Below are 111489 nucleotides of genomic sequence, written 5' to 3'. Positions count from 1 at the left end.
TGATAGGCTGCGCGACTATCTCCATGGGTACGTCGGCGACAATGTACTGGGGTCTGGCTTTCTTTCTGACGGGCAGTGGCCTGAACGTCACCTGCCTGAACCTCATGCTGACGCAACGCTTCAAGCCTGAAGACAATCGCCGTGAAAGCGCCTTCCTGTGGAATTATGCAGGCATGAACCTGGGCTTTTTTATTGGCTTCACCGCAGCCGGTTATTACCAGTTGCAAGAGGACTATGCCAGCCTCTTCATCTTCGCCACCATAGGCAATTTCATGGCCATCGTGCTGGCAGCGGTTAACTGGCGCAGGTTATGCGATCTGAACACAACACTGCTGGATGCAACGGCAAACCAGTTCCGCATGCGTTTTATGGTGGGACTGGCTGTTATGGTTGGCCTTGTGCCGCTGGTTGAATTCATGCTGCACCGTGCAGAAATGACGGGTAACCTGGTCATGATCATCAGCATCGCGATTGCAGTTATCTTCATTATCCTGACTGCCATCCACAAAGAACCCCGCGAACGCAATAATATGACGGCCTATGTCTTGCTGACCATAGGTTCACTGGTATTCTGGACACTGTATCAAATGGCCCCGATGGGTTTGCAACTGTTTGCGGTCAGTAATGTAGATCGCATGGTCTGGGGTTATGAAGTTGCGCCGCAATGGATACAGAATATCAATAGCTTTGTCATCATGTTTGGCGGCCCACTGATGGCGATGCTGTTTGACAAGCTGCGTGCCAAGGGCTGGAATATTGATATCCCGCGCCAGTTTTCTGCTGCACTGATTATCATCGGCCTGGGTTTCCTGGTTCTGCCCATAGGTATAGCAACTGCTGCCAGCAATGGCCTGGTGGCTTTCAAATGGATATTCATCAGCTACATCCTGCAAAGTATTGCTGAGCTGCTCATTTCACCTATCGGTTATGCCATGATAGGCAAACTTGCACCGCGCCAGTATCAGGGCGTGATGATGGGCACCTGGATGCTGGTAACAGGCACAGCATCTATCCTGGCCAGCAAATTTTCAGGCCTGATACCTGAAGCGACCGAGGGTCTGGCCTCATCCACCAATCCAACCTATAACTACATCTTCTCCTTGTTGGGCTGGAGTAGTGTCGGCGTGGGCATCGTCCTCATCATTCTGATCCCTGTCTTGCGCAAACTGATTACCGATGGACCTGCCAAGGAGGCATCGGCAGCAGCAAGCCCGGTTGCACAGGCAGAACCGGCATAACAAGAAAAGCGACAGGCAAGGCGGGCACAATGAAATGTGCCCGCTTTTTATTCCTTGATGGGAGTGAAGCGCATGACTTCTGCGCCATTGATCAGCAGCATTTCAAAAAAAACGGACCTGGGTCTGGTCCAGATTGAACCATCATGGGCGCGATAAACAATGACAGGGCTTAAGTCAGATTCTTGCGTTGCCTCACACACCAGTTCATAAATCCCGCCTTTGTAGTGGCGAAAACGTTGCACACCCTTGGTTTTTATCAAAGGCACGGGGGCAGCATCAGCAGCAATCTCAGCCGCTCGGTGCTTTTTCAAAAATGCTGGCACCTTTACCGCTGTCAGCTTGTTAATATCCTGCAGCAGGCGCGGGTCAATTGTGGAATAGCCATAACGCTGTCCCAGCTCACTGGCAATACGCAGCATCAGGGTAGATGCCACTTCCGCATCTGCTTCTGCCCTATGGGCAGAACCTTTGAAACGTATGCCCATGGAAGCTGCCAATGGCCCCAGTGAATAAGTGCTCAAACCAGGGAAGACTCTGCGCGCCAGTTTGACGGAGCAAATCACGCCATCATGGGCAGGCCATAAGCCCAATCTGTCACTCTCGGCCAATAAGAATTTTTCATCAAAACTGGCGTTATGGGCAGCCAGTGTATCAGTGCCAATAAACTCCACGAGTTCAGGCAATACTTCAGATGCTGGCGGTGCCTTATCGACCATGGCCTGGGTAATGCCTGTCAATTCAGTAATAAAGTAAGGGATACGCACATTGCTGTTGATAAGGCTGACATAGCGGTCAACTATTTCACCGCCGACGATGCGCAAGGCTGCCACTTCGGTAACGCGCCCTCCCTGGTCTGGTGACATGCCGGAGGTTTCAAAGTCAATCATGACTACAGGTTTTTCAAACATCATATTTTTTTCACTAGCGGGAACTTATGAAGAGCAATACAATCTATCTGTACTGCGCGTCAATAAAAATCTATGACGCTCCTTAATTTTCATTCACTTTCAACCCTCAGGACTCGGGTAAATGCACTTTCAAACTACAGCGTCACTAGTAACACCGTGGTGCAACCAGGCTTTTCAGCACTGGCGACGTAGCTTTGCGCATGCCCCAAGCCCCATTAAGTTCGAATAGTCCGAATAGTACAAATATTTAGACCAATTCGACTAATCTGCGCTATTCGCCAGATGCTCCGATGATACGGTAGTAGTCGCTGACCCAGTTTGCTCAGCTATACCAAGCCAAATCAGGCATTAGTTATCATCCATCTTTGCTTTTTGCTACATCCTGGTTGCGCATAGACGCCCAGACCTGTGTACTGCTATTCATCTCGTCAAGAATAAAGACACGGGCAAATTATTGTATTGCTCATCATGAAAAATAAAATTTTAGACATGTTTTCACTCCCGGAACGGGATTTATTACGCGATCTTGTCTATCGGCGTCTCTGGACTTCGATACTGATCAGCTCATTTGGTGCCCAGGTCACCATGCTGGCGCTGCCATTGACTGCAGCTATTTTGCTGCACGCCAGTGCCACACAGATGGGCATGCTGACCTTCATGGAGATCCTGCCTTTCGTCTTGCTGTCGCTACCTTCTGGCGTCTGGCTGGACAGGGTACGCAAGCTGCCGGTTTATGTAGTCGGCGAAATCATGATCTCCATTTCGGTCGCCAGCGTGCCTGTGGCCTGGTGGCTGGGTTATCTGAACATGACATGGTTATATATAGTCGGCTTCATGATAGGTATGGTCAACACCACGGCAGGTACGGCTTCCCAGATCGTGTTGACACAGATCGTGCCGCGTGACCGTCTGGTGGAAGCACATGCAAAAAATGCCCTGGCAACCTCTGGGGCTGAAGTTGCAGGCCCTGCCACTGCCGGCGCATTGATCAAACTGCTAGGTGCACCAATAGCCTTGCTGGCTGATGCTATCTTGCTGCTGACATCAGCCGTGATCTTGCGCGGCATCCATGTGAATGAAGTCAGGGAACCACGTGCAGACGCGCATTTCTGGCGTGATTTGAAAGCTGGTTTATCCTTTGTTGCCAATAAGCCTTTGCTGATTGCACTGGCACTGACAGTAGGTGGCTGGCAGCTTTGCTATAACGCTGCGCTGGTCGTGCAAATCCTGTTTGCCACGCGTGAACTGGGTTTATCTGAACAGGCAGTTGGTCTCAGCTACATGGGCATGGGTGTGGGTACCATTATCGCCAGCGTGTATGGCAGCCGCATCAGCCGCAATATCGGGCCAGGCCCCTGCATGGTGCTGGGTGTGGCAGTCTGCGGCCTGGGCTGGGGTTTGCTGGCTTTGGCACCTGCCAATAACTGGGGTATCGCTGCATTTGGTTTCATGCTGATGTGCTTCTCCATAGGTGGCGTGCTGATCTTTATCAACTTCCTGGCTTTGCGCCAGGCAGTTACGCCAGAAGCCATGCTGGGCCGCATGACCAGTACCATGCGCTGGCTGATATTGATACCGGCAGGGCCTGGGGCCTTGATAGGTGGCTGGCTGGGTGAGCATATGGGTTTGCGCTATGCGCTGGGTTTTGCAGGTGTGGCGGCCTTGCTGCTGGCAACATTAGCGGCAAAAAACCCGATTATTCGCGGCATCACGGTCTTGCCACGCCTGAGTAAACAAGAGGAGATGCAACAAGTTTAAGGATGGCATTGCAAACAGGCTGAAAAAAGCGTGATAATGCGCGAATATTTATGTTTTTTCATCGATCCCCCTCAGGAGACAGAGGGGGATTGTTTATTCGCTGCGCTGAAATGGATCACCCTCTTATTCAGCTTTTTTGACAACAAAATAGGTAGACCAATGCCAACAGAAATGTCAACGCCTGCTGCCAAGCCGGGCTCAGGGTTCAAGCCCTATATCCCTGCCTCAGCCCATCTCCCCGAAATGACCGCAAGAGCCCTGATCATGGGTGTCTTGCTTGGTATGGTTTTCGGTGCATCTTCATTGTATCTGGTACTCAAGGTCGGTTTGACCGTCAGTGCCTCGATACCGGTAGCCGTGATAGCCATCACCCTGTTCCGCCTGGGCAATAAACTGGGCGCGAAAGATGCCAGCATTCTGGAAAACAGTATTACCCAGACCGCTGGTTCTGCTGGCGAATCCCTGGCATTTGGCCTCGGTGTCACCATGCCAGCCATCCTGATCCTGGGTTTTGACCTGGAAATTTCCCGCGTCATGCTGGTCGGTTGCCTTGGTGGCTTGCTCGGCATTTTGCTCATGATCCCCATGCGCAGAACCATGATCGTTGAAAAGCATGATGAACTGAAATACCCTGAAGGCACCGCCTGTGCCGAGGTCTTGAAAGCAGCAGCAACCGACGAGTCCCGCGAAGCTGCTGGTGAAAAAAACAATCCAAATGCAGCAGATGATGCCAGCAAACGTGCTGCGATTATCTTTGGCGGCTTTGGTATTGGTCTCCTGTACAAGATCGCCAACGTTGCACTCAAAGGTTGGAAAGACACGCCTGAAGTTGTATTCGGTGCTCCACTCAAAGGTGGTTCACTGGGTGCAGAAGTATCCCCTGAATTGCTGGGTGTAGGCTATATCATCGGCCCGCGTATTGCTTCGGTCATGGCAGCCGGTGGTGTCATGTCTTACCTCTTGCTGATACCGATGATCAAGTTCTTTGGTGATGCATTGAGTGTGCCACTGGCTCCCGGAACCAAGCTCATCAGTGAAATGAGTTCACATGATGTGCGCGGTGCTTATATCCTGTACATAGGCGCTGGTGCGGTTGCGGCTGGTGGCTTGATCAGCCTCATGCGTGCAATGCCTACTATCTGGCGCAGTCTGTCGGCTGGCTTGTCTGGCCTGGGCAAAGGTGCTGCAGCCGCTACTGCTCCATTGCGTACTGATCAGGATATCCCGATGAAGTGGGTAGTGATTGGCGCGCTGGCCATCATCGCTGTCATTACATTTGCGACACCGCTGCACATGAATTTCCTGGGTGCCTTGTTAATTCTGGTATTCGGTTTCCTGTTTGCCACGGTATCGTCCCGCCTGACAGGTGAGATAGGTTCTTCTTCCAACCCTATCTCTGGCATGACGGTAGCAACCCTGCTGTTCACCTGCCTGATCTTCCTGATCATGGGCTGGACTGGCGGTCAGTACTATGTCACCGCCCTGTCTGTCGGTGCGATAGTCTGTATCGCTTCCAGCAATGCGGGTACGACCTCGCAGGATTTGAAAACCGGTTACATCGTTGGTTCCACGCCACGCTTGCAACAGTATGCAATTCTGGCTGGTGCTCTGTCTTCTGCCCTGATTCTTGGTCCTATCCTGTTGAAGTTGAATGACTCCGGCACTGTCTATGTACCAGCAGCGCAAGTTGCCCCGGCTCTGCAAACAGATGCATCAAAACTGACGGACACTGCGCAACTACAAGGCCCGCAAGCTGATACAGACAAAGGCACATACAAAGTCTGGCACAAGAATGACAATGTTGGCGGCCCTGCCGGTAAGTACTTTGTCGACAATGCAGGCAAGGCAGTCTACCTGGTTGACCCGGGTATCAATGGTGCTTACAACAAACGCCCTGACGGTACTGAAGTCAAGAAATACGATGCGCCGAAAGCCGTACTGATGTCTTATATCATCAAGGGCATCCTGGACAGACAATTGCCCTGGACCCTGGTCCTGTTTGGCGTGATGATTGCGCTGGTACTGGAAATGGCGGGCATCCCATCGCTGGCCTTTGCAGTTGGTGTGTATTTGCCGCTGTCATCCTCTGCTCCGCTGTTTGTCGGCGGCATGATACGCTGGGCAGTCGACCGTCGTAACAACAAGCTGGAACATAATAAGCATCTCAGCGAAGAAGAGAAACAGGCGGCGGGTGACCGCAGTTCTGGTGTCTTGCTGTCATCTGGTTATATTGCAGGCGGCGCACTGGCAGGTATAGTGATTGCATTCACGGCGGGTATCCTGACCGACTTTGACAAGAAAATCGGTGACTGGGCTACTGCAAACAATCCTTTCTTTGAAGGTGTCAATGCGAATGCCCTGTCCATGATTCCTTATGCGCTGATTGCCTTTGCCCTGTACTGGGTTGCGCGGGAAAAGAAGACTTCCTGAACATAGGATGCAGGACCAAGTTTGAAACCTGAAGCGTAAAATGAAAGGCTTGATTGCTTGAAACAATCAAGCCTTTTTATTTTGCCTGCTGCAGAATGGCGGAGACCAAGTACAATATCCAAAATAATTTATCGGAAATAGCCATGTCTGCACCTCAAGCCGCTGTCGATTGCAAGAACCAACCCGTCGTCGTGGGCGATATCGTCCGCGTAGTCAATCTCGACAAAAGATTTATCAAGAGCTTCCCTGAAGATGAACGTATCCTGATTGAATCAATGATAGGCCAGTTCTTCAAGGTCATCGCCATGGATGAAGAAGGCGCGCCCTGTGTCGTGCGCGAATGGCATGACGAGCGTGGTATCATGCAAACCCATGTGATAGCGCTTGATGCAGAAGACATGGAAAAAATTTAAGCATCAGGGTAAAGCATCAACAAAAAAGCAGCCCCAGGCTGCTTTTTTGTTTTTAAACTCGAATCACCCAATAAACAATCAACGAATATAGTCAAACAATGACAATCCGGATGTTTTGACAAATGATTGCTGTGCCGCCTGCAAGGTAGTTTGCTGTTGGTTGAGTTCAGTAATCGCCTTGGCATAATCAAGATCTAGCAAGGCAGATAAATCCTGCTTGAAGGCGACGCCCTTGGCGTCACCCTCACTGTCCAGGTCATCAATTTCCTTCAGGCTGGTACCCAGCTGGGCACGTACTGTCAGCACATTATTCAAAGACTTGTCGACATTATTATTACCTTGAGTCAAAGCGGCATTCAGGTCTTTTTTTGCTGCAGCCGTATTGGCAGGCGTATTCAAGGCATTGATGATGTCAGTGACAGTTTCAAAAATATTCTGATTACCTGGCTGCACCGAGAATTTATCGCCAGGGCCAGGCGCAACTACCGGTGGGCCACCAGCGTTGGTGACATTCAAATCTATGCCATCAAAGGTAACCGTCCCGCCGCTGACATAAGGTGTCAATGGAACCACCACATTACCTGTGGTTTTATTTGTCACGGTAAACGAAGTACCCAGATTATCAAACGCAACTTCGTAGTTATTACCTGTCAGATTTGCTGAAGTCGGTACATTGATCGTCGCATTTGCCACCGCCAACCCGACATTGGAAGGATTGGACTGCACATTGAACTGACCAGCCGAAGTGCGGATATTTTGAAAAATATCTGTGCCGGGGCCACTGATAGGTATTTGCCTGGAAGTATCTGCCTGGATAAATCTCTGCCCCTGGTCGCCATTATAAGCAGCGCCACCAGCTACTTTTGTATAAGGCGCTGTCGTTGTATTGAAACCGGAAAACAGATAATTACCCGTGCCATCGGTAGAGTTGGCCAAGCCAAACAACTGGTCAAGATTGCCCTGCAATTGCTGGGCTATAAATCCACGTTCAGTATCTGTATAAGAACCATTACCGGCCTGGACAATCAGCGCCTTGATATTGTGCAGCGTATCAGTGACATTGCCCAAAGCACTTTCAGCTGTACTGAGATTATTTTTGGCGGCTTGACGATTAGTCGCAAACTGCGTATTGATGGAATCTGACTGCGAAATAACCAGCGCACGTGCGGACGCGATAGGATCATCTGCCGGGGTTAGAATACGACGACCTGCAGCAATCTGTTGCTGGGTCTTGTTCAAGCCGACCTGCAGATCACTGATGCTGGCGCCGCCGGATTGATAAATAGTGCTGGTACTGATACGCATGATTACCTCTATCTGCCCAACGCCAACAAGGAGTCAAACAATGTACTTGCAATTTGCATCAGCTTGCCTGCTGCCTGATAGGCTTGCTGATAACGTAATAAATTTGCTGCTTCTTCATCCAGGTTCACGCCGGATTCTGATTGTTGGGCCGTGATATTCTGGGCCAATAATTTTGTTTCAGAGGCATTGGTAATTTCCAGCTCATGAGCCTTGTTACCCACCAGGCTGACAAACTGGGCATAGCCGCCCTGGAAAGTCGTAGTACTGCCACCGACAGTATTTTTAGTTTGCAAATTACTCAAAATAACCGCATTGCGGTTATCACCAGAGCCATTGGTGTTCGGGGCTACGTTAAACACATCACCATTGGCTGGATTGCCGGAAACAGAAAAACTGATGCCGTTATAACTAATGGTAGACCCCGAGGTATAAGGAACTGCCGTGCCTGCCGGATAGGTAGTCGATACACTGCCATTGGTCACAGTGACATTGGCAGTAGCAGGAAAACCGGTAAGTGTATTACCAGCCGAGTTATAGGTCAGCGTACTTGCCGCTACTGGCAAAGCTGCTGCCAGGGTAAAAGTGTCGCCATTGGCTGGTGGTGCTGCACCATCCTTGATCGCAAAGCTGATACCGCTAAAACTGATGGTTGCCCCACTGGTGTATGGCACTGTGGCTGGTGGCGGGTAAGTGGTCGTGACAGCACCAACTTTGACGGACACCGTTGCACCTGCCGGAAAGCCGGAAATCGTATTCGCTGGCGAGGCAAAGGTCAGGTTGACTGGTGCGGCCAAGGTTGAGCCCAGGAAAGAATCATCGGTAGTCGCAGGCCCTATAGTGGCAGTAGCAGAGTTACTGGCAGAGGATACCTGCGAATTGGCAACACCAACGCTGATCTTGCCACTGCCTGTATTGGTCGTGGGGAAAGATGTCGTTAAAGGCGCTGCCGCTGCCAGTTTGGCAGGATCTTGAATAGTCACTGCAAAAGTGGAACCACCAGCCGCTGTCGGCCTGATCAAAAATTCATCGCCAGCCGCTGGCACAGCCGCCGCAGGTGGTGGTGCTAACTGAAAGTTAATGCCATCAAATTTCAAAGGCAGGGTCGCGGAAGACTGCGTCGCGCCATCCGACAAACGGGTAATTTTATAATTGCCACCTATAAACTGCAGACGATAATCGCTGGTGGTCAAGGCTGAGGTATCGGTAATGGTGGCATTAATACTGGCTGTGGAAGTATTCAGGGCACTCGGGGTAGTCACAGGGCCTGCAACACTAAAGAAATTACCACCAACCTGCCCATTTAAATCCAGGCCAAGCTTTTGCTGATTATTAAACTGTGTGGCAAGACCTATCGCTATCCGGCCTATGCTGTTTTGCGCAACATCCAGCGTGCTGGCACGAAAATCGAATAGACCACCCAGCTTGCCGCCAGCAAAACTGTTTTCAGGCAATAAGACTGGCACACCATTGGCCAGGTAAGACACTTCTGTACGAGTGGGATCCGTCAGAGACTGGCTCACTGCCAGCTGATTGACATTGCTACCGAGTACAAGTGGCTGACCATTACCAATGAAGACATTGTATTTTGCGCCCTGTGGCACCACGCTGACCTTGGTCAGCTTGCTCAACTCAGTAACGATTTGATCTCTCTGATCAAGCAAATCATTCGGGCCACTACTGCTGCTTGATATACCTTGTGCTTTCTCAATAGTGTCATTCAGGTTCGCCAGCTGTGCCGCGTAGCTATTGATGGCACCAACTGTCGTACCGATCTGACCATTGACGTCAGCAGCAATTTGGTCGAGACGTGTTTGCAGGCCATTCAAACGCCCGGCCAGCGATTGTGCAGATGACAAGGCAGCCTGACGCGCCGCAGCACCTGCAGTACCATTAGGACTGGCTGCAAGGTTTTGAAATGCTTTGAAAAAATCCTGTAATGCGGGGGTTACACCTGCGGTTGGATCGGCAACCAGGTTATTGATCTGGCTGATTTGAGTGAGATACACGTCCGCCTGGTTTTTTGCAGACTGAGAAGCATTAACCTGACCAGCAAGAAAAGAATTGTATTGGCGCTGTATCTGGGTAACAGATACACCTTGCCCGATAAATGAACCACCAAGATTTTGCGGCTCATTCGCAGCCTGCAGTATAGTTTGACGATTGTAACCGGGTGTTGATGCATTGGCAATATTGTGACCGGTCGTCGTAATACCCAGTTGCGCTGCATTCAGTGCAGATAGCCCAATGCCAAATATATTTGAACCCATAATTGAACCTGCTCTTTTGCTAAGTTATACACCCAGTGCTTTCAATCATGTTTTCGGTGCGTTTCTGCAAAACTTTAATCTGATTGCACTTTCACTGGGGAAACTTATGTTGGAATTATGTTGAAAGGGAGTTTTTGATGATCTTTGTTAACTTATTGGCATACTCAGGATCAGTGGCATAACCAGCTTTTTGCAAACCCTGGGCAAAGCTTGAAGCATCTTTGGCATTAGCCATCACGTTTTCATAACGTGGGTTTTTCGTGATCAATTTGGCATAGTCTTTAAATGCATCAGCATAAGTATCGTAAGCCTTGAACTTCTCTACCCTGCGTTGGGCTACACCATTCACGTATTCAGTTGTTACAGCGTCAACTGTCTTGCCTCTCCAACCTTTGGTTGCTTTCATGCCAAAGATATTGTGACTGCTGGAACCGTCAACAGTTTTAATTTCACGACGTCCCCAGCCGCTTTCCAGCGCTGCCTGGCCCAGCATGAATTTTGCCGGGATACCAGTTTCCTGGCTTGCCTGCTCTGCATGCACGGCCAGTTTTTCCTGGAATTCACGTATATGGTTAGGTCCAGTATAGGCAGTTTTTGGCGCATTCGCTGGCATTTGCTCAAACTTGAGGTTATCCAGGTAAGTGTTGATGCCACGCATGCTGGCAGAACTACCAAGATTAGCTATCGTATCGCCACTGGCAGACTTGCTGCCGGTATCTCCCTCAAGGGCCTGATTCATGGCATTGTTCGACAATTGCCTGACCAGCACATCCGCCAGGCCTACGCCTTTCTTGGCCATGGTCTGTGACAGTTGCTGATCCAGCATGGAGGTGTACATGCGACTTTGTTCACTGTCAAAGAGACCGTCCTGGCCACCTGCCTGACGCATGGACTTCAGCATCATGTTCATGAACAGTGCTTCAAACTGCTGGGCAGCACCCTTGATCGCTTCAGGCGAATTATTCCTGGCCGACTGCTTGAGCTCGTCAAGACCTTTGCTGTCGAAGGCTGTTTTATCGGTGAAATCGGTGCGCCCTATCATCACGATTCCTTAGATAATTTCCAGATCTGCACGCAGGGCACCAGACGCCTTGATGGCCTGCAATATGGCCAGCAAGTCTTGTGGTGTAGCACCGATGGCATTCAAGGCCTTGACGACATCTGACAGAGAAACGCCCGCCTTGAGCATCAATAATTGTCCGGCATCTTTGCTGATCGTGACAGTTGAATTCGCCGTCGACGCAGTTTGTCCGGCGGCCAAGGCATTTGGCTGACTGACGGTATTGTCCGTATTAATAACGACAGACAAATTACCGTGTGCCACGGCACAGGTTTCCAGTGTCACTGCCTGGTTCATGACGATGGAACCAGTTCTCGCATTCAAGATCACCTTGGCTGCCATTTGCGCTGGCGTCACATCAATGTTTTCCAGATTACCCAAAAATGCTACGCGCTGATCAGCAATGGCTGGTGCCCTTACCTGTATTACACGACCATCCATGGCTGCAGCAGTATCCGGGCCAAAGCGGCGGTTGATAGCATCAACCACGCGGCTGGCAGTAGAAAAATCAGAACTGTTCAATTCCAGTTGTATCGTCGCCCCCTGCGCTACGGAATTGGGCACAGACCTCTCTACCGTCGCACCAGAAGAAATTTTACCTACGCTTAAATGATTGACCTGCGCCTTGCTGCCGTTTGCAGAGGCACCCACACCACCGACCAGCACATTACCCTGTGCCATCGCGTAAATCTGGTTATCGGCACCTTTTAAAGGGGTCATCAACAAAGTGCCGCCACGCAAACTCTTGGCATTGCCCATCGACGATACCGTGATATCCAGTGTTTGCCCGGGTTGTGCAAAAGGTGGCAAGGAGGTGGTCACCATGACTGCAGCCACATTCTTTAATTGCAGGCTGGTTCCCACCGGTATGGTGACACCCAGTTGCTGCATCATGCTGATAATACTTTGTACTGTAAACGGGGTTTGCGTGGTTTGGTCACCGCTGCCATCCAGACCAACGACCAGGCCATAGCCGAGCAATTGATTTTGCCGCACGCCTTGTATGCCAGCCAGATCCTTGATGCGTTCTGCACGACTTTCCGGCGTGATCATGGCAGCCATCACAACCATGACAAGCATGGCCACCCTGATCATTCTGGATGTGGAAAGTGCGTTCATAAAACTATCCTGACAATTCGCTGTAAAAAATTCACTACAAAGGAAGGAAACTAAGGAAAAACCGCGCAAACATGGAACTCATTTCTGTCATGTCAAGCTTCGATGTGGAACGATATTCAAAACGTGCATCTGCCACTTGCGTGGAAGCCACGACATTTCCCGCTGCTATCGTGGTTGGATTGATTACGCCAGAAAAACGCACGAACTCGGCCCCTTTATCAAAGGCCAGTTGTTTCTCGCCACTGACCAGCAGATTACCGTTTGGCATGACATCAATTACTGTGACAGCAATCGTACCGGTAAAATTATTACTGGCAGTTTGCGCGCCTTTTTCATCATATTTGGTAGAAGACGAAGTCGCCAGACTAGCTTGCGCCGTTGTCGTCGCCGGAACACCAAATACCGTAGGCGCGGCAAAAGAAGCGGCACCAGATTTGCTATTGGAAGCAGCAGCAGCCTTGCCAGCAGAAGTTTTCTCGACGATGGATATCGTCAGGGTGTCACCAACCATACGGGCCCGGGCATCTTCATATAAGGGGCGATAAGTAGCCTGCTGGAAAATCGCACCATTCGCCTGCTTCTGTGGCTTGGCCGATTGCGCAGGAATGGACGTAGGCTGATGCACGATAGGCGGCGGCGTCATTGCGCAAGCCGTGAGCGCCAGCAAAGGAAGCAATAAGAAAAATTTTGTGTATTTCATGATGTACTCACCAAGCTGGATTCATCAATATGGTGCTGATTATTTGATTGCAGCTGCAATAAAGTTGCGATTAAAGTTGAGACAAGCGCTGCAACATCTGATCTGATGTAGTGATCGCCTTGCTGTTGATTTCATAAGCGCGCTGCGTCTGTATCATATTGACCAGCTCTTCTGCCACGTTGACGTTGGATGTTTCAACAAAGCTTTGCATCAGCAAACCAGCGCCATTGGTGCCCGGTGTATTCGTACCGGGGTTGCCGGACGCTGCTGTTTCTACATACAAGTTCTCACCCATTGCCATCAAACCGGCCGGATTGATAAAAGTGGCCAGTTGCAGTGAACCGACTTGCACAGGCGCGACGGAACCTGGCTGCGTCACCGACACCGTGCCATCACGTCCCACTGTAATGGATTGCGCATTAGCGGGAATAGTGATTGCAGGCTGGATAACAAAACCACTGGAAGTAACCAGTTGCCCCTGATTATCAGTCTGAAAAGAACCATCACGGGTATAGGCAGTAGAACCGTCAGGCAGCAAGACCTGAAAAAATCCCTGGCCTTGTATCGCCACATCCTTGCTATTGCCAGTCTGTTGCAAATTACCTTGCGTGAAAATCTTTTCTGTAGCAACCGGGCGCACACCGGTACCGAGTTGCAAGCCAGACGGCAATTGCGTTTGTTGTGAACTTTGCGCACCGGGTTGGCGTATATTTTGATATAGCAAATCTTCAAACACAGCGCGTGAACGTTTGAAGCCATTGGTGCTGACGTTGGCCAGGTTATTGGACACGACGTCCATCTGCGTTTGCTGCGCATCCAGGCCAGTCTTGGCTATCCATAATGAACGTATCATTGCTTTCCCCTTTTGCCTTGGTTTACTTTGCCTCGCTTTATCTTGGCGGCAAAGACTTCTACAAGGCTATTGTGCTACAGAAGCACTCAACTCAAAGTCAGGATCTGACCTGCTTTATTGGCGTTATTCTCGGCATTCTGCAAAAGCTTCATTTGCATTTCAAAACTGCGTGCCAGATTAATCATGTTGACCATGGATTCAACAACATTCACATTGCTGTTTTCCAGCATGCCACCAGCAACGCCTACCAAAGGGTCTGCATCAACGGCAACACCATCTTTTGTTTTGAATAAGCCATCGTCTCCACGCACCATATTCTCTTCAGGAGGATTAACCAGTTTTAACCTGCCTATGACTTGCACGGCATTTGGTTTGGTACCGGTGGGGATGGTCGATACCGTACCATCCTTAGCGATGGCAATTGATACTTCTGGCGGTATGGTGATGGGCCCGCCATCACCCACCAGATTCAAACCACTCTGCGTCTGCAAGATACCGTTTTCGCTGACCTTCAGACTGCCATGCCTGGTAAAAGCCTCGGAACCATCTGCCTTTTCCACCACCAGCCAACCCTTGCCCTGCACTGCCACGTCCAGTTCGCGGCCTGTATTTTGCATGGCACCGGTAGAAAAATCCGTACCTACCGTGGCATCCACCACGAAAGCACGGGTAGGCAAGCCATCACTCTTGACTGGCACAGCACGGAATGAATCCAGTTGCGCCCTAAAGCCCGTAGTCGTGACATTCGCCAGATTATGCGAGACGGTAGCCTGCTGCTCAAGGATATGCTTGGCACCGGTCATCGCGGTATATACCAGTCTATCCATGAGCTACTCCTGTTTGTCTGAGATTTAAAACACGCATATCAATTCAGCTAAAAAACTTCACCACTTCACCATTAACGCAGGTTGACCAGTGTTTGCATAACCTGATCCTGCGTCTTGATGGTTTGTGCATTGGCCTGGTAGACACGCTGGGCGGTGATCATGTTCACCAACTCACCTGTTAAATCAGTATTTGAATCCTCTGTCGCAGATGAAGTCAAAGTTCCCAGGGCACCAGAATTTGGTGGCCCAACCAGGGCATTGCCAGAAGTTGCGGTTTCTATCCACTGATTATCACCAGTTGATTGCAAACCATTTGGATTGGTGAAATTGGCCAACACTACTTGCGCCAGAACAGCTGTTTTACCATTGGTATAACTACCGACGATAGTGCCATCTTTAGCCGTATTGAACTTTGCCAGCTTGCCGGATGCATAACCGTCCTGGGTGTTTTTACTAACGCTGAAATCCGAACCAAATTGTGTAGTACCAGTGAAATCGTATTTGATATCAAGCGTCGTATTAATCGGCGTCACCGCACCAGTACTGACTGGCACTGTCAAGGTAGTTGCACGCGGATCTGTGGCAGAGAACTGCGGTGTTACCGCACTCAACCTGCCAAGGTTATCAAAGCCAAGACGGGTAATGGAGTTGGCCGTCGCACCCGCGCCAGCGATCAGGACACCATCAACAGTGGCAAACACGTCCCACTCAATCGTGACAGGCGCAGTAGGTGGCGTCGCAATATTGTCTACCTTGACAAAAAATGACTGAACAACGTGTGAGTTACCCAAGCTGTCAAACACAGCAAGGGAAGTGGAACTGTTATAAGTAGTCGGATCAGTCGCACTAAAAGCGATAGGTGTAATGACAGGCGGAATCGTAGCTGGCAATTGCGTACCAGGAACAAGTTTGCGCGAATCCAGATTCATGACCGCATTGATCAGCGTTGACTGTGCAGGCGGAATATCTGCAGTATTGATGTTGATGGGAGCAGCAGCACCCGTAGACAGTACGCCTGCGGCATTGGCTACATAGCCCGTCAATTGCGCACCCTGCGCATTGACGATATTGCCAAGTTTATCCAGTTGGAACTGACCGTTACGTGTATAGGTGACAGCACCATTGGTCGACATGCGGAAGAAGCCGCCGCCATTAATTGCGATATCGAGGGGATTATTCGTCGTCGAGATATTACCCTGCGTGAATTGCTGCACGACACCCGATACTTTAGTACCAATACCCACAGTACCTGCAGAAGAGCCATTAAGTGAATTGGCATAGACATCGGCAAATTGCGTCTGTCCTTGCTTGAAACCCACGGTGCTGGCATTGGCAATATTATTACCAATCACATCCAGGGATTTGGAAGCAGCGTTAAGTCCACTCAGTCCTTGTTGAAAACCCATGATATTTCTCCCTTACTTAGGCTAGTTCGTCGTTACGCATTACTACAGGATTTGATACAGGATTACTCCAAGGATCAATAAATTTGTCTTACGTCATTCATACTGACATCACCAATATTTGGCAGGCTGAGCTTCAAGCCCTGAGAGCTTGAGGTAATGCTCGATACCACACCAAATGCCAGACTGGTCGCATCCAGTTTTTTGTCTGCCGCATTGGCGACAAACTCGAATTTATAGGCGCCATTGGCGGCTGTCGTACCAGCGTCGGTTTTACCATCCCAGGTCAGGGTATTCACACCTTGCGGCAAGGCACCCAGAGTCATTTTTCTGACAATCACGTCCGAGCTGTCACGTATCACCACTTCAACATTGCTGGCAGCCTGCGGCAATTCAACGCCGTAAATACCCTTGCCTTCCGTGACTATCATGGAATTGCCTGGTGCGATCACGCCGTGGCCTATCATGCTGGCGGCCTGCAGGTTTTGTCCGCTCTGGAAACTGGCGCTCAGGGCAGTCACCGATGCATTCAACTTATCGATACCAGAAACTGTAGACAATTGCGCCAATTGACTGGTCACCTGGGCATTGTCCATAGGGTTCAATGGGTCCTGGTTCTTGAGCTGGGTTACCAGCAAAGTCATGAAGGTGTTTTTGGCATCTTCTGTCGAATTTGCCGAGGCTTTTGCCCCGTTCATTGTCGCCAGCAATGCTGGATCAACGGTACTGCTTTGTACGCCACTGGTAGCCATGATCTATTCCTTCAAGAAATCTTATTGCCCTAAAGTCAAGGTCTTCAGCAACATGGTTTTTGCTGCATTCATGACTTCTACATTGTTTTGATATGAACGTGATGCCGAAATCATATTCACCATTTCTTCCACCACATTCACATTTGGCATGGCGACATAACCCTTTTCATCCGCCATCGGGTGTTTTGGGTCATACATCAGTTTAGGCGGATTAGTATCTTCTACAACCTCATTTACCTTGACGGCGGTAGACGCAGTGCCTGCCACGGGCACTGCACTGAAAACCACCTGCTTGGCTTTATATGGCGTACCGTCTGAACTGGTGACACTGTCGGCATTGGCCAGATTGCTGGTTACCACATTCAGGCGCTGTGACTGCGCACTCATGGCTGATCCGGCAACATTGAAGACATTAAAGAGTGACATGATGATTATCCTTGTATCGCTGCCAACATATTCTTGATCTGCATATTGATAATGGTCAGGCTGGCTTCATAACGCAGGGCATTGTCGGTAAACTGATTACGCTCCACATCCATATCAACAGTATTACCATCGACGCTACCTTGTACTGTGGGGCGGTATTGTGGCGTCATGCCTGCTACGCTACCCGGTGTGTCGATGTGCTGGGCTGCGGTCTTGCTCAAGGCTGTCGGTGACTGGTTCAGGTTTTGCCCCAGGGCATGGCTGAGTGCGCTGGAGAAATCAATATCCTTCGCCTTGTAATTAGGTGTGTCAGCATTGGCAATATTGGATGCCAGCAATTGCTGACGCTGCCCCCGGACTGACAAGGCAGTCTCGTGGAATTTCAAAAAGTCATCTAATCTGCCAACCATCTTTCTCTCCTCTGCCACTGTGCTTTACTCATAAGGCACACAAGGGTTTTCTATACCTTGCATCTTATTCGCCACAGGACAAGTTTGATCAGGCAAGCAGAAAGGGAAAAGCCCGTTTATTCAAGCATTCAAAAAAGCCTGTGAATCCTAAAATAGAGTTCAGAACAATCCAGGCAGGAAACATGATGAAAGCCGCAAAGAAATTAAGCAGAATCGTCAGCAAGCAAGTTTTGACACTATCGCTGCTCGGCTTCACATGCCTTGGTCAGGCGGCACCTGCAACCCAGGCCCAGGACACTGCACAGTTGCGCCAGATTGCACTGGACTTTTTGACACTACAGGCATCAGGCCTGAGCAATGAAGTAGTGGTGAGCGTGGGTGAGGTTGATAAACGACTCAACTTGCAGGCTTGCGATAATCCCAATCCCTATCTATTGCCAGGCAGCAAGCCATGGGGCAAAGTGACCCTGGCGATACGCTGTACTGCACCTGCCCCCTGGCTGGTTTATCTGCAGGCAAATGTACAAGTCACGGCGGATTATTATGTTGCAGCCAACGCCCTTACTCATGGGCAAGTCATTTCACTAAACGATTTAAGCAAGCAAAGAGGCGATATCTCAAAATTGCCAGCCGGTGTCATCACTGCTCCTGAGCAAGCGATCGGTAAAAGCATGCAGGTTTCCATGGCCTCTGGCAGCGTCATGCGTCTGGATGCCTTGAAGAGTCCTGCCGTAGTTCAACAGGGACAATCTGTGCGGGTAGTCAGCAATGGGCCTGGTTTCCAAGTAGCAACAGATGCCATTGCGCTCAATAACGCAGCAGATGGGCAGATTGCCAAGGCCAAAACCAGCTCTGGACAAACCGTCAGCGGTGTTGCCAAGAATGGTGGCATTATAGAAATAGTTTACTGATAGCAAGATATTTAGCCTATAGAATTAAATGTATGCAATATTTTTTCACAGTAAGGTTAAAGTTTAAAATTACACAGCCGATAAACTGGATGTAGATGTTTGTAAGTCCCACACTAGAGGGTATCGCTGTGAAAATTGATGACGCACTGAATAAGACCGCGGGGCTACCAGTAAGCCCGCAACAGGCTCGCACGGAAAAACCCGCGGAAACTGCGGCACCCGTGACGAATTCGTCGAAAGTACAAATTTCGACCCTGTCCACACAGTTGCAAGCCTTGCAAAGTACGCAGGCCAGCAATGCTGTGTTTGAGACGAAGAAGGTGGAAGCGATCAAGCTGGCCATTTCCGAAGGACGCTTTCAGGTGAATTCGGAAAAAGTCGCTGATGGGCTTCTGGAAACAGTTAAAGATTTGCTCAACGCCAGAAAACGCTAAAATGAACGCAACAAGTTCCGGACACGCTGCCATTCAACAATGCCTGCAGGAAGAAGTGAGCGTCATGTCGTCGCTCGCCGAGTTGCTTAAGCAAGAGCAATCTGCACTGGTTGAAAGCGATATTGTCCAGCTCAATGACTTTACCCAGAGCAAGGGACAACTTGTAGTCAAAATGACGGAACTGGAAAAAAAGCGTAACAGCTTTTTGAGTGAACTTGGATTTAACGCTGATATTGACGGCATGCAAGCTTATTTGCAGCAAGCCGACGATGCCCAGACTGTCGCCAAACACTGGGATGCGCTACTACAACTGACTGTGCAAGCCAAAGAAGATAATCGCACCAACGGTTCACTGATTAACCGTCGATTGTCGCTGAATCAGGCAACCTTAAATCTGCTGCAACAAAATACAAATCAGGCTGGGTCCATGTATGGCCCAAATGGTCAATCGACTGTCAAAAGCACGCCAGGTAAAGGCTATATCGCCACCTAAGACTGACGTGACACTTTGTCATGCGTCTGTCCTCGCCCTTTCCGGGCAAACCTCAACGAATTTAAGGCCTCACCGCAGTTTGAGGCAAGGAAGCTGCGGCTGGCCTTGCAGCTTGTGCGGGCAATGATGTTGCAGCAGGCGCAGATGCTGGCACTAAAGGCACTTCTACTACGGGCTCTGGCAAGACTGCCAGTATGGTGACAGATACACGCCGGTTCCTGGCTCTCCCTTCTGGTGTCTCATTGTCGCTCACTGGTAATTTCGCCCCCTGCCCTACTGCTGTCACCCGGTTTTCATCGACACCGTTCTCTGTGAGCAAACGGGCAACGGTACTGGCTCGTACGGCAGACAATTCCCAGTTAGAGGGGAAAATAGAGTTTTTGATAGGCAGATTATCGGTATGGCCTTCTACCTGTATCGCATGGGTATCGATCTTGAGAACACCGGCAATGGCTTTCAGCGCCTGTATGGAATCGATATTCAGACGCGCATCACCCGGTGCAAACAAAAGGCTGGCATTAATTTCTATGGTGATACCACGGCTGGTCTGGGTCACCCTCACCTTGCCTTCGCGCACCAAAGGCTCCAGCACGGTCAGGATGTCCTTGGCCATGGTGGTCATTTGCGCTCTCTCCTTGCGCAAGCCTTCGCTGATGCGGTTTTTGACCAGCGGCAAAGGATCAAGTTTGATTTTTTGCTCAACTGGCGCGTCAACAGGCTTGGGATTAACCGTCATAACCTTGCCAAATGCACCAGTCAGCGAATTTGACAAGACCCGGTACTTGCCCTCATTCAGCGAGGATATCGCATACATGACGACAAAAAAAGCAAACAGCAAGGTAATAAAATCCGCGTAAGAAACCAGCCACCTCTCATGGTTTTCTGGTTCTTCGTGGTATTTTTTTCTTGCCATAAGTATATTTTCTCAGTCTAGCCTTAGTCTGGCATTACCTGGTAGCCTTACCGTCAGTTGCGATGATTGGTCAGTCTTTCTTCCACCACACGCGGGCTGTCGCCCAAAGCGATGCTATAAAAAATATCAGACAACATTTCACGCCGCGTCACTTCTCGGCCTATGATTTCTTTCAGCTTATGGCTGACTGGCAAGAACAATAAGTTGGCCATGCCCACACCATAGATCGTGGCAACAAAGGCAACAGCAATACCACCACCAAGTTTGGATGGATCACTAAGGTTTTCCATCACGTGTATCAACCCCAGCACGGCACCCAGGATACCTATGGTCGGGGAATAACCACCTGCTGCTTCCCAAATTTTAGCGGCCTGGCGCTGCTCCATTTCATAGAGCGATATATCGACATCAAGTATGTCTTTCAGGCGTATCGGGTCTATGCCATCAATCACCAGACGCAGGCCCTTGCCTATGAAGGGATCGGTCGAAGCGTTCATATAACGCTCCAGACTCAGAAAACCTTCGCGTCTGGCGACCACGCTCCAGATCAGCGCATCCGCGACATTTTTTTTGCTGCTGTCCGGCGGTTCAGACACCACCCAGCGCAGCATGCGCACACCGCGCATAAAGGTATTGAGCCTGCTTTGCAACAGCACTGCACCCAGGGTACCAATCACCACAATCACAAAAGCAGCAGGTTGCACCAGCGAAGACAGGCGCCCACCTTCAATCAACTGTCCGCTGACGATGCCTAACACCACCAGTATCAAACCAACTATGCTAGCCCAGTCCACGCTTTCTCCCTTAAGTATGCCCTGAGCCTGGCCACAGCCTGACTATGTAATTGTGAGACGCGTGATTCTGACACCCCCATCACGGCACCGATTTCTTTAAGATTTAATTCCTGCTCATAGTACAGACCCATGAGCAGTTTCTCTCGCTCTGGCAGACTGTCTATCGCGCCGATGACAGCATCGCGGAAGTCGTCATTCAGCAAATCCTGTAGCGGATCGCCAGAAAAATCCGAGCAATAATGATCGAGAAAATGTTCCTTGGTATCTGAATCATGAAAGTCTTCGTAGTACACGAGTTGATGCCCGCCACTGTCAGTGAGCAGGTTCTGGTACTCTTCCAGGCTGAGCTTGAGCGACTTCGCCACTTCGGTTTCCAGTGGTGGTCGCCCCAGCTTTTGCTGCAACACATTCATGGCATTTTCTATCTTGCGCATGTTCTGGCGCACGCCACGCGGCAACCAGTCACTACTGCGCAATTCATCCAGCATGGCACCCCGTATGCGTTGCACCGCATAGGTTTCAAACTGTGCTCCATGGGTGTCTTCATAGCGGTTAACGGCATCCAGCAGGCCTATCATACCGGCCTGCACAAGATCGTCTACCTCCACACTGGGAGGCAGGCGCGCCTTCAACTGGTAAGCCAGACGCTTGACCAGGGGCGCATGCTCCCTTAAAAGGAAGTTTTTATCTGATTTTCCGCTAGCGGTGTACATTTTTTGATTACATTCCGAGACCGACACCCAGCTCAGGGACTCCCTCTAAACATAATGTGGAACGCGCGGTCTTCGCCAATTGTTCAGCCAGCCGGGAGAATGCCAGCGAAGCAAGGGCTTTAGGAAAAGCATCAATCACAGAGCGTCCCAAATGTGCAGCCTTTCTTACATGTTCATCTTCCGGCACATTGCCGACGTAGTGCAGTGGCACTGCCAGATAACGGCTGGCCGCCTGCGCCATATTTGTATAAATCAATCTCGCCTCTTTTTCCGATGCACCGGACACTAAAATACCATAACCACGCCTGCCAAGCCGATTGCTCACTCGCTTGATCAGGCCATAAGCAGCCTTGATCATGTCGGGATCAGCTGAAACCTGTATTACTAGTTCGCTGTCGTCCAGCGTCGCCAACGGAAAACTGTCATCCAGATTGATCTCGCTATCCACGATGACCAGATCAGCACGGTTCGCCGCCACATCAAACACTTTGGACAATTGCCGCGTATTTTCTGGCGGCAGCCATGCATGGCGCGCCAACATCGTCACCGACAAGCCGGAAGCAACCAATTTCACTGCTTCCTTCATTGTACGCTGTTGTTTCGCTACATCCAATAAGGTCTGATCAAGGTTGGCATTCAACCATGCGCCAACACTATTCTCTGATGAACGAGCGTCCACCATCAACACCTGGTTACCCTGACGTGCCAGCGACACCCCCAGATTGACCAGCATGCCGCTTTTTTCATCTTCCCTCAATGCTGACAAAAAGGTAAACACTCTTGGTTTTGGCCCAGCCAGCATGCGGCGCAGGCCTTCAGCCTGATCGAAACTAGCCAAGGGACACCTCCTGACCAGCACGTCCTGATGCCTGTGCAGCCGTGACTGCACCAGCCATCAGCAGAGGCAATTCTTCATCGAGATAACGGAAAGCGGCCGTTTCGCGCTTGAGTTTGAAAGCACGGTCTATCAGATACAGCTTGTTGGCAATATGCAGGTCTTCCGGCACACGCTGGCCACTGGCAACGTAATACACCATAAGCTTCTGGCGTATCGCAATATCGAGTGCGCCACCTATCGTCGCTGCCTCATCGAGCTTGGTCAAAATGCAACCTGCCAGACCATTCCCCTGATAAGCACGCACCACTTCACTCAAGGTTTCACCTGTCGATGTCGCATTCAGGCACAGCAAGCGCTTCACCGGAGTGTCTGTTCCTGACAACATCGCCACTTGCTCAGTCACCATTTTGTCGCGCTGACTGACACCGACTGTATCGATCAGCACCGTATGCTTGTTCTTGAGCTCGGACAAGGCAATGCGCAAATCAGCCTCATCCTTGACGGCATGCACCATCACACCCAGGATTTTGCCGTAGATACGCAATTGTTCAAAGCCGCCGATACGATAACCATCTGTAGTAATCAATGCCAGCTTGGAGGGGCCATGGCGCATGACGCAACGAGCAGCCAGCTTGGCCGTAGTCGTAGTCTTGCCTACACCTGTAGGGCCGACCAGGGCATACACGCCGCCCTTTTCCAGCATTTCATTTTCATTATCGATAGTGGACAGATTGCGTACCAGCACATTCTTGATCCAGTCCAGGCCATTCTCAACCTTGCCAGTTTCTGGCAGTTTTTCTACCAGATAGCGGGACAGGCTGGCGCTAAAGCCAGTAGCCAGCAATTCACGCAGGATTTCTGCTTTTTGCGGCTGGCGTTTTTGCGTCTGCGTCCATGATATCTCTGCCAGTTGCGATTCCAGCATACTGCGCATGGAGCGTATTTCTGACATCACATCATTGAGTTCATTGGCGCTCACCGGCGCTTCGATTTCACTGGTGAAAGCAGATGCGCTGGTCACAGACTTGAAAGTCGGCACACTTGCAGGCGCGTCCATGGAGCGTTCAAAAGCACGCGGCCTGATGACAGCATCCTCTGGCTGGAAACGCGGCGCAAAGCGCGGCACTTCAGGTACCGGTGCCTCATCACTGGAAGCTGGCTCAATGGCGCTGATGGCTTCATCGGCCATCGCCAGAATCTCCACCTTGCCGCCCACATTACGGTTCGACAGGATCACGGCATCCGCCCCCAAAGCATCGCGCAGCATGCGCAAAGCTTCGCGAGAAGTATTCGCGGTAAATTTTCTGACGTTCATGATTGACCTCCGACCAGACTGGTGACTCTAATGGTTTTTGTTTCAGGTACTTCTGCGTGTGACAGGACTTTGAGTTGCGGCAAATTGCGGCGCAAGAAGCGCGACAGCAAGGCACGTAATGGTGCTGGCACCAGCAAGACTGGAGTCAGGCCCATTTGTTCCTGATGCTGGGCTGCAGCCTCGGTCTGGCTCGCCAGGGTATCGGCCAGACCAGGTTCTATGCCAGAACCATCAGCACCGCTGGTTTGCAGGGCTTGCATCAACAGGCGTTCAAGGCGGCTATCCAGGGTCATGACCGTCATCTCATTCCCGGTCGGGAAGATTTGCTGGACGATGGCACGACCCAGTGCAATCCTGACCTGCGCCGTCAGCTCATTGGCATCCTGGGTATGCATGGACTGCTCGGACAGCGTCTCAATGATGGTACGCATGTCACGGATATGCACACCTTCGATGAGCAGGTTCTGCAATACTTTTTGCAGGATGGACAAAGGCAGGGCTTTTGGCACCAGTTCTTCCACCATTTTTGGCATGTCTTTCGCCAGATGATCCATCAACAACTGTACTTCCTGACGACCCAGCAATTCAGCCGCGTGACTGGTGATCAGGTGATTCAAATGGGTAGCGATAACGGTGCCGGAATCAACCACGGTATAACCCATGGCTTGTGCCTGTTCGCGCATGGCAGCCTCTATCCAGACCGCAGGCAAGCCAAAGGCAGGATCATTGGTGACAGCACCAGGCAAATTGCCAGTCACCATACCCGGGTTGATGGCCAGATACTGACCACTGAGCGCTTCACCGGCACCAACTTCAACACCTTTCAGGGTAATCCTGTAAGCCGAAGGTTTCAGTTCCAGATTGTCGCGGATATGGACAGGTGGCGACAAAAAACCAACTTCCTGGGCGAATTTTTTGCGTATGCCTTTGATACGGCGCAAGAGTTCGCCACCCTGGTTCTTATCTACCAGTGGGATCAGGCGATAACCAACTTCCAGGCCCAGGGTATCGACAGGCAAAATATCTTGCCAGGTCGCTTCTTCCATTTCCTGACCGGCATTAGCAGGAGCTTCGACTTTTTCTTCAATGACCGGAGGCATCTGGGCGCGCTTGTTCAACAAATAGCCGCCGCCACAAAGCACTGCTGCCAACAAAATAAAGGCGATATGCGGCATGCCGGGTATCAGGCCCATGCCACCTATGATGCCGCCGGTGATGATCATGACCTGGGGCTTGGCAAACAGCTGTCCTATCAACTGCCCACTGATATCCTGGTCACTGGCTACACGAGAAACCACAACACCGGCTGCCGTTGAAATGATCAGCGAAGGTATTTGTGCTACCAGTCCATCACCGATCGCCAGCAATGTATAGTTTTTCAGGGCGGTAGCAAAATCGAGATCGTGCTGCACCATGCCGACAACCAGACCACCAACGATATTAATGACAGTGACCATGATGCCTGCCACCGCGTCACCACGCACGTATTTACTGGCACCGTCCATGGCGCCATAGAATTCTGCTTCTTGCGCCACTTCAGTACGGCGGCGACGCGCTTCCTGTTCAGCGATCAGACCGGCATTCAAGTCAGCATCAATCGCCATTTGTTTGCCTGGCATCGCGTCCAGGGCGAAACGCGCACCCACCTCGGCAATACGGCCAGCGCCCTTGGTGACGACGGTAAAGTTAATGATGGTCAGGATAACGAAGACCACGATACCAACGGTGTAATTACCACCAATCAAAAAGTGACCAAAGGCTTCGATCACTTTACCGGCGGCATCCGGGCCAGTATGACCTTCAGTCAGTACCACGCGGGTAGAAGCCACGTTCAGGGACAGGCGCAACATGGTACTGACCAGCAGTACAGTAGGAAACACCATGAAATCCAGCGGTTTGACTGTATACAAGCTGGTCAGCAAAACGATAATCGCAATCGCGATATTGAAGCTGAAAAACACGTCCAGAACAAACGCTGGCAGAGGCAAGATCATCATCGCCAACATCAGGATGATGAGGAAAGGCGCCGCCAGCGCTCTGGTATTTATGCCATTCATCCAGGCAGGTAAGGTGAAACTATTCATGCTCGGACTCCTGCTTGATTATCTGCTTGATTTTGTGTTTGGTTATTAGGATCAAGCTCTGGTGGTACATATAGATCATTTGGTTCTACAGGTTTGTTGCCGCCGACTTTGGTGTAACTGCGCAATTGATACACATAGGCCAGCACTTCTGCCACGGCGGCATACAGGGCTTCAGGTATCTCATCACCAAGGTCAGTATGTTTGTACAACGCACGTGCCAATGGCGGCGCTTCCAGCAAGGGCACATTGTGTTCCTTCGCCAGTTCACGGATTTTGGCAGCAACTGCATCAGCCCCCTTGGCGATGACCTTAGGCGCACCATTGCCGCCTTCGGTATATTTCAGGGCGACAGCAAAGTGAGTCGGGTTGGTGACAACGACGTCAGCAGTCGGGATTTCAGACATCATGCGGCGGCGTGCCATCTCACGCTGCTGGGCGCGAATTTTCGCCTTGATTTGTGGATTACCGTTCGCTTCTTTGGATTCCTGCACCACTTCCTGATGCGTCATCTTCAGCTTTTCAGCGTATTGCCACATCTGGTAAGGTGCATCAATCGCGGCGATCACGGCCAGCGAGCCAACGATGGCCAGAAAACATACACCCATCATGTGGCCGACGTGGGCTGGGCCAGATTTCAACGATTCCAGCGGCAAGGCAAAAATGGCATTCTTTTGCCCCATGATGACTATCCAGGCAACCGTACCGACCAAGATGGTTTTAATGATCGCCTTGATCAATTCCACACCTGCGCGGGTGGAAATCATATTACCCAGACCTGAAATCGGATTCATGCGCGAAAAATTCGGGGTCAAAGCCTTGGCACTGAACAGCCAGCCACCTATCAGCAAAGGCGAGCCAAGCGCCACCACCATCAATAATCCGGCAATTGGGGCAAAAGCCACCAGTACCTCCATCAGGCTGGCGGCAATTTTTGAAAACAGGAGTTCATGATCATAGATAATCGCCCGTTCCAATGACAAACCAGCGACCAATGCATGATTCAACTGGCGCACCAGCCCGTCACCCATGCCCCAGAGCGCGCCCCCTGCCGCCAGCAAGATGGTACAGGTAGATAGCTCGCGCGAACGCGGAACGTCGCCCTCTTCCCGCGCCTGTTCAAGGCGCTTGGGCGAGGCCGGTTCGGTTCTTTCGAGATCGCTATCTTCGGCCATTGCCGACTCCTGTTATTTCCTCAAAGCAAGCATTGCTTTGATTACGCATGTGTACAGGTGTAATTATTGGCTATGACAGAAGCACAAGATGCGGGGAATAAAGGAAGAAATACCCCTTAGCTCTGGGGAAAGGCTGACTCTTTGTGTTTAAAGAACCATGGAATGGCTGAAATCTGAGTGCACACCAGATGACAAGGCACTCAGATTTAGTTGATCAAATTTAGCTGACTGAAATGCTTTGATCAGGCAGGTACAGCGACAGCAGGCGTGCTCACCATGCGGTGTATGAAATACATCATGACCGCAGTGACGAGTACGGTACACACCAGAATATCACCCAGCAAATCGAAATGCAGTATCGCGCCCCCATCAGGCTGGCTGACGATCATCCCGGCAACCACAGAACCAACACCGCCTGCAATCTGCTGCAGCGATGAATTGATCGCCATGAATGAGCCACGGCTATCTGCAGCAGGCACAGCCGACATCATTGCCTGTGCAGGGATGATGCGTGAAAAAATACCGACGAACAGCAAGACATTGACCAGAATAACCATAGGCAAAGGCGTGATACCAAGACGGGTGTAGATCACCGCCATCACTATCGTCATGGCAGCACCGAATAAGAACACGCGGTATTTACCAAACTTGTCACTGAGCTTGCCAACTACAGGGCCAGTAACGATGGCACCCAAGCCTGTCACCAGATAAACAATAGGCAATTCCTTCATCGAAATCCCCAGGTTATTGACCGAGAAGGCACTGCTGAATGGCATCAGCATATAGCCACCTACGCTTAATAAACCTGTGGCTGCAAAAGCCAGCAAATACCTGGGGGTTGCTATGGTGTCTCTCAAATGACGAAAGGGGTTGCGGTCGGACTGCAATTTCAAATGGGCGTCAATAGGCTTCAGGTTGGCAATGATGATGACACCAACAATAGCAGCCATGCCAACGATCATCATGAAAGGAGAATGCCAGCCCCAATGAGCAGACAGATAAAGACCGATAGGCAAACCCAGTATCTGGCTGGCAGCAAATGCCGTTTGCAAAACCCCCATGACCCTGCCGCGCATGTTGAAGGGGAACAAGTCCGTCGTGATGGCAAACACGATGGCACCAATGACGCCACCAAACAAACCCGTCACGATGCGTGCAAATAACAGGAAGTAGAAATTAGGCGCGATACCGCACAGGAAAGTCCCCAGGATAAAGCCGGCGTAAAAAAACAGTAAGAGTTTTTTACGGTCAAAGCGGTCAGCAAAACCCGCCGCCGCAAAGCCTGCGATACCCGCACTGAAAGCATAGGCGGACACCACCACACCAAACTGCGAAGGCGTGATGTTCAAAGCTGGCATCAGGATCGCACCCAGAGGCGACATGATCATGAAATCCAGAATGATAGTGAATTGTAAAAACGCCAGTATGGCGAGTACAAATTTTTGATAGCCAGTGAACTGCGCTGGCGGTTCGGTAGATATAGCTTGATTCATATTTACTTTCTTTTGGATTGAAACTCAGACTCTTGGTCATGGCCTGAGTTCAAATTTTTTTGTAGTCTAGGCGGCTTCTCTGAAGCCATCTTTTTGTAAAAGCACGTCCTGATTTCCAGCAAAAAATTCTCTGAAAAACGGTACTGCTTCGTATGAATGGAAGACCTTGGTAAATCTCAGTGTCTCTGCCGCGGTCTCAGCATTGCGTGCACGCATCTCGGTTTCATAAGCGGCGATAGCGGTATGCATGTCCGCCATGTCCGGGTTCAGCAATTGACTGGCCAACACCAGGGCATCCTGCATCGCCATGTTCACACCCTCGCCCGCATAAGGTGGCATGACATGGGCAGCATCACCCAGCATGGTCAGGTTGGACAAGGATGGCCAGTTTTGATCAACAGGCGCACAGAATTGTGGGCGAGGGATAAACGGGAGAGTGGCGTGCCTGAATAATTCTGCCCAAATATCGCTCCAGCCCTTGAATTCCCGTTTGAACCAGGCGAATACCTGATCGCGATCAGAAAAATCGATGCCGCATTGCGTGTACCAATCCTGTTCCGCTTTGTGCCCGGTATAAAAGGCCACGCTGCCATCACCTTTCAAGACGATGAACAAAGTTTTTTCATCATCAAGCACACACACCTTGCCACCATCCAGCAGCTCAAATAATTCTGGAATAGTGTTCGCTACATCAGCGACATTCCCTTCAAGCACAGTCACGCCAGAATACTCAGGTGCAAGCGGGGTAATGTAGGGACGTATTTTTGAGTTTGCACCGTCGGCAGCGACAAGCAGATCAGCAGTAAACTTGTCGCCGTTTTCAAATGTGATTTTGACTGACCCTTCTGTTCTTTGCAAAGACGAGAAACGGGCATCCCACACTACAGTGTTATCAGTCAGAGAAGCCAGCAGCAAATTCCTCAAGGGACCACGGTCTATCTCTGGCCTGTCGTTACTCTCTGAGCCAAGTTCATCAATGATGACTGCGGCCTGCGCATCTACAAAAAGCATTTTTTCGGCGCCAGGACGATAAGCCTGTTCAAATGCATCCATCAAACCGGCTGCACGCAAGGCCGACAAACCAGATCCCTCATTCAAGTTCAGGGTTGCACCCTGCACTCTGGCAAACTGATTGATATCTCTTTCAAACACTTTCACTTTCGCACCATGCATTTGCAGCAAACGCGCCAGCGTCAACCCACCAGGCCCTGCACCGATGATGGCAATCTGCTTGTCTAGTATTGAGCTTTGCTTATGGATTTGTGTCATGACGATTATTCCGGTTTTATCCGTCTTATTGCATGCTTTTACAGCAATATAGTTTGCACACTTAGTTTGCACACTTGATGGATAGACGTTTTGAAATTGCAAATATTGCAGGGAGCCGGGGATTTTCTGCTTATTTCAAAAACTTTGATTGAAATCAGCAACCTGAATACTGCCTTGAGTCACACTATAATTTAATCAAATTAAAAAGTAAAGTCACTTAATTTTTTAATTCAAATAACAAAAGCTGCTAAAATGATGGCAAGACACTTATGCAAAGACGCGACACGAGGCAAGTAATGGGACTCAGGGAATTAAAAAAGGCGAAAACCAGGAAAATGATTTCCGACTTGGCAACAAGACTATTTATTGAAAAAGGTTATGACGAAGTCACAACGGCAGAAATCGCCAGACTGGCAGAAGTGTCCGTCCCTACGCTGTTCAAATACTTCCCCACCAAAGAGATGCTGGTATTTGATGAAGAAGACGAGCGGGAAGAAAGACTGATCGCTGCCGTTACTGACAGAAAAAAAGACGTATCCATACTGGATGCCTTACTTGAGCATTTTTCCAGCTTTATGGCTTTTGATCTGGCCAAGAAGAAAGAGGTAGACGCCTTCAGGAAGCTGATCTATTCCACGCCAGATTTATATGTCTACGCCAAACAAATCTGGATGCGCTATGAAAAGTCACTGGCTGTCGTGCTGCAGCAAGAAACGAAAAATAAACTTGAGAAAGCAGAAGCAGAGGCCATCGCCCACTTTATTCTGGATGCTTTCCATCGCTCGAAAGATGCTGAAAACCCCAGAGCTACTCTGCATACCCTGTTCAATATGATGAAGAATGGCTGGAAAGAATAGCTCTCTTGAACATGAGCACAATCATTACACAATCATCAAAGTATCCAAGATTCTTCAGGCTGGCACTTGTGCCGCCAGGCTGTTTTCTATAAATGCCCTGGCAGTTGTCGCCGCATAGCCTTGCGGCATAATGTCGCCCGCAGCACTGGCGAGTTGAAACGCACCTTCCATAAAAGCCAGCAAACCAGCCGCCAGCTCAGCGACACCATGAGTACGCTTCTTCTGGTCTTGCAGACATACAGTCAGCAGAGCCTGTATCAGCACCAGTTCGGCCGCAATGGCTTCCTGAAACACGGCGCGCACTTCAGGCTGCCTGACAGCTTCAGCTCCGATCACTACCCAGGCAGAGACCGCCTCAGGCATTGCCCCCTCCCCTTTGGCCAGACGCGCGTTGATATATGCCAGCAGCTTTTCTTGCGGCGTGCTGGCAGTTGCGGCCAGTGCGTCATAGCGTGCACGTGACATGGTAGCCAGCAATTTGACCAGATAAAGCAGGATCTCGCCCTTGCTCTTGAAGTGGTAATGAATCAAACCCGGTGCCAGCCCAGCCTGTTTGGCAATCGCCAATATGGTGGCTTTTTCATAGCCATGTTCTGCCATGACAGACAATAGTGCAAAAACGATCTCTTGACGGCGCTGCTCAGTATTGGATTTTCTCGACATGGTGAAAGCTTACTCGTTATTTTGGTTATCAAACCAAATTTTACTTGGTTTTAATAATACAAGCACAAGAATGCAAACAAAGTATTCCGCGTCCAAGAACAGACAAAATTCGGGCAATTGCAGACTACAATCAGGCCGGATTAATAGCCTGTTTAGTGCAGGATTTTTGAGACAGCATTCAGATACCCGTCTTCATGGCATGCGCTGATTCCATGATGTCTACACAAAAAAATAATCCGCTTATCAAAATGCAATGATCTCATTGCGCCATTTTTTAGAAATATCAATTGGCTTTAAACTGCCGTCGAGAACACCTATGCTGCACCGCTTTAAACAGTTAGTCTGTCTTCTGTCATTGTCAGTATTCGCACTGTCGCCAGCATCTGCCGGCACAAACAAACCCGACCAAGACAAACCCACGATTAAACTCTTCCTGCAAGAAAGCCTGGACATCCATGGCCGGCAATTACCACTGGACCGTGACCTCGAAGCCATACTGATTTATTTTGAACGTGAATCCGGCATACACTTTGACAAGCAGTTATTGCCATGGAACCGCGCGCAACTCATGGCGCAAAATGGTGAAGGCATTATTTTTGGCATTTCCAAATCACCAGAACGACTGAAGCTGTATCATTTCTCCATCCCAGTCGTCAGCGAAAAAATCTGGGCGATTACCTATGGTGATCCTCGCCCTAATTTTCAGTCCATGGAAGACCTGCGCGGCAAAACCGTCAGCATAGGCCGTGGCTTCAGCCATGGCATGGATTTTGAGAAAGCCAAAAATGTCGTCTTCCAGGTGCAGGAGGACTCCGCCTCATCCGCTGCCCGTTTTAAAAAGCTCATGAACCGCCGCAGCGACATCATGCTCTGGCCAGTGCGCCAGTTGCAGCGTGCAAACCAGGTAGAAGCCTATCTGCGCGACCAACTCATCCCCAGCTTCAATGACCCTGAGCTGACGGGCAAGACTTTCTATGTATCCGCCAGACCCGTGTTTTATGACACCACCCATTTTGCCGCAGCGAATGGTAAATATGAAGCGGAAATGGAAAAGTTGAACGTGGTGATACGCAAGGGAACAGCGAACGGGCGGTTGTCTAAATTGCTGGCGAGGTTTTATTAAAACTAATGTAGCCATTAAACATCTGGTTTCAAAAAAAACCTTAAGCATTTAGCTTGAGGTTTTTTTTACTGAAGCAGCAATTAACTAGCGGCTAAACTCTTTGAGCCGTTCCTCAATTGTTTTTCCAGCGCCCCAATTACCCGAGCCAAAACGTGATCTCATCGCCTTATCCAGACTATCTATACGGTCACTTGGAGAAGGGTGCGTTTCAAACAGAAGACTGAAGTTATTATCCTGGGCACTCTTCGACTGTAAAGTCTGAAGCACAGCGGGTAAACCGTAAGGGTCATATCCGGCACGTGCTGCAATAACAACGGCCACGCGATCAGCCTCATATTCGTCACCCTTGTCCAGTCCTTTAGAGTACATTTCCTTTGCTGCCTTCAAGGCCATTTCTTTGAATTCTGCGAAATTTCCCTTTGCGTAAGCACTTATCAGAGCATCCCCCCCAAAACTTAAAAAGGCTTTGCTTTGCATGGCTTTCACATAATGCTTACGCAACACGTGTGCAATTTCATGGGACAAAACACCAACCAATTCACTCTCATTATGCATACGAGCCAATAACCCCCTGGTCACAAAAATGTTACCACCTGGGGTTGCAAATGCATTAAAACCGTCATCTTCCAACACCCCAAATGTCCAAGGCAAATCTGGTCTCTCTGTTTGTAAAGTCAGCCAGCGCCCTAAAGTATTTACATACCGTTGAGCACCTGCGTCATTCCATAAAGGCTTCGCACCCAACAAGGTCGCGGCAAATTCTTGACCCAATGCAATTTCTTTTGGTTCATCAATTTCCTTCGTTTGTTCAACGAAATTTTTTGCAGTCTCAACGTGCTTTCCAAGTCCGCCACCAATTCCTTTTAAAAAATCAAATTGAGCAAAAACTGGCGCGCAACATGTAATCGCGATACTGGCGATTAACAATTTCTTATAGGCTCGCATCTTAATTTTCCTCCCGCTTGGAATTTCTGGGTTGATCCAAATACTCCACCTTATTGCCCGACATTTGCGAGCGTTGAGCAAATGATTGTGCTGCATTCCTGTCTACTGCAGCTCTTTGCATTTTTTGATATTCAGGATAATTTGGTGAAGCCCGTGCCAAATCCGTCTTATCCAAACCATTGACACCTGTACCGACAGAACCGGTGTTGGATGTTCGTCCAAGGATTTTTAAGGTGTTCACAGAATTGGCTGTACCGTTGCTATCGAAACGTAATGACATCATATCCACCCAGCCAAGTTGACCATTGGCAGTTTTGACTTGCTGCCATGCCCCTTGACGCTGGATAGCATCCAGCCTTGTCTGACTGGAAAGTGTAGCCAGGACAGCTGCATCTGCACTTGCTTTTTCCAGCAAGGGCGTCGATCGTGTTGTTGAGGCTGAATCAGCATAAGCAACGCCGGCATATGCCAGCATCATCAACGTTAAAATTGGGATTTTCATGCACTTGTCCTTTTGGGTTCGTATAACTCAACTTCAGCTGTCCGTCCCTTTACCTGGAACGCGCCTCGTAAAATAAAATCGACACCTGGGTTCTGGCAAGCCAGCATAGTGTCTTTTGTCACCAGAATACGTGAGACACCTTTGGTTAAGCCCTCCACACGGCTTGCCAAGTTGACCGCGTCTCCAATAGCTGTATAGTCAAGCTTGCGTTTGGCACCAATAAAGCCTACCACAGCTGCACCAGTGTGTACACCTATGCCAACATCAAAGTCCGGTAAGTCCGTACCATCTGCCTGCAACTCCGCCTTAAAGGCAAGTAGATTTTCTTCCATCTCAAGTGCTGCCGCAACTGCTCTCTTCGCGTGATCCGGATCATCCAGAGGAGCACCCCAAAAGGCCATAATACAGTCACCGATAAACTTGTCCAGCGTCCCGCCATGCCGCCAGACCACTTCGACCTGCCTTTCAAAATATCGATTAAGTAGCTTAACGACTTCATCCGGCGGCCTGCTTTCTGAGAGCGTGGTAAAACCGCGTATATCAGAAAACAAAAGGCTGATTTCACGCGTCTGGCCAGATAGACTTTCCACAGTTTCACCATGGTCGACAATTTTCCGCACAACTTCAGGATTAAGGAAACGCCCAAACAAAGATACTGTACGGTCACGTGTGCGGCGCTCACGCAAATATCCAGCAATTGCTGCCGACAGAAACCAAGTCCAGGCAAAAGCAAGAGGAGTCACCACGGGCAGCATCCAGTACCTGAGCATCATCTGGTCAGCCAATAACACAGCCAAAACAGTCACCAAGGTCAATCCGCTGCCAGTAAAAATCGGATTGATACGCCGCTGAAAAGCCAGTGCCAATAAAGTGATCAAGACCAGGCCAAGCAAAAATGGCCATATGGCCCCCGTCTGCTGCAGGTTATGTCCATTCTTCAAATTATCCAAGGCAACTGCCAGAATATCTACACCAGGATAATTAGGCCCCAAAGGGGTCAAATGATGGTCAAAAAGGCCTCCAGCAGAAGCACCTATGACGATGATCTTATTTCGGAAAAGTTGAACGAGTTGTGCTTCAACCTCAGGGGTCAGATTTGGTCTATCTTCTGTGAGTGTCTTGAACAAGTCTGCATAGGTAAACCGCTGATGCCCCTCACTTGGCCAAAACAATTGAATGTCCTTACCGGCCGGTATTTTCCAACTCAAATCCTTGGCAACTCTGGCAGGCAAAGAAGGTAGATGCCAGTCAGAAACGTCTGAATACAATCGATAACGACGCAAGACTCCATCGTCATCATCCAGGCTATTCACCAAACCCAAGCGCCAGGCTTTGCGCTCGATTGCCAACGGTAATTGCAGAGAGATTTTGGCATTTGATTTTCCTTGATGTTGCAATGCAAAACCATCTGCGATTTCAGATATCAGTATAGCGTTATTAGAATTTGCATCCTGCAATTGCAAGACTTGCATATATGCGTGGGGAAAACCCTTGATCTGCTCTGACAACATAGCGTCACTTTTGGGAGCCGCGAGATCGGGTACATTGAAGTTAATATCAAATACTAGTGCACGCGGTGAAAATCCGACCAAAGCAGCGGTCAAGAAAGCATGGACTTCACGTTTCCACGCCCACAAACCGGCTATCTTTTGCATACCGAGCAAACTTGCATCATCAATATCCACCACCACTATATCCGGGTCAGCTTTGTAGCTGGCCGCATGGTGCCGCAGGTAGACATCTCCCAGACGTGACTCTGTGGTCGTCAGCAAGCGCAAGCCAAACAACTCCCCTGCCATCGCGGTCAATAGCAACAGCGTCAACGCGACATACCAGCGTATCGTTGCGCTTTGGATGAAAGGGAACAGGGTTTTCAGCATGCCTTATTGGCTTTAGGAATGATAGTAATCAGGCTTAGTTAGACATATCTTTTTTGTGCTTCAGGAGTTTACACTTGTTTATTGTGCAAAAACCAGATTTACCGGCAACAGCATTTAAGTTCCTTAAAATCTATTTATCTTCAAGAGTAAAAATCAAGCTTATCTGAAAAAATGATCACAAAGAGACGCTACAGTAACGCTAGTTGGTTATCCTGTGCAGACCTCAACGGATAATCTATGCATACCAAAACGCCGACCATATTCCTGCAACTGTTAGGCACACCCGCGTGGCAAGGGCTGCATGCCGGGTCGTCGCGCCTGCCCAACACTTTGCCAACCTGCCTGCTGATCTACCTGGCTTGCCATGCACGCTGGCTGGACAGGGATGCCGTTGCCGAAGTGTTCTGGCCTGGGCGCGCCCGTGAAGAAGCCCGGCATAATCTGCGCATCAACCTGCACAGGGTAAAACAATTGCTGGCCATCGCCGATCTGGAAAACTGCCTGCTCAGTGAGCGTACACGTATATGCCTGCAATTACCGCTCGATACTGATGCACTGCAAGCAGCCATGAAAAGTGGTGATGGTGCGCAATTGCTGGCGCTGCATCCAGCGGCGTGGCTGGAAGGATTTTACCTTGCTGATTTTGAGGTTTTCTGGAACTGGGCACAACAGCACGGCGAGCACTTGCACAGGCAATGGCGCAACGCCGCAGAACTGGCCATACGTAATAGCAGCAAGGTAAACGGAGTGCCCCCGGCATGGCTGCCAGCCCTACGGCAATTGCTGGATGCAAAACCATCAGGGTCACTATCCATGCCAGTCAGCGACACAGATGACGACGATGACAGCGTAACACCCGCCGGTGAATTATTCGGCAGGAAATCCATCCTGCAAAACCTGCGGCAACTACAAAGCCGCGCCATGGTACTGACAGGCGAAGCAGGCATAGGCAAAAGCAGCCTGCTGAATATGGCTTTCAAGCAGGCCCCCATACTGCATGGACGTGAAGGTTTGCGGCAAATCCCTTATCGCCCGGTAGTCGAATATCTGCAGCTACACATCGCCAGCTTGCGCAGGCAGTTGCAATCTTCAGATGGCCTGATGGTTTACCGCCTTGACCTGGCACGCCTGCTGCCAGAACTGGCACCCAATGACCCTTTACCGCCGCTGGATTTGCTGACAGCAAAAGTACGTCTGCTGGAAGCCCTGGCGCGCGTGCTTGAAGCCAGCAATCCATGGCTGCTGATAGATGATCTGCAATGGTGTGACGATGCCACGCTGGAGTTATTGAGCCTGCTCAGCCATCGCGGTGTCTTGCGCTGGCGTGCGGCAGCCCGAAGCAATGAATTGAGTGATTACCAGCGCAATTGGCTGGAAAGCCTGCGCCAGACCGGGCACCTGACTGTGCTGCCAGTCACAGGTCTGGACCTGGAAACAGTGCAGCAATATTGCCAGCACCAATATCCCCAACATGCCTGGAAGGACGCCGACTTCATCCGCCTGCATGCTGCCAGCACTGGCAACCCTTTTATCTTGCGTGAATTTATATTGCATGAAGCTTCACAGATGGTAGACGACAGCCAATTCAACGGCGATGTCACTACAGGATACCAGCAGCGCACCCGTCAGCTGCCTGGCATTTTCCGGCGTCGCCGTGAAGAACATCAATTACCGCAGCGGGTACTGCAAATGCTGCAACAGCGCCTGCAAACCCTGAGCCCATCTGCCAGGGCTCTGGTGGAAGCCGCTGCAGTACTGGTGCAACCACTGCCTGTCAACGTATTGATGCAGATTGCTGACCTGGATGCCAGCCAGCAAATGGCTGCAGCCAAGGCAGCCAGAGCGGCAATTGAAGCAGACTTTCTGCGTGAAGAAACGCGGGGCCTGCTATGTCGCCATGACCTTGTCAGATATGCCGTAGAAAACGGACTCAGCATGCCACACCTGCAAGCCCTACACCGCCGTGCTGCCCTGGCATTAGGTGCCAGGGCAGAAGGCGACAGCGACCCGCTGGCCGTGGCTGCCCACTGGTCTGCCGCACAAGAACCACAAACTGCGCTGGCCTGGATGCTGCGTGCAGCAGCGCAATGCCATCTGCGTGGTCACTTTGACGAAGCGCGCAGCCTGTGGCAACAAGTGGCGGCAGAATCGCTGGATGCCACCCAGGCATTGCATGCACGTCTGGCGCTGGCAAACTGCGAACTCCTTAGCGACTTGAAACGTGGCCGCATTGCATTGCAAGAAGTGCTGGATCAACTCGCCGCCGTGGCCGACCCTGTGCAGCGCGCCCAGATTGAAGGGCAAGCCCTGTCGGGCCTGGTGGACAACGCAGTATTCTCTGGCGACCTGCTCACTGCACGCCATGCTGCACAAAAACTGCGCCCCCTCTTGCCACAATTGCGTAGCGAAGACCGCAATCACGCTTGCGAGGCCCTCATCGAACTGGCCATGCGAGAGCCCGATATCGCCAGTGCCTGGGCATTGCTGGATCAACTGCGCCGCCAGGCACCACGCCGCCCATCCATATCCAGTTTTGAAGCGCAGATACACTGGTTTTCTGGCGATGTCAGGGCTGCCCGCGATGCCTTTGAAAGCATGCTGCTCGCCTACCCTGACTATTGCCGTGGGCTGACCATAGAAAACGACCTGGCGGTCTTGCTGCATGCTCTGGGCGACCTGGCAAGGGCAGAAGATATGGCACGCCGCAGCCTGCTCAGTTGGGCAGGCGTCGCCCATACTGAAACCTTGTCGCAACTGGCGTTGGCATCCATACTCACCAGTGGCGGGCGCTATGATGCAGCGCTGGCTGCGGTAAATACTGCACTGGACCTCGGCCGCCAGCAAACCTCAGCCATGTTTGAAGCCGAAGCCCTGGTGCGGCGTAGCCGCATTTATCTGCAATGTGGACGCTATGCACATGCGATGTCAGATCTGGAAGCTGCCACAGATTACTTCAAGGACAACCATAGCCCATTACCTGTATCGCAGTATGCAATGTTGCGTCTGTTGTGCCAGATCAGCCTGGGTGCCAATCCGGCTATTGACTTGCTGCCACGCCTGCATGAACTGGCAAAGAACAGCACTCACCCACTATTACAGGCCCGTATCGCCCGCATCGATCATGCCCTGGCTTGCTATCGCAAAGATGTAGCAGCTGCATATACTGCGGCCCGGCTGCAGGCAGATATTGCCCGCACAGCCGGTCTGCAAGAAGTATTGTGTGAAGCCCTCCTGCTACAAGCATATGCAAGCAAAACAGATGTTGAACAATCCAGAGCACTGCTGGAAGAAGCTGCCAATCTGGCGCAGGCACAAGGTTATGTAGAGCTGGCATGGCGCGCCCACCGTGCGCTGGCAGCATCCAATGTCATGCATCAAACTGCCGCTCAACTGGCTTGCAAACAATTGACAGGCGATACGACCACACCCCTGTTCCTGGAAATGGAAGCTAGTCGTGGCGGACCCTTCCTCAATAATGATCCAACTTGATTTCACGCTCGCAGCGGATCAGACTGCACATCAATCTGATCCGCTGCTACCCAAGAATTTTGCCTACTGCACCAGCTGCCAGTAATACGTCATCAGGTAACGTGAGCTGCCAACTGAAAAATCCTGGGTCATGTCAGGTGAGAACAAACGGCCACCACTAAACTGAAAATCTGGTGCAGACAAAGCAAAGCCTAGAGGATTGTCTGGTGATTCAAAGATATCGTCCTTGGCAGTATCAAGCAGCCAGCCGACTACATAGCCAATCACCGCCCCCACCACCGCACCTACTATCGTGCCCACCACCGGCATTTCCGACAAAGCCACGGCACCGACAAGAGCGCCTATCCCCGACATGGCGAGTGCCGTTGCCAGTTTCACGACTTCAGCAGCAAGAGTGTCCCACAGCTTTTGCAAAAATTCGATAAAGCCACCATCCACATCTTTTTCTGCCAAAAACACATTCGCCATATAAACCCGTGGCCAGGCAGCAGCGCCGCCAAGATTGAACTTCACAAAGGTGCGGTCAGGCTTGATATCAAAAATCTCGCCATTACGCTTGAAGGTGTGAATAGAAAACTGCGGTGCCTTCACATGCAGTTGCTGCGCGCAATCAACACCATCACCACCGCAATAGATATTGTCGTCGCCCCAGTCTGTCACCTCCCAGCCAAAACGGCGTATCGCCGTCAGGCTCTTCAGTTTCAAATGCAATTCCCTGGCTTTGGGTTTCGCAGTTGCGGGGCTGGCAGGTGCGGCACTCGCCGCCGTATCGGTAAATACACGCCTGAATGCAAGCGCATTCATGATCTCGTTGACCTGCAGTTTTTTATCTGCAGTCAGCAGCACATTCTTGTTCGCCGCATCCCAGCGCATGCCAGCCAGCGTGGCTGATGACAGCTTCAAATCATCAAAATATTTAACCGCCTTTGCCTGCTCAAAAAGATTATCCGGCGCAGCATGATTCAGTTTGAGCGAAGTCCCCGTCAAACTGGCATCACTGATATCCAGACGCCGCCCGGTGGTACGCGAAATACCACTGAGACGCGCCACGGCAGAGCGATTCACGGTCTGGTAAGTCTTTAAAAAATCAAACGCGTCACGCTCTACCCCCTTCGCAGGCAAATTCGTCGCAGGCACATTATTCAAGACACAGGTTGCCCTTTGTATGGACAAGCGCAATACAGAAAACACGCGGTCAGCCATCGCCAGAATTTCAGGATTGGTGCTGGCGCCTTCAAAACAAGTCGCAGTCATGTTATTTCTCCCTAAAATAAAAAGCCATCGAAGCACAAGAGCCTGTGCGTGATGGCATCCACATAGGCTGTCTGCATGCTATACAGGCAGCGTCTCTGTTTCGTCTCTGAGAACATGGCAAGTGCGTCTGGCTTGTGTGCGAGGGAGTGAAATGCTTGCTACTCGTCAATTCTGATATGATGCCGCCGCCTGACGCGGTTTTCACGTTCATCACATTTCAGTGATACTGGCTCTTATATCTATAGAGATTTGACATGACATGTATGACATTATTGCGCCGCCATTCACAGCTTTGCCTGGCTCTTGCACTGAGCAGTGCATCCCTGTTGTTACAGACGGAAGCGCAGGCACAACAAATCATCCCTGGCGAATATGTCAGTGAAGGCGCTTTTAGCAAACTGAATATCACAGCAGACAAGGCTGGAAAACTCAGTTTCAGCATTCATTCTCAAGGTGAAGGTACTTGCGATATCAAAGGTGACATAGTCTCAGGCAAGACAACATTACGAAAAAGCCGCATGAAGCAAAATTGCGTTTTGCGCTTCACCCAAAAGAAAAATGAGATTGCCGTAGACGGCAACATTGATATTTGCGAACAATATTATTGCTCGCTGGCGAGCATCACAGAACAGTACTTCCAACTACCTACCTGCAGCACTGCTGAGCGTGGTCAGGCACGCAAAGAATTCAGGGCCCTGTACGACAAAAAAGACTATGCCGCGGCCCTGGCAAAACTGGAACCTGTACTCGCCAATTGCGGCAAAGTCCTGAATAGACTGGAACTGGGCTGGCTACGCAATGATGTCGCACTCGCCCAATACAAAATGCAAATGCCTGACCGCTGCACGGCAACGCTGCAACCACTGGCAGAAGATGCCGCACTGAGTGACACTATCCTGGCGACCTATTGCGATTCATGCACAGATGAAACCAATACCAAATATCATTCCATGATCAAGGCCACACGTACCAATTTAAAACTCTGCAAGCCAAACAAAAAATAATCACCAGGGCCTGACCTTGATCCAGGGCCGTAATCGACATAAAGAACAGACGCACCTCATGTACACGAAAAGAGTCAACGGCCTCGACACCCTGCGCGCCCTCGCCATATTGCTGGTATTAATGTCGCACTACTGCGGCTTTGTCAGCAAACACCAAACCTTTGGCTTTGCTGGTGACATTGGCTGGGCAGGTGTGGATTTATTTTTTGTATTGAGTGGCTACCTGATAGGCAACCAGATCATGTCTTCCGCTGCCAATGGTCAGGCCCTGTCCCTTAAGAATTTTTTCGCCAGACGCCTGCTACGAACGCTGCCCAATTACTATGTCGTGCTGGCTGTGTATTTTATTTTTCCGGTAGCAATGGCTGGGCGCAGTACCTCACCGCTGTGGCAGTTTCTCACATTCACTCAAAACATAGGGCTGGAATACGGACAAACCTTCACCCATTCCTGGTCGCTGTGCATAGAAGAACAGTTTTACCTGATACTGCCCATAGTCAGCCTCGTCCTGGTCAGACTCAAAAGCCCGCTGTGGCTAGCCTGGGGCCTGCTCATTGCAGCGATTGCTGGGGGCATGCTGTTTCGCGGCATGGCATTTCTGGATGGTCATCCTGCATTTGATGCAGAGATCTACTACTCCAGCTTTGGCCGCTTTGACGAACTACTCCCCGGCGTCGCCATCGCCATGCTCAAGAATTTTCACACAGGTTTATACGACAGACTCATGCGCCACGGCCAGGCTCTGCTCATCACCGGCCTGCTCGCCACTGGCGGCGTCCTGTATTGCATCAACAGCGACGACTACAACAAACTACTGATCGTCAACTCATTGGGCTTTTCACTCATTGCCATCAGCTTCGCCATCCTCACTCTGGCAGCCCTCAGCCCCAACAGCTACCTTCACCGCCTGCGATTGCCAGGTGCAGCACAACTGGCGCTGTGGTCGTATGCTGTCTATCTGGTGCATAAACCTGTGTTCATGTTGATTGGTGAGCAGTTAGCCAGGCGACACATAGATGCAAATGCACCACTGACTATTGTTCTGGTGACTGCTGCGGGTATATTTGGTGGCTGGTTGTTGTATAGATTGGTGGAGACACCATTCATGCAAATACGGGCAAAGTGGTTTACGGGCCCCAGTCAGCAGGCCCAGGTAAATTGAATCATGTTTTCGGTGATGCTAAAACTAGCGTACCTGTATGCGTGACAGGGGAACAATCTCATTGTCATCACTGGAATAGCCGTCATAACCTATGAGATAGTTGGCACCTTCTTTCTTTATCACACGGCCAGGATACCAGTCGCCCTTCCACAATATCTTGATTTTGAGCCTCTCTGGCCCCACCCACTCATCGTCATCGGCGGTATAACCGACATAAGTAATCTTGCACTTATCAGGCGAAGCCTCGGTAATCGTTGCCTTATACCAATCACCTTTCCATAGCACCTGTGTCGCTCGCCCCACCGTACAAAGTTCTGCAAAAGCCGAAGATGAAAAACACAGGGCCAGTATTGTCAGCGAAGACAGTAATGCGGATTTCTTGAAATTCATCACACGCTCCTGAAAGTGGGTAGGTCGGCACGACGACAGACTTATTAAGTCGATATCGCGCAAATCATTTTAGGACCCGGGAAACGGATATGCAAACCAAGAATCACACAAATCAGAGCAGCAAAGTACATGTCAGATAGACAAATCGACAATCGCCGAGTTTCGTTATCTGAAAACAGACCGGCTGGTAAGGACTATAAAACGCGCTCTCGCAGCCCATGGGGCCGGATAGCCATACATCCTCACCTCGATAACTGCTAAACAGAGGTTGCTAAAATCGATTCAATACTGCTGATGTCGAGGTAAGCATCTTGAAATGATTTCCCACTCGGATTAACTAATCGAATCTTTACAATTTTCGAAGCATCAGTTATTTCCCTGACATAGCCGAAATGGGATATTCCACTTTTCATGTGAATTGTTACCGCATTTTTTTTGTCGTCGGTCGAGGATTTAAAATTTAATGCCAGAACTTCATACATAGATTCCATGTCAGTCTCCTTTTTCACTGCGACTCAGATTCACTCGTCACATAGTGTAATGTTAATTCCATAAAAAACAATGAAATCGAAAAAGTCAATTTTTGGAACTTTTTTCCCCGAGAACGAAGATGTTTCAAAAATTATTTAATTGCAAAGAAAATGATTTCGGAAGATGCAAAACAGACTTGAGAGAATCTGGATGAAACTGAGCGAGTCCAGACGAAACAAGATCACGCTAAGTCGTTGAACTTATTGACTTAACATGCTTTTGTAAGTATTTTGAAAAGTAAGTATGTGGTGCCCGAGGCCGGAATCGAACCGGCACGCCCGCTATTAACGAAGCGGCGGATTTTAAGTCCATTGCTTAATTCAATAAAATCAGAGAGTTACCTACATTTCTCGTTCCGCAAATACCTCCGAAGTAGTTGCGCGTGGCCCTTTATTCACGAGGCTTCATATTTTTTTGCGGAACGAGAGGCACCATTAAATGGTAATCAATTTAGTTAGCTTCACCACAGATAACTAGGTTGTTTTAGGTAGTTGTTTCGTTAGTCAAAGCCTCTAGAGGCAATAGACATTCCTTTGCAAGATCATAAAGATGTGATCTCAAACTACGCTCAATTTGCCTGCCACCAGAAATACCTTGGCAAATATCTGCATGAGAAATATCGCTCTCGTTTGCTGTGTCATAAACAAAAAAAGCTCTCGAGTTAGACTGAGATATTATATTCCTAACGATAGATGTTTCAAATTTAACAAACCCCCAGAGTGAACGTTTGGGTCGCTCTGGATTCTTTTCATTAAATTCTTGAGCCCGCAACATACCTTTTTCTATAAGGGCTTCTTTAGTGCTGTATTTTATTCGATTTACTGAAAGTCCTTTATTTGCACTATCATCGAAGGCCACGGGCTTCAATGTTTTACTTGCCAAATCGAAATGCGTTGGGTCGACAATTTGCTGAAATAGTTCTTCAGCATCATCTACTATCCCAGGTGAATGCTCAGAGCAAACTTCTTTTTCCCATGCCTCTAACTGCTGAGAAGTTAATTTCTGCAGATGTTTGCACTTATCTCCTTGCCCCTTATGCTGATCAAAAAAAATTTTTCCACTCATGCACCGACCTTACGCTGCTAACGGTAAATTGCCATTCAATGGCCCCAAATGTTGGTATAACCAACTGACATTCATATCCTCAATGACAAGGTCACTTAAGAATAACTCTTCATTGTTCCGCCTCAATCTGGAGAAAAAAGAGAATGTCCCGTTTGAATCAACATCAATATCAGCATACATTTGCTGATTGTCCCAATACATTCCAATTTCACCGTTATCATTTCTCATTAAAACAGGCAAAGGAATTCCACTCGGGAGCGCATCGATAATTTGTTTTGCGAGTTCTACGTCGGCTAATGCAGGTATTCGTCCGGGATCATAAGAAATGTAGGAGTCCAATTCATTGTAGAGTTCATGCTTTAGGCTCGTAAAACGAATAGGCGTAGGTTTGGAAACAAGTAAATTTGTATTATTAGTAGTCGAGGCGTTTTTCTCGTCAATTCGATAAATAGTCTCGGTGTTTTGCACGTTCCAAACAACCCCCGAATCTTTGGTCGGAGTTTTGTTTAAGGAATCCCATTTTGGACGACTTGTTACTGGAGCAGCAAGCAACGTTGTAACCAAAAGAATTGTGGATACTGGTTCCATGGAATATCCTTTTCAGTCAGAGTTTAATTTAATTTTCGAACAGACAGCTGGCTCTAATAATTTTTTTAGCATCGCTTTGTTTGCTTCATGCAATGAAATAAACATTTCATCTAAAGCGTGTTTATTTTTCATATGTGACTGCCACATCACCATTTCTAAGTTTGCTCGATGAGACCCAACAATTCGAATTGTTCTTTCGCCACCAACATCTTGCATGTCGACATTTATGTTTTCAAGTAGTTTATGTGGCAACGGAACCGAGTGATCTTCAAGAAAACCATGATGTAAGTGCCAAAGCCCATTTTGCTCAAATACATTTGGGGGCATGTATCCCCCATCAGAGAATATTTCCCTTAAATTGATTTCTGATGGATCGTCCTTCCAACTAAATATATCGATATATTGCAAGCCGACAACATTTATTCCTCTTTTAGGTGCAATTTCATTTAGCGCAATTTTTAAATACCCTTGCACATCATCGAACACTTGCTCCCAACGGGTATAGTCTGGTATTGAAATTAGACAATTTTGTTTGTCGATGGTGACGCTACGAGAACTTGTATCTAACCCAAATGCTCTCGCAAACATATGTCCTGAAACTTCAGGCTGCGCATTTGCATGTCTTTTACTTACACTATGAGCCTCTAAATTCAGAGCAATCGACGCCTGTTCTCGATGCTCCAGCAATCCAGCGTTTGCAAACTTTGCAGCTAGTTTCTTTACGCCTAAAAGATCACTTTGATTAAGTGGTTCAGCCCATTCGAGAGCAAAAAAAACTGATTGAACGGCATGATTTCCAGCGTAAGGATAAAGGTTTTCAATGCTCATATTATATAAAGTATATCATTTTATGCAATGCGCTCAAGAGGAGTATCAATTGTTGGTTGAGCAAGTAAAATAAAAATTACTCTAAAGCGTAAAGGATCAAAAATTCGGTGCCTAGTTCCAATTCTTATGAATTGTCCTATGGGCTCTCGATCATACATGTTTTTTGCTAGGTTTTGATAACGCAATTGATTAATTGTTTTTCACGTAGCTGATTTTAAAAGCAATTTTGCAGTTAAATTAGCTTAATAATGTGATCGCAATCTTGTGAGTGATTAAGTTCAAGCGACTTCTCTATTAGTAATAAAATAGCATGCTTTAACAATTATTAGTGAAAAGTCATTTAATATATGCATAGCAACAACATATACCGTTAATTTCATTCCTCAATTGAGGAGGAAATAAATCAACTTCTTCGCTTTACCATTTGGTTACACTAATTCGAGACCAAATATATGAACTTCAAGTGAGACTACCGCCCCTCAGGCATCGCTGGCGGGTCATCAAGCATACAAAGCCAGGATTGAGCATATCGCGCATCTCCATCCACGGTTTTAACCATCTCAAATCCAGTTAACATAAAGCGCTGTTCATTCATCCATAGCACATGACAATCAAGCAAAACTAGATTGCTGACCATTTGCCCCTCAGGGATGAAATAGGCGCGGATTGAATTTCGATGCGTGCCGTTATCAGTAGAATCACCAATCTGCAGCGTACCGAACGGCGGGCGATTGAATCGATCATAGAGCATGCTCTTCTTGAGTTCGATTCCATTCTGCATCATTCTGACCAAGTGAACTTTCATAGACGATCGCCTTAGGGGGCCTTGAGTTCACTCATCAGCCTGGCATTGCGGCGTTGCCGAGCTGCGGCCAGTGCTTTGAACTCAGCAATATCGTCGCTGGCCAGTCCGCTCATCAGCCCAAGCCACTCACTCTCACACTCTGAAAGAACTCTTGGCACCTCTACATCTGGATTCAGCAAGTCTTTTTCACGAAGGTCGCTTACTGTCATTCCGAAGTAATCAGCAATCGGCTTTAGGGTGCTACAGCGTGGCTCGGCAGTTTCTCCGTTCATCATTCGTTGAATAGATGGTTGAGGTACTCCGGTTGCGAGCGCCAAAGCGTTTCTGGTCATGCTGCGCTTATCGAGTAAATATTGAATGTTTGTACGGGTATGCATAACTCATCTTAAAAATACTGTATATGCAATCAGTATAATTTAAGATTTTCAGCATAGACAACCACTTTATTGCTAGGCGCGCTTGTCCAATCAAATATTTAAACAAAAATGTTTAAATAATGCTTGATAGTTTAAACAATTTTGTTTAAACTATCTTCATCGTCAACAACACAAGGAGGTGCGGTGAAACAGAGCGAGTTTGTAAGATGGTTGAAAAACCAAGGTGTAGTAGTTAAGAATGGCACGAAGCATTTAAAACTCTACGCAAATGGAACCCAATCAACCTTAAACAGACATCCATCGGAAGAGTTAAAAACTGGAACGGTGGAAGCGATTAAGAAACAACTCAAACTGAAATAGGAGGCAACCCCGAAAGGGGTTGTTCTCGACCGCACCTCCATAGATAAGGAAATTTTTATGCAATATCCAGCTACTTTTGCGCCCGATCCTTCAGGCGGATTTGTCGTTACTTTTAGAGATATACCGGAAGCGATTACGCAGGGTGAAACAGTTGAAGAGGCACGCCAGGCGGCGCAGAACGCGTTGGTTACAGCGATGGAGTTCTACTTCGAGGACAAGCGCCCTGTTCCGCATCCGTCTGCTGTACAGCCTGGGGACGTTGGCATCGACTTGCCACTTTCAATTTCTGCCAAAGTGCATTTGTTGAATGAAATGTTGGCACAGAAGGTTTCAGCATCTGAACTTTCCCGCCGCCTCAATACGTCCCCGCAAGCAGTAAATCGCCTGGTTGACTTACAGCATGCGACAAAGATTGATGCGATTCAAAGTGCGATGGAGACACTTGGCAAAAAGCTATCCATTGAAGTAGTATCGAATTGATACAAATAACAGTCTTTCTTAAAAGTATTTGCTTTTGCATATGATGAGCTCGCCTTTCAATCGATTCCTGGAGTAGCAATGACCGAAGAAAATAAAATCAGAGATGTAGTTGATGCAGTCACAGGCGTCGCAAAAGCAGTGCCCGTCTATCAAGATGTAGTTCAACCTGCTGCCCAAGAAATAGGGAAAGCATTACAAACAGTTGCAAAAACTGTTCACGTTATGCTGGCCCCAGTAAGTGCGCTTGTATGGGGTTACGATCAAATGAAAGATTTTGTTTCAACTAAGGTATCTGAACGCCTAAAAAATGTTCCTCCTGAAAATTTGATTCCACCAAAACCGAATGTAGCTGGCCCGGTGCTTGAAGCACTTCGTTATACAGGGCACGAATCGTCTTTGAGCGACCTCTACGCAAACCTTTTGGCTTCGGCAATGGATGCAAGTACCGCCAGAGGCGCGCATCCTGCTTTTGTTGAGATCATAAAGCAGATTACTCCTGATGAGGCTAAGCTAGTTACATTGTTTGCGACAGACACTCCCTTACCACTGATCAGTGTTGGTTGGAAGTTCAAACCAAACAAAGAGAATCATGAAGGCGGAGTAACGGCTCTTAGAAATTACTCGCATCTTGGCACGTTGGTAGGGTGTCAATATCCTGATATGACTCCAACATACATAGATAACTTATGTCGATTAGGTTTGGCATCAGTGCCAATCTATGGACAGTACACAGCCAAGGGCGTCTATGATGCATTGGAAAATGATGCAATAGTTAAAGGAATACGAACAGTCTTTGACGCCGACCCGATTAAAGAATCTGTTGTTGAGAAAAAAATTCTGCAAGTTACTGACCTGGGGAAACAATTTGCAAATATCTGTATTATTCAAAAACAATAAAACATGGAATGAAGCAATTAAATGACTATTGAAACAAGTAATTTATCGCTTCCCAAAAATGACATTGAACAAATGCTCGGGATGTTCTCAATTGGTCGCTACGCTGAACTGGAGATTCTTTCCAAGGACCGTTTAGGTGAATTCCCGAACTCCGGCTTTCTATGGAAGATATTGGGCGCTAGCTTACAGGTTCAAGGGAAAGAATCCTTGGCAGCCCTGCAGAAGGCGGTTGAACTGTCGCCTGGTGATTCCAATGCACATAGTACGCTTGGGAATACCTGGCAGAATCTGGGAGAGTATGAGAAGGCGGCAGCAAGTCACCAGCAAGCGCTCGCGCTCAATCCTGTCGATGCGGGAGCATATTGCAACTTAGGGAATGCACTGAAGGCACTTGGCCAGCATGACCAGGCCTTGAATGCTTATATGCAAGCTCTGGGAATTAACCCGAACCTGGCACAAGCGCACCAGAATTTGGGAGCAATTTTTCTTGACGCGGGGATGTATAAGGACGCAGCGCTGGCGGCATCCAATGCGATCAAGATTAATCCGAATTATGCAGAGGCGTATGATTGTCTGGCAATTGCATCGGTAGAAACAGGACAAGTTCGGGAGGCTCTAAATTCTTTGGACCGCGCATTATGTATCAATCCGGCTTTTGCTAATGCACACTATCATCGAGCATTCACAGCCCTTTATGCCGGCGACCATGCGACAGCTATTGCTGAGTTTATTTGGGTAATTACGAACGGCCCGGACAATCTAAAGTTAGAAGCTTCTGTTTATGGTGCTGTGCTTCGCTATACTGCGGGCGATTTACAAAGCTGCAATCACTTGTTGAATCTGTCGGCATCGATTTTGAATCTGGAAAGCGAACATAAAAATGCCTGCGTCTACTGGCGATATTTGACGCTCTTGCTTTCAGAATTTCCAGGCATCCCAGCTCCAAGTCTCCCGACACTGCATGTTATTGGTGACAGCCACAGCCTCAGCGCTGCGCATACGATTCTCAATTACGAGGGCAAGCAACTCAGAAGTCAAACAGAATGGATAATCGGCTGTAAGGCCTGGCACCTTGGAAATGAGCATGCGAACAGATACAAGTTTCAGTTTGAAGATGCTATGGCTCGTCTGCCTAAAGGCTCAACCGTCTTGCTGATGTTTGGAGAGATCGATTGTAGAGTGGACGAGGGCATTCTTAACACTTGGAGGAAGAATCGTGACCAAGATATCAGTGCCTTAGTCTCCAATACAGTGACCAGGTATTTCGAATACGTGTCATCGGTTGGCGGCAAACATGGGCACAGCCTTATTTTTGCTGGAGTTCCCTGCCCAGCAATTGACCTCGCAACTATACCGCAAGAGGAAGCTGACAAATTGATTTTGACAATTCGTAAATATAACCAGCAATTAAAACATAGGTGCCTAGTCCGTGATTCTACATTTCTTGACTTCCACGGAATGACTGATGCAGGCAATGGCATGTCAAACGGCAAGTGGCACCTTGACCTGTATCATTTAACCCCAGGCATGTTCACATCCATAAAAATTTAAGTAAGAACGGAGAATTAAAATTGAGCAAATCACACTTTTCTTTCGACGACCCATTCACTGAAGCGATGCATGGTTACATGCGAAACGCAAAAATATCTTTTGCGATAGCAGTCATTGCCTGTCTTGCAGCTATTGCAATTCGCTTTTTGGGATCAGAACATCGTGGCATTTATGGGCCACTTATCGAGCAATTCCAGTCCTTTGTCTCGGTCGGCCTAATGGGAATAACTGCAATATGCTCTTTTATCGCGGCGTTTTTTCTTGCATGTATTAAGTACTACCAAACATGGCCAGCTCGATTCTAAATGGACATATCTCACTCAATTTATTAAACCTCTGGCAAGGCTGATGGGCGGTCATTATCCTGTACTGCTGCCCGTGCCATATCATCGGCCACAAAGATTAACTTGCTAAAATTACTGTCGAAATTTGCGTTGAACTTTATGGGATCCCAAATTTCTACGTTGAGCTCCGGGTCTTCAGTGCCATATTCAATACTCACACTAGCGCATTTCGCACCCACTGCTCGGGCTTTCTCAATTGGGCGTTCTGCCGCCTCCAAGACCTTGTCACGAACGACTTTCTTGATGCTATTGATGACATCATTTACTGCCACATCGCTGCCAATAAAATGTTGAATTGAGATAAATACCTTTGCTTGCCGTATCGAAACTATAGGTTTCGACTCGACACACCTGTCCCTTACCACCAAGTTAGTGATAATATTCTTCACGTTACGTCCTTTTTTTGAAATTTAGGATTCGACAGGCCCCGTCCTTGCCGCCACAGCTGTTCGGGGTTTTTTATTGTCCAATACTTTATATTGCCATCTCGGTTTTCTTCTATAAACCACAACTTTTTCAAGAAGTTGTGAATGCCAGTTGACGCCCTGATAAAACTATACAGCAGTTTTTTCGCCGGTCCATATGCAATAAATAGCGAAAAATGGGCTATTTAGTGCAATTTTCAATGTTTTTGTCAGAAAACTTAAACGACACGGATTTGTCGCAAAAAAACATTAGCTTTCGCATCTTCGCAAACCGTCCACAACGCACGTAAATTGTTGATTTCCAAGGAAACACTGATTTGCGTACTTCAAAACTTACAAAACAGTTTCCATAAAAATTTATGTAATGATTTATGGAAACAATTAACGAGTTTCCACAAAACGCAATCGCAATTTCTCGAAATCGTGACATCGATTTTAGGTATTTCGCAATTGCGTTTTGATGCAAAAATTTTTAATTCTTTTTGATTTTTCGTTGCGCTCCTGCCACAAACGCATAAAAATTGTACCAACTCCGCCAGTGAGCCTCGCATCAAAACCTATTCGATTTTTGCTGCGTTTCATTTGTGCCGCCGTACCAAGAACACACTCCTACAGCGCAAGCACTTGTTCTTAAATACAAAAGCAATCGAGGTCTCATTTTCACGCCAAGGGAAAAAGCAATTATTCAGAATTGCAGAATCGGTCTCTACCGCACGCGCAGCACTTGCCTGCGAAACCTCGGTAACAAATCTACTGCTTTATTCAATGGCTACTTAGGCCAGGCTTGCACTACCTTGCGGTGCCTGGCTGCACATTCCCCATACGCCAGCAAGACGCTATTCTGTAGCCAAAGCTGCCAGGCATCGTAATCTGCTACGTCCGGCACGATCAATACTTTGCAGGGTTCCGCGAGGCTACTGTCCAGCAGCGGCACTGTTTGTAGCACTAATGGCGGCTTCGAGACTGCGCACCCGCAGATCATCAGGCTTGCAATCGTGAGGCAGAGGGTTTTTAGTTTGTGCATTTTTTAAGTCCTTTGAGATTCCGTCCAACTTCCCAGACAGGTTGAATTTAATACCAGTCAACTCAGTGGCAGCCTCGTGCATCTTCTGGCTGCCCTCCTTCATATCCTTGACGGCCTTTTCTGCGACTGCTACCTGGTCGTTAGATTGCTTCAATTCGATAGCAGCAATATCCGCATCTTTACGCCAGCCCTGAACAGTCCACCCAGTGCCGAAGCATGCAGCGACCACGGCCAGGGCAATCCCCAATTTTAAAAAGTCCATCATGCTGGTCCATTCAAGCAAAGTTGTTGCTCAGCGCCGCGCCTGGTCGTCAGCCCTGGCAATTCCACCAACACGCCAAGAATCGTTGACTTGTTCCAGCGCGGCAGCTGGTTGCAGGCCTCGATCAACTTACCAGCATGCAGGTATCGCGCTGCAGTTGAGTTTTTCAGGTCACAGGCCACCTTTGGCCCGATATTGAATGCTGCGTCACTGAATGCCACAAGGACATTCACCGGCAGTCCTGGTTGACACGCTTCCACCTGGTTGATTGCCTTCAGCATGTCCTTGCTGAGCAACCCCTTGCACTCTGGCAATGAGTACAGCCTGCCTTTTTGCACGTCAGCTCCAGTATGGCCGTAGCACACTGTCAAAATGCCTGGCGGGTCGTAATACGCAAACTGTCGCAGCCCTTCTGCTGGCACAGCAAGAGCCGTTGCAAGTGCCAAGGCCATTTTCATCCTGTTATCGTCTGCCATTTTTTCGTCCTTTCAACCAACCTTGCACTGTCTTGGTTTCATAAATCCTGATCACTGTCCAGATCAGCGATGCCGCAGCGGCCATAGCAGGTAACCAGCCAGCCAACGTGGCCAGTACTGTACCTATTGAGATTGCATCTACCCATGCTGGCAGGTGATTTTCCGGCATCGCTTTTCCTTTTCTTAAGACGTAAAAAAATCCGCATTTGCGGATCTGTTGTTAATACTGATTTCTTACTTCAAATAGTGACTTAATTAATCTGTTAGACGTGCGCAAATACCGATATCGTTGCCGCTGGCAGTGAAAGCACCACCACTTTTCAGTGTGATTGTCGCTGTCCAGAAACCACCGCCAAAAGTCGTGTAATCACACTTTGCCTTGCGAATCGCCTTGTAAGATACTTTGCGCTGCGCATTGCTGCCGTATTGCGGTGCCCAATACCAATCAGCACCCTGCGCACGACTGCCAGTAACAAAGTTGTCAAAAACAGCGCTGGCATCGGCCAATACTGTGAAAGTCCAATTTTCCACAGTCACACCATCAGCGTATGTGATAGAAACCGTTTTTGTAGATGGACTGAAGTCTATCAAGGCCACTTCGATAGGATTTACAGAATTGGCTTGTGCCAGGGTGAGATTGTTATAAACAGGTTGATCTGTGACGAACTTGCCATTTTGCGCAAATGCTGATGCGGTCAAAAAGCAGAGTGAAGCCAAAACAAGTTTGATGATTTTCATGGTATTTCCTTTATTAAAATGTGCACAGTTAAATGTATCCAGTTTTGCACACGACTGAATTGATTTGATCGACGCCGCAGCGGCCATAATTGGCTAGTAATTTCCTGGCATCGGTCTTCCTATTCTTAGGACTTAAAAAATCCGCACTGGCGGACTTGTTTTTGAATTTTTACTGTATTACTGTTTTCTTACTTCAAACTTCAATTCAAGCATCTCTGCCATCTCACCTGGCGAAATGATGCGACTGCATCGAGGCCAGCCAGCCTCTTCATAGATCGCGACACACAAACCCGAACAAACCAGGATATTTCTCCAGTTGATTTGCTGCTTGATCTGGAAGAAGTTTCGCAGGCCAATGACTATGAACGCCACGTAGCCATAATCGATAGGCAACCGAACCCATTTGATGATTGCCGCCCGGATGTCGACCAATCCATCTGGTTTGGCGTACACATCAAAGTCCAGGCCTTGAAGTTGTGAGAGCGGAGTGTAATGATTGCGGCCACCATTAAGCTCAGCGATGCAGAGCATGTCACCAAACCAGATTGCGGTACCGGTGTGAATGTATTTTTTACGAGTGAAGAACTTGGTCAAATGACCTAAAAAGCTATGCGGTGTAATAACGTCGATAAGATCGCCGTCGTTGATTTGATTCCGTGCTATTTCGTAGGTCAATGCCATGTCTACTCCTCAATTATGAAAAGTACAGCTTCCTTAAAGCTAGGTTTTCTTCAGGGGCTACAGGTGTCGTCAAGATGCTTGTCTTAAGCAAATTTGTCAGCAATGGGACTTTAGTCATGATGTAGTCGATAGATGTCGGCACGCTAGGATTCTGAAGGTCAATCCATTTTCTGACCTTTGTATCCTCAATAATGGCTCGCACACCTACATCGGAAGATGTCAGCACTGCCATCTTCGCCGAGCCAAACCGATCAAAGAATGGGCCGACGTCGATGTACCAGTCATGCTCTGCTGGCGGGATAGTTGGCGCTGACGGTGCGGCAAATGACGATCCGTTGTACAGCCATCCAGCACTTACAGGAGAATCGTCAGGAACCGCAACGCCAGTCACTCCCTCCAGCCGCGAGACAAAAGCGGCGTCGGCTATGATGACGTTTTCAACCACATTGTTTTTTACAACTGCATACTTGCTCATCAAATAATCTCCGTCACAATACAAACTCCGTTACCGCCCGCGCCACCTGCCCCAGATGTCCCTGTAGACACGGCACCACCACCACCGCCGCCAGCCCCCAGTCCTCCGGCACCACCTGAGCCACCAGTCCCCGATGTTACTGACCCTCCACCTCCACCACCGTGACCAGCAATAGAATCCGTCGGCTGCGTCCCGGCAGATCCAGCGACTCCAGACGCGCCGCCAGCACCACCACCACCAGTGTTGTTTGTGAGTGCGGATGCGTTGCGGCCGGTAGCCCCACCAGCTCCTCCGGCATAGGGATTCAGTGCACCGTCAATTGCGCCACCACTACCACCACCACCGCCACCGCGAAGCGATCTATAGCCGGGAATGCCTGTGGTAGATGAAAGATTGCCACCGAAAGCTCCTGCAGCGTCTGTGCCCACATCAAAATTTGACGATATCGTGCCGTGACCAGTCAGCCAAATTGCGCCCGTTGGTTTCGCACTGGCAATCGTCAGACCTCCACCAAGACCAGGGCTACTGCTTCCGCCGCCGCCTCCTGCCGCAGCTTTAACCAAAGTACCAAAGGTAGTTTGCCCACCGTTAGATCCTGGTGCTGGAGAATTGCTAGATGTTCGTGCTGGCCCGCCTGCGCCACCGGCGCCAATCGTTACAGTGGTTGCCGTCCCAGCAGATACCCCTTTGATCCATCCCTCCAAATACTCTCCCCCGCCGCCTCCTGGCCCGCCCTGACCATTTGATCCTGATGTGTAATAACCGCTCGCACCACCACCGCCCGCGCCCAAAGCCTGCACAAAACAGGTCGCAATGCCAGGTGGCCAGGCATGATTGCCAGAACTGGAGAATGTTCTGCTACCTGCGCGAAGTGGAATGGAAGTCAGGTTTGTTCCGTCGCATTGGAACAAGCGAACTGCTCCGGGATACATGACCCAGTTCGATACCCCATCACTAGCCCCAATTGTGATGTCACCAGTACCGTTGTTTGCGTACCAGACGAACCAGCCCGCGCCGAGATTCGCTGCTGTGTCAAATGTTTGAGTAAATGAAGTTGATGCTGTAATGTATTTCCCACTATCGCCGCTTGCAAGTATCGTATTTGACGTGCGTGTGAGCTTATTCAACGCTGCCGAACTCATTAGCAAGGCAATGCCGCGTTTATCAGTGAAAGAAGTAATTACGCCGCCAGAAGTAACCGCCGTTCCGATAGGGAAATACCCTGGCGTAAAGCCTGTCGTATTTGCGGAAACACCAGAAGCATTTACTTGAACATAGTTGGTAGTATTGTTCGTAAGCGCTGTTGTCGTTGCGTTGATATGTGTAGTTGTCGCATCTGAGCGAAGATCACCGGCCTTTGTACCAATGTTCAGACCAGATGAAGTTGCTGGATCATATGCAAAGTCGGAGGCAGTTTGTAACGCACCAACGGAACCTGTGGGCCCGATCAGCCCCCGTGGTCCGCCGACGCTGATCACCCAGCTTGAGCAGGAACCGCTACCATTCGCGTCAGTCGCGTTGGCTACAGTCATGGACAGCGTAGTGCCTGAATAAGTGCAATACCCAAACACCCAGCGATTGACATCGCCACTGTCTGTAGCTTGCACCCAGGTATTATTGAACTGCTTGCCTGACTGGGTTGTGAATGTCTTGGTGCCAGTGCCTATCGTGACAGCAGTGGTGCTTGTGCCCTGCAGCCCGGCTGCAGCGCTGGCAGCAGCAACTGCAGAAGCAAGGGCTGCTCCTGCATAGTTACTTGCATTGCCTTCACTGGTAGCTGCTGCCTGTTGGCTGCTGTAAGCAGCATTTTTATATCCCAAGACGGTCGCTACCGTCGCGGCCAAGTCGGTAAACAGATTACCCAGTGCTGGGATGTACTCATAACCTGCGAATTTATAGCCGTATGGCAGGCCACTTGTCGGATCGTTCGTATAAGTATTGCCATTGATCGTGAAGTTGAAATAAGCCATAGCGTCCTAAAATGTTTGAGAAATTTCAAAGTCCATTGAATTGAGATCAATGCGTGTCTGTGATGGCGGAGTGATGTTTTCGAGTGTGCACATGAACGATTGCTTCATCAGAATCGCCGCTGGAGCATCCGAGTCATAGATAAAAAACAATGGCTTGCTAACGCCGTATTGCCTCATCATTTCGTAAATCTGCCCATACGTCTCAGCGTCACTCAAGTAATCAAGCCGCATCCTGGTCGCCAGATATTTTTTTTGTTTGTCCGAGAATTGCACCCCACCCTTTGAGCGCTGCTTTGTACTTGGGTCTTTCAGGTACGGAACGGCGACACCAAAAGACACGTTATAAACAGGAGAGACGGCAGGAGAAACGACGATCTGCCCTATATCTACAAATCCATCTGTGTTGGTGGAAAAGTTGAGTGATACTTCGACATATCTGCCAAGAACCTCGCCAGGTGCTAGGTACATCCAAGCTGGCACTTGACCAGCGATCTGCTCACTTGTTGGATGACCGTCAACCCAGCACGGGTGACCCCAAAGCAAAGAACCGTATGGGTAGATTTCGCCCCAAAACTCTTTCCAGCCACTGTCGGCCACAACATCCGTAAAGCCTGAATCAGTCGCAAAGCGGATGCGGCCCATGTCACCGAGTTGGGCATTGTTAAACGGAATTGCAAAGACGCTTGCCCCGCGTATGGTGCCCAGATCGATCACAAATTTAGTGTTGGTCGGATTGACGCCTGGGTAACGTGCCATTTCCGACAGTACATCACCTGACAAGTTGGAAAGACTTAACCAACCTGATCCAGTAACGACTGGGGTAATGGTGGCAGTTGGCAGAGTATGGTTCGGGAAACAAAATTTCGGATTCGCCACACTACCCCCATAATGTTAATTCGGTCTTACCGGTGTATCGATCCACCTGCACACCAGCAACCCGCATCAACTTCCCATTCGCATAATCCCAACGGTCATCTTTTACCGACACTACGGTTCCGCTCCTGACCACATTGATGAGATCTGGCGAAAGCCACTGTGATAATTTCGTCATATCTCTCTGTACTTTAAAAAGCGCCAACTGCATGTCAGCAAAGTTCTGCGCCTGCGTTTGATCTGCCAGCATTGACCTTAATTTGATCTCTACCGCATTCGGATGCGGTGTTTTGACTGAGGCATCAGTTGATGAAGCCTTACGGTACTCGCTGGCAAGCCATGCACGCGCCACAACCCAGGCGCGGCCACCAGGAGCTCGGACAGTATCTGTATTTACTGTTTTGTCACCGGCAAGAGCACTGTCGTCCTGGCGCGTCCAATTGCGCCCCCATTCAAGAGATACCAAGTATGCGGGAGCTACTTCACCATTACCCACAGGGTCTGCAATCTCAATACTGTCTGTACGCAAGTTCGTCAGAGTGGCAACTGGCGAACCTGTCGGTGCGGTCCATTGCAGTATCCTGTGCACACCGCTGGCATCGCCATACCACGCGCAACCCGCGCTTTCGGCTACTTCACGGATTGCATCAATGGCGGTGACCTCGTCCATGTACACACATTCGATTTCACCGGGCATCGCAGTATCAAGGGTGGTAATGTCGCTTGACGATATCGAGCCTCCAGAAATACCTGCATAGGCAAGGAGGCGCTGCCAAACCTGGGCATGAGTGCGATGTGCAGTGGTTGTGCCATATACGGCATCGCAGGTAATCTGACCTGCAGGTGGTATGTTCAGCCTGAAAAAGCAGCCATCAGTTGTATTTGACAAAACTCTGTAAGTGCCAGCTCCAGGTGCATTGGCGATCATATCGGCCATGTTCGTGTAAGCAGCGCCCGCAGTAATCGGGACACCTTTATCCCGGACAGCCGATATCGTTACTGCCTGACCGCCGACTGGGATTGAAGCCTGGTAGATCTGCTTGCTGGTATTGACTTGAACCGGCGACATATTCGAGCCCAACGCCAGCACGATTGGCTTCACCTGGCCTTTGATGTCATCGACACCTTCAATACCCAGAGGCAGGGCATTACTTCCAGCATACCGAACCGACTGCAGTGGCTTATCCAGTGATTCTGTCAGGTCAGATGGATGAAAGGTAATCTCTGTCCTGCCGAATACCGGCGAGCCGGCCATGGTGCCATTCAATGTCACCACATATCCGGACGGATAGGCCGCACCACGGTCACCGATACGCTGGATGATGCTACGTCCGTCAAACGCATATCCCTTAAGCAAAGTGCCAAGCGCGCCGCTCTGGTCAAACAGCACTACCTCGCCTGGCGTGTTGTGCCCGTATTGCCCAGGCCTGCTATAGACATCCACCCTCGACCAGCCAGGATCTTTAAGGAAGGGGCGATACAAGGCGTTCGCCGGGGACTCAGATGGCCTGGTGCGGTAGGCAAGACCATCACAAAACCGCAGAACCTCGACTGTGGACGTAGCGAGGTTGTATGCAGTGATTTCAGTAAGCACGATTTGATCAGGCATTTGCCACCGCCTTTTGACTAATCGCCTTACCCAAGTACTGCTTCAATGACCTTCTTTCTTCAGTGTTCAGATCTTGGCCAGTTAACGTTGCCGCCAGCAAGTCAGCCAAGGCTTTATTCTGCTCCTCTAGAAGCCGATTATTTCGTTCGGCTTCTTGGAGTTGCCGTTTTTGAATTTCGATTTGCTCCTTGTCCTTACCAGCGCTACCGCCATAACTGCGAATTCCGAGGCCTTTAGGTCCTTGTGCCAGAGGCATAATTCCTTCGGGGCCAGCTTCTCCCATCTCGCCAATATCGAAGCGAGTTGGTTGAGACACGATCCCGTTGGTGAACACGCCACCCATCGCGAACTTTGGCAAGCGGGATGCGGTCGGCAAATCCGGATTCGCAAACAAACCCAACTCACGGGCAAATTTTTCAAAAGATGCCTGAGTGTAGTACTTGTCGTTCAGATCCATGTAGTACTGGTTGGTCACGCCACCGTTCTGCGCAGCCCGCAGATCCGCCTGCAATGCCTGTTCCATGAATGCAGTGACCTTTGCAGTGTTTGCAGCTTCGTCCTGGAGCGCCTTCATCCGTTTTTGTTGATTGTCGCCCTCACCTGCCAAGCCACCATAAATCTGATCTGGAGTAAGACCAGCTTTTGTGCTGATGGTGCCATTCTTTGCAGCGTTCGCTGCATTGGCGGCATTGACATTGCCCAGTGTGACCTGAGTAAGGGCGTTGATCGCGTCCACCACCGCCTGAGCACTGTCAGTTGTAGCGTCTTTGATATCGATCAATCCAGATACAGACTGATTCAGCGCTGTCAACTGTGCTTTTGCTACATCAGCCTGAGACATCGCTGTCTTGCCAGCTTTCTCCAAAATGGACTGGACAGTATCAAACTCCTCAACAAATACGCCATTGCTGGCGTTATATGCTCTGGACAATTCAATAAACTGCTGCAGCTCCGGCAATGCTGAAGAATCTTGCGCATTTGCCCGCGCTGTCAGGTCGCCCAGGCTGCTCTTTGCGCGCAAGTACTTGGCTTCAGTGCCCAATGTGGAGTTGGCACCATAGATAAGGCTGTCGCGCATGTCCAAGGCAGCCTTGCCGAATGCCCCCATTTTATCAATCAGCGATTGGAGCTCGCCAGCGCGCCTCTGATAGGCAGACGAAAGGTTGCTTTGCGCTTTGGACAAGGCAGACTCGTACTCCTGCCTGGCTTTTTCTTGCGCTTGCTGTACCCTTTGCGCTTCAGCCTCGGCGCTCGCCTTGGCTTTGGCAATGGCTTCCTGAGCAGCGTTTGCCGCCCATATTTGCTGCTTCATACCCTTACTGAAATCATCCAAACCGACAAGTGATTCCGCACGCTCGGCAGCAAGTGCACCTTCCTCATTACCCAAAGCACGCATCAATTCAATCTCAAGAGCTCGATGTTGCTTTGCCACTTCCAACGCTGCATTTTCAAGTCCGAGCTGGTAGATGCGCTCTGCCTGTGGCTTGAGGCCATCTTCCGTCGCTGCCATTTCCAACTTGTGTTTCAACGCGGCCGCTTCAGAAGCTTTACCTTCCAGTTGCAAAATCTGAACCATCATTTCAGATTGGCGGGTAGCCAGTTCACGCTCAGCCTTTTCACGCAATGCAACGTCGAGTTTTTCAGACAATGCGCGAGTCTCAGCATCCATCAGCATGAGTTCGGTTTGACGCTTCAGATTCAACGCCTGCTGGCCAAGCCCCTGCGCCTCCATAATCTGCAGCATGATGTCTGACTTTTGAGCGACTTTGTCATCAGCAGGCTTCTTGATATCTTGCAAAGCTGAGAAAGCTCCAGAGAGCTGCATCAGCGCTACATACGTTTTATCACCCGCCTCTGTGCCGAGATCCTTTGCAGCCTCAATCCACTTCCGTAATTGCGCCAAGGATTCCGGCAAAACGTAACCAACAGACTTGAATTCGTCTGTCAGATTGCCAGTGACTATGGCTGCTTTTTCCGTGTCACTGTAGTAGTCCTGGTAATAAGCAGCGGACACGGATTTCATATTGTCCAGCCCACCATAGAGGTTCATCAGGCTGTCGGATGCCTTAATACCTGCCTTTGTCAATTCGAGGGAAGTCAGGCCAAGGCTTTTCAGAATCCCATTCACACTCGTGAAATTCAGCGACAGGCGCGCTAACGTGTCAGATGCCGATTCTTCATCTTTTGCCAGGTTGCTTAAGGCCAGGCCTGAGCTGTCACCCAGATTAAGAATCTCTTTGCTGATGTCGCGCATGATGTCGGAAAACAGTTTCTCGACATTCGCCTTGTTTTCCGCATCATCTTTGCCCAGGTCAAAACTGATATTTTGGGTACGGGTTTTTAAGTAATCGGCATTGACTCCCAAAGAGGTAGCGAATATGGATGTGGCAGCCGTTATAGCTTCGTACTGTTTTGTCAGTGACTTTGTGAAGTCCTTGTCCAGCGCACCAGTTTGTGTCCCTGTTTTGTCGCTTGAGAAAATACCGCCCTTACTAAACCAGTCCGCATTGTTTTGACCGGAGAAACCATCGCCACCAAAAGTGCCGGTGACATAACGGCGCGTTACCTCTGGATTCTTGTTGCCGAAGAGGGACGAAATCAGCGAGGATCCAGTCAGCAAGGATGCCATCTGCGAACCCATGCCCAGTTTTTGTAACAAGGCATCGGAATTCTTAACCATGCCTATTGGTCCAAGCCAAGAGGCCAGGCCATTCATAGGCATACCCATGTTCACCAGGCGAGATGCCGAGTTATCCTGTAACCCGTTTTTAATATCCCAGCCCTTCTGATACAAGCTGTTGTTGTATGACATGGCCGCTAAGACTGCTGCAGCAATACCACCTGCAAAGGCGTAGTTACCGACCGATCCACCTGCTTGCGCGCTAGTGGTCAAGTTGCCAGCTGTTTCCGCAGATTTGTACATCGCTGCCAGACCGGAATCCATGCCACTCGTCGCGGCGAAACCGCTTGAAAAGCCAGACCAAAGGGTTTTACCCGCTGAGAACAAGTTGCCCATGCTTCCCAGCAAAGAGCTTCCCCCTCCCGAAGCGCCTCCTGCAACAGCATTTACAGCGCCGCCCAAGATGCTGTCACCTGTAGACGTGCCAATATTGATAATCCACTTCTTGGCAGTCATCTGCCACAACCACTCGAAGAATCCATTTCTAAAAGTGTCGCGCATACGTGATACAAAATCCTTGCTGCCGTTGGTGATACTTATAAATGTATCGTGCGCAGTACTGCCAAATGATTCCCAAAACTTCTTGTTTTCATCCAGTTGCGGCTTCCGGCTCTGGTTCTGGTACCAGATATCGAATTCTTCTTGCAGCTTTTTCTGGGCGTCAGTGCCCTCGCCTGCAAGTTGAATGCGTTGTCGCCACGATTCAGAGTCAATTTCAAGAGTTGCCCTGGCGCGCTCTTTTTCGTCCAGGATGTATTCCAAGCCGAAACGCTTGTTCTGCTCATGCAACTCAGCGGCACCTGACAAAGCTTGACTCTCACCCATGATCGCCGCAATGTTTGCCTTGCGAGCATTCGCCTCGAGTATGAGCAATGCAATCTCATCGGGCATGAGAGTGTGTTTCTTTTTCTTTTCTTCGACGAGGAACGCCTCGAGTTCAGCCTCAATTTTGATTTGTGCAGCGGCGATCTTCCTGGCTTCTCCGACTTTGCCAAACAGCTTGTACTCTTCGTCAAGTAGATCCTGTGCTGATCGCGTAGCAATCTGCCACTTCTCTATCTCGGCAGTAACGTCTGCAGTAGCTGCCGCACGCAGTTTTTCTGCTTTCTCGATTTCCTCGTGCGCCTTCTTGATCGCTGGCTGTTGATTCAGGAGGCGCGCTTGTGCCTCGATCAATCCATCGAGAGTTACAGTTCCAGACTTATACGCACCATTGAGCATGGCCCAGTCGTCAGAAAACGAACGTGTCAGCCCTGACGTTTTCAGCAGCAGTTCTGCCAGGCGCTCTTCTTCATTGCCAGCTTCTTTGGAAGATTTGGCGGCCTCCTTACCAGCCTTCGACTTGTTGTAAGTCTCTGTCGCAAGTTGCGATGTGAGCTTGATATACTCCTGTTCGCCTATTGCCCCTTTTTCACGCGCAGCGTTCAGCTTGGTCAGGTCGTCAAGATATTGCTTATTAACACCCAGCAGGCGCTCACGAACTTCAACCAGGTCAGTTGCGACTTTACCGGTTGCATCAAATTTCTTTTGCTCTTCATTTACGCTTTGGATCTTGGCATACAAGGTTCCGTATTGAGCGCCGATTTTTTGCAACAGTTCCGTGCGGATATCAAGCTGCACATCCTTGTAACTGCCCGTGCCTTTTTCCAAATCGGTCATTTCGGCACGTAGGCGCGCCAGCTCTTTAACCGATTCAGTTTCTTGCTTAGCCATACCACCAAGCTGCGCTGCCAGTGCATTGCGCTCCTTCAACTTCGCAATCTGCTTGTCGAGATCAGCGATAATTTCGACGGTACTCTTCCCCACGACGGAAGTGGCCGCTTTCTCAGACTCACGAGAGGCATTGCTCCAAGCCATCCAGGCGGTGACGCCGACACCCAATAGAAGAGATATCGCGCCGATAGGTCCACCAAGCAGGCCCAATGCCTTACTGGCAAGCCCACCAGCCACGCCACCGGCAGTCATAGCGCCGTTCAATGCAACCTGCGACGCTGTCTGTGCGGCATTGGCCACGGCAATTTCTGCTGATACCCTGGCTTGCTGCTGCCCGAGTATCGCAAGTTCAGCCAGGGCTACGCTACGGGCCTGTGTGGCCGCGGTCAATGCGACCTCGCCCTGGGTGAGACTTGCCATTGCGAACGAAAGTGCGCCTGCCGCGCGGGATGCAGCAATTTGCGCCTCTGCCGAAACCATAGATGCATTGGCAGAAGCAAGCTGAGCCACTGCCTCCTCTCTTGAAACCACAACTGCGGCCTGGGTCATTGCCAGCCGTTCGCCAGTAGCGACTGCCGCTGCGGCTTCTGCTTGTGCAGATGCCAAAGCTGCCGCCCTTTGGGCTGTTTGTGCTTCGGCGTACTGAACAGTGCTGGCAGTACTTTGAATGACCGACGCACCTATACCTGCAACTATTTCCGCAATCTTTGCTGCAGCCATGCCGGAGGCCGCAGCGGCGACCAATCCAAGATTGTCCGCAAGCAGGCCAATACCGCCAGCGATAAGCTTTACTGTTCCATTAGCCTCTGCTTGAGTACCAATGAATTCAAGCACATTGTTCTTCAGAACTGTGAACGCACCACCAATAGTCTGGACAGATTCGGCTTCTTTGCGCAGATCGCCAAGTGCTTTAGGCAGGACATTGGCCATTACTTCAGAGGTGATCTTTCCCTCAGAGGCCATGTTCTTCAGTGCGCCAACCGGCACGCCAATGCCATCGGCCAATGCTTTCATCAGGCGTGGTGCTGCCTCATTGACAGCATTGAACTCTTCACCGCGCAGCGTGCCAGATGCAAAAGACTGCGAAAGTTGCAGTTGTGCAGATGCAGCCTCGGCAGTGGTTGCCCCACTTACCTTCAATGCCAGATTCACTACTTCTGTGATATCTGCGACCTTTTTCTGCGAGATACCAAGTTCACGGGTACCGTTGGCGATACGGGCGTATAAAACACCAGTACCAGCCAGGTCAGCCTGGGCATCCTTGGAAATGCGCCGAACGTCGTTCAAGGCATTCCCCAATTCGGTCTGACTGGTAGTTGCCAGCTTCAGTTGTGCTGTGTACTTCGTGTATTGATCAATCTGGCTAATCAGTTGAGCACCACCAAAAGCAGCAGTGGCCATCCCCATGACCTTGTTCAAGGTCGACGTTGTTTCCGACAGCAACTTTGCCTGGCGCTCGGCAGTTGCTGCTGAGTCTCCAAACTGTTTGAAGTTCCGAGACCCGGCGGCACCTACTTTATCCGCAGCGTCGGCTGTTCTATTGGCGGATTGTTCGGTTTCTTTGAGCGCACGCTGGCCTGCCAACATGCCAGAGGTGTCAAACCCGATACCAATCGTTTCAATATCAACAGTCATTTATTTTCTCGTGTGCTTTCAAGCGCGATGATGTCAAGTGCTCTGATGACATCGATTTGCCATAATTCAGGGCGTATTCTTCGGTTTTGAAAGAAACAACCGATTTCACTTTCAGTGATGGGAGACGGTTCCATACCCGTTTGACGACTGGCGTTCAGTGACAGGAACCAGCTCCACTCTTCGGCCAGTACAAGAGGAAACTCAACGGGATTGATGCCTTCTGCTGGCATCCTTCCCGTCATGCGCTCGACTACTTCGAGCGTTTCTCTCAGGCTTTTGCCGTCGCTGTCTCGCTTTGAGAGTCGGTACTCGTGTCTTGCAAATTCGGCGAGTTCGGCAACGGCTTCTTGGTAAAATTTCCAACGTTTTCCGAGAAATTATTGATTTGACTGATCCAATGCGGATTACGTGTCAAAGCACGCTTCAGCGTGTCCTGGGAAAAGTCTTGTTTGACACCTTTCCAGCCAGTGACGCGCACTGCAGCGCCATCGACTTCACTGGCAGTGCTGTTTTCAATCAAGTTTTGAGCAAACTCGATTTCCTTCTTCTGTTTCTTGGCGATTTCGCTGCCTGCAACATATTTCTTTGTCTTGCCCTTAAAGAATGTGACCACCCTTTCGGCATGCGCACCCAGCACCAGGACGCGGATGCCCGTAGAGACAACCATGTCAGCGCTCATCAGCTCCAGTTCTTGTGGGACTTCACAATCAGCAACTGTGTCCAGTGCATCTAAATCAACCAGATTGTTTTGTGTTTGAGTTGTCATAATTTACTTTCGCAGAGAATAAAAAGCCCGTGCTCGCCCGATGCTCCCTGCGAAGGAAGACATCGAACGAGTCGGTGCAAGTGAATGGCTTTCGCCAAAGAGGATTTAGGCGTTATGCCTGGGAGTCTTGAACCATCAGGGTGGTAGCGTGGTTCGCGGTACCGGCGCCGCCGACCCTGTTGCGCTGTGCTGTGTAGTTGTAGGTGCGTTTCAAGCCGGTCTGATTATCGTCAGGCGTGCTGGAAGTGAGCTTTACAGCTGTCAGCGTCAATGTCATTACGTCAGCACTGGCATCGGCACCCGCAGTCAGCGCAGACACGATACTTGTCAGCGTTTCGTTGCGATACAGATCAGGAACGGTGCCGCCTTCGAAATATGCAGTGAACGAACCAGATACCATGACGATGCCCCGGAAAACATCAGGACGGACATCTGAACCAACCACGCCATCGGCGACTGCGCCTTTGCCGTCGATATTGATCGACAGATCGGTAACTGTGGCAATCGCGGCACCGTCGACCAGAAGGGCGCCGTTCGCTGCAGCAAGTGCGTCGGTAGTTGTTTCTGCCGTTGGTGCTGTGAAATAAGCAGTCGTATCAGATGTTTGATCCAGCCCCAACGCCGTGAATTTGATCTTAGCGTTGCCAGAACCTGGCAGAGATAAATCTGCTTTGGTATATTTGACATCAAGATTGCGCTCAGAGACGCCAGCTGTCGGGTACCATTCTTCAACTGTGTAATAAACATCGGTGTGCCCAGAAACAGGCACATAGGTCACTTTACCCGGCACGGAAATAGTTGCCGAAGCGATTGGGCCTTCCGCCGTCAACGAAAGTTTGTTCAACACAATGCCTGTCAGTACCAGGGCCGTAACTCCCGTCACCAGGATATTCTTGTTCAGATTGCCAGCGGCGAATGCACCGGCAGTCAGTCGAACGACCATGCCGATTTTGATACCATCTGTAAGGTAGGAACCGGCAGCACGGGTAAGCGTGTAACCAGAGCCACTACTTGCAATAGTAATTGATGCGCCAGTGATCGCAGACACAGCAGCAAAGTCTTTGCGCATGACAGCAGACAGCAAATCGCTGTATGTGCCCGGCGACAAAATGCCATCAATATTTGCATTGATAGTTTTTGGCCCGTGACGGACGCTTGTCAATTGTTGCGAACTGGTTATTTCACTTTCAGTGGTGTACGTTTCCTTGGCCATTTCAGTCTTGGAATTTTCACGGCGCATAATCTGGCCGCCTGAAGGACCTGCCAGAGCACCTTTTGCGGACTGACGTTTAACTCGCGTTTGTTTAAAGACACCTTGTTCGATTGCCATTTTTTACACCTCAATTAAAAATAGCCCGCAAGGCGAGCCAATAAAAAAGCCCGCTGATTAGGCGGGCTGCTTGTCCGGGTAAGCCGGTTATCCTTTGACGTACACTGACCAGGGTATTGAGACGGGGATTACCCACCTGTCACCATCTGTAAAGCCAGTGGCAATCGTCGCGGTGTTGACAACATCCACGCGAGTGCCACCCTCAGTAATACTCAGCGGTGGTTTGAATAGCGCCTTGATACGCTCTGCGTACAATTCAGCGTCAGCAGTTCCGTCTCCCTGGGGATAAAAAAGCGACACCTGGCAGATGCCTTGCAGTTGCGTAAGCGTCCGCCCCATCACCAGGTCTACTGGTGCAGCGCGCAAGATGCTTACTCGCTGAAAAGGTGTTTCTGCTGTCGGCTCAAATTTGACATTTTCGTGAGCGGTCGCAATTGGCGAAACCATAGCGGCCAAAGCCTTTTCAAAGCCCCGCCTTACATTGATATCGTCACTCATTTGATTTGGTCTGCCACTTTTTTAATAATTTGTTGATATTCAAGTACCGTCAACCTCACGACACCGGCGCTTGCCTGGTGCGACCACGCGTTGTACTCAATTCGACGGGCGTATGGCAGGGAGTTCGTCAGGAACACCTGCGCACCCATGGGGAACCCGTTAATTGTTCCCGCGCCTCGAGTCATTGCGCTAGCTCCAGACTTATCCGGAGCTGCGCCGGTACCGTAATTAATGGAGCCAACCGCCACTTGCCAATTAGCCTTGAACCTGCCGCCGACATATCCCTTTGGCGCTGGCCCTTTCCACATTGACGGATCACCGACTGGTGAGCGTTCAACTACCCGTTTTAGCAGTTCCATGGCGGCAGCGCGCACCACGGCTTCCGACTTTGCACCAGCACGTTCAAGCACTTTGGCAAAGTTGCGTTTGAATTCCGCGTTGCTCATTTGCGCAGTAAGACTTCATATAGGACTGGAATGCCTGCTGGTGCTAGCGTTTTCGTGGCAACTACGTGCCATTTCACGGTGCCAATGACCACGAACGAGCCTGGCTGTGGTTCTGTCACGCCAACCGGCGACAGCAACAGTTGCTTGTCACCGGCAACGATTAGCGTTCCCGGTTGAAACGCGGTACCAGACAGATGCAGAGCAAAATCGAAGACTGCACCTGTACCTGGCAGGTCAGAGCTAGTCGTCGTTGGCTTCCCTACCGAGGGATCATAGGCACCTGCAGTAACGGTTCTGACTGTGATCGGCTGCCCGGCTTCAGCCAGAATCGCATCGACATCCTGGGCAATCGAAGCGTAGTCGATGTTCATGAGTCCTTCTTCACATAGTCATGCGGCGGAGTTTCCTCAAAGCGCACAGCCTTAATTGTCGTTTTGCGATCTATCAAAGCTCGCGTTACCCTATGCCAACCGTCCATGATGAAACCTTCTTGGTCAAGAATGATCGGGTGTGAAGTGTCAACGTCCAGAACTCGGCGCATATGCCCCGCCAGATCACGAGCAGACCGAACCGGATCCCAGACTTCTGAACCGATATAGATCGCAGCCAGAGGTAATTCGAACACTGGCAAGGGTTTTGCCCGCTCAATTAAGTTTGCGACGATCCAAACTTTATTCTGGCAAGTGAAGGTATTCTCTTCGACCTTGACGCCGTCAATTTTCACAACTGGATAAGCACTCATGCTCTTGACACCTTAATCATTGCACTGCCACCACCATTAAGGAACGGTGCCAGCATCCTGTCAACGGCCAGGTATTGAGTGTGCCTGGTTGACTTTTCGTCATAGACAAACTCAATCGGCCCGACTTTTTTACTTTTGACACCTTGGTTCAGATCGACGACCAAAGGGCCAGCGATCGCTTTCAGCGCCAACTCTGCGCACGCATTCTTGACGTCGACTGGGACGATATTGCTCGCAAGCCAGTAGTCATTGACCTCAACGTCATAACGCGGCCAGTCCAGCGCCTGCGTAGACTTGCTGGGCTTACCTTGCCATGCCATGCGATACAGTTGGCGCATGAAGTTCGTGGCCTTGCGTAGATTCTGTTCACGCAGCGTGTCACTGGCCAGGCTTGCCCATGCTTGGTTACCCAGAGCCGCGTGATACGCGTTGGCTTCAGCCACAGAGCAATAGCTCTCTGCATCAGCCAGGCCTGTGCCATCTTCGACGATCAGAGACATAGTTATGCAGCCGGATTCAGCAATGCCAGCAATTCAGCCTTGTTTGCGCCAGCAGGTATTTCAATGCCTTTGGCTGTCAAAGCATCTTTGATCTGCGGAACAGTCATGTGTGCAGTGACATCGTTACCCTTGGCTTCCAGGCTCGCAGCCAATGCTTCCAAGCGCTGACGCTCTGCAGTGTGATCAGCCTCGATCTTGTTTTGCTTTTCTGCCTGGTCGTGTAATTCTGCCGCACGTTCATTGAGACGTTTCTGCTCTTGCTCAATTTCTGCGCGAACCTTATCTACTTCCGCCTTGAACTCCGCACGCAGCAGTTCGAGTGACTCGACATCTCCAGGACCAGAACCGAGTGTCACATTCTGCAACTCATTGAGTGCCGACGCATTATCAACGGACAACGAGGCTTCAGTTCCACCACAGTTGTAGTGACCCGATTTCAAGTATTCGCGAGCGTCCACAGATTCGACAGTATGCGCTTTACCATTCTGATCATAAACGGTCATCATCATTTTGGGATTCCTTTATAAGTGCGTGGGAGGACTCAGCCTCCCACTCAAATTGTGCTATCGACTATTGTCGATTAGCGATCCTTGCCAATGAACGCTTGGAAGTTGATGCCAGTTGCGACAGTGCCAGCCACTTTGGTGAAAATGCGCACGTAGCGGTAGATGGTGCCATTTTGTTCATTGCGGAATGGAACGACAAAGCGGCCTATACCAGTGTCGGCATCAGCTGGTGCGGTTGCGTTACCCAGTTCGATCTGCGACAAGCAGACCGAGCCAGACGCCATGCCAGCCACGTTGGATCCCTCCAGGCAGATCGTATAAATCTCATCGTTGGACGCCACTTCCACGGCGCTTACGTCCAAGACCAGATAACCGTCGACCAGACCTGCACCAAGATCCAAGATCGTAGCTTCGGTGGTGGTGGCAGCAACCAAGCCTGCTGCTTTCAGCAGTAGCGCATTGTCGTAGGTGAATTGCGAGTAAATATTACTCATGATTATTTCCTTTCAGTGTGCTGGCTTAAGCTGTTACAGGCGCGTCGGCGATGGAATACAAACGAGTCACAGCACGCCCGTTGAAAGCCGCGATGCCGTTGTACCACTCGACGCGGGTACGGAACACTGGTGAAGTTTGCAGTTCACCCAGATCGCGCACGTCAATATTGCCGTTTTGGAGACCAACGAGTCCTTCATTGCCCATGCTGGCTACGTAAATAGAAGTCGCAGTAGCCGTACCACTGGTTGCAGCTTCGGTGAACGGAAGGATGGCAGTATTGGTGTGATCCAAATCGACAGTCAGGATTGGCAGGTCGTTATACTTTGTCACTGGGCGGCCAAAGGCGTCTTTATCGTAGGTCACGAAACCACCAACGGTGGTGGTGCGCGCCGCAGTGGTCAGGCGGCGTACCATGGCCTTGTTCATGATCAGGTGCGTCGGGTTCAGCGTCTGGTCGATTGCCTCATCCAATTTTGAAAGAGACAGCGCTGTACCGTTAGCGGTGGAGCCAGCGGCAATCAACTGTTCGCCTGTTACGCGAGTTTGCAGGCCATCGAATTCACGCGAATCAGAAGAACTGTCACCCTTAATGAACTTGCGGGTCCAGGCCAACGACAGTGCGCGGACCTTCATTGCTTCATGCACGGATCGCTGGTTTGCGCCCATGGTATCGATGATGAACTTGTCAACGTCCAGGTCGCCACCGGCGATGACCAGAGATTCTGTGACAGGGTTCAGGATACCTGTGGATGGAGTGTAGGACTCGTTCACGCCACGGAAGCCAACGCCAGGCAGCGAGCTTTCACGGTTGTATTTCAATGCGTTGCCGCTGATGCTTTCAAACGGCAGATTCATCAGGATGCTGGACGAGCCAGCATAGAGTTCAATAATTGCAGAACGCAGTACGTCGCCGGAAACCAGCTTCGCTGCTTCGACTAAGGTCAGAGCCATGTTTTTTCCTTTCGTTGCCGCAAAAAGCGGACGGGTGGGTTGCTGTGTATTGGCTATCCAGCCTGTGCACCGCTCGTCATCCGAGTCGCGGCAAAGAAAAGGCCGTCCAAGTTATCTAGGACGGCCTAACTAAATTGATGCCCTTTGCGGGCGATATTTCTATTTCGTTACTGCGCGAGCAGCATTCATCCGTTCAACCGGCGACAGACCAGACAAGTCTTTACCGCCACTCGCGTTTCCGGCCTGTGCGCCGCTGCCGGATGCTCCAGATCCCTTGAGGATCATGTCCTTGTTCGGATACTGATTAACCATTACCTGGAGCGATTCTTCAAAGTCGGCGTGCTCACCATGGCGCGTCGCAGAGAAAATCGGGTTGCCAGCTTGGTCCAGTGGCACCAACTTGCCACCATCGACCTTGAAGCGATCGCCAAAGAATTTTTGCGCGATGTCAGCAGGTATCGCTAATTTTTCCGCAATGTATTTGGAGCTGGCGAAGCTACCGCCAATAATGTGGTTGTTCAGATCGTTGGTCAGTTTCGCGTTTTGTTCAGCAAGTGTTTTTTCACGGGCTTCTGCTGCGCGTGTAGCTTCAGCAACGGCTTGTTTAGCGGAGGCAGCTGCTGCATCCTTTATTTCCTGAACCTTGCCAGCCTGGACCAGTTCACCATCCTTGATGTTTTTTACAGTTTCCAGTGCCTTGCGTGCTGCCTCACCATCTTCAATACCCTCGAACGTCTTCAGCTTCGCTTCCGCAGCTTCTTTCGCCTCACGATGAGATTTGGCCTCGCCATTTAAACGCGAAATTGTGGCCAACGTCGTATCAGCATCGAATGCTGCTTCGCGACCATCACCATGAATAAAAATAGGTTTCTTGTCTGCGTCGAGAACAATATTACCTTTGTCGTCAAATTTGAATGGCATGATTCTACTTTCCCGGGCATCCGCCCAATGTTGAGCCGCCTGGCTCGTTCCACCCTCTGCAATCCTGCTTTGGGCAATAAAAAAACCCGCTTATCGCGGGTTCCTTGTTTTATTCAACTGGCTTTAGTTCCGACAGCATGGAGACTGACATTCCTCGTCGCCAACACTCTGCGCATACGTCTTTATCAATGACGGTACCGCCCTGCTTCCTGCCATTCCGCACGACTGCCCCGTTGACCGTGGTTAAACTCGTCTGACACCCGCAATTCGGACACTTCAATGCACCATCAGGACGCACCATTTTGCGCACGCGCTGATGAACCCCGGCTTTACCGGTTGGTTGTTGAGAATGTACGAGTTTCACTGTCATCCTGGCATTCTAGCCTAAACACCGTACTTGTCCTTCAGTTGGGAGAGGTCAAGAAACTCACCCTTTGCAGAGTACATCTGGTCAGCAGAGAGTTTGCCAGCTCGCAGCAACTTACCTCTGGTCGGGCCAAGTACTTCGTCCTGCCTGTCAGCAGATTGCTTTGTCAGCCACTCGTTATAAGTCTGGTTGGCAGGTATTGCACCATCAAGGCTTGCCCGTGCACCAGGCGGAAACTCGTTCTCGTCGATTCCCATGCCCAGCAGTTCTTTGAAACTCTTCACCATCGGAGCCGCTGAACTGCGACAGTTCCAGTGGAATGCCCCGGGCCCTGCTCCCCATGGCAACTTGTGCCCGATTGGCTTATGGTCCGTAGTCCATAACTTGTGGTCACGAATCCGGCATGCTGATGTTGTGCGCAAGTCCAGTTTTGCTGACCAGAGCAGCCCCTGCAGCACGTCGGCATTCGCCTCATGTATCTGCCGCTGGGTGAATGCTGCAATATGGCCAATGGCCGTTTGCACGATCGTTTGCAGGCTCCTTCGGTCGATTTCAAGCAAGCCATCGGCGTACTTCAGCGCCCGGGTGCCGCGAATCTGCCGCGTAATCTCTGAATTCGTCTTGCCATCCACAAAACCCTGCGCAATCGTCTGCCTGATTCGTTTGGCTTTGGTCGCTTCCAGATCTTCAAGCGCGCCTGTCAGAATTATCCCCTGGAACGGTCTGGCAAGTGCCGCTGCATACACCTGGTCAGGCGATACATCTGCGACATTAAACTGGGCTGGCAACACATCCTGCAGGGTCATCTGCTGATAAGAGACCTCGAACCTGACGAAATCACGAAGCTCATCCTTCAGCTCGGCTTGCACCTGTGCGTACGCCTGGGCATTAGTGCCGCGCACGCTTCCGAGCATTGCTTCAAGGCGCTGGATGGTGAAAGCTTCGGGGTCAAGTCGTTCCAGCGCTGCTGATAGTTCCTTAAACAATGCATCGTCAGACCGATTCAGCACCTTCATCATCCGGTGCACAACGCTGTTTGTGTACTTCTGCAGCTCTATCTGGTGCCTGATCGCTGCATCGAGCAGATCGTCATTGGCAGCCATTACACAACACCAAGTGCTGGACCCTGGGCTGCAATCAGGTCTTCTTCCTTGGCGCTATCGAACTCGGGTGCAAGAATGCCACGGCGCTTATATTCGCCATGCAGGGTCTGACGTGACAAATCACCAGATTGCTTCATCTTCAGCAACAACTCTGCGCTGGCCTCTGCCAGTGTGGCCGCGCCGAAGTCGTCATATATCTCAACGTGGCCGCCCTGTTGCTCTCCTACCCACATGGCCATGAATTGCAAGGCCTGGTCAATACCATCTTCCAGGTCACCAACAATACGCTGCAGCGCGCATGCACCTTGCTCGTTATCGGCAAGAGTCTGACTCTCGGTTATGTTGCCGGGCTTGATCACCAGCAGTTCTGCGCCTGCTTGGCGCATCTGATCTTCAAGGTCAAGCAGAGACTTGCGGCCTGCCTCGATGGCGTCGCCAGTGTGCTCAACGAATTTCATTTCTGAGTTCAGGGGCAACTTAACTGCCGCCGCTGCACCTACTGTCAATGACCACTTTTCGTCATCTATACCTGTAACGGTTAGAATTGGCACGCGCGCAACGTGCAAAATCGTGTCTTGATCGCTTTGACTCTGCCAGTGTTTCACATTCATGTGCGCCATTTCCAACAGCGGCGGTACTGCGCGCATGAATCCCTTGCGCTTCCCGTACACTGCCACAAATGGAATATTGGTCAAAGAGGTAGTGCCTTCCTCATGCAGTACCCACTCTTCCGTGGCCGTGGGCGCTGCTGTTTTCCGCCAGGTCTGCCATGCACCTGGCAAAAGTACTCGTACTTGTTCAATCTCTTTTTCACCGAAATCACCATCGTCTTCAACGATGCATTCCAGAATCCGTAATTGAGTAAGTACCTCGGCACCATTCACTTGCCTGGAGCGCCAGCCTACTAGTTGCTGGGGGTGTATGTGAACAAAATAGGGCCGGACACCAGCCGCAGCCTCGTCAGCCTGCGTTGGGTACAGCAGCTTGCCGTCCTGATCTTTTGTAGGAGGGTGATCTACCAGGATGCCACTAAATCCGTAGGCCAACGCTTCCTCACCAACTGCCGCTGCAAATGTGTGCAGGTTGCGGCCTTGAAGATCGATATCTTCAGTCCATTTCTTCAGGCGCTCCGGCACGTCGTCGCCAATCGTTATCGGCTTCGAAAAAGGTTTACTGGCCAGCACTTCAATCGTCCGAGGAAAAGCTGGAAACAACGTGGCGACACTCAACCTGGCTTCATAACTCTTCTCATGCTCGCTCGGCCAACGAGGCATCAAGCCCTTATTCTTGCGCATGGCAGTGGTGCCACCCATTAAAGCAGCAATCAGCGGCCAGTTCTCGGCCATGGCTGAAACTGCTTTTGATAGGGTTCTTACTGTCATTTGATCTTTCTTACATTCTCAATGGTTCAACTGTTGCAACGCGCTTCGTAATTGGATAACGCTTGACGATGAAGTAGCCGCCACCGTCATTGGTGTGATCGAAGCCACCCTTCTTATCGGGCTCGCCCTTATCGTCATAAATCTGCCGCTCCAGGCAAAGCGTGAATTTCGGACACTTGTTCGTATTGACAAGTAATCGCCGCTCTCCGTAGGTGTTACAGAGCATCGCGTTCATACTATTGATGCGGTCTTTTACAGCTGGATTCGTTGAATCGACTACTACTGTAAATCCAGCTTTTCGCAGCAAAGACAAATCTGATTCACTTGCATTACTGGTCTTACGGTTTTGACCAGATGCATCCGGGTAGACCGTGATTGCATGGCCAGGGTACCGCTCTTTGATTTTTTCAATCATTGCTGGCGTGTCAAAAACTTCCACAATCTCATCCACCGCACGCGGCAGATCAGAACGCATCACAAACACAACTGCAGCCATCTTGCCGACGTTAAAGTCCATACCTAAATGCAAAGCATCAGCAGCAATGCCAGGCTTAGCCGGCTGCACCGTATCATCGGTATGGTTCTGCCTGCGGTCAAAGCAGTAATAAATTACCCCTTGGTAGTTCTCGAAGCTGGCCAGGTATTCCTGCCGGAACGTGCGCGGGTCCATCTTCCGCCGCGCTGCCTCGATCTCCTCCGCTGGGACATTGCCACCGTCAACTGACGTGTATAGCCAGCTTTTATGATCTGGCTCCTTGCCCTGCCCGTCTAAGTAGCTGTCATAGCAATGGTTGAAACCCTTTGGCGTTCCAATCCGAAGCGCATGGCCACCAACCCTTTGCTCACCGTTGACAATGAACTTGCACGTCGAGAGCATGGGACGCAAAACTTCTTCCCAAGCCTCATACGGACAGTCTGCCCATTCATCCACAAGGGCGAAGAACAAACCAGAGCCACGTAGATTATCGTAGGCGTCCAAGCCGACAATGCGCACCACATGACCAGCCTTGGTGGTAATTGAGCATTCTGTCTCGTTCGGCTTTGTCGCACGCCAACTCGCAGGTATAGCCTGCTTCAGGCGTCGCCAGAAAACGCGCTTTGCCTGCTTAAAGGTCGGTGCGCAGTACCATATTTCATCTTCAACACTGACATTCCATAGCGCTGCATACCGCACTGCACGCCGTATCTCGGCTTTACCCAGGAAGGTCTTGCCGAAGCGTCGGCCACACACTGCGTCGCGGAAGCGTGCCTTTTTCTGCCAGCCCCAGACATAAATGTTCGCCTGCTTTGGCGTCAGCGCGACCGGTGGTTCAGAGTATGGGATTGTCTGGGACATCTTCGTCAGGTTTCAGGACATATTCCGGCGCAGCTGGAATGCCGGGAGCGTCTACACCTGGTGTTTTGTTCGAGTCGAGGCGTCGGTTCACATACACGTCACCGACTTCCTTTGCAGCCTGTTCAATAACCTGAACAGCCAGGGCAATATTGCGCATGCCTTCAGCCTGCTGTGCCATCCGCGCCAATGCGCGCAAGCGATATGCCCTGCTTGCGATGGGGATCTCTGCAACCTCTTCACGAAATTTCTTGCGCGTATCCTCGAAAACCGTTCGCCACTTTTGGCTCAAACGCCTCCCGACAAAGCAATTTGGATCGTAAGCGGCCACCTGCTGGCGCATCACATCGAGCCCAAATTCCTCTTTTACTGCTTTCGCCACCTGTGTTGGCGTATCGAAACATGCCAGCGCTTGGACGATGAACAGCTTCACCTCGTCACGTAGTGCTGCCATATGTTGCTATCCTGTAAAAGCCGCGTAAAGCTTATGCGGCTCTAAGCAAACACGTTCCGCATGCCCTCGCAATGTTGGTTTTCGCCACTTCAGGCGATGTCTTGGCGGCGTCAATCATCTTTGCCACATCCTTTGACGGGCCGTAGCGTCTAACCACCCCTATGAACTCCTCTACGTCATGTGCACGCATTGAAAGCTTTGGCTGCCCATCTTTGGAGAATGCAAGCTGGCCGAAGTCGTCCAGTGTCTGCCCAATGTGATAAAGCTCATGGTCGACCAATGCACAGAAATCAATGTCTGAACATTGTGCGCAGTGGCTTGCGTCCAGGGTGATCAAGAAGTCCGGCACCAGGCCGAACCAGTCGAGCATCTGCTGCTCTTGCCTTCCCTTCTGCCATGGCCCACAGCGAAAGGTTACGTCTTCGCACTGACCAAGAACTGTTCGCCCATGTTTGTTGAAGCCCTCAACAGCCCATAAGAACGCTACCTCGGCAAACTGAAGGTGTGCGTGGTCAGTGTTAAACAGCGCGCCGCCTTCATTGATGATTTGCTCAGAGGCCCATGCTTTGACTTCAGGTGCTGGAACAAACTGGTGCGGCGCCATTGGTTCAAATAGAGAACCCGGCGGCATTGGCCTGTTGAGTGCAGTAGTTGCCTTTGATGTGCGGCCCATGGTACCTACTCTGCCTACACAGCGTCGTAAGTTGCATTGAAGATATCAATCTTGCACGGGTAGATTTCACCCTTCACGCCAGTGATCAACATATCAGCAGGCGTCATGTCCATTGAGCCTTCCAACGTTAGAATAATGTAGCGCTGGTCATTTTCGTGCGTGATCGGGTGACCTGCGTAATTGAACGACCACGGAAAGCCCCTGACGATGTTGCTCTCACGGCCTTCTGCTTTACAGACGGCAATGCCATGCTGAACCAACTGATCAAAAGTGATGGCTTCAACTACAACCGGCTTTTTACGATACTGTGCCATTTTATTTCCCCTAATGATTATTGTTCGACTGTCAGAGACACCGGCGGCATCGTGCCACCAATCACCCACAGCGCTACAGGCTGTCCTTGATTCAAAAGTGCCAGCTCGTTAGCCGTCGGCTTCCAGAAGCTCACAACTGCGGGCTGACCGTCCACCTCTGTGCGAGTAATCGGCAACGCTGAGCACGGCAGCACTTTCTGATCCCAGCCTGCCGGCGCACCAAGAACAGAATTATTTGATGGATGTTGAAATTTGTTCATATGAGTACTGGCACTCCCCGCGCCTGGTAAAGTTCCCTTGCGGGCGGAGACACCTGGCTTTTGCTCGTGAGTGTCTGTGCCTGTAACGCGCCACTAAGAGGCACTCTGGCGTCCAGCGAGCATTCTGTTTGGTGTTTTGGAGCATCCTGAGAGTACCGATCTCTCGTCCTTGTGCGTGGAAGGCACTCGCTCCACCATTGAGCTAAGGATGCATTGAAGTTTGTTGGTGCTATTCGTCAGCAAGTGGGATTCGAACCCACGGCGCCTCGTCTGCAGGCTGCAGCGCCAGACTCAGCACTTATCTGCGTCACCGTTAAACCAGCTCCGGCATTGCCGATACCAGCACCAACATGAACGACCACTGTTTGTTTGCAACGGGCATTCATGTTGCTGTTAGTGAACTTATTTGCAACTATTGTTTGCAAATTATCATACAAAGTAAAATTAATGTGCCACTACAATAACGTGAGCACGCGCGTGTCTGCTCATCACTTTAGTTTAAACATACTTTGAGAGAACAATATGGGCAAATTCAAGGCAGGAGCAGTAGTAAAACTGAATACAGGGAACGGGCCAATAATGAGCGTTCAGGGACCGGTGTCGGCTAATAGCGCATCTCTAAATTGCAAATGGTTTTTTGAAAATAAAGTATTGCATGATATTTTCCATGAAGACTCCCTTGTTGAGGCAAGTCCAGAAGATAAAGCTTCGCTTAAAGTCAGTTTCGTCAGCGGATCAGAGGATGAACCCCCGGCCCAAAAATGAGCCGATTTCAACAAAAAAGCCCTGAGTCTTTAAACTCTGGGCTTTTTATAAAACCTGCCCGGACTCTTATGAAAAGTGGACAGGGCTGGGCTCCCAGCGGTCGAGCGCGAAAGGGCATACGGCTTTGGCAAGAACTACACTCGTCCTTATCGAGCTTCACCAGCAATGCAGGTCGTAACAACCTACAATATTGCACCAGCTAACTAAAACAAGACAACGACCCCTTCACTTATAGCAAAAGCCCCGAATCTCGCGACCGGGGCTTTTTGGAAACACTTATTACGTGTATATGAAACGCATGATATATGGGAATGAATTTCCCAGTCAAGCAAAAATCAGAGATTTGTCCACTGATTCTTTGCTTAAACCAAATATTTAGACCGCACCTTCTGTTTCCAGTTTGTTGTAGAGTGCTTTAGCGCAATTGAGCGCCATATCGGCTACATGCTCAGCATTGTATTTTTTGTCTGCCGCCAAACTTCCGGCAACGATACCGACTAAAATTTTTGGGGTATGTTCATGCAAAAACTGTTGATACTCGCTCATATCAAATCCTTGTTGTAAAAAGACCAGCGTTTATAAATAGTCGTCTCTTAGAAAAGTCTCAAAACATAAGTCGGTGCGTATGGTTTTGAGATTCCATTATCAATAATACCAAACATTACGGCTAAGAATTTTATTGCCTGTAATTTTGTACAATACATTTTGCTAGGTTTCATTGCTCAAACATTGGTTGCAGTGCATCGTCAATTACACGCTGAGCTTCCGTATCGACTTTTTTTAACCAAACCCATATCTGGTCTTTTTGTCGATATAGCGTTGTCTTAGGCACCTGAAAACGTTCAGCAACTACGGGAATAGAAATACCCTTTTCATAAAAGGCTCGGACAATTGCCTCGCGAACCTTACGAACAGATACTCCAGAAAAATTGGCCAACGATAACTCCATCAGGTTCATCACAGCTTCAGCGTACAGCTCGCCCATCGCTTCGGCACCACAGCATTGGCAATCTCGACTTTTTGGGGCGTACCGAGCCGTGATACAGCACTTGTGCACAGACGAAAGCCGGTTGACATGCGCAAGAATCAGTCCGGCCTGGCCAGCGCCGTCGACCGAGACTAGGCCCTTGCCGCTGCCCGAGCCTTTCAAGGCCAACTTGGACATTGGCGAAAGCGCATACTGCTGGCTAGAATAGTTGAAAGCAAATGTCAATGCTTCGTGCGTATTGTTAAAAAGTGCTGTCATTCCCGCTCCTTATAATTTGTACATTTCTTACCGTGCCGCCTGCCCTTGGCACAAATCTTGATTTTTATATCGAAAACGCGTTCTGTCTTTTCAAACACGCAGCCCTTGCAAGTCCGCTCTTCACGCTCGATGATGATGTCCAGCGGGTCCCTGGAATACTCTCTTTGCCTGGTCACCTGGCCTCCCGCAGTTTCTCTGCAGCTTCTTGAATTTGGGTGTCCCGGATCAGTTCGCGAGCATAGCCCAGGGTCATCGTCATCGATGCCCGCCGCATCCGGTCAAAGCATGCCCTGACCTCTTGGGTGTCGCTGGCAAAGATTGGCATGTCAACTTCCAGCTTCTTGGCCAGTTGACGCAAAGGACCCAAACCGATCTTGATACCTGATCGCTTTTCGTGGATTTCATAGGCATCAACTACGCCCATAATTGCCACCGAACTGTCATACCAGTGACCGTCTACCACGTCCTTAAAAATAGCTATCCCGTTGCTGGCAACATCCTTGGTACCGTCGCGCTCAAGCTGGTCCACAATCGCCAGCAGCGGATCAAAAACGGCGTTCAAACGCCAGGGCTGGGTTTTTATCAGGCACTTGGTCGGGTCACGCGGAACATGCCGCTTCTTGTCGCGTCTCTTTTTAGTTGCCACAGTCAAGTCCTTTCTGTTTGTTCTTTTGGTGCCACTCGTCACGCTTTTCAATCACATCTTGGGCGGCGGTTACGAACCGTTCGCAGCTTTGGCCCAGTGCGACGAAGCGACCGGCAACCTTATCTTTGGCGCATCGCCCAAGACCGACCTTTGCATGCTCCGGATGCCGTTGTAGATTGAGGTGGGTGCAGTGCAGGCATGTCATGCGGCCAACCTCTTCGGCAACGGTGCAGAGAGCGAATCACTGGCTGACTGCATGGCAATCAACGGTTTATCAGTGCCGCCGAGATACACTTGCTTTGCCACTCCGGCATCGCCGATAAAGATCGGCTCTTGCCCTATGTGACCAGAATGATTGTTTTGCGCATTGGCAATGCCAATCAGCAGTGGTGGGTATTCCGGACGTTCGGCACGAATGCGGTACCCGCGATAACGGTTCTCGAATTCCTTTGCCACGAACGGCCACTCGTCTTCTGTTTTTGAGCCCAGGCCGATCCAGCCACCCATATCGACGATTACGCGATGAATGGTCGCATCATCGAAAGCCACATCGCGGTACGTACCGACCTTGCGGATAGCGCCATCAACCTTGGACCAGGCAAGCGACGCCTGATCCTGCGTGCGTCCTTGCAAAACCCGCGTAGCATCAGCAATCTTTGGCATGTACTGCCCCGTGTCTGGATTCTGCGTGTGTTCCCAGAGTGCCTTTTCGACTGCAGCAAAGTCGTATTGCTTCAGTCCTTCCCAGTACAGACCAATAGTTCCAGTGGAAAGCGTTCTACCGTAGTAGTCTGCAATGCCCGTCAACAGTATCAAAAACTTTGTTTTTTCTTCATTTTTCATTCGATTCATCCAACCAACGTTGAGCGGCTGCTGCCGTGGCCATACCGTGCGATCCTAAACTCGCCCCCTGGGGCGAAGCCTGAGACTTGGGTTTGAGCCAATCAGCATTGATCCCGCACCAGCTACGCTCAGCGCAGATCAGCACCGCATCGGCGATAGTTAGTCCGGCACTGGTTGCCTCGCGAACAAACCCGGCAAGGGCAGTTTCTGTATTGGCCCCGTTTTTTTTCTTTCTGACCGCCATCCAATCCTTCACCGCTTTCTGATCAGCGCCCAATTCCAATAACGATTTTGCAAAATTGAATTTAGGCGCTTGCGCCGTATTGTTTTTAATTGGTTCCTGGTTATTGGTTATTGGTTCTTGGTTATTGGTTAGTTGACGTTCGTTGAGCATCTGTTCAACGTCCGTTGAACGTCCGTTGAGCGTCTGTTGATAAGATGAAGCCTTTTTTGTTGCTCGACTCGCAGCAGACGCCTTACCAGCAACCGAGGCTTGCTCCCCTTTTTTATGGAAGGCGTGAATTTCTGCATCGCATCGAAAATGCCTGTACCCTTCTAAGGTTTTTTCGAACTTGTATTTCAACAGACGTTCAACGGTCGTTCGCTCTTGTTGATCGGTCGTTCCAAGTATGTAGAACAGCTCGTCATGGTCCAGTGGTAGTGGTTTTTCGGTGTCGTAATACACGTCAACCATGTCACGATAGAGCCAGCGTTCCAGCCGACTCATGTTGATCGTGCCAGCGCGAAAATCACCTATGTGATGACTGTAATAGTTCATCCCGGTCAGAACCTTTCCAATTTCCAACCGCCGCCATTTTTCTTAGGCTGCTGTGTCACGGCAATGAACTGCAATGGATACATATCTGCGGCAATCTTTATTTTCGCTCTGGCGTCATCAAGCCAGAAGCCTTTAACCTCATGTGCTTCAAATTCGCCTGTAGCCAACATGACCGCAAAATCAGGTGTATAGAATGTGTTGTCTGCCAATCTAAATTTAATACCTTCGAATTTGAACCAAGCCACCTCGCCAGCCTGTTTGCGCGCCTCCAAGGTCAGCGCGTAGGAGGATTCAGTCTTGTTCATTGCGCCGGTCTTCATACGGCCCAAGGCCTGCAATTTTTTATTCATCATGGAGTAGCTCCATCCTTCTTAAAATTCGGTGCGTGTGCGCCACGCCTTCTTTAAACTGTGCAATCATCAGTTCGTAACTGAAGCCCTTTGGCCTGGGCGTACGACCATCCAGTAAGTCATGGCAGGCAGAACAGCCAAATGCCGCGGCGGTGTCAGGTGCCTTTAAGCCCATGCCTTTACCGTCCTCCAGCAGGTTGGAATGACACAAAGCAGTCGTTTCGATGTTGTAATTGCAGACCGGGAATCTCAGTGTGCATTCTTGGTTACGTGCAGCTTTGCGTATTGGCGTCATGCGCGGGCGACTGGATTTCATGCGCTTAGTGCTGCGTTTCATCCGCTTTTGAGATGGTTTTATGCAAGATCGCTTCATTCACATAACCCCTCAACCCATTTGCGAACAATGGCGATTTCTCTAGAGGTGAAGTAGCTTACATTTCGCTCAATCCACCGGATGATGCTGTCGCAGGCACGCCGCAAAGCGTCCATCCGAGTTAATGCAAACTCGCCAGTTTTGAAATCAATTTCATTTGGCATGTAAGCAACGCCACCATTGGAAAACATAACTGAAATACCCCAGCAAAACCCGAATGGTGCGTTGGCGATCCTTATTTCAGCCGATGGCCGATGATTCTTGTTCGAAAGACTGAGCTTTTCACAATCGAGATATACTCCAGCATCGTTTGTAACGGCATAGCTATCGAATGCAAGTGCAAGCTGACCAGGCGATGTGGTTATCGAGCGACGACTCATACTCATCCCTCAAACCGCGTTAATATGGCTTCCACGCCCAGTTCGGCATCCAGCGCAGTGGCATGAGGCCAAAGGTACTTTTGCGCGTGTGGCGTGCGCAAAAACTCATAAACGCCATCGCAATAAATCTGGAAATCGCCCTCGTCGCATTTTGCGTAGCTGATGGATTTCGGTACCGGGAACACACCACCCTTGGGGCCACTACACCAGAATACCCAGCCAGAGCCGACCTTCAACCACAGTCGGAAAGCCTCGCGGTCCTTGAATCGCTCCTGATTCTTGAAGATTTCGCCTTCCATTTTCATCTGCTTGCGGTGAACGGGGCCCAAGCGCGGCAAAAGCGTGATGATGGAGAACATCTCACCAGAGCCAAGGCGAAGAACGCCATTCCAGAATCTACGCCAAGCCTTCTTGTCCTCGTCAGCATGGCCATCGATCAAGCCAAAAAGATGATTTCGCAGGACTGACTTTTGATCTTCTGTCAGCGCCTGGTCAGACTGTTTTGTCAGTACGATGTCGGTCATAATTCGGCCTCCGAAAACAATCTCGGCTGCACAGCGCCGTTCTGATAGACGACATCCATGACGGTTGTAGCCAGCGGCTCATCGCCATCCCAACCATCCGGCCAGGTCTGCAATTCAATCAATTCGCGAATGCGGGCTTCTTCCTCGGCATTGATCAAGTCAACCAGCGGGCGACCATTAATGGCCGCTGCCGCATTGATTTCAGCCTGAATGCCAAGAATGCGATCAAGCGCCATCAGTCTGGCTTCGAATGTCAGTGGCCCTTTCCTTTGTGGGTTTTTGCCAATGGAGCCGTCCTTGAGGCGTTCAATACCAGCCTTGCGCAACCGATACTGATCTTCTCGGAGCTCACGCCACAATCGCTTAATCCCTTTGAGGGGGGCTAAGTAGGCCCATTGTGGGTTTAAAAGGATGTTATCCAAGGCAGTATCAGTATCCACCAGCGGGCAACCTGTGCAGCCGGTGCGGGCATTAATCTCCTCAGCCTCGTCACCGCCGTATGCATCGGCAATGGCCCGCGTACTCCAGTCCCCGAACTCGGCAGCCGGTGCCCAGTGTTTCAGCCACTCCCAGACGTGGCAGACCCGCCAATGCAGCAATGGCGCCAGCGTAGCAATACGACCGCGCAAGCCTTTTGCATTCGGTAGTACTTCTTGGTACCAGCCTTGACCACACTCGGCACCGTCTTTCCCGCAGCTCATTTCGATGCGCTGATCACGTATGGCGCTTTCACCCTGGCGCACGCCGGTGATCATCAGAATGCCGCCTTGCAGCTGGTCGAGCTGCGCCTCCAAGGCATGCTGCATGGGGTCTATCTTGATTTGCCTGGTGCACCAACGCAGCGTATTGTTATTTGGCGGTGGAACGCCACGGCCAAGGATGTACACCATAAACCGCTTGTCCATAGGAGCCATGACGATCTCAACTGCAATTCCGCGATTGCGCAGCTCATCCATGATCTGGTGTGCAGCGGCCGCCAGCGGAATAAGCTCTTGGCGCGTGTCTGCATAGAAAACCGTAAGTGTCTTTGGTTTGGCAATCTTGCCGGTGTCAATGAGCCAAATAATGAGCGTAAGGGTTGCGCTCGAGTCTTTGCCACCGGACCAGGCAATTCCCCAATGATCATGCTGCGGGCCATAGGCCTGCATAGAGCGGATGGTCAAATCAATTGAGTCAGTCATTTGCAGGCGCTTGGCACCGGCTGCAAACAAGTCCACTTGGTTAATCATGTAAGAGCCTCCTCGGTGGAAACAGGATCAACCGCATCACGAATCGTGACAGCAGCCTTCGTCAATTGCTCTGCCAAGTTGATCAAATGCCCATAGGCACCTTTGTTGTACCAGCCATTCAGAGATTCAAGTTTGCGCGCAAGCGCTATCATCTCCACTGATGGCCCGGTATATCGATCGAATTCAATACCCGTCTCTTGAGCGAATTTCTGTATCTGCTCTTCGCGTTCGCGATATCGACGAGTAACGCTCGCCACTTCAGATGCCACGCGTTTATCAATGTCATCCCGTGCGGCCTGAACGGCATGGCGCAGTTTGCGTTCTGCTATCTTGTCGATCTGCTCGTGAGCGCGCCGCATAAGTGATGCAAAGAATTCTCTTGTAACTGGAATCGGCTGGAGTTTTGGTGCCTTCACAACCTGGACAATCCCAGTTTCGCGCAGTTCAAGCAATCCCCACGACGGTGGCAGTTCGCCATCTTTGACGATGCCTTTCGGTGCCAGAATCCACCAAAAATCGCAGAATCGAAAGACATCTTCCGCTTTCTCTGGTTGTTTCAGCTCGCGAAGCCAGTCAGACCGACTTACCTTGATTTCAAATCCATGGATGGCGTGGCCACGACTACTCCAGAGATTGATCGCTACTGCATCCGCGTAACGGGTACCGCCACCGGTGGCTGGCGCGACCTCTTCCATCAACGCCCATTCTGGCGCAGGGTAACGTTTATGGAGCATTTGACGGGCGTGCGCGGTGTTGAGCACAACTGGCGCCGTTGGTGCTTCGGCATTGAGTAGGTCAGCTTGTGTCATGCTGCCACCTCAAGCTCTTCGAAGTCGAACAACGACGGCATACTGATTTCACGTTCTGCTGCCTTGCAATACGCCGCGCCGTCTAGGAAGTACTGGCCGCTCAATTCAATGCCGTAACCCTTACGGCCTTTCATTATCGCGCGGTAAGGCACTGTCATCAGACCGCCAAACGGGTCCAGGACGATATCGCCTTTGTTTGACCATTGTTCTATTGCGCGATCAACCAAATCGAACTGAAGAGGACAGAGATGCATTTCCTTGCCCTTCGCTGACTGAGCGCTGTTCAGCGTCAGCATACGCGTCACATCAGACCAGACCTCGCTGGACCAGGACTGCGGCTGCTGCAGCATGAAAGTCACCGGCAACTTGCCTTCAGCATCCAGGGTCTCACCGATTTTGACGTGATGCTCGAAGTTATAGACTGTGGTCAGGCTGTTTGCCTTGAACGCCTTGAAAATCTGATCATGTGGCAAAGACTGCAGCTCTTCCGGCGCCAGCAAACGGTCACCAGACGATCTGGTGAAACCATGGGCGTCAATCTGCCAGCGTGAGCGGCTGTAGCCTTCCTTTGACTTCACGACCGGTTCATCCGCGTAACTGTTACTTGTGTCAGTTGGTGGCTTCCGGAAAATCAGCAAGTACTCTGGCATGCCGCAGCTCATCTTTGAACCGTCCTTGCACTGTTCAGACCAGCCCAGGCGGTAGGTCTGATTGTTTTCGCGTACCACATCGGTGACGATGGTTTTCATGCCCATATAGGAGAAACCATGCTTTGTGTAATGCTCAATACAGCGTGCGTGAAATGGATAGACGGTCTGAAATCCCAGGCCAGTGAGCCCACCAGGCACAATCCTGTCTTTAACGTGGATGGCTGCTAGCCGACCTGGCTTCAGCACGCGTAACAGATTTGGCGTCAAGAAGTCCATTTGCTTGAAAAAGTGCTCGTTATTGTCTGTGTGTCCGAAGTCGGCGTAATTGGGGCTGTACTCGTATTGTGTAGAAAACGGAATGGACGTAACGATCAGGCCGACACTGTTTTCATCCATACGAGCCGTTTCCAGGACGCTGTCGCTGTTCACGCAGGTATAGTTATCACCAGTAACCTCGATACGCTCTACACCCATGGCGCGGGTCAAGGCCTCGGCCATGGCATCTTCAGACAAGCCATATTCTTTGATTAGTTCTGACATCTTTGCCACCGTTTCATTATGTTGTTTCCACTTGCGTTCCAACTGCCGGCGCACTTCCCGCTCGGCTTCTGTGTAGATCAGGTCTATTCGGACGGTCTTCGTCTGCAGGAACCGTTGGATGCGGTGAATGGCCTGGATCATGTCTTTGAACTTGAAGCCAATGCCCAGGAAGATCGCCCAGGAGCAGTGCCGTTGGAAGTTGCAGCCACTGCCAGCGATCACCGGCTTGGCCGCCAGCTCTTGAATCTTGCCGTCCGAGAATTCAATAATCGCGGTCTCGCGCTCGTCCAGATCCTGATTGCCGAACACGCTGACAGAGGTAGGAATAGCCTTTTCTATCGCATAGCGCTCGGACTCCAGGTCATGCCACAGTAGCCTGTGTGCATCCGGATCTTCGGCCCGTAGCTGCATCATCTTTTCGATTCGGGCCGTCAAGGACTCACGTTTTTCGCGCGCGGAATCGACAACCCCAATGGCTTGGTTCTTGAACATGCGCGCCTGACCAGACATTTCATGACCGGCATTTGAATGATTTGCTGGGATTTCATGCCAGCGGATATCCATGGCGGGAAGTGAATAGCCTTCGTCTGAAAAACCCAGATCAGATGGGCGCTGTACAAAGAGGCCCCAGGATGCGACCCACATCCAAAACTCGCGCTCTTTGTGCGCGTGAATGGTCAGTTGATCGGCTTTTTCGCTGTTGCGCTTGAAGAAGCGTGTCTTGGCAGCTGAGACATCCATCACGCCCAGGAATGCTGAGTAAGCCAGCAGTTCGATGTATTCGTTCGGGCTTGGCGTGGCCGTGGCAACAAACCTATATGGCACACCACCGGAACGCACCCGGCTATCCATGGTCTTGCGATCGCCAGCGAATATGGCCATGAATTCCCGAAAAGTCTTTGTGCCTCCAAACCCGCGCAGGCAGTCTGCCTCGTCCAGGCAGGCAACGCTGAACAGTTGCGGGTCAAGCTTACCGTCGCGGACTGTCTCGTAGTTGGTTAGATAGATGCCGTCGGGATCTGTCGCCTCGTCGATACGGCGAATGAATGTGACCATGATGCCCAGCATGGCAGCATCACGCATAAACTCCTGGCGCACGCCCAGCGGGAGAACGATCAAGGCCATGCCACCCACATGCTGGCGCACGATTCTGACGATCTCCAGCTCCATGACGGTCTTGCCCAAACCAAAGGCGGCAAAGATCGCCCTGCGACCACCTCGAACCGCCCAGCGCACGATTGCGCGCTGGTGCGGTTTCAAGATTGGATTGATTTCAGAATCGGCAACGTCAAAACCATAAGATTCGGCCTTGACGACCTTTTGTTGCAGGAATTTATGATAGTCAGTTAAAATATTTTCAGTCATTTAACGAAACCCTATTTTTATTGAATGATCAGAAGCCTGGGCAGTTACAGCTGCCTGGGCTTTGCTTTTTGTATTGGCGGGTCTGACGTTGAAGTAAGTGATGTACTGGACGACGTCACGTATTGTGCTTACGCCGACGTTGAATTTTTTGGCGAAGTGCCCATATCCACGCACATAAGCAAGGTATTGACCGCGGATTTCTTGCACTTGTGCCGGCGTAAGAATTCGACGGCGAGTCATGACCCACCTCTGCACTGTTTGCAGAATTTGAAGACGGGCTCATTCTTTGCGTTGCAAAACTGACGAATTGAACGCCATTGGCCGCTGCCATTGCGGCAGCGACTTCCTTTACAGAACCGGCGGGCAGTTACCGTATTGATAGGCGATTTTGATTGATTGCGGATGTGTTGCTCATCCGTTTTTGCGGGGGATTGATACATCATCATTTCCCCTTGAAGAAGTCGCGAACTGCACGCAGGCGGCGAATGACCAGGATCTTTGTCCAGATCAATTCAAGCCGCAAGCGCTCAAGAAAAGTTGGTCCGGTCATGGTTCCGCCTTTACCAACGTATCAATTGCTTCACGCAGGTGACGTGTAGCGACAACCAGTCGGCTATTGCATTCCTCTGCTCTGGCCGTGCCACGCGCACCGCTTTTTTCTTTATCTGCTTCTCGCCAGTTTTTTGCCATTACAAGCACCCTTTCTTTTTTCTGGTCTATTTTTTCGATCATTGCTTTCTTTCGTATGTCCCATCGTTACTCGGCCTTTTTGTCAAAGACGCATGTTCCGATTTGGAAACATGGCCTTGTTCAGTGCCAAACTTGGTCTTTCAGTACGACGGCGCGTTCGAATAAGATTCGCACTACTCACCCACTTGTTTGCCAGGGTGCGCAACATGCGGGATTGAGGCACGTCAGACGCTTTACATTGATTTTGAAAGCTCAAGTATTCGTCAGCGTTCAGCAGGGTTTTTACGACAATGGTTCGCGAGTTCATAGTTTTTCCTAGTGTTAGTGTTTCAGGTGGGGTGATAAAAGACGGTCAAGCAACGGAGAGTCACATTGGATTGATCTCCATCAGTTCTGGTCAGTTGTAGGGCGGGTCAACAGTTGATCCGTTGTGACCTCATCTGGGAATTTTTCGGCAATGAGCTTCGAATAACTGGTTTCGCCAGTCCATTCAGTGCGTGGGAATCTCTTGTTTGCAACCCATTTTTGGATTGCTTGTGGTGACAAACTTAGAAAGTCTGCCAGCGCTGTTTGGCTGCCGAAAAGTCGAACGGCCTTGTCTATACCGTGTTCCATGTTATTGCCCTAAGTTCATTACAACCGCAGGTTACAACAAAAACACAATAACTACAACTTTAAATTGCAGTGACAGAATCAACCAATGGTTGTAAAGTGGTTTTCATGAATACAATTGCATCTAGGCTTGCTCATTTTTTAGAGCTGAAGAATGGCGGGAACCAGTCCGATCTGGCTCGCTTTTGCGGAGTCTCGCCCCAAGCGGTTCAAAAGTGGATATCTGGTGACAGCGAACCACGGGGGAAAAATCTTGCAAAAATTGCTGATTTTTTTAATGTGGCTCCTGCATTACTGCAATATGGTGACGACTACCTTAAAGAACTCAGCGCTGAATCAATGAAGATTAGCCCGCAGTTGGCAGGTAGAATTTCTGACGTTCCGGTTCATGTTGGAAGTGAGTCGGATCAGGATCTTCGAGAGTCACGGAACGTGCTCTCTTCGGAAGATGCTCAGACCGTCGAAATTAAAAGGGTGAAATTAAAGTTGTCTGCCGGCATAAATAAAATACAAATCGAACACTGTATCGAAATCGGTGAGCCTGTTTCATATACAAAGGAGTGGTTGCAACGTCGAGGACTATTCGCTGAGGATCTTCTTGCCTTGGAAGTTACCGGAGAAAGCATGAGCCCAGGGATGCAGTCTGGGGACGTTGTTGTCATAAACATGTCGGAGAAAATACCAAAGCACAACAAGATATTTGCTGTTAACTTCGATGGCCAAGCTGTAATCAAGAGGATGATGTTTAAGAATAAAAACTGGTTTCTTTATTCAGACAATCCTGACCAGGAGCAATATTCTCCACACCACTGCAAGAGTGGCGAATGCATACCAATTGGTCTCGTTGTCGATTTGCGCAGGGAATTTTGATTGGTGCTTAGCTCATGAAGAATAAGACAATTGCGTTGACTGTTGCTTCAGTGAGCGTAGTGGCAGCAGCAGTTCTTTTCGTAAAATATGATGAATGGATTGTAATTCCAAAGTATCGAGCAGTTATCAGCGCGGACCTCAAAGACCCGGACAGCACGCAGTTTCGCAATGAAAAGCTCATCCCTGGGGGATGGCTATGTGGCGAATTAAATTCCCAAAATGGCTTGGGCTCCTTTGTAGGCTTCAAGAAGTATGTTGTCAGCACGAACGGAGAAGCATATCTTGAAGACCAAGGGTATGTCGGCAAAAAAGAGCTTTCGACTGAAAAAATCGTCGCCGGCCTAGATGAGAAAGTAAAATTTCTCAAAGAGATGAATAGCCTGAATGCGTCAACTGGCCTGGCCCTGAAAATCTCTGACTCCGAGATCGAAGCTGCAGTAAATCAACGGAAGTTCAAAAAGTTATGGGCAGATATCTGCGGCACTTAATCAGCATTGGCTTGATATTTCTATCTTGCACAACGATTGTAGAAGCTAAGATACCCCGCTCGAAAGCAGCAGTCGCAGAGTTCAAGAGGCAAAACCCCTGCCCGTCGACCGGCCTGCGCAAGGGAAAGTGCCCAGGCTACCAGGTTGATCATGTTGCACCGTTGAAATGTGCTGGTGCAGACAGACCACAGAACATGCAGTGGCTTAGCGTCACTGACCATAAAGAGAAAACTAAGCGGGAAGCTAAGTGGTGCAAAAACAACCCATAAAAATATAGTAAAACTTAGTCAAGAAATTTGAGTAATATCTTGTAACGACAATTTTTGAACTTTTTGATCAAATTTGATCAAATCTATACCTAGCGTGATATATTGAACGCATTATTTGTAGATGAATCCGCTAAGGCTGACTTGCTTAAGATAGCGGAAGTTTTTGGTCAGGGGGACGCTGATTATCTAGATGCTTTTATTGAGCAGGTTAGCTCGTCCGAAGAGGCAAAGTGGAAACTGACCGATTGGATTGGCGAGCATCGCCCCCCTCCGATAAATATCAAAGCAATTCAATGTTTCCAAAGAGATGGGATCAATGTTTATCGGTTCAGACCATTAGTAAGAACCATTTATGAGTACCGGATTATCTACGCTTTTGATAGTGAATACAAAGATTATTATGTACTAGCAATTGTCAGAAAGCCGCCAGAAGACCCCATACAACGAAAAAATTACGATTATTACAATTATGAGCAAGACCATGCTACTTCGCTGCGAATCCGTGCCGACTACGAGGAACTTGGTATTCCAAAGTACTAATAATATCCCTCAAACATCGACATCAGAGATGCCCTTTATTTCGGCGATTGTTCATCCCAAACCATATGTTTCGCCGAGAACAAGAAAAAAATCTCATCAGGCAGAAGTTCATTTTAAGGAGCTTATTGATACTTCGTACAGGAAGAGGATGGAAGCTGCAAGAAAATTACTTGCGGACGATTTATTGGAAATTGAATCTGAGTCGTTGGCAACACTGCGACTAAAAAAAGGTTTATCCCAATCTCAGCTTGCAATGAAATTAAACACGAGTCAATCCCACATTGCGAAAATAGAAGCGGGCAATCTCGACCTGAAGTGGGGAACTGTGACAAAGCTGGCTGATGTTTTAGGTGTCACACTTGATCAAATTAGGCCGTTCATAAAAATTGCACCAAAAACTGAACCATCCACTGGACACAACGCATTCAATCAATTATGACTAGTTATGCAATAACTCACTTTTGTGACGATATCCGCCATGAAATTGGCAACAAATTTTCGTTGATGGGTATTTACGGGAATGACTTATATTTAACTGAGATGCCGTTAGTGTTACCGAAAATTTGTGCTTCAATTGTTTTTGGAGCTCCAATCGACTCCCCCCCGAAAACCGTTGCGATCAGAATAATGTGGGAAGACAATGTGGTTTCTGAAACAATCCCTTCAGAGGAATGGCTTCAGCAAAGTTACAGTGCATCTGCTGCAATCAAAGAAAAAACAAATGCGGATGTAAGTTCAGCGTTACTTTGTATCAACATGGTGGTTTCGCCACTCGTGGTCGAGAAAGAAGGATTGCTGCAAACAGTAGTTGTCGCAGATGGGGCTGAAATCTCTGCCGGAAAACTTTGGATTAGAGTCGCTCCGGCAACTTAATATATTCACGGCAATAAAAACCGACTTCGGCCGCTTTTTATTGTCTATTGCCAGCGGTGACTAGGATTGACAAAGCATACAGCCACCCCCACTCCTGCGGCCGTGCAGGCCGGCCCTTCCCTCTCGTATCTATCGACTAGGTAGACTGATCCCAGTACCATAGCTACCGGCACTATCACAACCAAAACCGCGCCAATCAATTTCTTTAAAACTTCCATTTGATCCTCTCTAGACGTCCTGGCACCACTGCCAGCGCACATCAATTATCCTTCACCACCTGGACAAAACAGCATCGAATAAACAGCCGTTTTTGGGCTATTTAGTTACAACTTAAAATTTAATTTTATTTTTTTTCGACATTTCTACAACTTTCAGTTGCAATATGTTTTATTGTAACTTATAGTTGTAATCATTCGAAGCAAACAAGCAAATCAGGAGCAACGATGAATATACAGACACCCTTCAACTTGCCAGTCGGCCAGTTCGCGCAACCATCGATGGAAACGAAAGCGCTTGTCATCAACGGCCAAAACCTGGTGGACGCATTTGCTGATTGCGACTTGGAACAGTGCGACAAGCTGGCCGCAATGTTGGATCAAGGACGTTACGAATCCTTTGGTCGCGCCATGTTCAATCTGATGCGCGACTGGTCAGAACAAGGCAACTAAAAGGAGCTATGAAATGCACTCAACGAACTTACAAGTTTTGGGCAATTGCCTTTTTAACCCAACAAACAGCCAATGCATGGGCATTGCTTACGGTTGGGCAGAGCCAGCCAAATACGATGCAAATGGCCTGATCTCGAATCCTGAAGCGTTGCAACCTTCACCTGAAGCAGTCTCAAACGCAAAGCTGTGGGCAGCCGCACCAGCCTTGCTGGAGTTCTACAAGGCAGCAACCAGTATGAGCAACACGATCGGCCACGAAAATGCAACTGCCGAGGATGAGAACAAAGCAGAGGCTCGTTATGACGCAGCTCTCAAGGCGGCTACAGCAGCACTCAAATAGTAAAACAGGTGATCAGCATGAAGGCTTACGGGATGTCCCCAAAAGATCACAAAAATTGCTCACACGGCTGCTGCGCGGGCAATTACGTGAAATTGTCAGGCTGTGATAGCAGAGGCATCAAGCACAGAAGGAAAACGGCAAGGCAACGGCAGAAAAGAGAAGTTGCACAACGCTTGTCGGAAATATAAGCGGCAATAAAACAAAACCGGCTTCACCCGCCTTAGCCAGCGGAGCTCCTGATGTACGAGGCCGGTTCTGTTTTGAGCTTGTCTCGCCTACAGGGTGACTCTCACCCACCCTGCCGCCTTCCGTGGTCGATAAATCGGACTGGACGTTCTCGCCAGCGAAGTTTTAAAGGAGAGCCAACAGGAGAGCCGACAGGCTGCATTTGGTCGAGCAAAGATGCAGAGCCAAAGCCGTACATACGGCACCGCACATAGTTTGACGGATCCCCTGTTGGTAAATGAAAGACCCAAGCGTGAAGTGCACAAATTGCCGGGTGGTGCCGGTTGCCGCAAACAGAAGCGCCCTTGGTGATTGTTCACCAACACCCAATTTAACCAGGAGATCAGCAGCATGAATACAGCAGATCAGTTTCAAGTAGTGGCGCACACGCCGGGACCGTGGGAAGCGATAGATAGATTGGTTCGCTCTCCTATGGTTCAGCCAGAGGGCTCAGGGAGACTTCGCGGCGCAATGCTGGCCGAATGCTTTGATGGCTTCGGAGTGCGATTTGGCAGTGAAACTTACGCCAACGCAAAACTGATCGCTGCTGCGCCTGAACTGCTTGCCGCACTGCAAGAACTGATCAACGAAGCCCAGCCACTCGGCATTGATCGCGTAACCTACAAAGCTGCCGTCGCTGCAATTGACAAGGCCACAGGAGCGCCGAAATGAGAGCCGTTCAAATTTACAAGCATGAGCAAGTCCAAGACTCAGAAACGAAGAAATGGACAAATGTAATCAGTCCCGATTGTCTCGCCGTTTCTCATGGATTTGGCGTTGACTTCGAAGAATTTGAAACTGGTGCCGTCAGTTACTCAACTGTAATTTGTGAGCTTTCCGACGGGAGCATAAGAAACGTCCCGGTGCAGTTGGTCAAGTTTATCACTCCGATGGTGCCAACATGACCCGCGCACGCCCTCTTCGCGCATTCCGCCACTGGCGCAGGGCCGGCTTCAGTATCAGGAACGCGCTCTACCTGACAGTGAAATGGGGTTGCCCAGCATGGTACTGATCAAGAACATCCTCTTTTACAGGAGCTTTGGGTATAGCTGGCGGACAGCTTGGCGCAAGGCACGCAATACGATTTAAACGATTTTCATATTATCTGGAGCAACAAATGTCTGATGTGATTGAAATGCAGCGCCGTGAAACTGCTGGCCTAGTAGCTGGTGAAGTGCATCGCTTTTCTCTCGCCGAAATCCGCGAGCGGGTGGTCCTAGTTCAAGAAGTGATGCGCGGCATCATGAAGAAGGACACGCACTATGGAACGATTCCTGGCACACCTAAGCCAACGCTTTACAAGCCAGGCGCTGAAGTCCTCTGCGTGACATTTCGCATTGCTCAGGAATATCAAATCGTTGATCTGAGTACCGACCTGATTGCCAGGTTCCGGGTGACTTGCGTTGGCAAGCATCAAGTTTCAAGCCTTGTTTTGGGCGAAGGCGTAGGCGAATGCTCATCAGGCGAAGAAAAATACAAGTGGCGCGCTGCTGTGAACACTGAAGAATACAACTACGTTCCCGAATCCATGCGCCGTTTGAAATTCTACAGAAATGGAAGTAAAGCATCCCAAATTCGGACGGAGGCTGCTGATTTGTCAAATACGATCCTGAAAATGGCCTGCAAGCGTGCAATGATCGCTATGACGCTCAACGTTACCGCTGCGTCTGACATCTTCACTCAGGATATTGAAGACTTGCCTGAAGAGTTGCGCACTCAAGAGCCTGGTGAGCCACTAATCTCAGAGCTGGCTCACAAATGGGTAGCTGAAGCAAATGCTGCCAGCACAGCAGAAGCGCTCGCAGAAATTTGGAAAGCAGGCGTCAAGGCAATCAATGACGCAAAAGATGTGTCTGCCTCAACCGTGTTTAAAGATGCAGTCACTGCACGTGGCGCCGTATTGAAGGCTGCAACAAAAGCTGCATCCACTCAAAAAACTGTTGACCAGCCAATTGAAAAACCCGCCCTGCCCGAGGGCATGGATGGCCTGATCGCGGACATTGAAGCTGCTGCAGATGGCGGCACTGACGCATTCGAACAAGCTTGGGGCACATTGTCCAAAGCTACGCAGGAAATGCTGGCAGCCTACAAGGATGACTTCGTGGCGCGCGCAGCAAAGGTTGGTCCATGAGCGCACAACAAAAGACCGAAGCATGGCTGATGGAGCGCCTTGGTCATATAACAGGCTCTCGCTTTCATGAAGCCACTGTACGCGATCGCACTGGAAAGAAATATTTACTTTCGCGCGAGACAGTCATTACTGAAGTAACACTGGAGCTGATCACCGGCAAGCCAGGGCCAATGTGGACAAGCAAGGCGACGACTTGGGGCAACGTGCACGAGCCGTATGCGCGCATGGCGTATGAAGCAGCGACTGGGGTCATGTGTGAGGAAGTCGGTTTCATTACACATCCACAGCACTTTCAAATTGGCGTGTCGCCGGACGGACTGATAGGAACAGATGGCGGCTATGAATCCAAGTGCCCTTACACGGCAGCCGTCCACATGCAAACGTTGTTGCGTGGCATGCCAGACGAACACATGGCCCAGTGCCAGGGTGGCATGTGGTGCACTGGCCGTGACTGGTGGGATTTTGTCAGTTACCACCCTGCTTTCCCACCTGGCATGCAGTTGTACGTCGAACGCATACCCAGAAATCAGAAGTTTATCGACGTGATGCAAGAGTCGGTTTTAGACGCAGTCGCAGAAATAAACCTGAATGTCAGATCGTTACTTGAAAAATACGGAGTTACACAATGACAACTGAAGCCATTGCACCAGAGCGTGCATTAACAGTACCACAACGAGCTGCTGCTGCCCTGAATAGTGCGCAGCACCGCATCCAGTTGGCTGAACTCATTCAACAGTCCAAAACAATTGTTGCTGTGACCAATGATGATGGCCGCGAGCAAGCTCATGCCGCTGCCATGAAGCTACGGAGCACCAGGACTGCTATTGAGAAAGTGGGCAAGACTGCACGTGAAGATGCAACGGCATTCAGTAAGGCTGTCATCGCTGAAGAGAATGCGTTAATCGCATTGATCAAACCAGAAGAGACTCGCGTGCTGACCTTGCGGGACGAATGGGACGCCAAAATCGAAGCAGAAAAGCAAGCAAAGGTTGTTGCTGAACGTGCCAGGGTCGCTGCAATTCAAGCCCGTATTGAAGAATTCCGTAAAGTGCCTGTTTTAATGGCCGGCCAATCATCAGCAACGATTTTACAAGCGATTGAAGGCGTGCAAATGCCAATTGAAAATGACCTGTTTGGCGAATTCTTGGAGCATGCATCGTCTGTTCGTGCGGAAGTCTTGCAACAACTGACCGCCATGGCGGAGCGACAAGATCAACTTGAGGCTGAGCAGAAAGCCGCACGCAAAGAAGCTGAATTGCAGCGTGTAGCACAAGCTACAGAGGTTGCCCGCATTCAGGCTGAGCGCGCAGAACTTGAGAAACTACGCGCCGAGCAAGCTGCGCGAGACCTGGCCGCACGACAAGAAATTCAGCGCCAACAAGCAGAACTCGCAGAGAAAGCTGCTGAAATTGAACGCAAAGCCAAGGCCGAACAGGACGAGCGCGACCAAATCGCTATGGCAGAGGCCAAGAAACTTAGTGATGCTCAGGCAGCATTGAATGCACAGATGGAGGAAATGCAACGCATCTCAAAAAGCATTCTGGAAGAGAAGGCTGCACTGGAACAAGCACAGGTGCAGCAAGAGGCCGACGTAGTTGCCGGAGTTCTCTCTTTTGAACAACCTGTCAGCCCGGTAGGCCCGGGCTCGACCACTGAATCCCCTGCCCTGCGCATGGGACAAATTACCGAGCGGCTAGGTTTCGCAATCACGGCTGACTTTCTACGCAAGTTGGGCTTTGAACCTGCTGGGAAAGATCGTTCTGCGATCTTGTACAACGAGCGCGACTGGCAATCAATCTGCGCAGCATTGATCCGACACATCAGCAACGTACGCAATTTGCACGAGCAAGCAGCATAAACACCAACTAACCCAACAACTATTGGAGCTGTCATGAACACAGAAACACAGGCATTGCCGGAAATTACTCTGTCCCCAGTTATTTCATCCCAACTGGCCGCAATAGGTCACTGCCCTGCAACAAACCGCCTGGCTATCCAGTTTAAGGGCAAGGGCGATCAGCCTGGCAGTGTCTATCACTACAGCGATTTTGACGCTGCAGCGTTCGAGGCATTCCGCATGGCTGAGTCTCAGGGCTCGTATTTCAAAAAGTTCATCAAGCCATTCGATGACCGTTTTCCATTCGTAAAAATCAGCTAAGCCAACTCGACGAACAGATCAATTAGGGCAGACCAAAATGAGCAGACATACATCCGCAAGCCTGGCAAAGGCAAGCGCACAACTCCAAGCAGCATGTGACAAGTTCAATCAAGCACATCCAGTAGGCACGAATGTCAACGTGCTGCTGGATGGCGGTGAGCTCCGTCAGACAGTAACGACTAGCGAGGCACAGGTGCTCAGTGGCCATAGTGCAGTCATCTGGCTGGAAGGCGTAAGGGGTTGCTACATGTTGGACCGCGTTACCCCAATGACAGGAGCAGTAGGATGAGCGCTGCATGCACCAAAGAGCGGTTCTTACGAGACATCGCCTTACATGTAATGAATGTGATTCGTGATGACGGGGTGAACCGGCATGTCCGCTTCAAGCAGCCTGACAGTACCAACATGTATTTCGATCTGGTCACCTGGCCGGGCTTCCTGTGCTACAGCGGCGATATGGGTACATTTGTGTTCCAACGCACGCACGACATGTTTGGATTCTTCCGCAACGGCGGGCGTCTAGACGCCATCGATCACACCTACTGGGCGGAAAAGGTCGAGGCTGCCGATCGCGATGGAGTGCGCAAGTTCAGTCATGCAAAGTTTCAGGCGATGGTGCGCTCTTGGGTAGATGAGATCGAAGAGAGCGAAAAGCCGGACACCGAGGACGCAGACGCAGTTACCAAGCACGCCGCTGCCTATGCTGAGTTGCGAGCTGCGGTCGAGTCCGAAGTTGCTGGCGCGGATGATAACTCGACGCGCTGCTACGACGCGGCGACCGACTTCCGCCACAACGGCGATGCTTGGCAAGAATTCCACGGCCTAAATGCTGAGTTCGAATTTTCCGACGTGTGGGACGGATTCGACTTCGCGACCAAGGAATACACATTCCGCTTCCTATGGTGCTGCTTTGCGTTGGCGTGGGGAATTCAACAATACGACGCTGCAAAAGAGGCGTCAAAACGTGACGAACCGGTGACGATATGAACGCACTGCAACGAAACTTAAACAGGGCAACAGCTCGCCAACTGGCCGAAGAAGTATATGAGGCAAGCCTCCCGAGAGGGCTGTCTCTGCGCAGCGGCACGCTGTACTACAAGTGCCCAAGTTGTGGAGGTGATAGTGAGTGGTACGGCACGCCAGAGGACTTCGAGCACCCTGATGTTCCCAAGGCTTGTGGCGGGACGCAATGGTGCATCCCATGAACGGCCCGAGAATCGTTTGCTGCGCATGCGGTAAAGAGTGCGGGATTTTCAGCCCGTTCTGCAAGGCATGCCAAAAGGAATTGCAGGGCAACGATGCTCCCGTGCCTGACACCAAGAAACCAACACCGGATGAACTTGAGAAAGCCGGTCAAACAAGACTGATCCCATAAGGAAAATGATATGTGGTTCAAAAACATACAGGTATTTAGACTAACGCAACCGTGGACGGTCAATGCCGACGAGCTGCACGCTCAACTGGCAAAGATTCAGTTTTCGCAAGTAGCGTCGAACGAAATGCAAAGCCAAGGCTGGGATACACCACGCAGCAATGATCAACTTGTGCATGCCGTCAATAAGCAATTCCTGCTGTGCCTGGCAACCGAGAAAAAACTGCTGCCCTCTTCCGTCATCAACCAGGTGACCAAAGCACGCGCACTGGAAATAGAAGACGAGCAAGGCTTCGCCCCCGGTCGTAAGCAGATGAAAGAGATCAAAGAGCGCATCACAGAAGAATTGCTGCCCCGCGCATTCGGCGTCAAATCTCGCACCATGGTCTGGATTGACCCGGTTAATCGCTGGCTGGTGATCGACTCGTCAAGCCCGACCAAGGCTGATGAGGTGGTCAAGTTCCTGCTGAAGTGTTGCGACAAGCTGCCGCTCGAAGGTCTGCGCACGCAAGTGTCACCACAGTCTGCGATGACCGGCTGGCTGGCAGCCAACGAAGCGCCCAAGGGCTTCACGATTGACCAGGACACTGAGCTCAAGTCTTCGACTGAAGACAAAGCTACCGTACGCTATGTCCGCTACACACTGGAAGCCGACGATACGCAAAAGCATATCAGCGCGGGCAAGCAGTGCACCAAGCTGGCGATGACCTGGGACGACAAGATCAGCTTTGTTCTGACCGATACCCTGGCGATAAAGCGCGTCAAGCCGCTGGATGTGCTGGAAGAAGGCAAGGACAAGGGCAGCAATCAGGATGAGCGCTACGACGCTGACTTTGTGCTGATGACAGCAGAACTGGCCAGTTTGCTCACTGACATCGTGTTTGCCTTGGGTGGTGAGTTGGCTAGCCAAAATGCGGCGAAAGGCGGCTCAGCATGAAGATGGCAAAAGCATCAGAAAGGGACATCGAGGCTGCGGGTAATTTCATGTCGATTCTCGACCAAATCGACCGGGACGATTATCCAGTCATTAATGACGATGAAGTGGCGCAAGACCATTTTGATCCAGATGACTATGACCACCTGCGCCACTTCTACAACCTCATTAAATTAAGTCTGGACTGCGCGCCGAATTGGCATGGTCGGGTAATTGGCGGCATGTGCTACGTGATTCTGTACGACAAAAATGAAATTGTTGATCCAGCGTCAGATGTTTTGGAGTTGCATCCACGGTTTCAGAAGATGTCTGACGAACGGGACACGGCCTTGGATTTGCTGAAGGAAGTTTTAAGCAAATGCGAGCAAGGCGATTTGTCCCCGACGCTTGGCCATGGCATCGATTTGATCGACCGCATCCGTTCTTTTGTACCAGGAGATTCAACTTGATCATAAGCAAAGAGCGCATCAAGCGCGAATACAACCACATTTCCAAGCATGAGCCGCCAGACCAAGCGGCGCAATGGACCGCCGAAAAACTCGGCATCCCGTTGGCAACAGTAAAACAAACGATTCAAGAACAGGAGCAGCCAGCATGAGAGCCATTACATTTGGTGCCGGTACGACAGGCACAGCAGCACCAGAGAAATACACATTTGCCAAGGCGTCAGCAACGGCAACCTTTGTATCGCAAAACAAGCTACTCGACACGGTCACAAAAGCTGCAGAACTGCGTAACGATGCGGGCCTGGCTCGTCTGCTCGAAGTGGCACCTCCAGTCATAAGCAAAATCAGGCATAAGCGCTTGTCCGTAGGCGCAACGCTGGCAATCTCGATTACTGAGGTTACTAACCTGTCTATCGCCGATATCACAGCCATTCTGGCAGGCCAGGTGGCTGCATGATTATCGAGAAAGACATCAAGCATTTCCACTTCTGCTGTGGCCTTGGTGGCGGCAAGAAGGGCTTCAACAAAGCCAGGCCGCGAGTCGGCAATATGGTCGGCAAGTTGCGCTGCATTGGTGGCGTGGACGTTGACCCGGCAGCAATTCGCGACTTTGACAAAATGGGCGATGGCAGACCGGGCACAGTTATGGATCTGTTCACGCGTGGCCAGTATACCGCCTTCCATGGCAAAGAACCCGCTTCAACCTGGAACGAGGTGACGCCGGCCGATATCCGCCGCGCGGCTGGTAACGAAAGCCCGAACATCGTTTTCATCAGTAGCCCTTGTAAAGGCGCGTCTGGTCTGTTGAGTGAAAAACTCAGCCAGACTGCCAAGTACCAGGCACTGAACGAATTGACATTGCGCTGCATCTGGCTGATGGCCGAAGCCTGGCAGGATGACCCGGTGGAGCTGATCGTATTTGAAAACGTGCCGCGCCTGGCCACCCGTGGCCGTCACTTGCTTGACCAGATCAATCAGTTGCTGCAACGGTATGGCTATGCAGTGAACGAGACTACGCACGACTGTGGTGAACTTGGCGGCCTGGCTCAATCACGCAAGCGCTTCTTGTTGGTTGCTCGTCACATGGAAAAAGTTCCACCGTTCCTTTACGAGCCAGAGAAAAAGCGCTTGGCAGCCGTTGGCGATGTTCTTGGCCGCATGCCCATGCCAGGTGATTTGGCTGGTGGACCAATGCACCGCATACCTCGCCTGCAGTGGAAAACGTGGGTACGCCTGGCGTTTGTAGAAGCCGGTAGCGACTGGCGCAGCTTGAACAAACTTGCAGTCAATGATGGGCACCTGAGCGATTACCTGATTGTGCCTGAGTATCGCTCTGGATACCTTGGCGTACAAAACTGGTCTGATACTTCGGGCACGGTCTGCGGGAAATCAAATGCGACAAATGGCGCGTTCTCAATTGCTGACCCTCGGATGGTGACCACTGCCGAATACAGCCAGTACGGTGTGCTGCCATGGACAGACTCAACAGGCGTTATCAGCGCTCAATCCGCCCCTGGTGGCGGCAAGTACTCTGTTGCCGATCCGCGCATGCCTCAGAAAGCCAATCGCCAAAACGGCATGTACAGGGTTGTGAAGTGGGACGGCCAGTCTGGATCGGTTACAGGCGCTTGCCACGTCGCAGGCGCAGCGATGTCAGTAGCAGACCCGCGCCGCGCCGGGCCATCGTTTGGCAAGTATGCGGTTACAAAGTTTGATGAGCCTGCCGGTACCGTGATCGCTGGCAGCACAACTGGCCAAGGTGCATTTGCCGTGGCAGACCCGCGCACAAGCATGAATCGCAAGAGCGGCGATGCATATCTGACAGGTGGACATTATGGCGTTGTGCCTTGGGATGCACAGACCGGTGCGGTTAGCGCATCGGCCAATTTGGACAATGGCCGCTGGTCGGTAGCTGATCCTCGCATCGCCACCCTGCCCGCCATGGATGAAAAGACGATTGCAATTATTCAATCGCTTGATGGCACCTGGCACCGGCCGTTCACGACCCTGGAATTGGCAGCCCTGCAAAGCCTGGTTGAGCCTGAAGAGTACTTGGAACTGGATGGCTTGTCTGACAGTGCCTGGCGCGAGCGCATCGGGAATGCAGTGCCACCAGCAGCGGCTGAAGCAATTGCCGAAGTCATGGGCACTACCCTACTTCTGGCTTGGTCAGGTGAAACGTTTGTACTGTCGGCTATGCCAATTTGGGTACAACCGGTGGCAATCGCAATTTCACTTGCACAGTCGGATACCCAATGAATTCTATTACATCACTCTGTCCAGCGTGCATTCGGTAAAAGGTTTAGAAAATGGGTAATCAAGGTCACGTTGCCCAGGTGCGGAACCAGAGCGCAGGCCCATAAATTGAGCCAGACCTATCCTGCACAAGTGCTCGTCAGACATGTTTGCAACATCAAAGTACTCCGGATTAGGCGGCTTCGGCCCAACGAACACGAAGGTCTGAACATTTGAAGCAGTACCAATTTGAACAAACACTGAGCGAGACAGCCCTTCTTGAGAGTTCCAGACCTGTCCTTGCAAATTTACTGTTTTGAAATTAAAGCCGGTCATAAGAACCTAAGAATTGTAGTTAACATTTATACATTAACATGAGCCACGATAAAACACCATGGAATCCATCCAAGAAGGCCACGGCCAGGGTAAAAAATCCTCTGCTTGCCCCTGAGAAATGCCCACATTGCCAGAGCAATGATATCAAGGTTGCCCACCACGATGAGATTTACGGCAAGGCTTACGGGGAATGGCCTTGGGCTTACCTGTGTACAGGGTGTCGCGCGTATGTTGGCATGCATCCATTTACCAATATTCCTCTGGGGACGCTGGCAGACGAACCACTAAGGAAGGCGCGCAACGCCTGCAAACAGCCGTTCGAAGTGCTGTACCAGTCGAAGAAATTGACCCGAGACGAAGCGTATGAACGCTTGGCTGCGCACTTCGGCATACCCAAGGAGGAATGCCATTTCGGCTGGTTCAACATCGAACAATGCGAACGCGCCCGGGCTTGGGCAGTTGCGCAACTGAGGGGTAAAGCAGCATGAAAGCACTTTCTATCCGGCAGCCCTGGGCCTGGCTCATTGTCAACGGCCACAAGGACATTGAAAACAGATCATGGCCAACCAAGTTTCGTGGCGAGTTCCTCATTCATGCCAGCAAGGGAATGACAAAGGTTGAATATAAGGACGTGGCGGACTTCATTGAAAACTACGGAATGGACATTCAGCTTCCACCAATGGCTGATTTGTTGCGTGGCGGCATCGTTGGTGTAGCTGAGCTGATTGATTGCACTGACGATTCAACCTCTGAATGGTTCTTTGGCGACTTCGGCTTTGTCTTGAAAAATGCGCACCCTGTTGAATTTCAGCCATTGCTGGGCAAATTGGGCTTTTTCGATATGCCTTTCGGATATCAACCAAAATTTATAACAACATGATTACAGCTTACCCACTAACTTGGCCAACTGGCTGGCCGCGCACACAGCCCACGTTCCAGAAAGAAGGCCGGTTCGGTACTCGCAAGGTGCGTTCCGGTTCATCTTATGCCAGGTCTGAAGACATAACCGTTTCAGATGCAGTTTTCCGTGTGCTAGCGGAGTTGGAGCGCATGGGCATCCATCGCGACGATATCGTCATCAGCACCAACATCAAGCTCCGGCTGGATGGCCTGCCAAGGGGCAACGAGCGGGAGCCTTACGACAATGGTGCAGCCGTGTATTGGGAAACCCGTGCTGGTGCCCGACGGGTTATGGCAATCGACCAGTACACCTCGGTGGCAAACAACCTGGCTGCGATCGCTGCCACGCTGGATGCTATGCGAGCAATCGAACGGCATGGCGGCGCACAGATCCTTGACCGAGCTTTTACAGGCTTCACTGCCCTTCCTGCTCCAAGTGCGACACGGTCTTGGCGTGAAGTGCTCCAGTTTCCACCCGGTTGGAAAGTAGATCAGATTGATCTCAAGAACCAATATCGCAGCCTGGCCAGTAAATGCCATCCAGACAAAGGTGGTAGCGACAAGGCCATGGCTGAACTGAACGTTGCGTACGAAGAAGCGAAGAAGGAGATTTTATGAGCACTGAAACAAAAATGATATTGGACACATCACCAGAGGCCGCAAGTCTACAAACAGTGACTGGCTGGGTGTCCCGCAGCGGTTCATTTTTTGGTGACAACGAGCGTGCCGCTCGATATGACGGCTCAACACATAGGGAATGTGGCTGCGGTCAGGTCACTGAAAAGCACTACACCCGATGCGAGAATTGTCGCAAAAAACTGGAGCTAGATAGATTTCTTGCCAAGGATCGCAAGGCCTGGGACGGCACAGCCATGTTGTATTCCGACTCGCACGATAAATACTTCAGCGACATGGATGAAGTTCTAGATTATTGCGACGACAACGAATCCCAACTGCATGAACTGCGTTTGGTCATATGTGAACCTCTGTACGCGCCGATGCTTGATATCGATTCACACTGCGAGAGTGAGCTTTGTGAGGACGACCAGGCTCCAAAAGAACTTCGCGAAGCCGCAGCCTTGTTCAATAAGGCAATCGAGGCATACGGTAAGCCATTGTCCTGGATGCCCGGCAAGTATGCGCTTGACCTCAACAGTGTCGCAACGGCGGCAGCAAAATCATGAGCGAGAACACCAAAATTGAATGGTGCGATCACACTTTCAACCCTTGGGAGGGTTGCCAGAAGGTTGGCCCAGGCTGTGACCATTGTTATGCCGAAGTGCGTAATGCACGGTTCTCTGGTGGCCAAGCGATCAACTGGGGTCCTGGTGCGCCACGTCGCCGTACCAGTCCTGCCAACTGGCACAAACCACTGGCATGGAACGCAAACCATACTGCATTCTTTGCTGAGCATGGTCGCCGCCAGCGCGTGTTTTGCGCCAGCCTGGCCGACGTGTTTGACAACCAGATTGATCCGCAATGGCGCGCGGACCTTGCCGACCTGATCCAAGGCACACCGAACCTTGATTGGCTACTGTTGACCAAGCGCATTGGTAACGCTGACGCAATGCTGGTTGACATGTTTCTTGACGGTGCGCCAGACAACCTGATCTTGGGCGTGACCATCGTCAACCAGATCGAAGCAAATCGCGATATTCCAAAGTTGCTGAGTACCGCAGTCAGTCGTCGCTTTTTGAGCATGGAACCTCTGCTAGAACCTGTTGATCTGGGATGCATCGACGCAGGTATTTTTGCAGCGAAAATCAATGTGCTGACAGGCATGTGGAAATGGGAAAACGGACCTAGGCGAAAAGAGTCACCGGCAATTGACTGGATAATCGTAGGTGGCGAGTCAGGCCCAGGTGCCAGGCCTATGAACCCATATTGGGCTCGAAGTGTGCGTGATCAGTGCGTCGCGACTGGTGTGCCATTCTTGTTCAAGCAATGGGGAGAATGGATCCCTTACGAATTCTCTGCCCAAGCGCCTTTCTTTCAATCACAGCATGGCCAAGAGATTGACGGGCACTTATTGCCAGACTTCGAAAGCGATGAAGGTCAAGGCCAAAAAGAGTGGCGTCGAGATTGGGCAAACGACATTTTGGTGCGCCGCGTTGGCAAGAAAGCCGCTGGCCGCAAGCTTGATGGCGTTGAGCACAATGGATTCCCGGAGTAATTAGCATGAACAACAAATACATCGTGATGCTGTCTGGATCAGAAGAACTGATATTTGTCTTCCCCGAAAGTATTGCTCATAACCACATGGCCGAAGCCGTTTGCCAAGTTCGTCAGGGTATTGGTGAACGTTGGACGAAACCACATTTCAATGCGAAGCCAATATCAGCCGGCTTCGTGTCCAATGCAGGAATTTGCTACGGCAAGAGCGAATCTCTGAAATTGGAATCGCGATTGGGAACCGATACGATGTTGTTAAACATTGGTCTGTATAAATAGACCAGAACACAGAAGGTAACAATATGTCAAACAGCAATATGAAAATTCCAGTCAGCAAAATGCTCTTACAACCAGGCTCAATTGGCGTCTACAAGGACGGTGACAATTTCTGCGCAAGGCTCAGTCTCGATTCATTTGTCGCCTTTTACGCAGAAGCGAAAGCAGGCCACATCGAAGGCAACGGATAAGAAATGACTCAAGCACTTCAACACCTTATCGCTGAGGCGCGTGCCATCGCTTCAAATGACGATGCTGTGCTGTTTAAAGGTCGTTACTGGGTCACTGATGGTGGTCGTGCTTGTCCGTTGCAATGGGACGATTGCGGGCAACCAGTGTTTAAAGACCGCTCAAGCGACATATACGACTATGGCGAAGAAGGTGGACCTGGAGATCATGAATGCAAACATCACTGTCCGCACAGTGGCCAAAAACCACCCTATTTTCAAGTGAATAATTATGACAACTAGTATTGATACACCACAGTTCCCAAGTACCGGCAATCCGTTCTTAGACGAAATACTAACAATTATCTATGCAGAGCGCTTTGAGCCACGCGACCGCCTGCAGCGGATCGCCTCAAAGATCAACATGCGGCCAGAGCAATTGCCAGTGGCATGGGTTCGCAAGCATCCGGATGGCGAACTGACGACAGAATACTTAAGTAACGGCTCAATTGAAGACGTGCGTAAGCGTTCCGGTGCGTGGGTGCCCCTCTACCCTCCCTCCTGCAAGACTGCCACCGTAACCGACACCAAGGTTCAGATGCTTATTGGCCAAGGCGCAGATCAGGTCGGCATAGTCATGCGCAAAGGTGACGAGCATGCTGTCACTATGAGCGGAAACGTGAACTGGTACCCGGTCAATAAAGACAGCCCAAGCAAGCTGGATCTGCAACGGCCAGTTGTTCCGTTTGAAATGCCGGATAGTCTGGCCAATGCTATCACCGAGGCCAAAGAGCAAGGCCAGCGTATTGCCATGCATGACGGCCACTCTGTGTTTTTCTCCTGCGATGGAGATTCTGAACTGCCCGGGCATGAGGTGGATTTGAATTGCCCGTATTGCGGTGGAAGCGGTCACAAAGACGACGTTCCACCAATTGAAAATATGCATAAACTTGGCGAAGAGAGATACGACTGGGTAGCCAAGAGCATCGATAACGCTGAGTTCGCATATAACCGGCTCCTGTCTGGCGACACCAAAGAACAACTCGATGCGAGCATAGATTTAGAAATCGCAAAGGAGGCACCGTGCGAAGAGAGCTAGCAGAGCGTTACAGCCAGGTCGCCCAAGTACTGACTGACAAGTGGCTCTACATTGAAGACATCATGACGGAGCTGCAGACATCACAGAACTACACTCGCAAGCTGATAGGCGACCTTGTGTTTTCAGGCCACGTGCTGCAGCGCCCTATCCCGAATGGCCGTGGCAGATTCAAAACACAGTTTAGCTGGCACAGTGGCAAGCCAGCGCCGACGATGTACACCAGGCAGTTCACACCGCCGCAGGTAGATATTCGCCGCACAGATCCGCTGATGATCGCACTGTATGGCGTCGGGCCAGGTAAACGTGACGTCACTAATGCCAGGATAGGAGGTTGAAAATGGGAATGTTTTTGAGTGCAGATGAAATTGCCACACTCACTGGTAGAAAGGTAAAAAGCAAACAAATCGAGGCGCTGCGCGCAATGGGGTTGGTCTATAGAGTAAATGCGACTGGCCACCCTGTTGTTACCGTCGCAGCAGTAGAAGGACAAAAAAACGCACCACCGGAAGTAAAAAAATGGGTGCCAAATGTGATGAAGGCAGCATAAGAAATGGGCAGAAAGCCAAGCAAAAATAAAAATCTACCGAAGGGCATGCGCGCCAGGCATCGCCCTTCCGGCACGCATTACTACGTGGACACAGGCGCAACTCCGCGCAAAGAAATTCCTCTGGGCAAGGATTACGTGCTGGCGGTCCAAAAGTGGGCGGAACTCACCAAAGCGAATGAGTCGGCCAGCCAATTGATCACGTTCAGATATGCCGCAGAGGGGTACATTCGTGACCGCCTGCCAGCAAAGGCCCCTCGGACACAAAAAGACAACTTGCATGAATTGTCTTGGCTTTATAAATTTTTTGACAGTCCACCATCACCACTTGAGCAGATCGATCCAATTCACGTGCGGCAATATCTCGACTGGCGGGTGAAGGCACAAGTGCGGGCGAACCGCGAAAAGGCGCTTTTCTCGGCAATTTGGAACTACGCTAGGGAAAAAGGCCTAACAAATCGGGAAAATCCGTGCAAGGGAGTCAAGGGCTACAAAGAAAAGGGTCGCGACATCTACATTGATGATGAACTTTTGGCGTTGGTTTATAAGTTTGCAGAGCTACCGTTGCAGAATGCCCTTGATCTTGCATATTTGACCGGACAGCGCCCCGCTGACGTGCTGAAATTACGCCGTTCTGACATCAAGGATGGGGCATTGTGGGTAAAACAGAATAAGGGAGGCGCAAAGCTGCGCGTCAACATTGAAGGCATGTTGGACCGTGTTCTGCAAAGTATTAGCACTGCCAAGGTGACGAGTCTGAAATTATTGAACAACGTGAAAGGGGAACCTCTGACAAAGTATATGCTTCGCGGTGCATTTGACCGCGCCAGGGCCGCAGCAATTGCAGCACATCCTGAGATTGCCAAGGAAATCAAGGCATTCCAATTCCGTGACTTGCGTGCAAAAGCGGGGACGGATAAAGAAGAAAGCCAGGGAATGAATGCCGCGCAAGCACAATTAGGCCATACCACTCCGACAATGACGGCCCACTATGTTCGCCATAGAAAAGGCAAACTTGTGAACCCGACAAAATAATTTTGCGGAACTCTGCTTATTTTGCGGAACTCAGAGCTTGAGAAATGTTAGTGAATACTATCAAGAAAATGTAAGTGTGGTGCCCGAGGCCGGAATCGAACCGGCACGCCCGCTATTAACGAAGCGGCGGATTTTAAGTCCGATGTGTCTACCAGTTTCACCACTCGGGCCCACTACTACAACCTGCTTAGCGAAACGCTAAGTCGGGTTCTGGAAAAAAAGCGCTCTAAAAGCGCTTTTTGTATTTGGAGGCGGGGGTCGGGATCGAACCGGCGTCTACGGCTTTGCAGGCCGCTGCATAACCACTTTGCTACCCCGCCAGGGGTGCTATCTCTGCATATCGTCTAGTATGATTTTATCACGCTTGATGATTGCTGAAATGCGGTGCAACTTGAACAAAAAAGGGAAGCCTTGCTTCCCTTCAGAATCTGGAGCGGGAGAAGAGTCTCGAACTCTCGACCTCAACCTTGGCAAGGTTGCGCTCTACCAACTGAGCTACTCCCGCAGATGTACTGCTGATACTTCAGGTACTACGCCATTTTGGAGCGGGAGAAGAGTCTCGAACTCTCGACCTCAACCTTGGCAAGGTTGCGCTCTACCAACTGAGCTACTCCCG

Annotated in this window: 127 protein-coding genes, 4 tRNA genes and 1 pseudogene (1 of these 132 only partly in view); 48 read left to right on the top strand and 84 right to left on the bottom strand. The window is 50.2% G+C overall.

Translation table 11 applies throughout. The annotated features are described in order from the left end of the window. On the top strand, window positions 1-1238 hold the 3' portion of the coding sequence (locus AC3WQT_RS18455) for a peptide MFS transporter (protein ID WP_492705867.1). It extends 271 nt beyond the left edge of the window; only the last 1238 of its 1509 coding nucleotides appear in the window; the start codon falls outside the window, past its left edge; it ends in the stop codon at window positions 1236-1238. A 47-nt stretch (window positions 1239-1285) separates the two neighbouring features. Here AC3WQT_RS18455 and AC3WQT_RS18450 read toward each other — a convergent pair whose 3' ends face one another. Then, window positions 1286-2149: a DUF1653 domain-containing protein gene (locus AC3WQT_RS18450; protein ID WP_492705865.1), complete on the bottom strand. Its 864-nt coding sequence runs from the start codon at window positions 2147-2149 to the stop codon at window positions 1286-1288. Between the two features lie 486 nt (window positions 2150-2635). Here AC3WQT_RS18450 and AC3WQT_RS18445 point away from each other — a divergent pair, with 486 nt between their 5' ends. From AC3WQT_RS18445 to AC3WQT_RS18435, 3 genes are all read left to right on the top strand, one after another. Continuing rightward, a complete protein-coding gene (locus tag AC3WQT_RS18445) occupies window positions 2636-3904 on the top strand; it encodes an MFS transporter (protein ID WP_492705863.1) in 1269 nt (422 codons plus the stop codon). A 159-nt stretch (window positions 3905-4063) separates the two neighbouring features. Beyond that, the gene (locus tag AC3WQT_RS18440) at window positions 4064-6334 is read left to right on the top strand and encodes an OPT family oligopeptide transporter (protein ID WP_492705861.1); all 2271 of its coding nucleotides are present in this window, start codon (window positions 4064-4066) and stop codon (window positions 6332-6334) included. A 143-nt stretch (window positions 6335-6477) separates the two neighbouring features. Continuing rightward, window positions 6478-6747, top strand: a complete 270-nt coding sequence (locus AC3WQT_RS18435; protein WP_422952091.1) for a hypothetical protein — start codon at window positions 6478-6480, stop codon at window positions 6745-6747. A 78-nt stretch (window positions 6748-6825) separates the two neighbouring features. Here AC3WQT_RS18435 and flgL read toward each other — a convergent pair whose 3' ends face one another. The 11 genes from flgL to flgB form a co-directional block, all read right to left on the bottom strand. Further along, window positions 6826-8052, bottom strand: coding sequence for a flagellar hook-associated protein FlgL (flgL, locus tag AC3WQT_RS18430; protein WP_492705859.1), 1227 nt, complete (start codon window positions 8050-8052; stop codon window positions 6826-6828). A gap of 8 nt (window positions 8053-8060) precedes the next feature. Next, window positions 8061-10319, bottom strand: coding sequence for a flagellar hook-associated protein FlgK (gene flgK / locus AC3WQT_RS18425; protein ID WP_492705857.1), 2259 nt, complete (start codon window positions 10317-10319; stop codon window positions 8061-8063). Between the two features lie 115 nt (window positions 10320-10434). Beyond that, complete coding sequence (gene flgJ / locus AC3WQT_RS18420) at window positions 10435-11361, bottom strand: flagellar assembly peptidoglycan hydrolase FlgJ (protein ID WP_492705856.1); 927 nt, start codon at window positions 11359-11361, stop codon at window positions 10435-10437. A 9-nt stretch (window positions 11362-11370) separates the two neighbouring features. Continuing rightward, window positions 11371-12474, bottom strand: a complete 1104-nt coding sequence (locus AC3WQT_RS18415) for a flagellar basal body P-ring protein FlgI (RefSeq protein WP_492706271.1) — start codon at window positions 12472-12474, stop codon at window positions 11371-11373. Window positions 12475-12532: 58 nt separating this feature from the next. Next, window positions 12533-13198, bottom strand: a complete 666-nt coding sequence (locus AC3WQT_RS18410; protein ID WP_492705854.1) for a flagellar basal body L-ring protein FlgH — start codon at window positions 13196-13198, stop codon at window positions 12533-12535. 70 nt (window positions 13199-13268) lie between these two features. Then, complete coding sequence (gene flgG, locus AC3WQT_RS18405; RefSeq protein ID WP_162040926.1) at window positions 13269-14051, bottom strand: flagellar basal-body rod protein FlgG; 783 nt, start codon at window positions 14049-14051, stop codon at window positions 13269-13271. Window positions 14052-14137: 86 nt separating this feature from the next. Further along, window positions 14138-14878, bottom strand: coding sequence for a flagellar basal-body rod protein FlgF (gene flgF / locus AC3WQT_RS18400; protein ID WP_492705852.1), 741 nt, complete (start codon window positions 14876-14878; stop codon window positions 14138-14140). 71 nt (window positions 14879-14949) lie between these two features. Then, on the bottom strand, window positions 14950-16284 hold the full coding sequence (gene flgE / locus AC3WQT_RS18395; protein ID WP_492705850.1) for a flagellar hook protein FlgE: 1335 nt from the start codon (window positions 16282-16284) through the stop codon (window positions 14950-14952). 74 nt (window positions 16285-16358) lie between these two features. Beyond that, window positions 16359-17033: a flagellar hook assembly protein FlgD gene (locus tag AC3WQT_RS18390; RefSeq protein WP_492705849.1), complete on the bottom strand. Its 675-nt coding sequence runs from the start codon at window positions 17031-17033 to the stop codon at window positions 16359-16361. 21 nt (window positions 17034-17054) lie between these two features. After that, complete coding sequence (flgC, locus tag AC3WQT_RS18385) at window positions 17055-17459, bottom strand: flagellar basal body rod protein FlgC (RefSeq protein ID WP_162040922.1); 405 nt, start codon at window positions 17457-17459, stop codon at window positions 17055-17057. Window positions 17460-17464: 5 nt separating this feature from the next. Further along, window positions 17465-17869: a flagellar basal body rod protein FlgB gene (gene flgB / locus AC3WQT_RS18380; protein WP_492705848.1), complete on the bottom strand. Its 405-nt coding sequence runs from the start codon at window positions 17867-17869 to the stop codon at window positions 17465-17467. A gap of 182 nt (window positions 17870-18051) precedes the next feature. Here flgB and flgA point away from each other — a divergent pair, with 182 nt between their 5' ends. The 3 genes from flgA to AC3WQT_RS18365 all read left to right on the top strand — a co-directional run bounded on the left by flgA (window position 18052) and on the right by AC3WQT_RS18365 (window position 19707). Continuing rightward, window positions 18052-18780, top strand: a complete 729-nt coding sequence (gene flgA, locus AC3WQT_RS18375) for a flagellar basal body P-ring formation chaperone FlgA (RefSeq protein ID WP_492705847.1) — start codon at window positions 18052-18054, stop codon at window positions 18778-18780. A 128-nt stretch (window positions 18781-18908) separates the two neighbouring features. After that, window positions 18909-19214 (top strand): flagellar biosynthesis anti-sigma factor FlgM, encoded by a 306-nt coding sequence (gene flgM / locus AC3WQT_RS18370; protein ID WP_492705846.1) that lies wholly within the window; start codon window positions 18909-18911, stop codon window positions 19212-19214. Window position 19215: 1 nt separating this feature from the next. Further along, the gene (locus tag AC3WQT_RS18365) at window positions 19216-19707 is read left to right on the top strand and encodes a flagella synthesis protein FlgN (protein WP_492705845.1); all 492 of its coding nucleotides are present in this window, start codon (window positions 19216-19218) and stop codon (window positions 19705-19707) included. Window positions 19708-19768: 61 nt separating this feature from the next. Here AC3WQT_RS18365 and motD read toward each other — a convergent pair whose 3' ends face one another. The 9 genes from motD to AC3WQT_RS18320 form a co-directional block, all read right to left on the bottom strand. After that, the gene (motD, locus tag AC3WQT_RS18360) at window positions 19769-20620 is read right to left on the bottom strand and encodes a flagellar motor protein MotD (protein ID WP_492705844.1); all 852 of its coding nucleotides are present in this window, start codon (window positions 20618-20620) and stop codon (window positions 19769-19771) included. Between the two features lie 53 nt (window positions 20621-20673). Next, window positions 20674-21414: a flagellar motor protein gene (locus AC3WQT_RS18355; protein ID WP_492705843.1), complete on the bottom strand. Its 741-nt coding sequence runs from the start codon at window positions 21412-21414 to the stop codon at window positions 20674-20676. After that, the gene (locus AC3WQT_RS18350; RefSeq protein ID WP_423008593.1) at window positions 21396-22127 is read right to left on the bottom strand and encodes an RNA polymerase sigma factor FliA; all 732 of its coding nucleotides are present in this window, start codon (window positions 22125-22127) and stop codon (window positions 21396-21398) included. Before AC3WQT_RS18350 ends, AC3WQT_RS18355 begins: the two co-directional genes overlap by 19 nt. Before the next feature lie 7 nt (window positions 22128-22134). Then, window positions 22135-22965 carry a MinD/ParA family ATP-binding protein gene (locus AC3WQT_RS18345; RefSeq protein ID WP_492705840.1) on the bottom strand — a complete coding sequence of 277 codons (831 nt, stop codon included), beginning with the start codon at window positions 22963-22965 and terminating at the stop codon, window positions 22135-22137. Continuing rightward, complete coding sequence (flhF, locus tag AC3WQT_RS18340) at window positions 22958-24280, bottom strand: flagellar biosynthesis GTPase FlhF (protein ID WP_492705839.1); 1323 nt, start codon at window positions 24278-24280, stop codon at window positions 22958-22960. Before flhF ends, AC3WQT_RS18345 begins: the two co-directional genes overlap by 8 nt. Further along, entirely contained in the window at window positions 24277-26364 is a 2088-nt protein-coding gene (flhA, locus tag AC3WQT_RS18335) for a flagellar biosynthesis protein FlhA (protein ID WP_492705837.1), read from the bottom strand. Before flhA ends, flhF begins: the two co-directional genes overlap by 4 nt. Further along, window positions 26361-27536 carry a flagellar biosynthesis protein FlhB gene (gene flhB, locus AC3WQT_RS18330; RefSeq protein ID WP_492705835.1) on the bottom strand — a complete coding sequence of 392 codons (1176 nt, stop codon included), beginning with the start codon at window positions 27534-27536 and terminating at the stop codon, window positions 26361-26363. Before flhB ends, flhA begins: the two co-directional genes overlap by 4 nt. 242 nt (window positions 27537-27778) lie before the next feature. Then, on the bottom strand, window positions 27779-29029 hold the full coding sequence (locus tag AC3WQT_RS18325) for an MFS transporter (protein WP_492705833.1): 1251 nt from the start codon (window positions 29027-29029) through the stop codon (window positions 27779-27781). 66 nt (window positions 29030-29095) lie between these two features. After that, window positions 29096-30298 carry an FAD-dependent oxidoreductase gene (locus AC3WQT_RS18320; protein WP_492705831.1) on the bottom strand — a complete coding sequence of 401 codons (1203 nt, stop codon included), beginning with the start codon at window positions 30296-30298 and terminating at the stop codon, window positions 29096-29098. Between the two features lie 347 nt (window positions 30299-30645). Between AC3WQT_RS18320 and AC3WQT_RS18315 the strand changes: the two genes are divergently transcribed. Further along, complete coding sequence (locus tag AC3WQT_RS18315) at window positions 30646-31155, top strand: TetR/AcrR family transcriptional regulator (RefSeq protein ID WP_492705830.1); 510 nt, start codon at window positions 30646-30648, stop codon at window positions 31153-31155. A 54-nt stretch (window positions 31156-31209) separates the two neighbouring features. Here AC3WQT_RS18315 and AC3WQT_RS18310 read toward each other — a convergent pair whose 3' ends face one another. Beyond that, complete coding sequence (locus tag AC3WQT_RS18310) at window positions 31210-31818, bottom strand: TetR/AcrR family transcriptional regulator (protein ID WP_492705828.1); 609 nt, start codon at window positions 31816-31818, stop codon at window positions 31210-31212. A gap of 316 nt (window positions 31819-32134) precedes the next feature. On the opposite strand from AC3WQT_RS18310, the gene AC3WQT_RS18305 reads away from it, so the two are divergent. Further along, window positions 32135-32941 carry a substrate-binding periplasmic protein gene (locus tag AC3WQT_RS18305; RefSeq protein ID WP_492705827.1) on the top strand — a complete coding sequence of 269 codons (807 nt, stop codon included), beginning with the start codon at window positions 32135-32137 and terminating at the stop codon, window positions 32939-32941. 84 nt (window positions 32942-33025) lie between these two features. Here AC3WQT_RS18305 and AC3WQT_RS18300 read toward each other — a convergent pair whose 3' ends face one another. From AC3WQT_RS18300 to AC3WQT_RS18290, 3 genes are read right to left on the bottom strand one after another with little or no spacing between them, the layout of a single operon-like run. Then, complete coding sequence (locus tag AC3WQT_RS18300; RefSeq protein ID WP_492705825.1) at window positions 33026-33886, bottom strand: M48 family metallopeptidase; 861 nt, start codon at window positions 33884-33886, stop codon at window positions 33026-33028. Between the two features lies 1 nt (window position 33887). Beyond that, a complete protein-coding gene (locus AC3WQT_RS18295) occupies window positions 33888-34388 on the bottom strand; it encodes an SH3 domain-containing protein (protein ID WP_492705824.1) in 501 nt (166 codons plus the stop codon). Next, complete coding sequence (locus AC3WQT_RS18290; protein ID WP_492705823.1) at window positions 34385-36268, bottom strand: CHASE2 domain-containing protein; 1884 nt, start codon at window positions 36266-36268, stop codon at window positions 34385-34387. The genes AC3WQT_RS18295 and AC3WQT_RS18290 overlap by 4 nt, the downstream gene beginning before the upstream one ends. A 237-nt stretch (window positions 36269-36505) precedes the next feature. On the opposite strand from AC3WQT_RS18290, the gene AC3WQT_RS18285 reads away from it, so the two are divergent. Next, the gene (locus tag AC3WQT_RS18285; RefSeq protein ID WP_492705821.1) at window positions 36506-39757 is read left to right on the top strand and encodes an ATP-binding protein; all 3252 of its coding nucleotides are present in this window, start codon (window positions 36506-36508) and stop codon (window positions 39755-39757) included. A 63-nt stretch (window positions 39758-39820) separates the two neighbouring features. Here the strand turns inward: AC3WQT_RS18285 and AC3WQT_RS18280 are convergent, their stop codons facing one another. Beyond that, window positions 39821-41011, bottom strand: a complete 1191-nt coding sequence (locus AC3WQT_RS18280) for a hypothetical protein (RefSeq protein WP_492705819.1) — start codon at window positions 41009-41011, stop codon at window positions 39821-39823. 254 nt (window positions 41012-41265) lie between these two features. Between AC3WQT_RS18280 and AC3WQT_RS18275 the strand changes: the two genes are divergently transcribed. Beyond that, entirely contained in the window at window positions 41266-42015 is a 750-nt protein-coding gene (locus tag AC3WQT_RS18275) for a hypothetical protein (protein WP_492705818.1), read from the top strand. A gap of 58 nt (window positions 42016-42073) precedes the next feature. Further along, on the top strand, window positions 42074-43177 hold the full coding sequence (locus AC3WQT_RS18270) for an acyltransferase family protein (RefSeq protein WP_492705816.1): 1104 nt from the start codon (window positions 42074-42076) through the stop codon (window positions 43175-43177). Between the two features lie 24 nt (window positions 43178-43201). Here the strand turns inward: AC3WQT_RS18270 and AC3WQT_RS18265 are convergent, their stop codons facing one another. The 7 genes from AC3WQT_RS18265 to AC3WQT_RS18235 form a co-directional block, all read right to left on the bottom strand. Continuing rightward, window positions 43202-43567 carry an agenet domain-containing protein gene (locus AC3WQT_RS18265; protein WP_492705815.1) on the bottom strand — a complete coding sequence of 122 codons (366 nt, stop codon included), beginning with the start codon at window positions 43565-43567 and terminating at the stop codon, window positions 43202-43204. A 257-nt stretch (window positions 43568-43824) separates the two neighbouring features. Beyond that, on the bottom strand, window positions 43825-44058 hold the full coding sequence (locus tag AC3WQT_RS18260; protein WP_492705813.1) for a hypothetical protein: 234 nt from the start codon (window positions 44056-44058) through the stop codon (window positions 43825-43827). A 523-nt stretch (window positions 44059-44581) separates the two neighbouring features. Further along, entirely contained in the window at window positions 44582-45163 is a 582-nt protein-coding gene (locus AC3WQT_RS18255; protein ID WP_492705812.1) for a hypothetical protein, read from the bottom strand. 9 nt (window positions 45164-45172) lie between these two features. Beyond that, window positions 45173-45751, bottom strand: a complete 579-nt coding sequence (locus tag AC3WQT_RS18250) for a hypothetical protein (RefSeq protein ID WP_492705810.1) — start codon at window positions 45749-45751, stop codon at window positions 45173-45175. 12 nt (window positions 45752-45763) lie between these two features. Next, window positions 45764-46579: a TIGR04255 family protein gene (locus tag AC3WQT_RS18245; protein WP_492705808.1), complete on the bottom strand. Its 816-nt coding sequence runs from the start codon at window positions 46577-46579 to the stop codon at window positions 45764-45766. A 469-nt stretch (window positions 46580-47048) separates the two neighbouring features. Continuing rightward, on the bottom strand, window positions 47049-47384 hold the full coding sequence (locus AC3WQT_RS18240) for a hypothetical protein (protein WP_492705806.1): 336 nt from the start codon (window positions 47382-47384) through the stop codon (window positions 47049-47051). A gap of 11 nt (window positions 47385-47395) precedes the next feature. Further along, window positions 47396-47761, bottom strand: a complete 366-nt coding sequence (locus AC3WQT_RS18235; RefSeq protein WP_492705804.1) for a helix-turn-helix domain-containing protein — start codon at window positions 47759-47761, stop codon at window positions 47396-47398. A gap of 183 nt (window positions 47762-47944) precedes the next feature. Here AC3WQT_RS18235 and AC3WQT_RS18230 point away from each other — a divergent pair, with 183 nt between their 5' ends. From AC3WQT_RS18230 to AC3WQT_RS18215, 4 genes are all read left to right on the top strand, one after another. Then, the gene (locus AC3WQT_RS18230; protein WP_492705802.1) at window positions 47945-48121 is read left to right on the top strand and encodes a type II toxin-antitoxin system HicA family toxin; all 177 of its coding nucleotides are present in this window, start codon (window positions 47945-47947) and stop codon (window positions 48119-48121) included. A gap of 57 nt (window positions 48122-48178) precedes the next feature. Next, window positions 48179-48601, top strand: a complete 423-nt coding sequence (locus AC3WQT_RS18225; protein ID WP_492705800.1) for a type II toxin-antitoxin system HicB family antitoxin — start codon at window positions 48179-48181, stop codon at window positions 48599-48601. Window positions 48602-48679: 78 nt separating this feature from the next. Then, window positions 48680-49498 (top strand): DUF4393 domain-containing protein, encoded by an 819-nt coding sequence (locus AC3WQT_RS18220; RefSeq protein WP_492705798.1) that lies wholly within the window; start codon window positions 48680-48682, stop codon window positions 49496-49498. A gap of 21 nt (window positions 49499-49519) precedes the next feature. Continuing rightward, entirely contained in the window at window positions 49520-51049 is a 1530-nt protein-coding gene (locus AC3WQT_RS18215; protein WP_492705797.1) for a tetratricopeptide repeat protein, read from the top strand. A gap of 328 nt (window positions 51050-51377) precedes the next feature. On the opposite strand, the gene AC3WQT_RS18210 is transcribed toward AC3WQT_RS18215, so the two are convergent. The 32 genes and pseudogenes from AC3WQT_RS18210 to AC3WQT_RS18055 form a co-directional block, all read right to left on the bottom strand. Continuing rightward, entirely contained in the window at window positions 51378-51782 is a 405-nt protein-coding gene (locus AC3WQT_RS18210; RefSeq protein ID WP_492705795.1) for a hypothetical protein, read from the bottom strand. A 950-nt stretch (window positions 51783-52732) separates the two neighbouring features. After that, a complete protein-coding gene (locus AC3WQT_RS18205; protein WP_492705793.1) occupies window positions 52733-53107 on the bottom strand; it encodes a hypothetical protein in 375 nt (124 codons plus the stop codon). Then, window positions 53104-53580: a lysozyme gene (locus tag AC3WQT_RS18200; protein ID WP_492705791.1), complete on the bottom strand. Its 477-nt coding sequence runs from the start codon at window positions 53578-53580 to the stop codon at window positions 53104-53106. The genes AC3WQT_RS18205 and AC3WQT_RS18200 overlap by 4 nt, the downstream gene beginning before the upstream one ends. Next, a complete protein-coding gene (locus tag AC3WQT_RS18195) occupies window positions 53567-53749 on the bottom strand; it encodes a hypothetical protein (protein WP_492705790.1) in 183 nt (60 codons plus the stop codon). The genes AC3WQT_RS18200 and AC3WQT_RS18195 overlap by 14 nt, the downstream gene beginning before the upstream one ends. A gap of 86 nt (window positions 53750-53835) precedes the next feature. Beyond that, window positions 53836-54405, bottom strand: coding sequence for a hypothetical protein (locus tag AC3WQT_RS18190; protein ID WP_492705788.1), 570 nt, complete (start codon window positions 54403-54405; stop codon window positions 53836-53838). A gap of 90 nt (window positions 54406-54495) precedes the next feature. Beyond that, a complete protein-coding gene (locus AC3WQT_RS18185) occupies window positions 54496-54999 on the bottom strand; it encodes a hypothetical protein (RefSeq protein ID WP_492705786.1) in 504 nt (167 codons plus the stop codon). 13 nt (window positions 55000-55012) lie between these two features. Then, complete coding sequence (locus AC3WQT_RS18180; RefSeq protein WP_492705784.1) at window positions 55013-55474, bottom strand: hypothetical protein; 462 nt, start codon at window positions 55472-55474, stop codon at window positions 55013-55015. Beyond that, the gene (locus tag AC3WQT_RS18175) at window positions 55474-57444 is read right to left on the bottom strand and encodes a hypothetical protein (RefSeq protein ID WP_492705783.1); all 1971 of its coding nucleotides are present in this window, start codon (window positions 57442-57444) and stop codon (window positions 55474-55476) included. Before AC3WQT_RS18175 ends, AC3WQT_RS18180 begins: the two co-directional genes overlap by 1 nt. 6 nt (window positions 57445-57450) lie before the next feature. After that, window positions 57451-58320: a hypothetical protein gene (locus AC3WQT_RS18170; RefSeq protein ID WP_492705781.1), complete on the bottom strand. Its 870-nt coding sequence runs from the start codon at window positions 58318-58320 to the stop codon at window positions 57451-57453. 1 nt (window position 58321) lies between these two features. Further along, a complete protein-coding gene (locus tag AC3WQT_RS18165) occupies window positions 58322-59911 on the bottom strand; it encodes a hypothetical protein (protein WP_492705779.1) in 1590 nt (529 codons plus the stop codon). Window positions 59912-59918: 7 nt separating this feature from the next. Further along, complete coding sequence (locus AC3WQT_RS18160; RefSeq protein WP_492705777.1) at window positions 59919-65954, bottom strand: tape measure protein; 6036 nt, start codon at window positions 65952-65954, stop codon at window positions 59919-59921. Continuing rightward, complete coding sequence (locus AC3WQT_RS18155) at window positions 65951-66196, bottom strand: phage tail assembly chaperone (protein WP_492705775.1); 246 nt, start codon at window positions 66194-66196, stop codon at window positions 65951-65953. Before AC3WQT_RS18155 ends, AC3WQT_RS18160 begins: the two co-directional genes overlap by 4 nt. 26 nt (window positions 66197-66222) lie before the next feature. Further along, window positions 66223-66720, bottom strand: a complete 498-nt coding sequence (locus AC3WQT_RS18150) for a hypothetical protein (protein ID WP_492705773.1) — start codon at window positions 66718-66720, stop codon at window positions 66223-66225. A gap of 112 nt (window positions 66721-66832) precedes the next feature. Continuing rightward, window positions 66833-68050 carry a phage tail tube protein gene (locus AC3WQT_RS18145; protein ID WP_492705771.1) on the bottom strand — a complete coding sequence of 406 codons (1218 nt, stop codon included), beginning with the start codon at window positions 68048-68050 and terminating at the stop codon, window positions 66833-66835. An 87-nt stretch (window positions 68051-68137) separates the two neighbouring features. Then, entirely contained in the window at window positions 68138-68548 is a 411-nt protein-coding gene (locus AC3WQT_RS18140; protein WP_492705770.1) for a phage tail terminator-like protein, read from the bottom strand. Beyond that, the gene (locus AC3WQT_RS18135) at window positions 68545-68994 is read right to left on the bottom strand and encodes an HK97 gp10 family phage protein (RefSeq protein WP_492705768.1); all 450 of its coding nucleotides are present in this window, start codon (window positions 68992-68994) and stop codon (window positions 68545-68547) included. The genes AC3WQT_RS18140 and AC3WQT_RS18135 overlap by 4 nt, the downstream gene beginning before the upstream one ends. Then, window positions 68991-69365 (bottom strand): hypothetical protein, encoded by a 375-nt coding sequence (locus AC3WQT_RS18130; RefSeq protein ID WP_492705766.1) that lies wholly within the window; start codon window positions 69363-69365, stop codon window positions 68991-68993. The genes AC3WQT_RS18135 and AC3WQT_RS18130 overlap by 4 nt, the downstream gene beginning before the upstream one ends. Continuing rightward, on the bottom strand, window positions 69362-69736 hold the full coding sequence (locus AC3WQT_RS18125) for a hypothetical protein (RefSeq protein WP_492705765.1): 375 nt from the start codon (window positions 69734-69736) through the stop codon (window positions 69362-69364). Before AC3WQT_RS18125 ends, AC3WQT_RS18130 begins: the two co-directional genes overlap by 4 nt. Further along, a complete protein-coding gene (locus AC3WQT_RS18120) occupies window positions 69733-70236 on the bottom strand; it encodes a DnaT-like ssDNA-binding protein (RefSeq protein ID WP_492705763.1) in 504 nt (167 codons plus the stop codon). Before AC3WQT_RS18120 ends, AC3WQT_RS18125 begins: the two co-directional genes overlap by 4 nt. Before the next feature lie 2 nt (window positions 70237-70238). Then, on the bottom strand, window positions 70239-70745 hold the full coding sequence (locus tag AC3WQT_RS18115) for a HeH/LEM domain-containing protein (RefSeq protein ID WP_492705761.1): 507 nt from the start codon (window positions 70743-70745) through the stop codon (window positions 70239-70241). 71 nt (window positions 70746-70816) lie between these two features. Then, window positions 70817-71236, bottom strand: coding sequence for a hypothetical protein (locus AC3WQT_RS18110; protein WP_492705760.1), 420 nt, complete (start codon window positions 71234-71236; stop codon window positions 70817-70819). 25 nt (window positions 71237-71261) lie between these two features. Beyond that, window positions 71262-72188, bottom strand: a complete 927-nt coding sequence (locus AC3WQT_RS18105; RefSeq protein ID WP_492705759.1) for a major capsid protein — start codon at window positions 72186-72188, stop codon at window positions 71262-71264. A gap of 159 nt (window positions 72189-72347) precedes the next feature. Then, window positions 72348-73109, bottom strand: coding sequence for a DUF6651 domain-containing protein (locus AC3WQT_RS18100; RefSeq protein ID WP_492705758.1), 762 nt, complete (start codon window positions 73107-73109; stop codon window positions 72348-72350). Window positions 73110-73493: 384 nt separating this feature from the next. Continuing rightward, the gene (locus AC3WQT_RS18095; protein WP_492705757.1) at window positions 73494-74579 is read right to left on the bottom strand and encodes a phage minor head protein; all 1086 of its coding nucleotides are present in this window, start codon (window positions 74577-74579) and stop codon (window positions 73494-73496) included. Beyond that, window positions 74579-75961 (bottom strand): DUF4055 domain-containing protein, encoded by a 1383-nt coding sequence (locus AC3WQT_RS18090; protein WP_492705755.1) that lies wholly within the window; start codon window positions 75959-75961, stop codon window positions 74579-74581. The genes AC3WQT_RS18095 and AC3WQT_RS18090 overlap by 1 nt, the downstream gene beginning before the upstream one ends. A gap of 10 nt (window positions 75962-75971) precedes the next feature. Next, a complete protein-coding gene (locus AC3WQT_RS18085) occupies window positions 75972-77297 on the bottom strand; it encodes a phage terminase large subunit family protein (protein WP_492705753.1) in 1326 nt (441 codons plus the stop codon). Next, window positions 77272-77748 carry a DUF2280 domain-containing protein gene (locus AC3WQT_RS18080; protein ID WP_492705751.1) on the bottom strand — a complete coding sequence of 159 codons (477 nt, stop codon included), beginning with the start codon at window positions 77746-77748 and terminating at the stop codon, window positions 77272-77274. Before AC3WQT_RS18080 ends, AC3WQT_RS18085 begins: the two co-directional genes overlap by 26 nt. 31 nt (window positions 77749-77779) lie before the next feature. Beyond that, window positions 77780-78421, bottom strand: a complete 642-nt coding sequence (locus AC3WQT_RS18075) for a putative metallopeptidase (protein WP_492705749.1) — start codon at window positions 78419-78421, stop codon at window positions 77780-77782. 14 nt (window positions 78422-78435) lie between these two features. Then, the gene (locus AC3WQT_RS18070) at window positions 78436-78735 is read right to left on the bottom strand and encodes a hypothetical protein (RefSeq protein WP_492705747.1); all 300 of its coding nucleotides are present in this window, start codon (window positions 78733-78735) and stop codon (window positions 78436-78438) included. Window positions 78736-78752: 17 nt separating this feature from the next. Beyond that, entirely contained in the window at window positions 78753-78995 is a 243-nt protein-coding gene (locus AC3WQT_RS18065; RefSeq protein WP_492705745.1) for a hypothetical protein, read from the bottom strand. A 137-nt stretch (window positions 78996-79132) separates the two neighbouring features. Next, a tRNA-Gly gene (locus AC3WQT_RS18060) sits at window positions 79133-79207 on the bottom strand. A 23-nt stretch (window positions 79208-79230) separates the two neighbouring features. Then, window positions 79231-79332, bottom strand: a pseudogene (locus AC3WQT_RS18055). Between the two features lie 185 nt (window positions 79333-79517). On the opposite strand from AC3WQT_RS18055, the gene AC3WQT_RS18050 reads away from it, so the two are divergent. After that, window positions 79518-79760: a DUF2158 domain-containing protein gene (locus AC3WQT_RS18050; RefSeq protein ID WP_492705743.1), complete on the top strand. Its 243-nt coding sequence runs from the start codon at window positions 79518-79520 to the stop codon at window positions 79758-79760. A gap of 375 nt (window positions 79761-80135) precedes the next feature. On the opposite strand, the gene AC3WQT_RS18045 is transcribed toward AC3WQT_RS18050, so the two are convergent. The 15 genes from AC3WQT_RS18045 to AC3WQT_RS17975 all read right to left on the bottom strand — a co-directional run bounded on the left by AC3WQT_RS18045 (window position 80136) and on the right by AC3WQT_RS17975 (window position 90798). Then, window positions 80136-80306, bottom strand: a complete 171-nt coding sequence (locus AC3WQT_RS18045) for a hypothetical protein (RefSeq protein WP_492705741.1) — start codon at window positions 80304-80306, stop codon at window positions 80136-80138. Between the two features lie 169 nt (window positions 80307-80475). Beyond that, the gene (locus AC3WQT_RS18040; protein ID WP_492705739.1) at window positions 80476-81006 is read right to left on the bottom strand and encodes a hypothetical protein; all 531 of its coding nucleotides are present in this window, start codon (window positions 81004-81006) and stop codon (window positions 80476-80478) included. A 172-nt stretch (window positions 81007-81178) separates the two neighbouring features. Next, window positions 81179-81652 (bottom strand): hypothetical protein, encoded by a 474-nt coding sequence (locus tag AC3WQT_RS18035; protein ID WP_492705737.1) that lies wholly within the window; start codon window positions 81650-81652, stop codon window positions 81179-81181. A gap of 201 nt (window positions 81653-81853) precedes the next feature. Beyond that, window positions 81854-82495, bottom strand: coding sequence for a DUF6475 domain-containing protein (locus AC3WQT_RS18030; RefSeq protein WP_492705735.1), 642 nt, complete (start codon window positions 82493-82495; stop codon window positions 81854-81856). Continuing rightward, entirely contained in the window at window positions 82485-83273 is a 789-nt protein-coding gene (locus tag AC3WQT_RS18025) for a YdaU family protein (RefSeq protein WP_492705733.1), read from the bottom strand. The genes AC3WQT_RS18030 and AC3WQT_RS18025 overlap by 11 nt, the downstream gene beginning before the upstream one ends. 5 nt (window positions 83274-83278) lie before the next feature. After that, a complete protein-coding gene (locus tag AC3WQT_RS18020) occupies window positions 83279-83626 on the bottom strand; it encodes a DUF1064 domain-containing protein (protein ID WP_492705731.1) in 348 nt (115 codons plus the stop codon). Then, window positions 83616-83939 (bottom strand): nuclease domain-containing protein, encoded by a 324-nt coding sequence (locus AC3WQT_RS18015; RefSeq protein WP_492705730.1) that lies wholly within the window; start codon window positions 83937-83939, stop codon window positions 83616-83618. Before AC3WQT_RS18015 ends, AC3WQT_RS18020 begins: the two co-directional genes overlap by 11 nt. Window positions 83940-83992: 53 nt before the next feature. After that, entirely contained in the window at window positions 83993-84376 is a 384-nt protein-coding gene (locus tag AC3WQT_RS18010; RefSeq protein ID WP_492705728.1) for a hypothetical protein, read from the bottom strand. Window positions 84377-84378: 2 nt separating this feature from the next. Beyond that, complete coding sequence (locus AC3WQT_RS18005; RefSeq protein ID WP_492705726.1) at window positions 84379-84900, bottom strand: hypothetical protein; 522 nt, start codon at window positions 84898-84900, stop codon at window positions 84379-84381. Then, window positions 84897-86129, bottom strand: coding sequence for a phosphoadenosine phosphosulfate reductase domain-containing protein (locus AC3WQT_RS18000; protein ID WP_492705724.1), 1233 nt, complete (start codon window positions 86127-86129; stop codon window positions 84897-84899). The genes AC3WQT_RS18005 and AC3WQT_RS18000 overlap by 4 nt, the downstream gene beginning before the upstream one ends. After that, the gene (locus tag AC3WQT_RS17995) at window positions 86126-86938 is read right to left on the bottom strand and encodes a hypothetical protein (RefSeq protein WP_492705722.1); all 813 of its coding nucleotides are present in this window, start codon (window positions 86936-86938) and stop codon (window positions 86126-86128) included. Before AC3WQT_RS17995 ends, AC3WQT_RS18000 begins: the two co-directional genes overlap by 4 nt. Next, complete coding sequence (locus AC3WQT_RS17990) at window positions 86935-89493, bottom strand: DNA methyltransferase (protein WP_492705720.1); 2559 nt, start codon at window positions 89491-89493, stop codon at window positions 86935-86937. The genes AC3WQT_RS17995 and AC3WQT_RS17990 overlap by 4 nt, the downstream gene beginning before the upstream one ends. Further along, window positions 89494-89733, bottom strand: a complete 240-nt coding sequence (locus AC3WQT_RS17985; protein WP_492705719.1) for a hypothetical protein — start codon at window positions 89731-89733, stop codon at window positions 89494-89496. It lies immediately after the preceding gene. A 306-nt stretch (window positions 89734-90039) separates the two neighbouring features. Continuing rightward, window positions 90040-90225, bottom strand: a complete 186-nt coding sequence (locus AC3WQT_RS17980) for a hypothetical protein (protein ID WP_492705717.1) — start codon at window positions 90223-90225, stop codon at window positions 90040-90042. Window positions 90226-90570: 345 nt separating this feature from the next. After that, a complete protein-coding gene (locus AC3WQT_RS17975) occupies window positions 90571-90798 on the bottom strand; it encodes a hypothetical protein (protein ID WP_492705715.1) in 228 nt (75 codons plus the stop codon). 105 nt (window positions 90799-90903) lie between these two features. Between AC3WQT_RS17975 and AC3WQT_RS17970 the strand changes: the two genes are divergently transcribed. From AC3WQT_RS17970 to AC3WQT_RS17880, 19 genes are all read left to right on the top strand, one after another. Beyond that, window positions 90904-91665, top strand: coding sequence for a LexA family transcriptional regulator (locus tag AC3WQT_RS17970; RefSeq protein WP_492705714.1), 762 nt, complete (start codon window positions 90904-90906; stop codon window positions 91663-91665). Window positions 91666-91679: 14 nt separating this feature from the next. After that, window positions 91680-92153, top strand: a complete 474-nt coding sequence (locus tag AC3WQT_RS17965) for a hypothetical protein (protein ID WP_492705712.1) — start codon at window positions 91680-91682, stop codon at window positions 92151-92153. Between the two features lie 371 nt (window positions 92154-92524). Next, the gene (locus AC3WQT_RS17960) at window positions 92525-92962 is read left to right on the top strand and encodes a hypothetical protein (RefSeq protein ID WP_492705710.1); all 438 of its coding nucleotides are present in this window, start codon (window positions 92525-92527) and stop codon (window positions 92960-92962) included. A gap of 28 nt (window positions 92963-92990) precedes the next feature. Beyond that, window positions 92991-93401 (top strand): helix-turn-helix domain-containing protein, encoded by a 411-nt coding sequence (locus tag AC3WQT_RS17955; RefSeq protein ID WP_492705708.1) that lies wholly within the window; start codon window positions 92991-92993, stop codon window positions 93399-93401. Beyond that, window positions 93398-93835 (top strand): DUF6941 family protein, encoded by a 438-nt coding sequence (locus AC3WQT_RS17950; protein WP_492705706.1) that lies wholly within the window; start codon window positions 93398-93400, stop codon window positions 93833-93835. The genes AC3WQT_RS17955 and AC3WQT_RS17950 overlap by 4 nt, the downstream gene beginning before the upstream one ends. A 443-nt stretch (window positions 93836-94278) precedes the next feature. After that, on the top strand, window positions 94279-94503 hold the full coding sequence (locus tag AC3WQT_RS17945; RefSeq protein WP_492705704.1) for a hypothetical protein: 225 nt from the start codon (window positions 94279-94281) through the stop codon (window positions 94501-94503). 76 nt (window positions 94504-94579) lie between these two features. Then, entirely contained in the window at window positions 94580-94843 is a 264-nt protein-coding gene (locus AC3WQT_RS17940; RefSeq protein ID WP_492705702.1) for a hypothetical protein, read from the top strand. Window positions 94844-95419: 576 nt separating this feature from the next. Continuing rightward, complete coding sequence (locus AC3WQT_RS17935; RefSeq protein WP_492705700.1) at window positions 95420-95740, top strand: XkdD/Y8K6 family phage-associated protein; 321 nt, start codon at window positions 95420-95422, stop codon at window positions 95738-95740. A 445-nt stretch (window positions 95741-96185) separates the two neighbouring features. Next, window positions 96186-97199, top strand: coding sequence for a hypothetical protein (locus AC3WQT_RS17930; protein WP_492705698.1), 1014 nt, complete (start codon window positions 96186-96188; stop codon window positions 97197-97199). Next, window positions 97196-97828, top strand: coding sequence for a lambda exonuclease family protein (locus tag AC3WQT_RS17925; RefSeq protein WP_492705696.1), 633 nt, complete (start codon window positions 97196-97198; stop codon window positions 97826-97828). Before AC3WQT_RS17930 ends, AC3WQT_RS17925 begins: the two co-directional genes overlap by 4 nt. Then, entirely contained in the window at window positions 97825-99057 is a 1233-nt protein-coding gene (locus tag AC3WQT_RS17920) for a hypothetical protein (RefSeq protein WP_492705694.1), read from the top strand. The genes AC3WQT_RS17925 and AC3WQT_RS17920 overlap by 4 nt, the downstream gene beginning before the upstream one ends. 33 nt (window positions 99058-99090) lie before the next feature. Further along, window positions 99091-99357 (top strand): KTSC domain-containing protein, encoded by a 267-nt coding sequence (locus AC3WQT_RS17915; RefSeq protein WP_492705692.1) that lies wholly within the window; start codon window positions 99091-99093, stop codon window positions 99355-99357. A gap of 37 nt (window positions 99358-99394) precedes the next feature. Next, window positions 99395-99646, top strand: coding sequence for a hypothetical protein (locus AC3WQT_RS17910; protein WP_492705690.1), 252 nt, complete (start codon window positions 99395-99397; stop codon window positions 99644-99646). Beyond that, entirely contained in the window at window positions 99643-100344 is a 702-nt protein-coding gene (locus AC3WQT_RS17905; protein ID WP_492705688.1) for a hypothetical protein, read from the top strand. Before AC3WQT_RS17910 ends, AC3WQT_RS17905 begins: the two co-directional genes overlap by 4 nt. A gap of 398 nt (window positions 100345-100742) precedes the next feature. After that, window positions 100743-101666, top strand: a complete 924-nt coding sequence (locus AC3WQT_RS17900; protein ID WP_492705686.1) for a recombination-associated protein RdgC — start codon at window positions 100743-100745, stop codon at window positions 101664-101666. Further along, complete coding sequence (locus AC3WQT_RS17895) at window positions 101663-102112, top strand: hypothetical protein (RefSeq protein WP_492705684.1); 450 nt, start codon at window positions 101663-101665, stop codon at window positions 102110-102112. Before AC3WQT_RS17900 ends, AC3WQT_RS17895 begins: the two co-directional genes overlap by 4 nt. Then, window positions 102109-102261: a hypothetical protein gene (locus tag AC3WQT_RS17890; protein ID WP_492705682.1), complete on the top strand. Its 153-nt coding sequence runs from the start codon at window positions 102109-102111 to the stop codon at window positions 102259-102261. The genes AC3WQT_RS17895 and AC3WQT_RS17890 overlap by 4 nt, the downstream gene beginning before the upstream one ends. Next, a complete protein-coding gene (locus AC3WQT_RS17885) occupies window positions 102258-102566 on the top strand; it encodes a hypothetical protein (RefSeq protein ID WP_492705680.1) in 309 nt (102 codons plus the stop codon). Before AC3WQT_RS17890 ends, AC3WQT_RS17885 begins: the two co-directional genes overlap by 4 nt. Beyond that, window positions 102563-104368 carry a DNA cytosine methyltransferase gene (locus tag AC3WQT_RS17880; protein ID WP_492705678.1) on the top strand — a complete coding sequence of 602 codons (1806 nt, stop codon included), beginning with the start codon at window positions 102563-102565 and terminating at the stop codon, window positions 104366-104368. Before AC3WQT_RS17885 ends, AC3WQT_RS17880 begins: the two co-directional genes overlap by 4 nt. A gap of 6 nt (window positions 104369-104374) precedes the next feature. Here AC3WQT_RS17880 and AC3WQT_RS17875 read toward each other — a convergent pair whose 3' ends face one another. Then, entirely contained in the window at window positions 104375-104680 is a 306-nt protein-coding gene (locus AC3WQT_RS17875) for a hypothetical protein (RefSeq protein ID WP_492705676.1), read from the bottom strand. A gap of 38 nt (window positions 104681-104718) precedes the next feature. Between AC3WQT_RS17875 and AC3WQT_RS17870 the strand changes: the two genes are divergently transcribed. From AC3WQT_RS17870 to AC3WQT_RS17815, 12 genes are all read left to right on the top strand, one after another. Next, complete coding sequence (locus tag AC3WQT_RS17870) at window positions 104719-105168, top strand: zinc-finger-containing protein (RefSeq protein ID WP_492705675.1); 450 nt, start codon at window positions 104719-104721, stop codon at window positions 105166-105168. Further along, on the top strand, window positions 105165-105560 hold the full coding sequence (locus AC3WQT_RS17865) for an ASCH domain-containing protein (RefSeq protein WP_492705673.1): 396 nt from the start codon (window positions 105165-105167) through the stop codon (window positions 105558-105560). Before AC3WQT_RS17870 ends, AC3WQT_RS17865 begins: the two co-directional genes overlap by 4 nt. 170 nt (window positions 105561-105730) lie before the next feature. Beyond that, window positions 105731-106198 (top strand): J domain-containing protein, encoded by a 468-nt coding sequence (locus tag AC3WQT_RS17860; protein WP_492705671.1) that lies wholly within the window; start codon window positions 105731-105733, stop codon window positions 106196-106198. Further along, on the top strand, window positions 106195-106764 hold the full coding sequence (locus AC3WQT_RS17855) for a hypothetical protein (protein WP_492705669.1): 570 nt from the start codon (window positions 106195-106197) through the stop codon (window positions 106762-106764). Before AC3WQT_RS17860 ends, AC3WQT_RS17855 begins: the two co-directional genes overlap by 4 nt. Beyond that, window positions 106761-107753, top strand: a complete 993-nt coding sequence (locus AC3WQT_RS17850) for a phage Gp37/Gp68 family protein (RefSeq protein ID WP_492705668.1) — start codon at window positions 106761-106763, stop codon at window positions 107751-107753. The genes AC3WQT_RS17855 and AC3WQT_RS17850 overlap by 4 nt, the downstream gene beginning before the upstream one ends. Before the next feature lie 5 nt (window positions 107754-107758). Further along, the gene (locus tag AC3WQT_RS17845; RefSeq protein ID WP_492705666.1) at window positions 107759-108031 is read left to right on the top strand and encodes a hypothetical protein; all 273 of its coding nucleotides are present in this window, start codon (window positions 107759-107761) and stop codon (window positions 108029-108031) included. Window positions 108032-108054: 23 nt separating this feature from the next. Continuing rightward, on the top strand, window positions 108055-108219 hold the full coding sequence (locus AC3WQT_RS17840) for a hypothetical protein (protein ID WP_492705664.1): 165 nt from the start codon (window positions 108055-108057) through the stop codon (window positions 108217-108219). Window positions 108220-108222: 3 nt separating this feature from the next. After that, window positions 108223-108498: a hypothetical protein gene (locus AC3WQT_RS17835; protein WP_492705662.1), complete on the top strand. Its 276-nt coding sequence runs from the start codon at window positions 108223-108225 to the stop codon at window positions 108496-108498. Beyond that, window positions 108488-109294 (top strand): hypothetical protein, encoded by an 807-nt coding sequence (locus tag AC3WQT_RS17830; RefSeq protein ID WP_492705661.1) that lies wholly within the window; start codon window positions 108488-108490, stop codon window positions 109292-109294. Before AC3WQT_RS17835 ends, AC3WQT_RS17830 begins: the two co-directional genes overlap by 11 nt. Continuing rightward, window positions 109279-109629: a hypothetical protein gene (locus AC3WQT_RS17825; RefSeq protein WP_492705659.1), complete on the top strand. Its 351-nt coding sequence runs from the start codon at window positions 109279-109281 to the stop codon at window positions 109627-109629. Before AC3WQT_RS17830 ends, AC3WQT_RS17825 begins: the two co-directional genes overlap by 16 nt. Window positions 109630-109631: 2 nt before the next feature. Next, window positions 109632-109841: a DUF4224 domain-containing protein gene (locus AC3WQT_RS17820; RefSeq protein WP_492705657.1), complete on the top strand. Its 210-nt coding sequence runs from the start codon at window positions 109632-109634 to the stop codon at window positions 109839-109841. Between the two features lie 3 nt (window positions 109842-109844). Then, on the top strand, window positions 109845-110873 hold the full coding sequence (locus AC3WQT_RS17815) for a tyrosine-type recombinase/integrase (RefSeq protein ID WP_492705655.1): 1029 nt from the start codon (window positions 109845-109847) through the stop codon (window positions 110871-110873). 77 nt (window positions 110874-110950) lie between these two features. Here the strand turns inward: AC3WQT_RS17815 and AC3WQT_RS17810 are convergent. From AC3WQT_RS17810 to AC3WQT_RS17800, 3 genes are all read right to left on the bottom strand, one after another. Beyond that, a tRNA-Leu gene (locus AC3WQT_RS17810) sits at window positions 110951-111043 on the bottom strand. A gap of 76 nt (window positions 111044-111119) precedes the next feature. Next, window positions 111120-111193, bottom strand: a tRNA-Cys gene (locus AC3WQT_RS17805). Window positions 111194-111302: 109 nt separating this feature from the next. Then, window positions 111303-111378: transfer RNA gene (locus AC3WQT_RS17800), tRNA-Gly, on the bottom strand. Window positions 111379-111489 lie beyond the last annotated feature (111 nt).

This window comes from Undibacterium sp. FW305-107 (assembly GCF_058788535.1).
Note: the sequence above shows the minus strand (reverse complement) of the source record. Positions and strands in the feature narration are given on the sequence as shown.

Coding starts and splice junctions, on each gene's coding strand:
- AC3WQT_RS18320 (WP_492705831.1), bottom strand. CDS start 30,298: ATGACACAAATCCATAAGCAAAGCTCAATACTAGACAAGCAGATTGCC.
- AC3WQT_RS17860 (WP_492705671.1), top strand. CDS start 105,731: ATGGGCATCCATCGCGACGATATCGTCATCAGCACCAACATCAAGCTC.
- AC3WQT_RS18135 (WP_492705768.1), bottom strand. CDS start 68,994: ATGAGCAACGCGGAATTCAAACGCAACTTTGCCAAAGTGCTTGAACGT.
- AC3WQT_RS18445 (WP_492705863.1), top strand. CDS start 2,636: ATGTTTTCACTCCCGGAACGGGATTTATTACGCGATCTTGTCTATCGG.
- AC3WQT_RS17940 (WP_492705702.1), top strand. CDS start 94,580: ATGGGCATTGCTTACGGTTGGGCAGAGCCAGCCAAATACGATGCAAAT.
- AC3WQT_RS18225 (WP_492705800.1), top strand. CDS start 48,179: ATGCAATATCCAGCTACTTTTGCGCCCGATCCTTCAGGCGGATTTGTC.
- AC3WQT_RS17835 (WP_492705662.1), top strand. CDS start 108,223: ATGACTCAAGCACTTCAACACCTTATCGCTGAGGCGCGTGCCATCGCT.
- AC3WQT_RS18215 (WP_492705797.1), top strand. CDS start 49,520: ATGACTATTGAAACAAGTAATTTATCGCTTCCCAAAAATGACATTGAA.
- AC3WQT_RS18075 (WP_492705749.1), bottom strand. CDS start 78,421: ATGGGCCGCACATCAAAGGCAACTACTGCACTCAACAGGCCAATGCCG.
- AC3WQT_RS18310 (WP_492705828.1), bottom strand. CDS start 31,818: ATGTCGAGAAAATCCAATACTGAGCAGCGCCGTCAAGAGATCGTTTTT.
- AC3WQT_RS17930 (WP_492705698.1), top strand. CDS start 96,186: ATGTCTGATGTGATTGAAATGCAGCGCCGTGAAACTGCTGGCCTAGTA.
- AC3WQT_RS18260 (WP_492705813.1), bottom strand. CDS start 44,058: ATGGAATCTATGTATGAAGTTCTGGCATTAAATTTTAAATCCTCGACC.
- flgJ (WP_492705856.1), bottom strand. CDS start 11,361: ATGATAGGGCGCACCGATTTCACCGATAAAACAGCCTTCGACAGCAAA.
- AC3WQT_RS18140 (WP_492705770.1), bottom strand. CDS start 68,548: ATGAGTGACGATATCAATGTAAGGCGGGGCTTTGAAAAGGCTTTGGCC.
- flhA (WP_492705837.1), bottom strand. CDS start 26,364: ATGAATAGTTTCACCTTACCTGCCTGGATGAATGGCATAAATACCAGA.
- AC3WQT_RS18005 (WP_492705726.1), bottom strand. CDS start 84,900: ATGACCGACATCGTACTGACAAAACAGTCTGACCAGGCGCTGACAGAA.
- AC3WQT_RS18190 (WP_492705788.1), bottom strand. CDS start 54,405: ATGGCCGCTGCGGCGTCGATCAAATCAATTCAGTCGTGTGCAAAACTG.
- AC3WQT_RS17965 (WP_492705712.1), top strand. CDS start 91,680: ATGAAGAATAAGACAATTGCGTTGACTGTTGCTTCAGTGAGCGTAGTG.
- AC3WQT_RS18440 (WP_492705861.1), top strand. CDS start 4,064: ATGCCAACAGAAATGTCAACGCCTGCTGCCAAGCCGGGCTCAGGGTTC.
- AC3WQT_RS18200 (WP_492705791.1), bottom strand. CDS start 53,580: ATGGCAGACGATAACAGGATGAAAATGGCCTTGGCACTTGCAACGGCT.
- AC3WQT_RS18295 (WP_492705824.1), bottom strand. CDS start 34,388: ATGAAAATCCCAATTTTAACGTTGATGATGCTGGCATATGCCGGCGTT.
- AC3WQT_RS17910 (WP_492705690.1), top strand. CDS start 99,395: ATGAGCAGACATACATCCGCAAGCCTGGCAAAGGCAAGCGCACAACTC.
- AC3WQT_RS17865 (WP_492705673.1), top strand. CDS start 105,165: ATGAAAGCACTTTCTATCCGGCAGCCCTGGGCCTGGCTCATTGTCAAC.
- AC3WQT_RS18025 (WP_492705733.1), bottom strand. CDS start 83,273: ATGAACTATTACAGTCATCACATAGGTGATTTTCGCGCTGGCACGATC.
- AC3WQT_RS18155 (WP_492705775.1), bottom strand. CDS start 66,196: ATGACGGGAAGGATGCCAGCAGAAGGCATCAATCCCGTTGAGTTTCCT.
- AC3WQT_RS18265 (WP_492705815.1), bottom strand. CDS start 43,567: ATGAATTTCAAGAAATCCGCATTACTGTCTTCGCTGACAATACTGGCC.
- AC3WQT_RS18045 (WP_492705741.1), bottom strand. CDS start 80,306: ATGAGCGAGTATCAACAGTTTTTGCATGAACATACCCCAAAAATTTTA.
- AC3WQT_RS17935 (WP_492705700.1), top strand. CDS start 95,420: ATGAATACAGCAGATCAGTTTCAAGTAGTGGCGCACACGCCGGGACCG.
- AC3WQT_RS17870 (WP_492705675.1), top strand. CDS start 104,719: ATGAGCCACGATAAAACACCATGGAATCCATCCAAGAAGGCCACGGCC.
- flhF (WP_492705839.1), bottom strand. CDS start 24,280: ATGAACGTCAGAAAATTTACCGCGAATACTTCTCGCGAAGCTTTGCGC.
- AC3WQT_RS18390 (WP_492705849.1), bottom strand. CDS start 17,033: ATGGCTACCAGTGGCGTACAAAGCAGTACCGTTGATCCAGCATTGCTG.
- AC3WQT_RS17970 (WP_492705714.1), top strand. CDS start 90,904: ATGAATACAATTGCATCTAGGCTTGCTCATTTTTTAGAGCTGAAGAAT.
- AC3WQT_RS18250 (WP_492705810.1), bottom strand. CDS start 45,751: ATGGAACCAGTATCCACAATTCTTTTGGTTACAACGTTGCTTGCTGCT.
- AC3WQT_RS18180 (WP_492705784.1), bottom strand. CDS start 55,474: ATGAGCAAGTATGCAGTTGTAAAAAACAATGTGGTTGAAAACGTCATC.
- AC3WQT_RS17990 (WP_492705720.1), bottom strand. CDS start 89,493: ATGACTGAAAATATTTTAACTGACTATCATAAATTCCTGCAACAAAAG.
- AC3WQT_RS18010 (WP_492705728.1), bottom strand. CDS start 84,376: ATGAGTCGTCGCTCGATAACCACATCGCCTGGTCAGCTTGCACTTGCA.
- AC3WQT_RS18245 (WP_492705808.1), bottom strand. CDS start 46,579: ATGAGCATTGAAAACCTTTATCCTTACGCTGGAAATCATGCCGTTCAA.
- flgF (WP_492705852.1), bottom strand. CDS start 14,878: ATGGATAGACTGGTATATACCGCGATGACCGGTGCCAAGCATATCCTT.
- AC3WQT_RS18125 (WP_492705765.1), bottom strand. CDS start 69,736: ATGAGTGCTTATCCAGTTGTGAAAATTGACGGCGTCAAGGTCGAAGAG.
- flgC (WP_162040922.1), bottom strand. CDS start 17,459: ATGTCACTCTTTAATGTCTTCAATGTTGCCGGATCAGCCATGAGTGCG.
- AC3WQT_RS18175 (WP_492705783.1), bottom strand. CDS start 57,444: ATGGCTTATTTCAACTTCACGATCAATGGCAATACTTATACGAACGAT.
- AC3WQT_RS18435 (WP_422952091.1), top strand. CDS start 6,478: ATGTCTGCACCTCAAGCCGCTGTCGATTGCAAGAACCAACCCGTCGTC.
- AC3WQT_RS18195 (WP_492705790.1), bottom strand. CDS start 53,749: ATGCCGGAAAATCACCTGCCAGCATGGGTAGATGCAATCTCAATAGGT.
- AC3WQT_RS18365 (WP_492705845.1), top strand. CDS start 19,216: ATGAACGCAACAAGTTCCGGACACGCTGCCATTCAACAATGCCTGCAG.
- AC3WQT_RS18100 (WP_492705758.1), bottom strand. CDS start 73,109: ATGCCATTCAAATTTGACGACAAAGGTAATATTGTTCTCGACGCAGAC.
- AC3WQT_RS18090 (WP_492705755.1), bottom strand. CDS start 75,961: ATGACAGTAAGAACCCTATCAAAAGCAGTTTCAGCCATGGCCGAGAAC.
- AC3WQT_RS18070 (WP_492705747.1), bottom strand. CDS start 78,735: ATGGCACAGTATCGTAAAAAGCCGGTTGTAGTTGAAGCCATCACTTTT.
- AC3WQT_RS18085 (WP_492705753.1), bottom strand. CDS start 77,297: ATGTCCCAGACAATCCCATACTCTGAACCACCGGTCGCGCTGACGCCA.
- AC3WQT_RS18015 (WP_492705730.1), bottom strand. CDS start 83,939: ATGAAATCCAGTCGCCCGCGCATGACGCCAATACGCAAAGCTGCACGT.
- AC3WQT_RS18110 (WP_492705760.1), bottom strand. CDS start 71,236: ATGAGTAATATTTACTCGCAATTCACCTACGACAATGCGCTACTGCTG.
- AC3WQT_RS18410 (WP_492705854.1), bottom strand. CDS start 13,198: ATGAAATACACAAAATTTTTCTTATTGCTTCCTTTGCTGGCGCTCACG.
- AC3WQT_RS17900 (WP_492705686.1), top strand. CDS start 100,743: ATGTGGTTCAAAAACATACAGGTATTTAGACTAACGCAACCGTGGACG.
- AC3WQT_RS18235 (WP_492705804.1), bottom strand. CDS start 47,761: ATGCATACCCGTACAAACATTCAATATTTACTCGATAAGCGCAGCATG.
- flgB (WP_492705848.1), bottom strand. CDS start 17,869: ATGGTTGGCAGATTAGATGACTTTTTGAAATTCCACGAGACTGCCTTG.
- AC3WQT_RS18285 (WP_492705821.1), top strand. CDS start 36,506: ATGCATACCAAAACGCCGACCATATTCCTGCAACTGTTAGGCACACCC.
- AC3WQT_RS18415 (WP_492706271.1), bottom strand. CDS start 12,474: ATGATCAGGGTGGCCATGCTTGTCATGGTTGTGATGGCTGCCATGATC.
- AC3WQT_RS18205 (WP_492705793.1), bottom strand. CDS start 53,107: ATGATGGACTTTTTAAAATTGGGGATTGCCCTGGCCGTGGTCGCTGCA.
- flgA (WP_492705847.1), top strand. CDS start 18,052: ATGATGAAAGCCGCAAAGAAATTAAGCAGAATCGTCAGCAAGCAAGTT.
- AC3WQT_RS18020 (WP_492705731.1), bottom strand. CDS start 83,626: ATGATGAATAAAAAATTGCAGGCCTTGGGCCGTATGAAGACCGGCGCA.
- AC3WQT_RS17955 (WP_492705708.1), top strand. CDS start 92,991: ATGCCCTTTATTTCGGCGATTGTTCATCCCAAACCATATGTTTCGCCG.
- AC3WQT_RS18145 (WP_492705771.1), bottom strand. CDS start 68,050: ATGGCAATCGAACAAGGTGTCTTTAAACAAACGCGAGTTAAACGTCAG.
- AC3WQT_RS18080 (WP_492705751.1), bottom strand. CDS start 77,748: ATGGCAGCACTACGTGACGAGGTGAAGCTGTTCATCGTCCAAGCGCTG.
- AC3WQT_RS17945 (WP_492705704.1), top strand. CDS start 94,279: ATGAATATACAGACACCCTTCAACTTGCCAGTCGGCCAGTTCGCGCAA.
- AC3WQT_RS17885 (WP_492705680.1), top strand. CDS start 102,258: ATGAGAGCCATTACATTTGGTGCCGGTACGACAGGCACAGCAGCACCA.
- AC3WQT_RS18270 (WP_492705816.1), top strand. CDS start 42,074: ATGTACACGAAAAGAGTCAACGGCCTCGACACCCTGCGCGCCCTCGCC.
- AC3WQT_RS17985 (WP_492705719.1), bottom strand. CDS start 89,733: ATGACTCGCCGTCGAATTCTTACGCCGGCACAAGTGCAAGAAATCCGC.
- AC3WQT_RS18280 (WP_492705819.1), bottom strand. CDS start 41,011: ATGACTGCGACTTGTTTTGAAGGCGCCAGCACCAATCCTGAAATTCTG.
- flgE (WP_492705850.1), bottom strand. CDS start 16,284: ATGGGTTTTCAACAAGGACTGAGTGGACTTAACGCTGCTTCCAAATCC.
- flgG (WP_162040926.1), bottom strand. CDS start 14,051: ATGATACGTTCATTATGGATAGCCAAGACTGGCCTGGATGCGCAGCAA.
- AC3WQT_RS17815 (WP_492705655.1), top strand. CDS start 109,845: ATGGGCAGAAAGCCAAGCAAAAATAAAAATCTACCGAAGGGCATGCGC.
- AC3WQT_RS18305 (WP_492705827.1), top strand. CDS start 32,135: ATGCTGCACCGCTTTAAACAGTTAGTCTGTCTTCTGTCATTGTCAGTA.
- AC3WQT_RS17830 (WP_492705661.1), top strand. CDS start 108,488: ATGACAACTAGTATTGATACACCACAGTTCCCAAGTACCGGCAATCCG.
- AC3WQT_RS18150 (WP_492705773.1), bottom strand. CDS start 66,720: ATGACAACTCAAACACAAAACAATCTGGTTGATTTAGATGCACTGGAC.
- AC3WQT_RS18220 (WP_492705798.1), top strand. CDS start 48,680: ATGACCGAAGAAAATAAAATCAGAGATGTAGTTGATGCAGTCACAGGC.
- AC3WQT_RS17975 (WP_492705715.1), bottom strand. CDS start 90,798: ATGGAACACGGTATAGACAAGGCCGTTCGACTTTTCGGCAGCCAAACA.
- AC3WQT_RS18115 (WP_492705761.1), bottom strand. CDS start 70,745: ATGATGATGACCGTTTATGATCAGAATGGTAAAGCGCATACTGTCGAA.
- AC3WQT_RS17920 (WP_492705694.1), top strand. CDS start 97,825: ATGACAACTGAAGCCATTGCACCAGAGCGTGCATTAACAGTACCACAA.
- AC3WQT_RS18040 (WP_492705739.1), bottom strand. CDS start 81,006: ATGACAGCACTTTTTAACAATACGCACGAAGCATTGACATTTGCTTTC.
- flgK (WP_492705857.1), bottom strand. CDS start 10,319: ATGGGTTCAAATATATTTGGCATTGGGCTATCTGCACTGAATGCAGCG.
- AC3WQT_RS17875 (WP_492705676.1), bottom strand. CDS start 104,680: ATGACCGGCTTTAATTTCAAAACAGTAAATTTGCAAGGACAGGTCTGG.
- AC3WQT_RS17995 (WP_492705722.1), bottom strand. CDS start 86,938: ATGACACAAGCTGACCTACTCAATGCCGAAGCACCAACGGCGCCAGTT.
- AC3WQT_RS18050 (WP_492705743.1), top strand. CDS start 79,518: ATGGGCAAATTCAAGGCAGGAGCAGTAGTAAAACTGAATACAGGGAAC.
- AC3WQT_RS18240 (WP_492705806.1), bottom strand. CDS start 47,384: ATGAAAGTTCACTTGGTCAGAATGATGCAGAATGGAATCGAACTCAAG.
- AC3WQT_RS18275 (WP_492705818.1), top strand. CDS start 41,266: ATGACATGTATGACATTATTGCGCCGCCATTCACAGCTTTGCCTGGCT.
- AC3WQT_RS17850 (WP_492705668.1), top strand. CDS start 106,761: ATGAGCGAGAACACCAAAATTGAATGGTGCGATCACACTTTCAACCCT.
- AC3WQT_RS18325 (WP_492705833.1), bottom strand. CDS start 29,029: ATGAATCAAGCTATATCTACCGAACCGCCAGCGCAGTTCACTGGCTAT.
- AC3WQT_RS18130 (WP_492705766.1), bottom strand. CDS start 69,365: ATGAACATCGACTACGCTTCGATTGCCCAGGATGTCGATGCGATTCTG.
- AC3WQT_RS18000 (WP_492705724.1), bottom strand. CDS start 86,129: ATGATTAACCAAGTGGACTTGTTTGCAGCCGGTGCCAAGCGCCTGCAA.
- AC3WQT_RS17820 (WP_492705657.1), top strand. CDS start 109,632: ATGGGAATGTTTTTGAGTGCAGATGAAATTGCCACACTCACTGGTAGA.
- AC3WQT_RS17840 (WP_492705664.1), top strand. CDS start 108,055: ATGTCAAACAGCAATATGAAAATTCCAGTCAGCAAAATGCTCTTACAA.
- AC3WQT_RS18120 (WP_492705763.1), bottom strand. CDS start 70,236: ATGTCTCTGATCGTCGAAGATGGCACAGGCCTGGCTGATGCAGAGAGC.
- flhB (WP_492705835.1), bottom strand. CDS start 27,536: ATGGCCGAAGATAGCGATCTCGAAAGAACCGAACCGGCCTCGCCCAAG.
- AC3WQT_RS18185 (WP_492705786.1), bottom strand. CDS start 54,999: ATGGCATTGACCTACGAAATAGCACGGAATCAAATCAACGACGGCGAT.
- AC3WQT_RS18065 (WP_492705745.1), bottom strand. CDS start 78,995: ATGAACAAATTTCAACATCCATCAAATAATTCTGTTCTTGGTGCGCCG.
- AC3WQT_RS18160 (WP_492705777.1), bottom strand. CDS start 65,954: ATGACTGTTGATATTGAAACGATTGGTATCGGGTTTGACACCTCTGGC.
- AC3WQT_RS17895 (WP_492705684.1), top strand. CDS start 101,663: ATGAAGATGGCAAAAGCATCAGAAAGGGACATCGAGGCTGCGGGTAAT.
- flgL (WP_492705859.1), bottom strand. CDS start 8,052: ATGCGTATCAGTACCAGCACTATTTATCAATCCGGCGGCGCCAGCATC.
- AC3WQT_RS17980 (WP_492705717.1), bottom strand. CDS start 90,225: ATGATCGAAAAAATAGACCAGAAAAAAGAAAGGGTGCTTGTAATGGCA.
- AC3WQT_RS17925 (WP_492705696.1), top strand. CDS start 97,196: ATGAGCGCACAACAAAAGACCGAAGCATGGCTGATGGAGCGCCTTGGT.
- AC3WQT_RS18350 (WP_423008593.1), bottom strand. CDS start 22,127: ATGTACACCGCTAGCGGAAAATCAGATAAAAACTTCCTTTTAAGGGAG.
- AC3WQT_RS17855 (WP_492705669.1), top strand. CDS start 106,195: ATGAGCACTGAAACAAAAATGATATTGGACACATCACCAGAGGCCGCA.
- AC3WQT_RS18030 (WP_492705735.1), bottom strand. CDS start 82,495: ATGAAAAATGAAGAAAAAACAAAGTTTTTGATACTGTTGACGGGCATT.
- AC3WQT_RS17880 (WP_492705678.1), top strand. CDS start 102,563: ATGATTATCGAGAAAGACATCAAGCATTTCCACTTCTGCTGTGGCCTT.
- AC3WQT_RS17845 (WP_492705666.1), top strand. CDS start 107,759: ATGAACAACAAATACATCGTGATGCTGTCTGGATCAGAAGAACTGATA.
- AC3WQT_RS18255 (WP_492705812.1), bottom strand. CDS start 45,163: ATGAGTGGAAAAATTTTTTTTGATCAGCATAAGGGGCAAGGAGATAAG.
- AC3WQT_RS17915 (WP_492705692.1), top strand. CDS start 99,091: ATGAACACAGAAACACAGGCATTGCCGGAAATTACTCTGTCCCCAGTT.
- AC3WQT_RS18290 (WP_492705823.1), bottom strand. CDS start 36,268: ATGCTGAAAACCCTGTTCCCTTTCATCCAAAGCGCAACGATACGCTGG.
- AC3WQT_RS18300 (WP_492705825.1), bottom strand. CDS start 33,886: ATGCGAGCCTATAAGAAATTGTTAATCGCCAGTATCGCGATTACATGT.
- AC3WQT_RS18450 (WP_492705865.1), bottom strand. CDS start 2,149: ATGATGTTTGAAAAACCTGTAGTCATGATTGACTTTGAAACCTCCGGC.
- AC3WQT_RS17905 (WP_492705688.1), top strand. CDS start 99,643: ATGAGCGCTGCATGCACCAAAGAGCGGTTCTTACGAGACATCGCCTTA.
- AC3WQT_RS18095 (WP_492705757.1), bottom strand. CDS start 74,579: ATGGCTGCCAATGACGATCTGCTCGATGCAGCGATCAGGCACCAGATA.
- AC3WQT_RS17950 (WP_492705706.1), top strand. CDS start 93,398: ATGACTAGTTATGCAATAACTCACTTTTGTGACGATATCCGCCATGAA.
- motD (WP_492705844.1), bottom strand. CDS start 20,620: ATGGCAAGAAAAAAATACCACGAAGAACCAGAAAACCATGAGAGGTGG.
- AC3WQT_RS18105 (WP_492705759.1), bottom strand. CDS start 72,188: ATGGCTCTGACCTTAGTCGAAGCAGCGAAGCTGGTTTCCGGCGACGTA.